This is a genomic window from Streptomyces sp. 796.1 (assembly GCF_047525675.1).
Lineage (GTDB): Bacteria > Actinomycetota > Actinomycetes > Streptomycetales > Streptomycetaceae > Streptomyces.
In genome coordinates, this window is the sequence record NZ_JBLIWA010000016.1 from 57,260 (window position 1) to 153,287 (window position 96,028).

Here is a 96,028-nt window from a genome sequence, read left to right on the forward strand (position 1 = left end):
GCCAGCCGCGCCACCTTCCCGGCGGGGGTGACGGCCGTCGAGGGCAGCCTCACGGACCCGGTGTCCTGGGCTGCGGCGCTGACGGGTGTGCGGGCGCTCTTTCTCGTACCGCACCTGGGTCCGGACGCCGACTTGCTGCGGGCCGCCCGGGAGGCGGGCGTTGAGCACACGGTGCTGGTCTCCTCCATCACCGTGCAGACCCACCCGCGGCTGGCACCCGCCGCCGCCCACCGGCAAGTTGAGGAGCACCTGAAGGGCAGCGGCATGGGGTGGACGATCCTGCGGCCGACCCAGTTCGCGTCCAACACCTACCAGTGGGCGGACTCCATCCGCGCCGACGCGACCGTCAGCGCGCCGTACGCGGACACCGCACTGCCCACCATCGACCCGGCCGACATCGCGTCGGTGGCCCGGGCGGCGCTCACCGACCCGAGCCGCCACCACGGCCACACCTACGCACTGACCGGGCCGGCCCCCGTCCCGCCGCGGCAGCAGGTCGCCGCCATCGCGGCGGCCCTGGCGCGTGAGGTGGGGTTCACCGAGATCAGCCGGGAGGCGGCGCACGCGCGGCTCGCGCTGGTGTACGGCGCCGAGGCCGCCGACGCGGTGCTCGACGTCACCGGCGGGGACGTCACCGCGGAGTTGCTGCGGGTGCGCGACACGGTCGAGCAGGTCACCGGGGTGCCGGCCCGCACCTTCGAGCAGTGGGCGACGGAGCACGTCGCCGCCTTCCGCTGACCTGTGGGCCTGCCGCGGTCGGCCCGGCCGGGGGTCAGCCCGCGGTGTCGGCCGGGGCCGTTACGGTCGGCGGGGCTGTCGGGTTCTGTCCCGGGCGGGTCGCGGCGACCAGGGCGCGGAAGGCGTCCGGGTCGCCGATGACCTCCTCCACCCGGTCCCGCCGTTCGTAGAGGTCGTAGTAGCGGTCGCCGATGGCGCCCGGGTCGGACTCACCGCCGCCGGGGACGATGCCGGTGGCGATCCTCACCGTGGCCACGTGGATGCCCTGCGGTCCCAGTTCGGTGTGCAAGGCGTGTGCCCAGTTCCGCAGCCCGGCCATGGCCAGGCCCACATTGGCCAGGAACGGGGCGGGCACGGTGGAGGAGACGCCGGTGGTCAGCAGTACCGTGCCGGCGGCCCGTGCCTGCATCTCCGGCAGCACCGCGCGCACCGCCGTCACCGCGCCCAGGACGTGCAACTCGAACTGGGCGAGGGCCGATTCGACCGTGGTCCGGGCGGCGTGGGTGATCGACCCGGTCGGGCTCGGGCTGAATTCGAGTACGTCGATCGGGCCCAAGTTCGCCCGGGCCGCGGTCAGCGCCGCGGTCAGCGCGGCCGGGTCGCGAACATCGGCAGGGAACGCGGCGGCGCTGACGCCGAGGCCGGTCAGCTCCGCCACCAGCGTGTCCAGCGTGCTCCGGGTGCGGGCGACGAGGGCGACCCGGAACCCGCGGCGGCCGAACGCCCGGGCCACCCCCATCCCCAACCTGGGGCCCGCACCGACCACCACGAGCGTCTTGTCCACGACCATCCCTCTCCTCGGGCACCACGACGGCCCGCACCCGATGCGCGCGACGGCGGGGTGCAGGAGGCTTACCGTCCGTACGTGGCCCCATGATTGGTGCCCTGACAGGCCGCAACAAGACGGCACATCAATGTCGGTGACGCACACGGAGGTAACCCTTGGCGACGCACCAGAACACCGCCCGGGACCCGCAGCAGCGCACCGCCCCACCGCCGGGGGCGCAGGTGCCCAACGACGGGTCGGGCGTGGCGGAGTGCCGGCAGGTGCTCCAGATCATCTCGTTGGTCGGAAACAAGTGGAGCATCCTGGTCATCGGTCACCTGCGGGATCGCACCCTGCGGTTCAGCGAACTCCACCGCGCCGTCGACGGCATCTCCCAGCGCATGCTCACCCTGACGCTGCGCCAACTCGAACGCGACGGCCTGCTCACCCGCACCGTCCACCCCACCGTCCCACCGCACGTGGAATACGCGCTCACCACGCTCGGCACCACCCTGTTGGACTCCGTCGCCACCCTCGGCCGGTGGGCCACAACCCACCGCCAGGAGATCGACGACAACCGGCTCCACTACGACACCGCCCACTCCGCGCGGACGCCGACCTGAGCGCGCCCCCGGCCGGTCGGCCGGGCGCGACCGGCTGTGCCCCGCTGGCGACCGCGAACCGGGGCAGGTGGCCGGGGTGGGCGCGGTCGGCTGTCGCGCCCACCCCGTCGCCGGCGGGCCCGGCGCCCACCCCGTCGGCGCGGACCCGCTACGCGGACCAGCCGCGCAGCAGGCCCTCGGTGACGCGGTGCAGGCGCAGTGCTGCTTCCTGGTCGAACGCCTTTGCCGTGCAAGGGAGTTGACGCTTCTTCTGGTACGCGGTGAACCGCTCGCGCGGCGGCTCGTCCAGCAGGCGGACCATGGGGGCCACGGCCTTCGGCACGGGGGTGGCGAAGACGGTGAAGGTCGCCTTGGTCAGGGCCCGTAGCGGCGCGGGAAGGTGGTTGGGCATGTCGGTCGCGACGACGCCGGGGTGGTATCCGACGTAACGGATGCTGGTGTCGGGGTGCAGGGCGGCGAAGGCGACGCCCAGCAGGTCGTTGGCGCGGAAGGACTGCAAGGTGGCCTTGGTGCCGCCGTAGCGCCGGGTGAGTTGCAGGTCGTCCCAGTGGATCCGGCCCAGGGGGACGCCGGGGGTTCCGACGTTCATGACGACGGGGCGCTGCGCGGCCTCCAGCCTGTCCCGCAGCCCGTGGCTCAGCAGGAACCGGCTCAGGTAGGCGAGGGCGAAGCTGTGCTCGAACCCTTCGTCGGTGACCTTGCGCGGGCCGAAGAGGCGGTACCGCTGGGCGCACAGCACGAGCTTGTCCACCACGGGGCAGGTGTTTTCCAGCGTGGTGAGGAGTTGCTCGGTTGCGGCGACGGACGTCAGGTCGGCCCGCAGGAAGGTGGCGTGGCCGCCGGCCGGGAGGGCCGCCGCCTCGGCGAGCAGGGACTCGCCCTTCGCCGGCGTGCTGCCGATGGCCACCACCCGCGCGCCCTGCCGCAGGTAGTGCAGGGCCAGCCCTCTGCCGAGCCCGTCCGTCCCCCCGGTGATGACCACGATCTGCATCCCTGGCTCCCCTTCTCCTGTGGGCCCGGGCGGCGGCAGGAGCGCGGCCCGGCGCCACGGAATCGCTATGCGGATACGCCGTATCCGCTTGCCGGGACCGTACCATGGAACCGGATAAGTCATATCCGGTTCGGCCGGGGTCGGTACGAGGAGTCGTGCATGGGCAGTCAGCGTGAGGATGAAGAAGTCGCCGTCACGGGAGGGCGACCGCTGCGGCGGGACGCGGAGCTCAACCGCCAACGCATCATCAGGGCCGGGCGCGAGGTGTTCGCCGCACGCGGCCTCCAGGCCACCCTCAACGACGTCGCGCACCACGCCGGCCTGGGAGTGGGCACCGTCTACCGCAAGTACCGCGACAAGCAGACGCTCGCCGAGGCGGTCTACGGGGAAGAGCTGGCCGAGATCGCGGCGATGGCCCGGGCGGCCAGGGCGGAGGACGACGCCTTCGACGCCCTGGCCGGCTTCATCGAACGGGCCCTGGAGCGGGCGGCGTACAACCGTGGCCTGCGTGAACTCATGCGGCAGGGCCACGTGGAAGCCGCCGGCCTCGCGCGCGCGAGAGCGGAGATCGCGGCGCACTGCGAGCACCTGGTGGAGCGGGCCCGCGCCCAGGGCGCACTGCGCGCCGGCGTCACCGGGGCTGACATCGCACCGATCGCCGCGATGGTCGACGCCGTGCTGTCGCTGCCCGGCGAACAGTCACCACAGCTGTGGCGACGCTACCTGGCGATCGTTCTCGACGGGCTCCGCGCCCACCCCGGGCAGCGGCCGTTGCCCGGCCCCGAAGGCACGGCCTGACCCTTGGCTGTCTGGCCCTGGCCCGGGGGGCTCCCAGGCCCCCGGCCGGCTGGGGGCCGGGGCTGACCGGGCCGGTCGGGGCTCCGACGCGGGGAGAGGTGGCGGCGCGTAAGCAGGGCTTCGGTGGTCGCGGTGCCGCTACGCCCCCACCGGCTCGGGTGGCTTCCCCGGCGCTTCGGCCCGCACCGCCGTGCCGTCCGCCGCCCCCGGTGCGCCGTCCACGGTGGACACCCGGTGCAGTCGACGGACCGCCGGGGTGGCCAGCAGCGCGGCACACCCCACCAGGCAGGCGCCCGCCGACACCAGGAGCAGCCGCTGCGGGGAGGCCAGGGCGAGGGCCGGGCCGGCCAGGAGTTGGCCGAGCGAGATGCCGGAGACCGAGCCGGCCAACTCGTACGCGGAGACCCGGTTCAGCACCGCCGGCGGGGTGTGGGTCTGCACGCTCGTCGCCCACATCACCGACCAGAACGCCAGCGCGGCACCGCCGACGACGTGGCCGACGAGCAGGACCGGCAGCCCGGCGCTCAGCGCCACGCACAGCGGCAACGCCGCGTACAGCACCATCGCCAGCGCGCCGGCGGCCAGTGGCCTGGCCGGGTGCACCCGGAGCGCGACCAGGCCGCCGAGCACGGTACCGGCGCCCAGGAACGAGACCGCGAGGCCGTAGGAGTTCGCCCCGAGCCGGTCGCCGATGAGGTCGGAGCTGAGCGGTACGAGGGGGCCGAAGAGCAGCACGCCGAAGACCACCCAGATCAAGATCACCGACCACATCCAGGTGCGGGCGCGGAACTCCTGCCAGCCCTGCCGCAGATCGCGCCGGAGCGAACTGCCGGTGCGCGCGGCGACTTCGGCCGGCGCCCGCGCGTCCGTGACCTGCCCGTTCGTGATCTGCGCGTCCGTGGTCAGGGCATTCCTGGCCAGTGCGTTCTCCTCCGGCGTGGCCGTGGCGAGCGCGTCCGTGGGCCGGCCCGCCGGGGCCAGACTGATGAGCGCCAGGCACAGCGCGCTGAGCAAGAAGGTGCCGGCGTCGAGCGCATAGACCGTGCCGGCGCCGGTCAGCGCGATGAGCAGACCCGCCAGGGCCGGGCCGAGCAGGTGGGCGAGCGCGTCTGCCACCTTCAACGTGGCGTTGGCGCGCTGCGGTTCGCGCGCGATCAGCGGGACCATCCCGTTCATCCCCGGCAGGAACATCGCCACCGCGGCGCCGGCCAGCGCCGCCATCGCGATCAGCAGCCAGAACGGCGGCGACCCGACGAAGAACGCCACCGCCAACACGCCCTGCGTGACCACCCGGACCAGATCCGCGCCGACCATCATCCGCCGCGCGCCGAACCGGTCGGCGAACACCCCACCGAAGAGCACGAGCAGCACGAACGTGCCGGTCCACACGCCGAGGACCAGCCCCACCCCGGAGATCCCGTACAGTTCGCCGACCGCGAGCGCGGCGGCCACCGGCATCATCGCGTCACCGAGTTGGGAGACCGTACGGGCGGTGAAGAAGTACGCGAAGCGCCGGTCCCACAGCGGGGGTCGGGGCGGCTGGGCCGCGGGCCCCGCGGCCGTCGCTGACCGCGCCCGTGCAGGTTCCGGTGCAGGTCCTGACGGGTGCGGCTGCGGCGCAGCCGCCGCGGGGGACGACGAAGACGGGTCGGGCGGCTGGGGCTTCGAGGTGGTCACGGCTCCCATACTGGTGTGGACCAATCGATCGCCCCAGTGTCCGGAACGACGCGATGGGGTACTTTCGCGCCATGACGCTTCGCTCGCTGTCGCAACCCCCGGCACCGCACCGGGTCGTGGCCCTGCTGCACCCCCCGCAGACCACCTTCCCGCTCGCCTGCGCGGCCGAGGTGTTCGGCGGCCCGGGCCCGGAGATCCCCGCCCGCTACACCTTCGACGCCTGCACCGAACACCCGGGCCCGCTGCGCACCCAGACCGGCTGCGACCTGGTGGTCACCGGCGGTCTTCCTGCCCTGGAGCGGGCGGACACCGTGCTCGTCCCCGGCTGGCCGCAGGGCCAGGACGCGGGCGGCGCCGTGTCACCCGCGGTGGTCGACGCCGTCAGGTCGGCGCACCGGCGCGGCGCCCGGATCGTCAGCCTGTGCTCGGGTGCCTTCGTGCTCGCCGCGGCAGGACTTCTCGACGGCCGCCGGGCCGCCACCCACTGGGCCCGCGCCGCCGAGTTGGCCAGCCGCTTCCCACGCGTGCAGGTGGACCCGGCGGTGCTCTACGTGGACCACGGCGACGTCGCCACCAGCGCCGGGGCCGCGGCCGGCGTGGACCTGTGCCTGCACCTGGTGAGCCGCGACCAGGGAGCCGCGTACGCACTGCGGGTGGCCCGCCACATGGTGATGCCGCCGCACCGCGAGGGCTGCCAGTTGCAGTACGCCGAACTCCCCACGTCGGGGCCGGTCACCGACTCCCTCGCGCCCCTCCTCGACTGGCTGTCCGAGCGGCTCGACCAGCCCATCAGCGTCGCCGACATGGCCCTTCGCTCACAGGTCTCGCCCCGCACGCTGACCCGCCGCTTCACCGAACAACTGGGCATCAGCCCCGGCCGCTGGCTGCTCGACCGGCGGATCGCCGCCACCCGGGCGCTCCTGGAGGAGACCGACCTGCCGGTGGAGACCATCGCCCGCAAGGTGGGCCTGTCATCGGCGGTCAACCTGCGCCGGCGCTTCCACGAGGCGCTGCGCACCACACCGGCCGCCTACCGGCGCACCTTCCGCGTACACCAGGCCGGCTGACCGAGCGGCAGCCGGCCCCGAACGCCGTACACCGCACGGGTCCCGGACGCCGCACGGGTCCCGGACGCCGCACGGGTCCCGTACGCGTGGCCAAGTGGCGTGTTCCGCCGTTGACCGGCCCGCCCGCGGTGGCTTGGCTGGGTGCCGTCCCCGCCCGGGGGACCCACGTCCATGGGAGGCGCCGTGCGACCGAACCGGATGCGAACCACCCTCGTGGCGGCGGGGCTCTGCCTCCTCGCCGTGCCCGCCGCACCCGCCCGCGGCCACGCCCCGTCGGCCGACCGGCCCGAAGCCCGGGCCACCCCCACCGCGACCGGCCCGGCGTCCCCCGTCGAGCGGGTCAGTGTGACCGCCGACGGACAGCAGGCCAACGGCGCCTCCAGGTCCGCGGCCATCAGCGGCGACGGACAGACGGTCGTCTTCTTCAGCGAGGCGACCAACCTGGTGCCAGGCACCCGCGTCACCGGCAGCCAGATCTACGCGAAGGACCTGCGCACCGGCGCGGTCGACCTGGTCAGCGTCGGCTCGCACGGCGCGCTCGCCTCCGGCCTCGGCGGCCGGCTGACCGTGAGCGACGACGGGCGCTTCGTCGCCTTCGACGCGGAGTCGGCCATCGAACCGAGCGACACCAACGAGGGCCCCGACGTCTATCTGCGCGACCGCCAGCGGGGCCGCACCGAACTGGTCACCGCCAAGGCCCCGGACGCCCCGGACGCCCGCAGCTTCGGACCGTCCCTCAGTGCGGACGGCCGGTACGTCTCCTTCACCTCGCTGCGCGCCGACTTCGGGCCGCGCGACACCAACGGCACCGGCGACGTGTACGTACGCGACCGGCAGCGCGGCACCACCGAACTGGCCAGCGTCGCCACCGACGGCAGCCAGGGCGACGGGCCGTCCGCCGAGTCCCTGCTCAGCCCCGACGGCCGCCAGGTCACCTTCACCACCCAGGCCAGGACCCTCTTCCCCTGGCCCCGGGCCGCTTCCCCGGCTGCGCCGCCGGCCGACACCACGGCGGCCCCGAAGCGACCGGTGCCGTACGTCACCTTCGGCGTGCACGACCGCCGCACCGGGCGGACCACGGCCGGCGCGTACAACACCGACGACCTGCCCGCCAAGGCAAGTTACGAGCTGGCGTTCTCGGCCGACAGCCGCACCCTGCTGTTCAGCTCGGGGCAGCAGATCGTCCCCGGTGACGGCCCCGCCGACGTGTGGAACTACTACGCGCGGGACCTGCGCACCGGCAGCATCCGGCGGCTGATCCTGCTGCCCGACGGCAGCGTCCCGCCGCACACCGCCTACGGGCTCGGCCTCAGCCCCGACGGCCGCACCGTCTACTTCACCGCGTCCGACGCCGACTTCGCCCCCGGCGACCCGCACCCGGCCTGGGACACCTACCAGCGCGACCTGGAGAGCGGCCAGGTCAGCCGGCTGGTCTCCACCCCGGACGGAGACTCGCCCAGCGACGGCTCCTGGGGCGCCCAGCCCGACCGGGCGGGCCGCGCCCTGGCCTTCGTCAGCGACTCGCCCGACCTGGTGACGGGCGACACCAACGGCAGCAGCGACGTGTTCGTCCGCCGCCTCGACTGACGGTCCGCGAGGGCATGACGATGGGGCGACGTCCCGGGGCCGACCAGTTTTGCGTGGGGGGTTTCGTGGAACACGTGACTGCCATGTGATCCACGCCGGTAGGAGGCTCGCGACTATGCAGGACAAGGGCAGGACCGACAGCATCGGCTCGCAGAGCGATGCGGAGCCGAAACCGCCCTACCCCAAGCAGCGGCAGCAGGCCCCGGGACTGGAGCGGGACATGCACCCCCGCCCGCGGTACGAGGCGCAGCGCTACCGTGCCGCGGACAAGCTGCGCGGCAAGGTCGCTCTCATCACCGGCGGTGATTCGGGCATCGGCCGTGCGGTCGCGCTGCTGTACGCGCGCGAGGGGGCGGACGTGGCCATCGTGTACCTGCCGGAAGAGCAACCGGACGCCGAGGAGACCCGGGAGGCGGTCCAGGCCGCGGGGCAGAGGTGCCTGCTCCTCCCCGGTGACCTGGCCGACGGCGACTTCTGCCGGGAGACGGTCGAGCGGACGGTGCGGGAGCTCGGCGGGCTGAACATCCTCGTCAACAACGCGGCACACCTGACCAGCCAGACCGACCTCTCGCAGCTCAGCTTCGAGGACTGGGACAGGTCCTTCAAGGTCAACGTGTACGCCTACTACCACCTGGTCCAGGCCGCCCGCCCGCACCTCCACTCGGGTGACGCGATCATCGCCACCGCTTCCGAGGAAGCCCTCCGGGGCAGCGACACCATGATCGACTACGGGGCCTCCAAGGCGGCGCTGGTCAACTTCACCAAGTCCATCGCCGAGCACCTGGCCAAGGACGGCATTCGCGCGAACGTGGTCGCGCCCGGCCCCACCTGGACGGTGCTGAACGTGGCCGACCAGAACATGCCGCAGGAGGGGCTGGCCCACCTGGGCAGCGAGGGCCCACTCGGGCGCGTCGCACAGCCCGAGGAGATCGCCCCGGTCTACGTCTACCTGGCCTCCGAGGCCGACTCCAGCTTCACCGTCGGCGAGACCATCGCCGTCACGGGAGGCATCGCCACCACCAACTGATCACGCCACCGCTCCCGCCCCCCCGGGACGCGGCCGAGGCGTGGAACGTTCTGACCGGTCGGTCCGGGCGACCTCCACACGGCAACCCACTCCGCGAAACCCGCGACCCCTGGCCGCCCCGCCCACCCCACTCCCCGGGCACCACGCCACCCACCAGCCAGCAGCACGGTGCCGTACAGGCGGCCGGGCGTCCGTACCTCCCCGCACGACCTGGAGGGGCAGGCCACCGCCGCGGTGACCTGCCCCCTCGTGGACCACCCGGCCCGGCCCGCCGCACCGGGCGGCGGGCCCGGCATCAGCCGCGGGCCCGCTCCGGCGGCGCGCCGAGCAAGCCGGTCAGCACCTTCGACAACTCGGCGCTCGCCTCACTGGTCTGGGCGCGCCAGGCCACGTGCCCGTCCGGGCGCACCAGCACACAGCCGTCCGCGGCGACCTCGCGCTGCCGCTCCCACGCGCCGTACGGGTCGCGCAGCCCCTCGGCCGCGCCGATGGTGCGCACCGTCACCGTGACCCCGGTCAGCCGCGACGCCTCGCGGGCCGCCTCGTGCCACGCCTCGCCGCCACGGCCGGTGAGCAGGACGAACCGGCCCCGCCCGACCACGTCCAGGGTGGAGAGACGGCGCCGGCCGTCCTCCAACCAGGCGTGCGGCAGCCGGGCGCCCGGCCAGGTGGTGGCCTGGTAGTACAGCTCGGGGTCGCGCTCCTGCACCGGCTCGGGCGTGCCGTCGTCCACCCGGGCCCCGGACCGGTAGCGGTAGCCGATCTCCACGCCGTGCGCATTGACCTGGTAGTTGATCCGGTCGGTCGCGGCAGCCAGCGCCGCCCGCCGCTCGGCAGCCGCCGGCGTGTCGTCGGCGAGGCCGCGCAGTAGTGCGGACTGCTCTGCGGCGCTCTGCCCCGCCTCGAAGCCGAGCGCCGCCGGGATGCCCAGGAAGTCCAGCATGGAGCGCACCGCCCGGTCGACGATCTGCCCACCGACCGGCAGCCGCTCGCTCTGGTAGGTGTCCAGCAGTTCGGGACCCGCCGTGCCCTCCAGGACCAGCCGCAGCTTCCAGCACAGGTTGTACGCGTCGGCGACCGCCGAGTTGAGCCCGAGGCCGTTGGTGGGCGGCATCTGGTGCACGGCGTCCCCGACGCAGAACACCCGCCCCGACGCGTACCGGGGGGCGACGACCGCATTGACCTGCCACGGCGAGACGTGCTTGATCTTCACCTCGACCGCGGGGTCGCCGATGCTCTCCCTGATGTGGCCGAGCACCTCCTCGTGGTCGCTCGGGTCGAACTCCTCATCGGGGCCGAAGAACCGGAGATAGACCCACTCGGTCCAGGGCTTGATGCTGACGAAGACCCGACCGTCCTCGGGCGGGTTGCCCGGCACGGCGCCCATGTAGAGGATCGCCGGCCGGTCCGCGCAGTAGCGCGACAGATCGGCCTCGAACCAGATCGAGGCGACCTTCGCCAGCCCGGTCTGGCCCTCGACGGTCAGCCCCGCCTGCTCCATCACCCGGCTGTTGGCGCCGTCCGCGCCGATCAGGTAGTCGCAGCGCACCTCGTACTCCTGGCCGGTGCGCCGGTCGGCGATCACCGCGGTGACCCCGTCCGCGTCCTGACTCATGCGCACGAACTCCTGGCCGAACCGCAACTCGCCCACATGTGCCCGCTCGGCCTCCCGGACCAGGATCGGCTCCAGCAGGTGCTGTGGCAGGTTGCACATCTGGCTGGGGCTCGCGGCCCGGTAGTCGCCGATCCGATCAGGTCCGTTGCCGTACGCGTCGAGCCGGCTCACCTCTGGGCCCGCGAAAGTGGACATGAAGACGTGGTTGGCGAGGAACGGACTCGGCGTCGCCGCCGCGAGCACCGCGTCCTCCACGCCGAGGTCGCGCCAGATCTCGCCGGTACGCTGGTTGAGCAGGTGCGCGCGCGGGGTGTTGGCGCTCGTCTCGTACTTGCCGACCAGCAGGTGCCGTATCCCGTAGCGGGACAGCGCCAGCGAGGCCGTCAGACCTGCCGGGCCGTTGCCCACGATCAGTACTGGTACGTGCACGGTCACAGCCTCCTGTGCGGGGGTGCGGGCGGGGGGTGCGGAGCCCGGGTCCGCCTGGGTCGCGCCCGGGGTGTCCGGGGTGCTCACCGGGCGACCTTCTTGGCATAGCCGCCGTAGATCACGGAGGTGTCCTTGGCGGCCTTGAGCTGGAACCTGCGGCCCAACTCGCCGTAGGTGATCTCACCGCGCGCCCGGCTGCGCATCGCCCGCAGCAACTCCAGCGGCGGCCTGCTGGACGCGAACCCGACCAGGTCCTCGTTGTGCAGGCCGTGCGCGCGGAAGAGGGCGTGCAACTCGGCCGGCTTGATGAAGCCGTTCCAGTCGTGCAGGTCCTTGGGCGCGAAGCGGACGGACTTCCAGTCCTGCGCCATCTTGATCATGCCGAGCTTGGACCGGAAGGTGCGGTTGATCGTGTCGTACAAGTAGTAGCCACCGGGCTTGAGGACCCGCACCGCCTCGCTGATGGCCTGGTTGGTGTCGGTGACGTGTTCCAGGGTGTCGCAGCAGTACACCAGGTCGAAGGAGGCGTCGGGGAAGTCCAGCTTCTCCGCGAAGCCCTCCCGGTAGCGGATGCTCAACCCTTCGGCCCTGGCGTGCTCGGCCGCCGCCTCCAGCGAGGGGCCCGACGGGTCCACGCCGGTGACCTGGGCGCCCGCCCGCGCGAACCGCTCGGCGAGCAGCCCGCCACCACACCCGATGTCGAGCATCCGCTGACCGGTCAGATCGATGCCGAGCCGGCTGGTCAGCACCTCGTGGAAGTAGTCGAACCGGGGTGGGGTGAACGCCTCCAGGGTGGCGAAGGGCTGGTTGTCGTCCCACCACGAGAGGTGGTTGTACACGTCGTTGTCGACAGGCATGGTCGCTGGCTCCTCAGGAGAGCTTGATGGTCGGACGGCGGACATCGAGCCAGACGGCCAGGTCGAGCACGCGCTCGAACGCCTCGCGCTCGTCGGCCTCGACGGCCTCGGGCAGGCCACGGGCGGCCTTGGTCAGCGCCTCGCGGTCGAAGAACTCCACCGCACGGTGGTCGTCGGTGAGCAACTCGCTTACCTGGCGCTGGAGTTCGCTCACGTACCGCAACTCCTGGGTGTGCGGGTAGAGCGCCTTGACCCGCTCCACCACCGAGCGCGGCAGGGCGTCCTTGACGGCCGCCCGCAGCAGGCTCTTCTCCCGGCCGTCGAACGTCTTCATCGCCCAGGGCGTGTTGTACACGTACTCCACCAGCCGGTGGTCACAGATCGGCACCCGCACTTCGAGGCCGACGGCCATGCTCATCCGGTCCTTGCGGTCCAGGAGCATCCCGAGCAGGCTCGTCAGGTGCACGTAGCAGAACTCCCGCATCCGCCGCTCGTGCGCGTCCTCGCCCGGCACCACCGGGATCTCGGCCACCGACTGCTCGTACCGCTGCTGCCAGTAGCCGGGCACGTCCAGGGTGCCGACCAGCAGCTCCGGGCTGATCAGCTTGGTCGGGTGGGACTTGGGGCTGAGCCCTGAGGCCGTCACCCACGGGAACATGGCCGCCTGCTGCACCGTCGGGTGGTGGAACCACGGGTAGCCGCCGAAGATCTCGTCGGCCGACTCGCCGGAAAGCGCCACCGTCGAGTGCTCGCGCACCGCCTTGAACAGCAGGTACAGCGAGTTGTCCGCCTCACCGAAGCCGAACGGCAGGTCCCGGGCGGAGACCGTGGCCCGCCGCACCTCGGGGTTCGCCAACTCCTGGTGGTCCAGGCGGATGTTGTGGTGCACGGTCCCGACGTGCTCGACCACCTCGCGGGCGAACGGCGCGTCCTGCGAGCCGCGCAGCTCGTCGGGGCGGAACGCCTCGGGCTGCTCGAAGTCGACGGTGAAGGTGCGGGTCTGCTCGCCCCGCTCGGCCAGATGGCGCCCGGCCAGCGCGGTCAGGGCGCTGGAGTCGAGCCCGCCGGAGAGCAGCACGCACTGCGGCACGTCGGCCACCACCTGGTGCGCGACGCTGTCTTCGAGGAGTTCGCGCACCCGGCGCACCGTGGTCTCGGTGTCGTCGCGGTGCTCGGCGACCTCAAGGCGCCAGTACGTGCGCTCGCGCAGCCCCGAACGGTCGAGGACCACCAGGGCGCCGGGCTTGACCTCGCGCATGCCCGACCACACCGAGCGCCCGGGCTCCTTGACGAACGCGAACAGCTCGCGCATGCCGTCGGTGTCCACCACCGGCTCCACCTCGGGGTGGGCGAGCACGGCCTTGGCCTCGGAGCCGAAGAGCACCCCGTCGTCGGTCGGGTAGTAGTAGAGCGGCTTGATGCCGAGCCGGTCCCGCAGCAGCACCAGCTTCTCCACCCGGCCGTCCCAGATGCCCAGCGCGTACATGCCGGTCAGCCGGTCCGCGACGTCCTCGCCCCACTCCAGGTAGCCGCGCAGCACCACCTCGGTGTCGCTCGCGGTGCGGAACGCGTGCCCGCGGCGGCGCAGTTCGTCACGGAGCTCGACGAAGTTGTACGCCTCGCCGCTGTACGTCAGGGCCACCGGCCCGTCCGGGGTCTCCTCGACCATGGGCTGGACGCCGCCGGCCAGGTCGATGACCGACAGCCTGCGGTGGCCGAGCGCGGCGGACGGCGAAAGCCAGGTGCCTTCGGCGTCCGGGCCGCGGCACAGCATGGTGGCCGTCATCGCGTCCAGCGCGTCCCGTTCAGCGCTCAGGTCCCGCCGGAAGGCGATCCACCCGGTGATCCCACACATACGTCCTCTTTCTTCGGCGCTTCTTTGGTGTTCTCTGGCTTTGTCTGGCCGGTGGTGGTTGTGCGGTGGCCGTTCTTCGTTGGTGGTTCTTCTTCGGTGGCTCTACGGCGACCGGGAGCGGCCCGCGCGGGTGCGCGGCGGGCCGCGGCCCCCCGCCCGGTCAGCGGCGGGCGGTGGCCCGCTGGGCGGCCATGTAGTGGGGCAGGCCGTCGATGTGGGAGCGGCCCACCGGGGCGAAGGAGAGCCGGTCGAGGGCCGGTCCGAAGAAGGACCACGGCCGGTTGAGCTCGGCCGCCCAGCGCCAACTGAACCGGGCACCGTACGCGGTCGGCTCCACCACGTAGTCCTCCACCAGGTGGCGGAAGATGGGCCGGGTCCCTTCCACCCCGCTGAACGTCTTGCGGTGACCCTCCTCCCAGCGGAAGAAGCGCTCGCGCAGGGTGAAGTCACCGCCCATCTCGATCTCCCGGGTGGTGCCGACGCCGAACGGCCGCGGCGAGGTCCACGTGAGCCGCTTCATGCCCTTGGTCCAACTCGACACCCCGTCCCCGGTCAGGGCCTCCCAGGTCTCCTGTGCCGAGTAGGGCACCTCCACCGAGCGGGCGTGGTAGAGGGACGCCGTGGCGAACAGGGCGTCGTCGGCCTCCTCGATCGGGTACCAGCGTGCAGTCATGGGAACAGGTCCTCTTCCGTGCGGTGGTCCCGCGGCGCCGGGGCGACGGGACGGGTGGGAACGGGTGGGCTTGGCGCGGTGGGGCGGTGCTGCGGCGCGGGCGTCGCCAGGGGCCAGCCCACGTGGGGAGTTGAGGAGCCGGGGGACCGCGGGGATCACGCGGGCTTGCGGGCCCTGAAGAGGGCGACGCTGCCCCGCGTCACCAGGTCGAAGTCGTCGAAGTTCTGCTTCAACTGGTCGCGCAGGTCCTCCAGGTTGTCTTCGGAGTTGTGGAAGACGCCCTTGTCGTTGAGGTTGTTCATCAGCCACCGGCCGGCCCCGGACACCGGCACGCCCGAGGAGAGGATGGTGCTGCCGAAGACGGTGCCGCCGGGCCGTACCGTCGCCGCCGCGTGCTTGATCGCCACCCCCTTCTCGCGCAGGCTGCCCGGCACGCAGTGCAGCAGGAAGCTGAGGGCGGCCGAGTCGTGGCTCTCGTCCGGCACCGGCAGCGGCTCCAGCGCGTTGGCGACGACCTTGGTGGTCTCGTAGAACTCCAGCCGCCGCGCGGTGAAGTCCAACGTGCTGGGGTTGAGGTCGGCCAGCGTGATCTTCGGGTTGGAGACAGGGAACCGGGTGCGGGTCAGCAGGTAGCCGGTGCCGACACCCAGTTCCAGGTGCTTGGCCCCGACGCAGGTCGCGTACATCCGGAGGAAGTTCCGCGGCGAGCAGCGCCAGAAGAGCGGGGCGCTGCCGCGGAACACCACCAGGTCGTAGAAGGCCAGCGCCCGTGGGTGGTACGCGGCCTGGCCGTCCAGGACGTCCTGGCCGACCGTGCCGGGCTGCTGGTCGTGTGTGCTGGTCATTTGCTGGTCACCCTCGATCGGAATCGGCTGAATAGCGCACGGGGTCGTGCTGGTCGGTGGAGCGCAGGGCTGGGTCGTGGGTAGGGCGCGGCCGGGCCGCGGCGGGGTCAGGACGGGCCGCCGAGGTGGTCGCCGATGGCCCGCCAAGTCGTGTCGGCGTGTGCGCCGAGGACCGTGAAGTGGTCGCCTGACAGGGCGAGTTCGGTGTGTTCGGTCGGCCAGGCGGGCTGCCAGTCGGCGGTGGGGAAGCCGGGCAGCGGCGTGGCGGCCCGGGCCTGGAGCACCGGGGCGGCGACGGGCCCCGGCTTCCAGTCCGCGAACAGGGTGCCGTAGCCGCCCATCGCGGTGAGGCAGACGTCGTCGAGCACCGCGCCCGCAGGCCCGAGCCCGCCCCCGCCGGCCGCGAGGCCAGCACCCAGCACCGCCTGGATGTGGGGGAGCACCGGGCTGCCGGGCGGATAGCTGTCCACCAGCACCACGCTCACCGGCGGCACGCCGACGGCCTCCAGACGTTCGGCCACGGCGTGCGCGACCCAGCCGCCGGCGGAGTGCCCGAGCAGCGCGAACGGGCCGCCGTCAGCGATCCGTTGGACGTCGGCCACGTGCAGGTCGAGGAGGGCGTCCAGGTCGGCCGGGAGCGCCTCACCGTCGACGAAGCCGGGCGCCGGCACCGCCCACAGGTCGCGCGATCCGCGGGCGGCCGAGGCCAGCCGCGCGTACTGGTGGGCGCCCGACTTGCCGGCGAAGGACGGGAAGCAGACCAGGCGGGGCCCGGCGGGCCCGTGCGCGAGCCGGACCGGTGCGGCGCGCCGGGTCAGCTCATCCGACCTGCGGAAGGTCTCCCGGAAGCGGGCCGCGTCCCGCAGGAAGCCGTCGAACGCGGCGAAGCTGCCCGCGCGCGCGGCGCGTACGGCGAGCGAGCCGAGCAACCCTACGGGCTCGGTCCCAGCCCGGGGCGCGGACCGCGGACCGTCAGCGGCGATCCCCGCGGGCCCCTGCGCCGCGCCCCCTGCCACGGCGCCGGTTCCGACCTGCACCGCGCTGACCTGCGGGGTATCGACCGCCGCCGGCGTGACCGACGGTTCCGTAACTGACGGCCCGCCGGCTGTGTCGGCGCCGGCTGTGTCCGCACCGGGCGCCGGCGCAGGGGGCGGCGCAGCGGTCGGAACCGGCGCCGTGTCCCGTCCCAGCGCCTCCCACTCAGCGAGCAGGTGTGCGGCCAGGTCGTCCAGGGTGGGGTGCTCGAACACGGCGGTGCTCGACAGGGCGACGCCCGTCGCCCGCTGGAGCCCGTCGCGCAGTTCGGTGGCGGCGAGCGAGTCGATGCCGAGCTCCGGCAGGCCGAGGGCGGATTCGACCTCGTCGGTCGTGTCGTGCCCGAGGACGGCCACCACCCGGGTGGCCACCAGCGACCGCAGCACGGCATGGCGCGCCGTCGAGCCCAGGCCCGCGAGCTCGGCCGCCAGCGCGCCCTGAACCTCGTCCACCGACGTTTCGTCCATCGCCGCGCCCGTCGCGTCTGCCGGCGCGCCCGGCGCCCGGACCGTGTCCTCGGGGCCGACCGGCCAGAACCGCCGCCGCTGGAACGCGTACGTCGGCAACGTGACCCGCGGGCCGTCCGCGAGCCGGGTCCCCACCGCAGCCAAGGGGCCACCCGCAGCCAGCGGGCCAGCCACGACCTGGGGGCTGGCACCGCCCTGGCGACCGCCAGCGACCCGCGGCCCGTCGACGCCGCGGTGGCCGGCAGGACGGGCCGTACCGCCGAACACCGCGTCCCAGTCCACCGCAGCCCCGTGGGCGTACGCATGGCCGACCGCCGCCATCGCGCTCTCCGGTTCCGGCCTGCCGCGCCGCAGCACCGGCACCGCAGCGATGGACCCGCCCCGCTCCACCGGCACCTCGCGCACCAGCGCCGACAACACACCGCCCGGGCCGAGTTCGAGCACGCTGGTGATGCCGTCGGCGGCGAGCCGGCGGGCCCCGTCGTGGAACCGTACGGCCGCGCGTACGTGCCGTACCCAGTACTCCGGGTCGGTCAGCTCATCGGCGGTGGCCAGCGCGCCGCTCACGTTGGACAGCACCGGGACGCGCGGCGACCGGTACGCCAGGGTGGCAGCGACCTCACCGAACTCGGCCAACACACCGTCCGTGAGCGGTGAGTGGAACGCCCTGGCCACCCGCAGCCGCTTGGTCCTGCGGCCGAGCGCGGCGAAGCCGGCGGCGATCTCGGTGACCGCGTCGGCCGCCCCGGAGACCACGGTGCTCCGGGGCCCGTTGACGGCCGCGATCGAGACCCGGTCGGCGCGGTCGGCCAGCCGCGCGAGCACCTCGTCCTCGGTGGCCTCAAGCGCCGTCATCGCACCGTCGTCCGGCGTCGCCTGGAGCAGCCTGGCGCGCGCCGCCACCAGCCGGCAGGCGTCGTCGGCCGACCACACCCCGGCCACGTGGGCGGCGGCCAACTCGCCGATCGAGTGCCCGCCGACACAGTCCGGCACCACGCCGAAGGACTCAAGCAGCCGGTAAGCGGCCACGCCCACCGCGAACAGCCCCGGCTGGGTGTACACCGTCTCGTCCAACAACTCGGCGTCCGCCGTGCCGTCCGCCGCGAACAGCACCGACCGCAGCCCCGGCCGCCCCGGCCGGTCCGCGTGCTCGTCCAGCAGCCCGCACAACTCGTCGAGCGCCCGCGCGAAGACCGGGAACGCCTCGTACAGACCGCGCCCCATCCCGGGCCGCTGGCTGCCCTGGCCGGGGAAGAGGAACCCGGTCCGGCCGCCGGTCACCGCGCCCCGCACCACAGCCGGCGCCTCCTCACCCGCCGCCAGCGCGGCGAGCCCGGCCAGCAACCCGGCCCGCTCCGCACCGGCGCCCCGGCTGCCTGCGACGACCACCGCACGGTGGGAGAGCCCGGCGCGGGAGGCCGCCAGCGCGCGGCCGACGTCCACCGGTGCGGCCCCGGGCTGCCGGACCAGGTGCTCCCGCAACCGCTCGGCCTGCGCACGAAGCCCCTGCACGCTGCGCGCGGACAGTGGCCACAGCAGCACGGGCGGCTCGGCCCCGCCCGGCGCGTCGTCCTTGCCCGCGGCGGCGTCCTTGTGCGCAGTGGCGTCCTGGTGTGCGGCACCGTCCGCGTACGCGACACCGTCCGTCTCGTTCGCGCCGGCCGCGCGGTTCGCATCGACCGCGCCTGCCGCGTGCGTAGCGCCGCCCCCAGGCTGTGCCGTCGCCGTCGCCGTCGCCGTCCCTGTCCCGGCTGGGGTCGCGGACTCCGCCTCCGTCGCCGCTTCGGGCGCGGGGGGCGCCTGTTCGATGACCACATGGGCGTTGGTGCCGCTGATGCCGAAGGCGGAGACCCCGGCCCGGCGCGGCCGACCGGTGTCGGGCCAGGTCACCGGCTCGGCGAGCAGGGCGACCCGCCCGGAGTCCCACGCCACGTGCGGAGTGGGCTCCGCCAGGTGCAGGGTCGGCGGCAGCACCCCGTGCTCCATCGCCTTCACCATCTTGATCAACCCGGCGACCCCGGCCGCCGCTGCCGTATGACCGATGTTGGACTTCACCGAACCCAGCCACAGCGGCCGGTCCGCCGGCCGGTCCTGCCCGTAGGTGGCAAGCAGCGCCTGTGCCTCGATCGGGTCACCCAACGGAGTTCCCGTGCCGTGCGCCTCCACCGCGTCCACCTCGCCGGGTGCCAGCCGCGCGTTGGCCAGCGCCTGCCGGATGACGCGCTGCTGCGCGGGTCCGTTCGGCGCGGACAGACCGTTGCTGGCCCCGTCCTGGTTGGTGGCGCTGCCACGCACCGTGGCCAGCACCGGGTGACCGTTGCGCCGGGCGTCGGACAGCCGCTCAAGGAGGAGCAGGCCGACCCCCTCACCCCAGGAGGTGCCGTCGGCGGTCGACGAGAAAGGCTTGCAGCGACCGTCAGGGGCCAGCCCGCGCTGCCGGCTGAAACTGATGAACGCCTGCGGAGTGGACAGCACCGTCACCCCACCGGCCAACGCCAACTCGCTCTCACCCGAGCGCAGCGACTGGCAGGCCAGATGCAGTGCGACCAGCGACGACGAGCACGCGGTGTCCACCGTCACGGCCGGCCCTTCGAGCCCGAAGGCGTACGACAGCCGGCCGGACAGCACGCTGGCAGCGTTGCCCGTCATCAAGTAACCCTCGATGTCGGCCGACGCCCCGAGCACGAGTTGCGGATAGTCCTGACCGCTGGAACCCGCGAACACCCCGGTACGGCTGCCGCGGATCTGAGTCGGGTCGATGCCCGCCCGCTCGAACGCCTCCCACGCGGTCTCCAGGAGCAGCCGCTGCTGCGGGTCCATGGCCAGCGCCTCGCGCGGCCCGATCCCGAAGAACGCGGCGTCGAAGGCGTGCGCGTCGGCGATGAACCCGCCCTCACGCGTGTACGTACGACCGCTGCGGCCCGGGTCGGGGTCGTAGATCCCGTCCACGTCCCAACCGCGGTCCGCGGGGAAGTCCGAGATCGCGTCGGTGCCGTCGACCACCAGCCGCCACAGTTCCTCCGGGTTGTCCACCCCGCCGGGGAACCGGCAGGCCATCGCGACGATCACGATCGGATCGTCATCTACCCCGGTCGTCGCCCGAACTACCGGCGCCGGCCGCGGCACTTCCGTTACGGGGCCCGCGAGTTCGGCCCGCAGCCGCTGGCTCAGCGCCTCCGGCGTGGGATGGTCGAACACCACGGTCGCCGGCAGCCGCACTCCGGCCGCGGCGTTCAACCGGTTGCGCAACTCGACCGCGGTCAACGAGACGAACCCCAACTCGTTGAAGGAACGCCCGGCCTCCGGCGGCCCCTCAAGCCCCAGCACCACAGCGGCATGCGTCCGTACCACCTCAAGCAACAGCCGCTCCTGCTCGCCCACCGCCCGACCGGCCAACTCCCGCCGCAGCTCCGCCCCCGGCGAGTCCCCTTCCCCCTCCACCTCATCCACAACCGACACACCCAACGGCGCAACACCCAAGTCCCGGGTCTCCACCCAGTAGCGCCGCCGCTGGAAGGGGTAGGTGGGGAGGTTCGGGTGGTTGTTGGTGGGTGGGAGGAGGTGGGTCCAGTTGGGGGGTGTGCCGTGGACGGTGGTGGTGGCTGCTGCGGTGAGGAGTTGGGTCCAGTTGCCGTGGTCGCGGCGGAGGGTTCCGGTGATGGTGGTGGGGTGGTTGGTGGTGTCGGTGATGTCGTGGAGTGGGGTGGTGAGGATGGGGTGGGGGCTGATCTCGATGAAGAGGGTGTGTCCGTTGGTGAGTGCGGTGGTGACGGCGTGGGTGAGGAGTACGGGTTGGCGGAGGTTGGTGTACCAGTAGTCGGTGGTGAGTTGGGTGGTGTCGAGGGTTTCGCCGGTGGTGGTGGAGTAGAACGGGATGTCGCTCGCCGTCGGCTTCAACTCGCCCAAGCTGTCGGCCAGTTGGCTTTGTATGGCTTCGACGTAGGGGCTGTGTGATGCGTAGTCGACGTTGATGCGGCGGGCGTGAATGCCCTGCTGTTCGCAGTGGTCGAGGAGTTGCTCTACTGCGGTGGTTTCGCCGGCGATGACGGTGGTGTGGGGTCCGTTGTGTGCGGCGATGTGGAGCTGGTCTCCCCATGCCCCGGGGAGTTGCTGAGTTGCTTCGGGGGTGAGGGAGACCGATGCCATGGTGCCGTGGCCGGTGAGGGAGGTGTGGATGGCCTGGCTGCGGAGCGCGGTGACCCGAGCGCCGTCTTCCAGCGTCAGTGCCCCGGCGATGACGGCGGCCGGGATTTCGCCTTGGGAGTGTCCGATGACGGCGGCGGGTTGGATGCCGAGGGACTGCCACACCCTGGCGAGAGAGACCATGACGGCAAACAGCGCGGGTTGGACGATGTCCACGCGCTCGATGGGTTCACCGTTGGTGAGTACCTCGGTGAGTGACCAGTCCACGTATGGTGCGAGTGCGTTCTCGCATTCGGCTATTGACTGGCGGAAGACGTCGGATGTGGTGAGGAGTTCGGTGGCCATGCCGGTCCACTGCGAGCCCTGACCTGGGAAGACGAACACAGGCTTCGTGTGGTCGCCGCTGCCGGTGACCAGGCTTGGGTGTTCTCGTCCCTCGGCGAGGGCGTGGAGTTGCTCCAGCAGGTGGTCGCGGTCGTGGGTGAGGAGTACGGCGCGGTGTTCCAGGGTGGCTCGGCCGGTGAGGAGGGTGTGGGCGATGGCGTGCGGGTTGGTGTCGGGGTGTTCTTCGACGTACGTGGCGAGTTGTGCGGCCTGGGCGCGAAGGGCCCGGCTGCCGCGGGCCGAGAGGACGACGGGGATGACACCCGTCTCCACGGTCGGGCCCGCAGCGGCCGGTGCGTCCTCGGGTGACGCGCCCGGGGCAGCTTCCGGGGCCTGTTCCAGGATGACGTGGGCGTTGGTGCCGCTGGCGCCGAAGGAGGAGACGGCGGCCCGGCGGGGGCGGTCAGTCTCGGGCCAGGGGCGGGCTTCGGTGAGCAGGCGTACGGCCCCGGACTCCCAGTCGACGTGCGGCGTGGGCTCGTCCACGTGCAGCGTCTTGGGCAGCGTGGCGTGGCGTAGTGCGAGGACCATTTTGATGATGCCGCCGACGCCGGCCGCGGCCTGGGTGTGTCCGATGTTGGACTTCAGCGATCCCAGCCACAGCGGCCGGTCCGCCGGCCGGTCCTGCCCGTAGGTGGCGAGCAGCGCCTGTGCCTCGATCGGGTCACCCAACCGCGTGCCCGTGCCGTGCGCCTCCACCACGTCGATGTCGTCGGTGGTCAGCCTGGCATTGCTCAGGGCCTGCCAGATGACGCGCTGCTGCGCGGGGCCGTTGGGCGCGGTGAGCCCGTTGGACGCGCCGTCCTGGTTGATGGCCGACCCGCGCAGTACGGCGAGGACCTGGTGGCCGTTGCGCTGTGCATCGGAGAGGCGTTCGAGGAGGAGTACGCCGACACCTTCGCCCCAGCCGGTGCCGTCGGCTGCGGCGGCGAATGCCTTGCAGCGGCCGTCGGGGGAGAGGCCGCGTTGGCGGCTGAACTCGATGAACATGCCGGGGGCGGCCATGATGGCGGCGCCGCCGGCGAGGGCGAGGGTGGTTTCCCCGCGGCGTAGTGACTGGGCGGCCAGGTGCAGCGCGACCAGCGACGACGAGCAGGCCGTGTCGACCGTGAGCGCCGGGCCTTCAAGCCCGAACACGTACGACAACCGCCCGGAAATGACGCTCGCCGCGCCGCCCGACAGCAGATAGCCCTCCAGGTTCTCGGTCGCCCGCTGGACGAGCGACGCGTAGTCCTGTTGGCCGGTGCCCATGAAGACGCCGGTGCTGCTGCCGCGCAGCGTGGTCGGGTCGATGCCGGCCCGCTCGAACGTCTCCCAGGTCGTCTCCAGGAGCAGCCGCTGCTGCGGGTCCATCGCCAGCGCCTCGCGCGGACCGATGCCGAAGAAGCCCGCGTCGAAGTGGCCCGCATCGTCGATGAAGCAACCCTCGCGCCCGTACGTCGTGCCCGGCTGGTCCGGGTCCGGGTCGTACAGCCCCGTCACGTCCCAGCCGCGGTCGGTGGGGAACGGCGTCGCGGTGTCCCGGCCCTCCGCCAGGAGGCGCCACAGCTTCTCCGTGGTGTCGGCGCCCCCCGGGTAGCGGCAGGCCATGCCCACGATGGCGATCGGCTCGCCCTCGACGGACTCCAACTCCTGGAGGCGACGGCGCGTCTCCTGGAGGTCGGTCGACACCCGCTTGAGGAAGTAACGCAGCTTTTCCTCGGTCTCGCTCGCCACGGTGGTGCCACCCTTTCGGAAGGTCAGGAGGTCGGGAGAAGGCGGTGGGTTACGGCGGGGAGCGGCAGCCCCCGGCGGTCAGGAGATGCCGAGTTCGTTGGTGATGAAGTCGAAGACCTCGTCGTCCGCGGCGTCCGCCGCGAGACCGGTGGGGGCCGTCGACTCGGCGGCCGGCCGCTCGTCCCAGCGGGCCAGGACGGCACGCAGCCTGGTCGCGATCCGCGGCTGGTCCGGATGGTCGGCGGCGACCGTCGTCAAGAGCGCTTCGAACCGGTCGAGTTCGGCCAGCACCGGCTCGGCGTCCGGCGCACCCTCTTGGGGCAGCGCACCGTCCAGATAGCGGGCCAGGGACCGGGACGTGGGCTGATCGAAGATCAGCGTGGCCGGCAGCCGGAGCCCGGTGTGGGTGGCGAGCCGATTGCGCAGCTCCACGGCCGTCAGCGAGTCGAACCCCAGGTCGTTGAAGGCCCGTTCGCCCTGTACGGCCGTCGCGTTCGGGTGGCCGAGGACGCTGGCCACCGCGCCGCGCACCAGGTCGAGCAGGACCCGCTCGCGCTCCTCGCCCGCCAACCCGGTCACCTTCCCGCGCCACTCACCCGCTGCCCCGCCGTCCGCCGCGCCCGGCGCCGCCGGGGGCCCGGTCAACGAGTGCAGCAGCGGCACCGCGTCACCCGCCCCGCGCAGCGCGGCCAGGTTCAGCCGTACGGGGAGGAGTACGGGGTCGTCCCCGGCCAGCGCGGTGTCGAAGAGCGCGAGCCCGTCGTGCGGTGCCAGCGGCAGCACGCCCGAGCGGCGCATGCGGCGCCGGGCCGCCTCGTCCAGCGCACCCACCATGCCGCCGTCCTGCTCCCACGGCCCCCAGGCCAGGGCGCGCGCCGGCAACCCGCGCGCCACGCGGTGCTGGGCGAGGGCGTCGAGGAAGGCGTTCGCGGCCGTGTAGTTGCCCTGTCCGGCGCCGCCGAGCGTGGCCGCCGCCGAGGAGAACAGGACGAACGCGTCCAGTTCCAACCCCTCGGTGAGCTCGTGCAGATGCCAGGCCGCGTCCGCCTTCGGGCCCAACACGGTCTCCAAGCGCTCCGCCGACAGCGCCTCCAGCGCGCCGTCGTCCACCACGCCCGCCGCGTGCACGACCGCGGTCAGCGGGTGCTCCGCCGGGATCGCGGCCAACGCCCCGGCCAGCGCCGCACGGTCCGACACGTCACAGCCGACCACCGTGACCTGCGCCCCCGCGGCGGTGAGCTCGGCCGTGAGCGCATCGGCGCCGGGGGCCTGCGGCCCGCTTCGGGCGAGCAACAGCAGGTGGCGCACGCCGTGCTCGGTGACCAGGTGCCGGGCCAGCAGCGCACCGAGCGCCCCCGTACCACCGGTGACCAGGACCGTGCCGGCACGGACGGCCAGCCGCTGCGGGCTGGCCGCGGCAGCCGCGGTGGCGCCTTCGGCCCGGACCAGCCGCGGTACGAACAGACCGGCTGACCGCGCAGCGAACTGCGGTTCACTGACGGTGGCGGCGTGCCAAAGGGCCCGCCGGACGTCCGATCCCGCGCCCAGGTCGAGCAGTGTGAACCGGTCAGGGTGCTCCGCCTGCGCCGCCCGCACCAGGCCCCATACCGGTGCCTGCGCCAGGTTCGGCACGTCGTCTCCCCGCCCGGCGGCGACCGCGCCGCCGGTCACCACGATCAGCCGGGAGGCGGCGAACCGCTCGTCACCAACCCACGCCAGCAGCGCGGTACGCACCCACTCCAGCACCTCCCTGGTCGCCTCGGGCACGGCCACGGCGGCGCTCGTACCACTTGCGTCCGTACCACTTGCGTCCGTACCGGGCACGCCTGCACCCGATGCGGACGCACCCGCGGGCGCGTGTGGGCAGGTCAGGAAGACGGCCCCGGGGAGCGGGCGGCCCCCGGCCACCGCGTCCGCCAGGTCGACCAGGTGCGCATAGCGCTCCGGCGCGCCCGGCTGGCCGGCGGGTTCGACATCGGCCAGCGGATCGTAGGGCCCGACCACCACCCGGTCGGCGCCGGCGAACCAGTCCGCCAGGTCAGCCTGATCCGCGCCGGCCGCCCCGTCGATTCCCTCGGTTACGGCAGCGTCCGCAGAGCCCGCACCGGTTGCGCTCCACTCGACGCGGAACAGCGCGTCCCCGGCGGGCGCCCCGGCGGCGGACCGCAACTGCGCCAACGAAACCGGGCGTGCCCGCAACGCCGCAACCGACCCGACCGGCGCGCCCGTCTCGTCGCTCACCAGCAACGACATGGCGTCAGGGCCCGCGGGCGAGAGCCGTACCCGCAGTCGGGCGGCACCGGTACGGGCGCGCCGTACGCCCTGCCACGCGAAGGGCAGCAGCACCTGGTCCCCGGTGTTGCCCACCAGCCCCGCGTGCAGTGCGGCGTCCAGCAGGGCGGGGTGCACACCGTAGGCGGCGGCGTCCGCCCGGTACGGCTCGGGCAGTTCGACCTCGCCGTAGACGTCGTCGCCCGCGCGCCACACGGCCCGCAGGCCCCGGAAGGACGGGCCGTAGCTGAAGCCGTCCAGGGCCACCGTGCGGTAGAAGTCGGTGATGTCGACGGGGGCGGCACCCGGCGGCGGCCAGGCGCCGTCGAGCCCGTCAGGCCCTGCGGGCGCGTCCGGTGCGGCGTGGCCGGCGTCGGGCACCGCGGCCAGCAGACCGCTCGCGTGCCGGGTCCAGGGTTCGGCGTCGGCGCCGTCCGGGCGGGCGTGTACGGAAATCGGTCGCCGGCCCTCCGCGTCGGGCGCACCCACCCGGAGCTGGACCCGCACCGCCCCGTCGGCCGGCAGGATCAGCGGACTCTCCTGGTCGAGCTCCTCCACGCCCGGGCAGCCCACCAACTGGCCCGCGTGCAGGGCGAGTTCGAGGTAGGCCGTGCCGGGCACCACCACCGTGCCCAGTACGACGTGATCGGCCAGCCACGGATGCGTACGGGCCGACAGCCTGCCGGTCAGCAGCAGACCGTCCCCGTCGGCCGGGGTGAGCGCCGCGGCGAGCAGCGGGTGCCCGGTGGCGTCCAGGCCCAGGTCTGCGGGTTTTGCCCCGGCCGGGCCCGGCGCCAGCCAGTAGCGCTCGCCCTGGAACGGGTAGGTGGGCAGTTCGACCCGCACCCCCGGCTCCGGCTGGTCACCCGACTCCGCCAGGTAGCGCCGCCAGTCCGGGCCAAGGCCCCGCACGTGCAGGGTGCCGAGGGCGGTGAGCACGGTCGTCGGCTCCGGGTGGCCGGCGTGCAGCAGGGGCACCGCGGCCACCTTGTCGGCGCCCGCCTCCGCGGCGCTGTCGAGGGCCATCGCGCACAGTACGCGGTCGGGGCCGAGTTCGAGGAAGGTGCGCACACCCTGCTCGGCGAGGTGGCGGACCCCGGCGTGGAAGCGCACGGCCTCGCGGACATGCCGCACCCAGTAGTCGGCCGAGCGGAGCTGCTCGCCGGTGGCCGGCGCCCCGGTCACGTTGGAGATCAGCGGCAGGGTCGGTTCGTGCGTCGGCAACTGCGCCATGACCGTACGGAACGCCTCCAACATGCCGTCCATGTGTGGGGAGTGGAAGGCGTGGCTGACGCTCAGCTCCTTGGTGCGGCGGCCCAGGTCGCGCAGCGCGGCGGCGATCTGACGTACCCCGTCCGCGTCGCCCGACACCACGACCGACGTCGGCCCGTTGACCGCGGCGATGCCGACCGTCCCGTCACCGTCGGTCAGCAGGTTGGCGACCTCATCTTCGGTCGCCTCCACCGCGACCATCTGCCCGCCGGTGGGCAACTCCTGCATCAGCCGCCCCCGGGCGGCCACCGCGGTCACCGCGTCCTCCAGCGTGAACACGCCGGCCACGTGGGCGGCGGCCAGCTCGCCGATGGAGTGGCCGACGAGGAAGTCGGGGCGCACCCCCCACGACTCCACCAGCCGGAACAGGGCCACTTCGAGGGCGAACAGCGCACACTGCGCCCAGGCCGTCTGGCGTAGCAGCTCCACCTGCTGCGGGTACGAGGCCGAGCCCTCGTCGGCGAGCAGCGCCGCCCGCAACGGCAGTCCGGTGCGCTCCGTCAGCAGGGCGCAGACACCGTCCAGCGCATCGGCGAACACCGGGTACGCCTCGTACAACTCCCTTCCTGCGCCGGCGCGTTGTGCGCCCTGGCCGGTGAAGAGGAAGGCGAGCCCACCGCCCCGTGCCGCCTCGCCCAGCACGGTGTGCTCGCCGGCGGCCCCACGGGCGAGCCCACCGAGCGCGGCGAGCAGCTCCGTGCGCCCGGCGCCCACGACCACCGCCCGGTGGGTGAGATCGGCCCGGGTGGTGGTCAGCGCCCGGGCGACCGCGAGCGGCTCCCATTCCGGGCGTGCGGTGAGCGCCTCCCGTATCCGCCCGGCCTGCACGCGGAGCGCCTCGGGACTGGCTGCGGACAGTGTCCACGGAACGGTTGGGGCCGCGGGGGCGGCGGCTCGGCCCTGGCTTGCGACGGTGGAACCCCGCCCGGTGTTCGGCACGCGAACTCCGTTCGCCTCGCGAACGCCGGTCGTGGCTGTGGCTGTGGCTGTGGCTGTGACTGTGGTCGTGGCTGTGGTGGTGCCGGTGCTGGCACCGGCGTTGGCCGTGGTGTCGGCAGCGGCGGCACCGGTGTCCGTTTCGGTGTCCGTGGCCCCGACCGGCCGTCCGGTGGCGCGGGACGCGGGCCCGCCGCCCGTACCGCCGGCACCACCCGTACCACTCGCACCGGCCGCACCACCCGTCCCCGCGTCGGCCGCATCGGCCGTTCCCCCGTCGGCTGGGTCGGCCGCTTCGAGGATGACGTGGGCGTTGGTGCCGCTGATGCCGAAGGAGGACACCGCGGCCCGCCGCGGTCGGTCGACCGCCGGCCACTGCTGCGCCTCGGTGAGGAGTTCCACCGCGCCGCGGGACCAGTCGACCTGGGTGGCCGGCGCGTCCACGTGCAAGGTGCGCGGCAGCACCCCGTGGCGCAGCGCGAGCACGGTCTTGATGACGCCGGCGACACCCGCGGCGAGCTGAGTGTGTCCGATGTTGGACTTCACCGAGCCCAGCCACAGCGGCCGGTCCGCCGGCCGGTCCTGCCCGTAGGTGGCGAGCAGCGCCTGTGCCTCGATCGGGTCACCCAGCCGGGTGCCCGTGCCGTGCGCCTCCACCGCGTCCACCTCGCCGGGCGCCAGCCGGGCATCGGCGAGCGCCTGCCGGATGACGCGCTGCTGCGCGGGCCCGCTCGGCGCGGTGAGCCCGTTGGACGCCCCGTCCTGGTTGACGGCGCTGCCGCGCAGCACGGCCAGCACCCGGTGCCCGGTACGGCGCGCCTCGGACAGCCGCATCACCAGCAGCAGGCCGACGCCCTCGCCCCAGGAAGTGCCGTCGGCGCCGTTCGCGAACGCCTTGCAGCGACCGTCGGGCGCCAGCCCGCGCTGCCGGCTGAACTCCACGAACATGTGCGGCGCCGCCATCACCGCGGCCCCGCCCACCAACGCCGCGGTGCACTCGCCACTCCGCAGCGCCTGCGCCGCCAGATGCAGCGCCACCAGCGACGACGAGCACGCCGTGTCCACCGTAAGGGCCGGCCCCTCAAGGCCGAAGGAGTAGGCCAGCCGCCCGGACGCCACACTGACCGTCGTCCCCGTCAGCAGATAGCCCTCGGCCCCCTCCGAAGCGGCCTGCGCCCCGGCCCCGTACCCGAGTGGGGACGCGCCGACGAACACCCCGGTCCGGCTGCCGCGCACCGACGAGGGGTCGATGCCGGCCCGCTCGAAGACCTCCCACGCCGTCTCCAGGAGCAGCCGTTGCTGCGGGTCCATGGCCAGCGCCTCACGCGGGCTGATCCCGAAGAACGCCGCGTCGAACCGCTCCGCGTCCCGCAGGAAGGCGCCGTGCCGCACATAACTCTTGCCCGGCCGGTCCGGATCGGGGTCGTACAGGCCCTCGGCGTCCCAGCCGCGCTCGGCCGGGAACTCGGTGACGGCGTCCCGGCCCTCGCTCAGCAACTGCCAGAAGTCCTCGGGCGATGCGACGCCGCCGGGGAAGCGGCAGGCCATGCCGACAATCGCGATCGGCTCGTGCCGTGCGTCGGTGAGCTGCCGGTTGCGCTGCTCAAGACGCTTGTTCTCCTTTACCGAGTGCCGCAGCGCCTCCAGGACGCGTTCGTGCGAAGCAGGTGTCTGTGGTGCGGTCATCGTCTTCTCCACCATCCGAACGCGATCAGAGGTCGGTGCTGCCGAAGGCCAGGCCGATGAGGTCGTCCGCGTCCATCGCGTCGATCGACTCCAGATCGCCCGGGCCCGCGTCCCCTCCCGCCCCGTCGGCCTGCGGCGCGGATTCGTCGGCTGCCAGTTCCAGCAGCGCGCCGAGCAACCCGGCGGCGCGCAACCTGTCGGGGGCGACCGTGGCCAGCAGCCGGCGGATCTCCGCGTCGTCCACCTCCACGGCCCCGGCCGCCTCGTCACCCGTCCCCGCCGGCCCACCCAGTGCCCCGGCCAACTCCGCACGCAACTGCCCGGCCAGCGCGGCCGGCGTCGGATGGTCGAAGACCAGGGTGGCGGGCAGCCGAAGACCGGTGGCCGCGCCGAGTCGGTTGCGCAGTTCGACCGCCGTCAACGAGTCGACGCCGAGCTGTTTGAACGCCTGCTCGGGGCCGACCTCCGTACCGGACGCGTAGCTCAGGACCAGCGCTGTCTGCTCCCGCACCAGAGCGAGCAGCAGCCGGCCGCGCTCCGCCTCGGGCACCGCGGCCAGCCGGCTGACCAGTGCCTGCGCACCATCAGCCGCGGCCGACGCGCCGGCCGCGGCCCGCCGCACCGGAGCAGCGACCAACTGGCGTAGCAGCGGCGGCACTTGCTGCGCCCCGAGCGCCGCCCGCGCCGCGCCGGCATCGAAGCCCATCGCCACCAGCGCCGCCCGGTCGGCCGCCAGCGCCGCGCTGAAGTGGCCGAGGCCCACGGCGTCCGACAGCGGCGTCGTCCCGGCCCGGCGCAGCCGCGTCAGATCGGCGTCGCTCAGGTGCCCGGTCATGCCGCTCTCCCGCTCCCACAGCCCCCAGGCCACCGACACGCCGGGCAGCCCCTGGTCCCGCCGGTGCTGCGCGAGCGCGTCCAAGAACGCGTTGCCCGCCGCGTAGTTGCCCTGCCCGGGCCCACCCAGCACCGCGGCAGACGACGAGAAGAGGATGAAGAAGTCGAGTGGGGTGTGGTGGGTGAGTTGGTGGAGGTTCCAGGCGGTGTGGGTTTTGGGGCGGAGTACGGGGTGGGTGCGTTGGGGTGTGAGGTGGGTGAGGAGTGCGTCGTCGAGTGTGCCGGCGGTGTGGATGATGCCGGTGAGGGGGTGTTGGGGTGGGATGGTGTTGAGGGCGTTGGTGAGTTGTTGTTTGTTGGTGGTGTCGCAGGTGGTGATGGTGGGGGTGGCGCCGAGTTGGGTGAGTTGGTGGTGGAGTTGGGTGGCTCCGGGTGCGTTGGGTCCTTGGCGGGAGAGGATGAGGAGGTGGCGGATGTTGTGGTGGGTGACGAGGTGGTGGGCGATGAGGCTGCCGAGTACGCCGGTGCCACCGGTGATCACCACCGTCCCGTCCCGCGCCGCGTCGGGCGCCGGCGGCATCGTCAGCACCACCTTGCCGACGTGCCGTGCCTGACTCATGAAGCGGAACGCGTCCAACCCGCGCCGCACGTCCCAGGTGGCGGTGGGCAGCGGCCGAAGGGCACCCGAGGCGAACAGCGGCATGAGCGCGCCCATCATCCGACCGATCCGCTCGAAACCGGCGTCGATCAGGTCGAACCAGAGGTAGGACCGCCCCGGGTGGTCGGCCGCCACCCGCTCCGCATCGCGGATGTCGGTCTTGCCCATCTCGACGAACCTGCCGCCGTCGCGCAACAGCCGCAGCGAGGCGTCCACGTACGCGTTGGCCAACGAGTTCAGCACCACGTCCACGCCGCCGGACGCGGTCCGCGTCCGCTCTTCGAAGTCCAGCGACCGCGAGGACGCGATCCGTTCCTCCGGCACGCCGAGCGCCCGCAGCACCGGCCACTTCGCCGGGCTCGCCGTGGTGAACACCTCGGCGCCGAGGTGTCGCGCGAGTTGCAGGGCGGCCAGGCCGACGCCGCCGGTCGCCGCGTGGATCAGCACGGACTCGCCGGCCCGCAGGTCGGCCAGTTCCACCAGGCCGTAGTAGGCGGTGAGGAACGCGATGGGCACCGAAGCGCCCTCGGTGTACGTCCAGCGTTCCGGCAGCGGTACGAGCAGCCGCCGGTCGACGACCGCAACCGGACCGAACGAGCCCGGCACCATGCCCATCACCCGGTCGCCGGGCGCCAGGTCGGTGACGTCGGACGCCACCTCAAGGACGACACCGGCCGCCTCCCCGCCCATCACGTCCTGATCGACCATGCCGAGGCCGAGCAGCACGTCGCGGAAGTTCATCCCGGCCGCCCGCACCGCGAGCCGCACCTGCCCGGGGGCGAGCGCCGCAGCGGCCTCCGGGTACGGCACCAGCGCCAGGTTCTCCAAGGTGCCCTTGCCCCGGGTGTCCAGCCGCCAGGGCCCACCGTCCGCCGGCGGCTGCAACGCCTCCCCGGCGACCTCCCGCACCAGCCTGGGTACCAACAGCCGCCCCGTGCGCAGGGCGAACTGTGGTTCACCCGAGGCGAGCGCTGCCGCGAGCGCCGCTCGCGATGCCTCGTGCCCGTCGAGGTCGGCCAGTACGAACCGATCCGGGTTCTCCGTCTGCGCCGACCGCAACAGCCCCCACAGCGGGGCGTGCACCAGGTCCCCCAGGGCCTCACCGGCACCCGCGGCCACCGCGCCCCGCGTCACCACGACCAGCCTGCCGGTGAACCGCTGATCGGCCAGCCACGCCTGCGCCAGGGCGAGCACCCGGTCGACCGCGGCCAGCACCGCGTCGGGCACACCCGCATCGGGGACCCCCGCACCGTCCACCCGCGTACCGCCCGCGCCCACCGGGGCGCAGGTCACCAGGACCGTGTCCGGCACCGCGCCGCCGGAGTCGGCCAGGGCGACCAACGCGGCCAGATCCGGGTACCCGGTGATCGGCCGGCCGTCGGCGGACGCGCTCAGCGCGAGGCCGTCCGCGCCGACCAGTGCCCAGGACGCGGCAGACTCCGGGACGGCGTCCGACAAGGGCGCCTCGGTCCAGTCCACCCACAGCGCACCGTCGCGGTCACCGGAGCCCGCGGACTGCACCTGCTCCTCGGTCACCTCCCGACCGACCAGCGAGGCCACCTCGGCCACCGGAGCACCCGCCCCGTCGGCGAGGGCCAGCGCCAGAGCGCCCGTACCATCGTTCACCAGGCGAACGCGGAGCGTGGTCGCGCCGGACGCGTACAGCCGCACCCCGGTCCACGAGAACGGCAGCCGCACCGGGGCGGCGGGATCGACGGCGCCGTGCAACGCGGCGTCGAGCAGCGCCGGATGCAGGCCGAACCCGGCGGCTGCCGCCTGGTGCTCCGCCGGCAGCCGCACCTCGGCGAACAGCGTTTCGCCGCGCCGCCACAGCGCCCGCAGGCCCTGGAACACCGGCCCGTAGCCCAGCCCGCTCGTCGCCAACCGCGGATAGAACCCGTCCAACTCCACCGGCTCCGCGCCCGCCGGCGGCCACACCTCAAGGTTCCAGTCCGGCTGTCGGGCACCGGCGCTGACGAAGCCGGTCGCATGGCACGACCAGCCGGCGTCGGACCCTGCCCCGTCGGGCTGGGAATGGATGGTCAACGGCCGCCGTCCGGAACCCTCCTCCGCCGCACCGACGGTGAGCTGCAACCGGACGGCCGCTCCCTCGGGGACGACCAGCGGCGCCGCGAGCGTCAGTTCCTCCAGTACGTCACACCCCACCTGGTCACCCGCTCGGATGGCGAGTTCCACCAGTGCCGCCCCCGGCACCAGCACCGTGCCCCACACCGCATGGTCGGCCAACCACGGCTGCGAACGCACTGACACCCTGCCGACCAGCACCGTTTCCCCGCCCTCACCGGCCAACGACAACACGCCGCCCAGCAAGGGATGCTCCGCCGCGTCCAACCCGGCCGCCCGGACGTCACCAGCCGCCTCCGGAGCAGCCAGCCAGTAGTGCTGGCGTTGGAAGGGGTAGGTGGGGAGGTTGAGGCGGTTGGTGGTGGGTGGGAGGAGGTGGGTCCAGTTGGGGGGTGTGCCGTGGGCGGTGGTGGTGGCTGCTGCGGTGAGGAGTTGGGTCCAGTTGCCGTGGTCGCGGCGGAGGGTTCCGGTGATGGTGGCGGGGTGATTGGTGGTGTCGGTGATGTCGTGGAGTGGGGTGGTGAGGATGGGGTGGGGGCTGATTTCGATGAAGAGGGTGTGTCCGTTGTTCAGTGCGGTGGTGACGGCGTGGGTGAGGAGTACGGGTTGGCGGAGGTTGGTGTACCAGTACTCGACGGTGAGCTGGGTGGTGTCCAGGGCCTCGCCGGTGGTGGTGGAGTAGAACGGGATGTCGCTCGCCACTGGCTTCAACTCGCCCAAGCTGTCGGCCAGTTGATTTCGCAGGGTTTCGACGTAGGGGCTGTGTGATGCGTAGTCGACGTTGATGCGGCGGGCGTGGATGTTGTGGTGTTCGCAGTGGGTGAGGAGTTGTTCTATTGCGGTGGTTTCGCCGGCGATGACGGTGGTGTGGGGTCCGTTGTGTGCTGCGATGTGGAGCTGGTCTCCCCATGCCCCGGGGAGTTGTTGGGTTGCTTCGGGGGTGAGGGTGATGGAGGCCATGGTGCCGTGGCCGGTGAGGGAGGTGCGGATGGCCTGGCTGCGGAGCGCGGTGACCCGAGCGCCGTCTTCCAGCGTCAGTGCTCCGGCGGTGACGGCGGCGGGGATTTCGCCTTGGGAGTGTCCGATGACGGCGGCGGGTTGGATGCCGAGGGATTGCCACACCCTGGCGAGGGAGACCATGACGGCGAACAGTGCGGGTTGGACGATGTCCACGCGCTCGATCGACTCACCGTTGGTGAGTACCTCGGTCAGTGACCAGTCCACGTACGGTGCGAGTGCGTTCTCGCACTCGGCTATTGACTGGCGGAAGACGTCGGATGTGGCAAGGAGTTCGGTGGCCATGCCGGTCCACTGGCTGCCCTGACCTGGGAAGACGAACACGGGCCGGCCGTGGTTGCCGCTGCCCGTCACCACGCCGGGGTGCTCCTGGCCCTGGGCCAGTGCGGCGAGTCCGGCAGTGAGTTCGGTGTGGTCGGTGCCGATGACGACGGCGCGGTGCTCGAACGTCGAACGCTCGGTCGCCAGCGCGTGCGCGACTGCGGTCGGCGACCAGTCGGGGTTGGCCTCCACGGCGGTCAGCAGCCGGTCCGCCGCGGCGTGCAGGGCCTGGGGGGAGCGGGCCGACAGCGGCCAGGCCACGGCCGGCGCAGCCGCGTAACCCTGCGGTTCGGGCTCAGGCTCGCGTACTGGATCCGGTGCCTGCTCCAGGATGATGTGCGCATTGGTGCCGCTGACGCCGAAGGAGGAGACGGCAGCCCGACGCGGGCGGCCGGTCTCGGGCCACGGGCGGGCTTCGGTGAGGAGTCGTACGGCCCCGGATTGCCAGTCGACGTGGGGTGTGGGTTCGTCCACGTGGAGGGTTTGAGGGAGGGCGCCGTGTTGCATGGCTTGCACCATTTTGATGATGCCGCCGACGCCTGCTGCGGCCTGGGTGTGTCCGATGTTGGACTTCAGCGAACCCAGCCACAACGGTCGATCCGCCGGTCGGTCCTGCCCGTAGGTGGCGAGCAGCGCCTGTGCCTCGATCGGGTCGCCCAACCGGGTGCCCGTGCCGTGCGCCTCCACCACGTCCACCAGGTCGGGGGAGAGGCCGGCGAACTCCAACGCCTGTTGGATGACGCGCTGTTGCGCGGGACCGTTGGGCGCGGACAGGCCGCTGCTCGCACCGTCCTGGTTGATGGAGGAACCGCGCAGCACGGCCAGTACCCGGTGCCCGGCGTGGCGTGCCGTGGAGAGCCGCTCCACCAGCAACATGCCCGCGCCCTCGCCCCAGGCCGTGCCGTCGGCCGCTGCTGCGAACGACTTGCAGCGGCCGTCCTTGGCCAACCCACCCTGCCGGCTGAACTCCACGAAGGTGGTCGGCGTGGCCATCACGGTCACCCCGCCCGCCAACGCCATCGTGCAGTCACCCCGCCGTACCGCCTGGCCTGCCAGGTGCAGGGCGACCAGCGACGACGAACACGCCGTGTCCAGCGTGACCGCGGGGCCCTCAAGTCCGAGCGCGTACGCGATCCGGCCCGATGCGACACTGCCGGCGTTGCCGCTGCCGAGGAACCCGGCGACGGGTTCGTCCACCTCGTCACCCAGGCGCGCCGCGTAGTCGTGGTACATCAGCCCGGCGAAGACACCCACCCGGGAGCCGCGCAGCGACGCCGGCACGATGCCCGCCCGCTCGAACGCCTCCCACGCCGTCTCAAGCAACAACCGCTGCTGCGGGTCCATGGCCAGGGCCTCGCGCGGGCTGATGTCGAAGAACGCCGGATCGAAGCCGGTCGCCCCCTCAAGGAAGCCGCCCTCGCACACGTACGAGGTGCCGGGCCGCGCCCCGTCCGGGTCGTAGAAGTCCTCCAGGTGCCAGCCGCGCTCCGCCGGTGGGGCGCCGATGGCGTCCCGGCCCTCGGACACGAGCCGCCACAGCCCCTCCGGGGTGTCGACGCCGCCGGGGAATCGGCAGCTCATCCCGATGATGGCCAGCGGTTCGCGGTCGGCTTCCTCCAGCTCGGCCACCCGGCGTCGGGACTCGGTGAGCTCCGCCGTGGCCCAGCGCAGGTGCTCGCGAAACTTGTCTTCCTGTGACACTTTGAGCCTGCTCCTAAAGCCGGTTCGGGTTCGAGGGAGTGCCGCGGTCAGTGGTCCGCAACTGGTCAAGGGCCGCGAAGAGTTCGTCGTCGCTCGCCGCCGACAGGTCGGTGCCATCCGACGCGTCCTGCGGCTCGTCCGCCCAGCGGGCCAACAGGTCACGCAGCCGGTGGGCGATCGACCCGCGGGCCTGCGCGTCGTCGGCGAAGGAGGAAAGGAACTCCTCCAGCCGGTCGAGTTCGGCCAGCGCCGGCGCGACCTCGGTGCCCTGGTGCCCGCTCAGTTCGGCACACAGGTGGTCGGCCAGCGCGGTCACGTTGGGGTAGTCGAAGATCAGGGTGCTCGGCAGATCGACGCCGGTCTCCTCGTGCAGGGCGGCCTGGAGGTCGAGGCTGGCGAGGGAGTCGAAGCCCAGGTCCACAAAGCCCAACTCCACGTCGATGCCCTCCTCCGGTGCCTCACCGAGCGCCGCCGCCGCCTGCGTCAGCACCAACTCGGTCAGCACCCGCAGCCGCTCCGGCTCCGCCATGGCCCGCAGTCGCTGCGCGGCGGGCAGGGCGCCACCGTCGGCCGGCGCCCGCCCGCCCCCCGCGTCCTGCGCTGGCACGGCCGTCGGCGGTACGGCGCCGGGGGCGACCGCGCCCGTCCCGGTGGATGGCGCAGCCGTTGCTGCCAACGCCCGTAGCAGCGGGGCAGTACGGTCCCCGGCGGCACGCTCGCGCAGCCGCTCGGGATCGAGGCGGAGGGGGACCAGGACTGGTTCCCCGCGCACCGTGCGGGCCGTGTCGAAGAGGTCGAGCGCATCCGGTGTCGCCAGGGCCCGCACCCCGTCCCGACCCACCCGCTCCCGCTCCCGATCCGTCAACTCTCCAGTCAACGTGCTGCGTTCGGCCCACAGACCCCAGGCCAGGGAGCGCCCCGGCAGGCCGGCTGCGTGCCGGTGCCGGGCGAGCGCGTCCAGACAGGCGTTGGCCGCCGCGTACGCCGCCTGGCCCGCCGGCCCGAAAAGACCGGACGCGGAGGAGAACAGCACGAACTCGCGGAGGTCGAGCCCCCGGGTCAGCTCGTGCAGATGCCAGGCGGCGTCCACCTTGGGCCGCAGCACCGCCGCGAGCCGCTCCGGTGTCAGCGCCGACAACAGGGCGTCATCGACGACCCCGGCCGCGTGCACCACACCCGTCAGCGGCTGTCCGGCCGGCACCGCACGCACCACGTCGGCCAGCGCCCGCCGGTCGGCCACGTCACAGGCGGCGAACGTCACATCGGCACCCAACGCAGCTAGTTCAGCGGCCAGTTGGGAAGCATCGGGGGCCTGCTCGCCGCGCCGGCTGACGAGTAGCAGCCGTGCCGCGCCCTGCGCCGCAAGCCGCCGGGCGACCAACCCACCGAGCGTCCCGGTGCCACCGGTGATGAGCACCGTGCCGTGCGTGGTCGCGGCTGGCTCGACCGCGGTGGTGTCCGCGACCGGTAGCGGAGTGAGCCGCGGTACCAGGAACTGCCCGTCGTGCAGCGCCACCTCCGGCTCCGCATCGAGCAGCGCGAGCGCCGCCGCCACAGCGTCCCGCCCCGCGCCGTGGGCCAGATGCAGCAGGCCGAACCTGTGCGGGTGCTCCGAACGCGCACTCCGCAACAGTCCCTGCACCGCGGCACCCACCAGGTGACGACCGGGCGCGTCGGCGCTGGCAGCCGGAACACCGGTCACCGTGCCATCGGCCACCGGAAAACCGCTTGCCGAAACAGCGGCGCCCGTGTCACCGACCGCCAGGTCACCCCCGTCCGCGTCGCCGACCGCGACCAGCCGCGCCCCGGCCAACCCCGGCGCCGCCAGCCAGGCCCGTACCAGCGCCAGCAGTTCACCGGCCGTGGCGTGCACCGCGGCCGGCAGATCGGGGGAGTCGGATCCCGGCGGCGAGGGCACCGGCCACAGGACGACCGCAGGCGCGGGCGCGCCCCCGGCCACCGCCGTGACCAGCTCAGGGAGGCCCGGGTAGGAAGCCGCACCGACGGCCAGCGGCGACTTTCCCGCGTGGTCACCGAGCACCGCGACCGGGCCCGCGGCGCCGCCGCCCGGGGCAGTCACCGGCACCCAGTGCGTCCGCAACAGCGCCCCGGACGCGGCGGGCAGCGGGGCCCGGAACGGCCTGGACTCAAGGCGGGCGACGGACAGCACCGGAGCGCCGGCGGCATCGGTCGCGGTCACCGCCACGGCATGTGGCCCGTCGGGTGTGATGCGCACGCGCAACGTGTCGCCCCCGGCCCCGGTGATCCGTACACCCTGCCACGCGTACGGGACCAGCGGCTTTGCGTCCCCGGCGGGCGCCGCGGCGATCGTGGCCCGCAGCGCGGCGTCGAGCAGCGCCGGATGCACCCCGAACCGGTCGGCCTGCGCCGGCACGACGGCCGGCAGGACCGCCTCGGCGAACACCTCGTCCTCGCGCCGCCACACCGCCCGCAATCCGTCGAAGGCGGGCCCGGCGCCGATGCCCAGCCGCGTCGACCGGTCGGCGAAGTCCGTGAGACCCACCGGTTCGGCCCCGTGCGGTGGCCACTGGGCCCCGTCCGCCGGCGCCGCCAGCGCTGCCGGCGCGGGTACCAGCGTGCCCACCGCGTGCCGGGTCCACTGACCGGCTCCCTCATCCGCATCATCCACAGCGCCCGCGTCAGCCGTGTCACCCGCGGGGCGCGCTGCATCCGCATCACCTGCGGGGCGCGCGGACAGTTCGAACGCACGCTGGCCCGCGGCGTCCGGGCCGCCCACGAACAGACGCAGCGCGCTGCCCTCCGCAGGCCCGGCCTCGGGCCCCGGCAGCACCAGCGGAGCGACCAGCGTCAACTCCGCCACTTGCCCGCACCCCACCCGCTCGCCCGCCCAGCACGCCAACTCGACCACCGCCGTGCCGGGCAGCAGTACCCGACCCAGCACCCGGTGGTCCGCCAGCCACGGATGGGCGCGTACGGACAACCGGCCCGTGTACACCACCGCGCCGTCGGGCAGCGGCACCGCCGCCTCAAGGAGCGGATGGTCGGCCGGTGCGAGCCCGGCCGCCGCCACGTCGGGCACCACGGGCCCGTCGTCCAACCAGTAGCGACGGCGACGGAAGGCGTAGGTGGGCAGCTCCACCGCGGGCTCCCCGCTCGGGAACGCCGCCGACCAGTCCACCGGCAGGTCGTTGACGTGCAGCTCGGCCAGTGCGGCCGACAGCCCGTCAGCGCCGCTGGCCCCACCGGTCGGCGAGCCGACCACGCGCACCGCACGCCCGGCCGCAGCGGCCAGCGCCGCGACGTCAGGGGCGACCGCGCCCCCCTCGCCGACCTCAACGAACAGCACGTGGCCGCGCCCGAGCACCTCCCGTACGGCACCGTCGATGCCGTCGGGCGCCGCGTGGAACGGTATGCGGGCCCCCGCAGGATCGACCGGTGGGACGACAGCGGAGGTCACCGCACGGGCCCCCTCCTTCAACGACAGCGCACCGGCCACACACGCCCCGGCCACCTCGGCCGAGCCCACGCCGATGACCGCCGCGGGCCGCACCCCGTACTCCTCCCACAGCCCGGCCAGCGCCACCAGGACCGCCCACCGGACCGCCCGCCCCACGACCGCCGCACCCCCTGCGTCCCCCGCATCCGCTGCACCATCTGCACTCGCCGCCACGTCCGCCGCGGACGCGGAGGGCGCGGAGGGCGCGATGGACGCGGTGTCCGCAGGGGAGGTGGCGTACGCCGCGGACGCGGCCGGGCCACCGGACAACAGCTCCCGCACCGACCAGTCGACGCAGTCACCCAGCGCCTCGTCGCACTCGGCGAGCCGCCGGGCGAACGCGGGCGAGGCGTCGACCAAGCGGGCCGCCCAGTCCAGCCGCTCCGGCGCGGCCAGTACGAACACCGCCCGCGCGGCGGTGCGCACGCTCCCGCTGGTCACCCCCGGCTCCGACTGCCCGGCGGCCAGCGCCCGCACCCCGGCCAGCAGCTCATCCCGGTCGGCGCCGAGCACCACGGCCCGGTGCTCGAAGACCGAGCGAGTACGGGCGAGCGCCGCGCCCACCGCATCGGCGGTCAACTCCGGGCGCTCGGCCACGTACCGGGCCAGCCGTTCGGCCTGGTCCCGCAGGGCCGCAGCGCCGCGCCCGGCGAGCACCCACGGCACGGGGCCGGGCAACGGCGCGGACGCGGCCCGCGCCCCGGCCCCCGCCACCACACCCGCATCGCCAGCCGCATCCGCGTCCGCTTCGGGAAGCTCGGCGGCGTGCTCCACGATGACGTGCGCGTTGGTGCCGCTGACCCCGAACGAGGACACCCCGGCCCGCCGCGGGCGACCCGTCCGCGGCCACGCCCGCTGCTCGGTCAGCAACTCCACAGCGCCGGCCGACCAGTCCACGTGCGGGTTCGGCGCATCGACGTGCAGGGTGCGGGGCAGCACCCCGTGCCGCAGCGCGAGCACCGTCTTGATCACCCCGGCCACCCCGGCGGCTGCCTGCGCATGGCCGATGTTGGACTTCACCGAGCCCAGCCACAGCGGCCGGTCCGCCGGTCGGTCCTGCCCGTAGGTGGCGAGCAGTGCCTGTGCCTCGATCGGATCGCCGAGCGAGGTGCCCGTGCCGTGCGCCTCCACCGCGTCCACCTCCGCCGCGGACAGCCCGGCCGCGGCGAGCGCCTGCCGGATGACCCGCTGCTGCGCCGGCCCGCTCGGCGCGGTCAGCCCGCTGCTCGCCCCGTCCTGGTTGACGGCGCTGCCTCGCACCACCGCGAGCACCCGGCGCCCGGCGCGCCGCGCGTCCGAAAGCCGCTCCAGGAGCAGCACGCCCACGCCCTCCCCGAGCGCCGTGCCGTCGGCGCCGGCCGCGAACGCCTTGCACCGCGCGTCGGCCGCGAGCCCGCGCTGCCTGCTGAACTCGATCAGCGCCAGCGGCGAGGCCATCACCGTCACCCCACCGGCCAGCGCCAGCCCGCAGTCACCCGAGCGCAGCGCCTGCGCCGCCTGGTGCACGGCGACCAGCGACGACGAACAGGCCGTGTCCAAGCTGATCGCCGGCCCCTGGAGCCCGAGCGCGTACGCCACCCGCCCGGAGGCCACACTGCCCGTGCTCCCGTTGCCGAGGTAACCCTCGAACTCGCCGGGCGCCTGGCGCAGCCGGGCCGCGTAGTCCTGGTAGATGACGCCGGCGAACACCCCGGTACGGCTGCCGCGCAGCGTGAGGGGGTCGATGCCGGCCCGCTCGACCGCCTCCCAACAGGTCTCCAGGAGCAGCCGCTGCTGCGGGTCGGTGGCCAGCGCCTCACGGGCGCTCATCCCGAAGAACCCCGGGTCGAAGGAGGCCGCGTCGTGCAGGAAGCCGCCCTCGCGTACGGAGACGCTGCCGTGCCTGGCCGGGTCCGGGTCGTACAGGTCCGGGTCCCAGCCGCGGTCGGTCGGGAACGGGGAGATGACGTCCTGCTCGCCCGTGACCACCCGCCACAGGTCCTCGGGCGATGCGACGCCGCCGGGGAAGCGGCAGGCCATGCCGACGATCGCGATCGGCTCGCCGCCCGCCGCCTCCACCTCCCGCAGCCGCTGCCGGGTCCTGCGCAGGTCCAAGGTCAGCCGTTTGAGGGTGTCCAGAACCTTCTTGTCGCTCGTCATGCCGGTGTGCGTCTCCCCCCGCGAGGTGGTGTCCACGTCGTTCATCAGCCGCGCAACTCGTCGTCGACGATGTCCAGGAAGTCGGCCAGGGACACGTCACCGAACTCGTCATCCACATCCGCGTCCGGGCCGTCGCCGGACACCTCGGGGACGTCGCCATCCCCCACCACGTCGGCCAGCAAGTCCCGCAGACGCTTGGCCAGTTGGTCGCGGGCCGGCCCGTCGACTGCCACCGCCGCCGCGTCAGCGGCCACGCCGTCGAGCCGCGCCAACACCCCGTCCAGGTCGGGCCGCTCCCGCTCCCGCAACAACTCCCCGAGACGGTCCGCCACCTCGGCCGGCGTGGGATGGTCGAAGACCAGGGTGGCGGGCAGCCGCAGCCCGGTGGCCGCGGCCAACCTGTTCCGCAGCTCCACCGCGCGCAGCGAGTCGTAGCCCGCATCGAGGAAGCCGCGTTCGTCGCTGATGACCTCGGCCGAGGCGTACCCCAACACGAAGGCCGCCTCGGACCTCACCAACTCCCGCAAGGCATGGGCTTGTTCGCCAGGTGAAAGTCCGTCCAGTATCCGCCGGGTGCCCTGCTCCGCCGACTGCGCAGCGTCCCCCGAACCACCTGGCGCACTGCCGGCGACCGTACGGGAGGGCGCCGCGGCCCCCAGTAGTCCCCGCAGCAGTGCGGGACGCGGACCCGAGCGGGCCCTGAGCCCCGCCAGGTCGAGCCGGACCGGAACCACCAGCGACCGGTCCTGCCCCAGCGCCAGGTCGAACAGGTCCAACCCGTCCGCCGACGACAGCGGCAACACCCCCGACCGCCGCAGCCGTGCGAGGTCCGCCTCGTCCAAGGCGCTGGTCATCCCACTGACCTCCGACCACAGCCCCCACGCCATCGACACCGCGGGCAGCCCGAGCCCCCGCCGGTAGTCGGCCAGCGCGTCCAGGTACCCATTGGCCGCCGCGTAGTTCGCCTGCCCCGCATTGCCGAGCACGCCACCGGCGGCCGAGAAGAGGATGAAGAAGTCGAGTGGGGTGTGGTGGGTGAGTTGGTGGAGGTTCCAGGCGGTGTGGGTTTTGGGGCGGAGTACGGGGTGGGTGCGTTGGGGTGTGAGGTGGGTGAGGAGTGCGTCGTCGAGTGTGCCGGCGGTGTGGATGATGCCGGTGAGGGGGTGTTGGGGTGGGATGGTGTTGAGGGCGTTGGTGAGTTGTTGTTTGTTGGTGGTGTCGCAGGTGGTGATGGTGGGGGTGGCGCCGAGTTGGGTGAGTTGGTGGTGGAGTTGGGTGGCTCCGGGTGCGTTGGGTCCTTGGCGGGAGAGGATGAGGAGGTGGCGGATGTTGTGGTGGGTGACGAGGTGGTGGGCGATGAGGCTGCCGAGTACGCCGGTGCCACCGGTGATCACCACCGTCCCCTCGGTCCGCAACACCGGGACCTTGGCCCCCACCGACGGGCGACTGCGCTCCAACCGCGGCACCCACACGCGCCAGCCCCGCACGGCGTACTGCGGCTCGGACCCGCCGAGCACCTCAGCCAGCACCGTCCCCGAAGCGACGTCCGCATCCAGGTCCACCAGCGTGAACCGGTCCGGGTGCTCCGCCTGCGCGGACCGCACCGCGCCCCACACCGAGGCCGCCGCCAGGTTCGACACGGCCTCCGCCGAACCGCCTGCCGCGTCCTTGGCCGTGCCGTTCCTCGCACCGTTCCTTGCGCCGTTCGCGCCGCTGTCCCCGCCGGTAGCGGTGTCGGCCGGGGGCACCGCTACGGCCCCCCGGGTCACCAGCACCAGCCGCGCATCCGCGAACCTGTCGTCCGTCACCCACTCCTGAAGCACCGCGAGCATGCGTGTCACCGCCTCGCCCACCGCATCGGCCGACCGGCACTCCGCATCACTCGGCCACGGCCACGGCATGACCACCACCGCGGGCACGCCGGCCGGGGCCCGGTCCTCGCTCGCCGTCCCGGCGAGGGCCGCCAGCGTCGGATGGGCCGCGACCGTGCCGCCGGCCGCCAACAGCGCCGGACCGACCCCGAGCCCGTCCGTACCCACCACGGCACAGTCCGCCACTCGCGCGGCACCGGGAGCCCCGGTGGACACCTGTTGCCACGCCACCTGGAACAGCGAGTCCGCCACCGGCGCCCGGCCCGATGCGGTCAACTGCCGCTCGTCCACCGGCCGCACCGCCAGCTCGGCGACCGTCGCCACCGGCACACCCTGCTCATCGGCCACCGCGAGGGACATCGTGTCGGTCCCGGTGGGCGTCAGGCGTACGCGCAGGGCGCTCGCCCCGGTGGCGTGCAGGGTGACCCCGCTGAACGAGAACGGCAGCACCACGCGCTCCGCCCCGTCGAGCAGCGTCCCGTGCAGGGCCGCGTCCAGTAGGGCCGGGTGCAGGTCGAACCGGCCGGCGTCGACCCGCTGCGGCTGGGGCAAGCGCACCTCGGCGAACACCTCGGCACCGCGCCGCCAGGCAGCGCGCAACCCCTGGAACGCGGGCCCGTAGACCATGCCGTCCTCGGCCAACCGCGGATACAGCCCCTCGATGCCCACCGGCACGGCCCCCACCGGCGGCCAACTCGCCTCCGCGTCCCAACCGGGCTCCGCCACCGTGCCCACGTGCGGACCGGTGTCCGTGCTCGCGGACAGCGTCCCCGTCGCATGACAGGTCCACACCGTCTCCGTGGGGTGTGGGGGGTGGGGTGTGGAGTGGATGGTGAGGGGGTGTTGTCCGTTGGTGTTGGGGGTGCCGATGTGGATTTGGAGGTGTTGGGGTTGGTGGGGTGTGAGGGTGAGTGGGGTGTGGAGGGTGAGTTCGTCGATGTGGTGGAGTCCGGTGTGGTGTGCGGTGTGGAGGGCGAGTTCGAGGAGTGCGGTGCCGGGGAGGAGTGGGGTGTTCCAGAGGGCGTGGTCGTTGAGCCAGGGGTGGGTGTGGGTGGAGATCTGTCCGGTGTAGAGGGTCTCCTGGCTACCGGCAAGGTCCGTACGCGTCAGCAGGAACGGATGGTCCGCACGGTGCGCGTTCGGGTGCCTGGTGGAGGGGCTGGCGAGCCAGTAGTGCTGGCGTTGGAAGGGGTAGGTGGGGAGGTCGAGGTGGTTGGTGGTGGGTGGGAGGAGGTGGGTCCAGTTGGGGGGTGTGCCGTGGGCGGTGGTGGTGGCTGCTGCGGTGAGGAGTTGGGTCCAGGTGCCGTGGTCGCGGCGGAGGGTTCCGGTGATGGTGGCGGGGTGTCCGGTGGTGTCGGTGATGTCGTGGAGTGGGGTGGTGAGGACGGGATGCGGGCTGATCTCGATGAAGAGGGTGTGTCCGTTGTTCAGTGCGGTGGTGACGGAGTGGGTGAGGAGTACGGGTTGACGGAGGTTGGTGTACCAGTACTCGACGGTGAGGTGGGTGGTGTCCAGGGCCTCGCCGGTGGTGGTGGAGTAGAACGGGATGCCGCTCGCCTCCGGCTTCAACTCGCCCAAGCTGTCGGCCAGAGGGCTTTTCAGGGCTTCGACGTAGGGGCTGTGTGATGCGTAGTCGACGTTGATGCGGCGGGCGTGGATGTTGTGGTGTTCGCAGTGGGTGAGGAGTTGCTCTATTGCGGTGGTTTCGCCGGCGATGACGGTGGTGTGGGGTCCGTTGTGTGCGGCGATGTGGAGTTGGTCTCCCCATGCCCCGGGGAGTTGTTGGGTTGCTTCGGGGGTGAGGGTGACCGATGCCATCGCTCCTTGTCCGGTGAGGGTGGTGCGGATGGCTTGGCTGCGGAGTGCGGTGATGCGGGCGCCGTCTTCGAGGGTGAGTGCTCCGGCGATGACGGCGGCGGGGATTTCGCCTTGTGAGTGTCCGATGACGGCGGCGGGTTGGATGCCGAGGGACTGCCACACCCTGGCGAGAGAGACCATGACGGCAAACAGCGCGGGTTGGACGATGTCCACGCGCTCAATGGGTTCACCGTTGGTGAGTACCTCGGTCAGTGACCAGTCCACGTACGGTGCGAGCGCGTTTTCACACTCGGCTATTGACTGGCGGAAGACGTCGGATGTGGTGAGGAGTTCGGTAGCCATGCCGGTCCACTGCGAGCCCTGACCTGGGAAGACGAACACGGGCCGGCCGTGGTTGCCGCTGCCGGTGACGACGCCGGGGTGTTCCTGGCCGTTGGCGAGGGCGTGCAGGGTCTCGCGTAGGTGGTCGCGGTCGTGGGCGAGGAGTACGGCGCGGTGTTCCAGGGGGGTCCGGCCGAGCAGGGTGTGGGCGATCGCGTACGGATCGGTGTCGGGGTGTTCTTCGACGTACGCGGCAAGTTGCGCGGCCTGGGCACGCAGGGCTTGGGTGTCGCGGGCCGAGATAACGACCGGCACCACACCCGTGGCAATCCCTGTGGCCTCGTCGCCCGAGGTGTCCTCGGCCGGCAGCTCGGCCGCCTCTTCCGGGGCTTCTTCCAGGATGACGTGGGCGTTGGTGCCGCTGATGCCGAAGGCGGAGACCGCCCCGCGCCGGGGCTCGGCCCCGGCCCGTACCCACGGGCGCTCCTCGGTCAGCAACTCGACGGCACCGGCTGCCCAGTCCACGTGCGTGGTGGGCCGGGAGACGTGCAGGGTGCGGGGGAGCACCCCGTGCTGGAGTGCGAGAACCGTCTTGATGACCCCGGAGATGCCGGCGGCGGCCTGGGTGTGTCCGATGTTGGACTTGAGCGAACCCAGCCACAGCGGCCGGTCGGCCGGTCGGTCCTGCCCGTAGGTGGCGAGCAGCGCCTGTGCCTCGATCGGGTCACCCAACCGGGTGCCCGTGCCGTGCGCCTCCACCGCGTCGACCTGGTCCCCGGTCAGTCGGGCGTCGGCCAGTGCGGCGCGGATGACGCGTTGTTGGGAGGGGCCGTTCGGGGCGGCGAGGCCGTTGGACGCGCCGTCCTGGTTGGTCGCCGAGCCCCGGATGACGGCGAGCACCTGGTGGCCGTTGCGCCGGGCGTCCGAGAGCCGTTCGAGCAGCACCATGCCGGCGCCCTCGGACAGGCCGAAGCCGTCGGCGTCGTCCGAGAACGCCATGCAGCGGCCGTTCTCCGACAACGCGCCCATCCGGTTGAAGCCGATGAACACGTCCGGTGTGGGCATCACCACGACGCCGCCGGCCAGCGCCATCGAGCATTCGCCGGCACGCATCGCCTGGGTGGCCAGGTGCAGCGCGACCAGCGAGGACGAGCATGCGGTGTCCACCGTGACGGCGGGCCCCTCAAGCCCGTACGTATAGGCCAGCCGGCCCGATATGACACTGGTGACGCTGCCCGTGATGACGTAGTCCTGGACCGCGTCCGGCGCGTCGGCCGACTTCGGCCCGTACCCGTGCGACATCGCCCCCACGAACGCCCCGGTGCGGGTGCCGCGCAGCGTCGCCGGGTCGATGCCCGCCCGCTCGAACGCCTCCCAGGAGGTTTCGAGGACCAACCGCTGCTGCGGGTCCATGGCTAGTGCCTCGCGCGGACCGATGCCGAAGAACGCCGCATCGAAACCGGCGACGTCCCGCAGGAACCCACCCTCCCGGGCGGGCCGGCGGCCGGCTCCGGCGGGGTCGGCGTCGCCAACGCCGAACGCCTCGGCCAGGTCCCAACCCCGGTCGGTCGGCGGCGACGAGATCGCGTCACCGCCGCTTTCGACCAGGCGCCACAGGTCATCCGGGCTGGTCACGCCGCCGGGCAGCCGGCAGGCCATGGCGATGATGGCGATCGGGTCGTCATCGGCGGCCGGCGCCGCGACCACCGCGCCCCGCCCGGCCGCGGCGGCGACCGGCTGCTCCACCAACAACGTACGCAGGTGCGCCGCCAGCGCGAGCGGCGTCGGGTAGTCGAACACGAGGGTGGCCGGCAGCCGCAGCCCGGTCGCCTCCGCGAGACGGTTGCGCAGGGCCACCGACGTCAACGAGTCGAACCCGGCGTCCTTGAACGCACGGTCCGGGCGGGCGGACTCCGCGGAACCGAGCCCCAGCACCACCACGGCGTGCCCGGTGACCAACTCCGTCAGCGCCGCCTCCTGATCCGCCACGGACAGCGCGGCCAACCGGTCGCGCAACTGCGCGGCGACACCGCCGGCCCCCTCGTTGTCCCCGTCCGCGTCGGACTTGGCGAGCAACCGCCGGGCCGCGGGCAACTCGTCAAGGAGCCGACTCGGCCGCATCGAGGTGAACAGCGGTACGAAGCGCGCCCAGTCGATGTCGGCCACGGCCACGAAGGTGTCGTCGTGGTCGAGCGACTCCTTGAGCGCGGCGACGGCCAACGGGGCCGGCATCAGCGGCAGCCCCTGCTGGCGCACCCGCTCCCGGGTCTCCTCGACGTCCACCCCGTCGAGGTTCTGCCAGGTGTGGACGGCGTCCTCCCACACACCCCAGGCCACCGACGTCATCGGCACCCCGCGCGCACGCCACTGCTCCGCCAGCGCGTCGAGGGCCGCGTTCGCCGCCGCGTACGCCGCGTGGTCGCCACTGCCCCAGAAGCCCGCGATGGACGAGAAGAGGACGAACGCGTCCAACTCACCGGGCTCCAACAACTCCGCCAGGTGCACCGCACCGTCCACCTTCGCGGCCAGCACCGCGTCCAGGCTGGACAACGTCGTGTCACCCACCGGAGCGAGCTCGATGAACGCCGCGGCGTGCAGCACGGTACGCACCGTGTGCCCCTCCGCCCGCAACCCGGCCAGCAGCGCCGCCACCGCGTCACGGTCGGCCACGTCGCACGCCGCCACGGACACCGCGACACCCTGCCGCTCCAGGTCCGCCACCAGCTCCGGCGCGCCCGGCGCGTCCGGCCCCGACCTGCTGACCAGCACCAGATGCTCCGCGCCCTGGGCCACCAGCCACTCCGCCAACCGGGGCGCGAGGCTCCCGGTCCCGCCGGTGATCAAGGTCGTGCCCCGGGGCCGCCACCGCCGGGCCGGTGCCGCTCCACCCGCCGCACTCACCATTCGCCGTGCGAACAATCCCCCAGAACGCACCGCCACCTGGTCCTCGCCCGTCGCGCCGGACAGCACCTGCCGCAGCAGGGCGACCGCACGCGCGTCCAGGCCCGCCGGCAGATCGACCAACCCACCCCACAGCCCCGGGTGTTCAAGGGCGACCACCCGGCCGAGCCCCCACACCTGCGCCTGCACCGGATCGGCCGGGCCGTCCGACGGGCCCGTGGACACCGCGCCGCGGGTGACGCTCCACAGCGGCGCCCGCACCCCGAGCTCATCCAGCGCCTGAACCAGGGTCAACGTCAGCGCCACTCCGGTCGCCAGCGCGCCGTACCGCGGATGCGGACGCGCGTCCAACCCCAGGAACGACAGCACACCGGCCGCCCCGCCCCCGTCGTCCGCACCGCGTGCCTCGGCGATGACGTCCCGCAACCGGCTACCGAGCACCGCACGATCGTCGTCCGTATCGGCCAGCTCGACCGGTACGACCCGCACGCCGTGACCGCCGAGTACGTCCAGCGCCTCGGCCACCCACGGGTCCGACCGCTGGCCGGCGGTGAGCACCACGAGCCAGGTTCCGGCCAGCGGCGCCGGCGACACCCGGGCGACCGGCTTCCAACCGATCCGGTAGCGCCACCCGTCGACCGCATCGCGCTCCCGGTGCTGCCTGCGCCACGCCGACAGCGTCGGCACCAGCGCGGACAGCGACGCACGCCCGGCCTCGTCCTCGATCTGCAACGCCTCCGTCAACGCACCGACGTCACCCTCATCGACCGCCGCCCAGAACCCCGCGTCCACCGCGTCCACCACGGCAGCCCCCGCTTCGACACCCGCAGCGGCCTCGTCGTAGATCCACAGGTGCTGGCGTTGGAAGGGGTAGGTGGGGAGGTTGAGGCGAGCGGTTGTGGGTGGGAGGAGGTGGGTCCAGTTGAGGGGTGTGCCGTGGGCGGTGGTGGTGGCTGCTGCGGTGAGGAGTTGGGTCCAGGTGCCGTGGTCGCGGCGGAGGGTTCCGGTGATGGTGGCGGGGTGTCCGGTGGTGTCGGTGATGTCGTGGAGTGGGGTGGTGAGGATGGGGTGGGGGCTGATTTCGATGAAGAGGGTGTGTCCGTTGTTCAGTGCGGTGGTGACGGCGTGGGTGAGGAGTACGGGTTGGCGGAGGTTGGTGTACCAGTAGTCGGCGGTGAGTTGGGTGGTGTCCAGGGTTTCGCCGGTGGTGGTGGAGTAGAGCGGAATGTCGCTCTTGCGAGGTGTCAACGCGTCGAGAGATGCGCCGAGTTGGTCGCGGATTGCCTCCACGTACGGCGTGTGTGATGCGTAGTCAACGTTGATGCGGCGGGCGTGGATGCCTTGCTGTTCGCAGTGGTCGAGTAGTTGCTCTACTGCGGTGGTTTCGCCGGCGATGACGGTGGTGTGGGGTCCGTTGTGGGCGGCGATGTGGAGCTGGTCTCCCCATGCCCCGGGGAGTTGTTGGGTTGCTTCGGGGGTGAGGGTGACCGATGCCATCGCTCCTTGTCCGGTGAGGGAGGTGCGGATGGCCTGGCTGCGGAGCGCGGTGACCCGAGCGCCGTCTTCCAGCGTCAGTGCTCCGGCGATGACGGCGGCGGGGATTTCGCCTTGTGAGTGTCCGATGACGGCGGCGGGTTGGATGCCGAGGGACTGCCACACCCTGGCGAGAGAGACCATGACGGCGAAGAGTGCGGGTTGGACGATGTCCACACGCTCGATCGACTCACCGTTGGTCAGCACATCCGTCAACGACCACTCGACGTATGGCGTGAGTGCGTTCTCACACTCGGCTATTGACTGGCGGAAGACGTCCGAGGTGGTGAGGAGTTCGGTGGCCATGCCGGTCCACTGCGAGCCCTGCCCCGGGAAGACGAACACGGGCCGGCCGTGGTTGCCGCTGCCGGTGACGGCGCTGGGGTGTTCCTGGCCGTCCGCGAGGGCGTGGAGTTGCTCCAGCAGGTGGTCGCGGTCGTGGGCGAGGAGTACGGCGCGGTGTTCGAGGGTGGCTCGGCTGGTGAGGAGGGTGTGGGCGATGGCGTACGGGGTGGCGCTCGGGTGCTCTTCGATGTACGCGGCGAGTTGTGCGGCCTGGGCGCGTAGGGCTTGGGTGTCGCGGGCGGAGATGACTACCGGCACCACACCCGTGGCGATCTTGGGGCCTTCGTCTCCCTGGATGGATTCCTGCCGTGGCGCCTCTTCCGGGGCTTGCTCCAGGATGACGTGGGCGTTGGTGCCGCTGATGCCGAAGGAGGAGACGGCGGCTCGGCGGGGGCGGTCGGTCTCGGGCCAGGGGCGGGCTTGGGTGAGCAGGCGTACGGCCCCGGACTGCCAGTCGACGTGCGGCGTGGGTTCGTCCACGTGCAGCGTCTTGGGCAGGGTGCCGTGTTGCATGGCTTGCACCATTTTGATGATGCCGCCGACGCCTGCTGCGGCTTGGGTGTGTCCGATGTTGGACTTCAGCGAACCCAGCCACAGCGGCCGGTCCGCCGGTCGGTCCTGCCCGTAGGTGGCGAGCAGCGCCTGTGCCTCGATCGGGTCACCCAACCGCGTTCCCGTGCCGTGCGCCTCCACCACGTCCACGTCTGCCGGGGTCAGCCGGGCGTTCTTGAGGGCCTGGGTGATGGCCCTCTCCTGTGCCGGGCCGTTCGGCGCCGAGAAGCCGCTGCTGCTGCCGTCCTGGTTGATGGCTGACCCGCGGAGTACGGCGAGTACGTGGTGGCCGTTGCGCTGTGCGTCGGAGAGGCGTTCCAGCACCAGGACGCCGACGCCCTCGCCCCAGCCGGTGCCGTCGGCTGCTGCGGCGAACGCCTTGCAGCGGCCGTCGGGAGACAGGCCGCGCTGACGGCTGAACTCGACGAACCCGACCGGTGCGGTCATCACCGTGACGCCCCCGACGAGGGCCATCGAGCACTCGCCTGCGCGTAGCGACTGGCCCGCCAGATGCAGCGCGACCAGCGATGACGAACACGCCGTGTCCACCGTGACCGCGGGCCCTTCGAGGCCCAGGGTGTAGGCGATGCGGCCCGACACCACACTGCCCAGGCTGCCCGTCATCAGGTAACCCTCAAGGTCCTCCGGCGTCTCCTGGAGCGGAGCGGCGTAGTCCTGGTGCATCACACCGGCGAACACCCCGGTCCGGCTGCCCTGCACCGAGGTGGGGTCGATCCCCGCGCGCTCCAGTGCCTCCCAGGAGACTTCGAGCAGGATGCGCTGCTGCGGGTGCATGGCCGTCGCCTCGCGCGGACTGATCCCGAAGAACTCGGGGTCGAAGTCGGCCGCGCCGCGCAGGAATCCACCGGACCTGGTGTAGGTCTTGCCGGTGGCGTCCGGGTCCGGGTCGTAGAGCTCGGTGAGGTCCCAGCCGCGGTCCTCGGGGAATGCGGAGATCGCGTCGCCCCCGCCCGCCACCAACTGCCACAGTTCCTCGGGCGAGCTCACGTCCCCGGGGTAGCGGCAGGCCATGCCGACGATCGCGATCGGCTCGGAGGCCGCTGTGACCAGCGCGTTGTTGCGCTGCCGCAGGGACTCGACCTCTTTGAGGGAGGCCCGCAGTGCCTTGACGACTTCTTCGCTCGATGCGGTCATCGATAACTCCGAACCTCGTGGAATGAACGATCAGTTGTCACCGAGGGCCACCCGGACCAGGTCGTCCAGGTTCATCGCGTCCAGCGCGCTGCCCTGCTGCTCCGCCACCGGCGCGGCGGGTTGCCCACCCGTGGACTCCGCGAGACCCAGCAGGGTCCGTACGAGCCCCGCCTCTTCGAACCTGGCCAGCGGGATCGCGGCCAGCGCCCGGCGGAACTCCGCCTCGTTCGGCGCCCCGTCGTCCCCGTCCGGGCCGGGCCCGCCGGCGCCGGTCCCCACGGCCTCGTCGTCGGGGAAGAGTTCGGCCGCCAGGAAGCGGCCCATGGCGGTGGGGGTGGGATGGTTGAAGATCAGAGTGGCGGGCAGCGCCCTGCCGACCTCGGCGCCCAGCCGGTTGCGGAGGTCGAGCGCGGTCAGCGAGTCGACACCGAGGTCGAGGAAGCCGCGGCCGGGATCGACCGAGTCCAGGGTGGGGTGGCCGAGCACGGTCGCCACCTGGCTCCGTACGAGGTCGACCAGGGCCCGGTGGCGCTCATCGGGCGCAAGGCCCGCGAACCGCTGTACGCCATCTGCCGTCTCGCCCCGCCCGGCCGAACGCAGCGGAGCGGGGCCCGCGGCTCGTACCAACTGCCGCAGGAGGGCCGGTACTTCAGGCTGGCTGCGCAGGGCGGCGAAGTCCAGGACGGCGGGCACCAGCGCGCCGCGCCCGCCACCCGCACTGCCGCCTGTCGGCCTCTCGGCCGGATGGGCGGTCGCGTCGTGTGACCCGCCGGCGGCGTTCCGCAGGCCGTCGGCTGTCTCGTCCGGCCCATCGGCCGAGTCGCCCAACCCGTCGGCTGCGCTGCGTGGCTTGCCGGCTGTGTCACCCGGTCCACCGGCCGTGTCGCCCGGCCCTTCGGCCTCCGACTCACCGCCGACCGCGGCCCGCGCATCGGCCTCGGCCCGCACCGCCAAGTCGAACAGGGCGAGCCCCTGCTCGGTCGCCATGGGGGCCAGGCCCGTGCGGCCCAGCCGACGCAGATCGGCCTCCGCCAGGTGGTCGGTCATCCCGCCCGCCTCGGCCCACAGCCCCCAGGCCAGGGCGAGGCCGGGCAGCCCGGCCGCACGGCGGTGCTGTGCCAGCGCGTCGAGGAAGGCGTTGGCCGCCGCGTAACTCGCCTGCCCCGCCTGGCCGAGCGTGCCGGCAGCCGACGAGTAGAGCACGAAGGCCCGCAGGTCGTAAGGGCGTGTCAGTTCGTGCAGATGCCAGGCCGCGTCCACCTTCGGCCGCAGCACCGCCGCGACCCGCTCCGGCGTCAACGAGCCGACCACCCCGTCGTCCAGCACCCCGGCCGTGTGCACCACACCGGTCAGCGGGAGGTCGGCGGGGACCGCCCGGAGCGCCGTGGCCAGCGCCGCGCGGTCCGTGACGTCACAGGCGACCACCGTCACCCTGGCCCCCGCCGCCGTCAACTCCGCGCGCAACTGCTCCGCGCCGTCGGCCGCCGGACCGCGCCGGCTCACCAGCAGCAGGCTGCGCACCCCGTACGCGGCGACCAGGTGCCGGGCGAGCACGCCCCCGAGCAGCCCGGTGCCACCGGTGATCAGCACCGTCCCCGTGCCGTCGAAGGGGCTCGCCCCCGCACCGGCCGAAGGCGCCACCTTGGTCAACCGTGGCGCGAACAACATGCCTGCGCGCGCAGCGAGTTGAGGCTCATCCGAAGCGCCGCGCGCGAGCGCGCGCAGCAGGGCCAGGTACGAGTTGGGGTCGCCGTCGAGATCGGCGAGCGCCAACCGGCCGGGATGCTCCGACCGCGCGGACCGCAACAAACCCCACAGCGGGGCCCGGACCAGGTCCACGGGCTCGTCCCCGGCCCGTACGGTCACCGCCCCGCGGGTGAGCAACACCAGACGGGAGGCGGCGAACCGCTCATCGGCCAGCCAGGACTGCACGAGCGCAAGCCCCTCACGGACGGCCGCGTGTGCCGCCCCGACCACCCCGCCCGAACCCTGCGCGCGGGCCCCGGACTCCGACCCGGCCCCGAACCCTGACACGTCCCCAGCCGCAGCTTCGCCGTCGGGCGTGGCCTCGCCATCGGCGAGGAACGGTACGAGCACCGTGTCCGGCACCTGGCCCCCCGCGTCGACCGCGGCGACCAACGCGCCGAGGTCGTCGGCCACCCGTTCCGGAGCCGCGTCCGCGAGGTCGGGGAGCAGCGCCGCGGACCCGACGAGTACGGGCCGGCCGGCACTGGTCGGCGGAACGTCAACGACCGTCGCTGGCACCCAATCCACGTGGTACAGCGGGTCGTTGAGCCCGCTGGCAACGGCCCGGAACTGTTCGGCGGTCACCGATCGCAGCGTCAGCGCGTCGATCGAGACGACCGGCTGGCCCGTCGTGTCCGTGGCCAGCACGGCGACCGTGTCGGTCCCGGTGGGCGTCAGGCGTACGCGCAGGGCGCTGGCCCCGGTGGCGTGCAGGGTGACCCCGCTGAAGGTGAACGGCAGCCGCACCTGGTCCGAGCCCTCAAGCAGCGTCCCGTGCAGGGCCGCGTCCAGTAGGGCCGGGTGTACGTCGAACCGGTCGGCGTCCGCCAGTTGCGGCTCAGCCAACTCGACCTCCGCCACCACGTCGCCACCCACCTGCGCGAGCCGCCGCAAACCCTGGAAGGCGGGCCCGTAGTCAAAACCGACCGCGGCCAGCCGCTCGTAGACCCCGTCGGCCCCGTCGAGCACGTCCCCGCGCCCGGGCCACGCCCCTTCCGTCGGCAGCGCCCCCTTCGCCGACACCAGGCCCACCGCGTGCTGCACCCATCCCTCACCCTCCGTGGGGTGTGGGGGGTGGGGTGTGGAGTGGATGGTGAGGGGGTGTTGTCCGTTGGTGTTGGGGGTGCCGATGTGGATTTGGAGGTGTTGGGGTTGGTGGGGTGTGAGGGTGAGTGGGGTGTGGAGGGTGAGTTCGTCGATGTGGTGGAGTCCGGTGTGGTGTGCGGTGTGGAGGGCGAGTTCGAGGAGTGCGGTGCCGGGGAGGAGTGGGGTGTTCCAGAGGGCGTGGTCGTTGAGCCAGGGGTGGGTGTGGGTGGAGATCTGTCCGGTGTAGAGGGTCTCCTGGCTACCGGCAAGGTCCGTACGCGTAAGAGAGAAGGGGTGCCCGGTGGCCCCACTCCCCAGGTGTGGGCTGGGAGAGGAAGCAGTGAGCCAGTAGTGCTGGCGTTGGAAGGGGTAGGTGGGGAGGTCGGGGCGAGCGGTGGTGGGTGGGAGGAGGTGGGTCCAGTTGGGGGGTGTGCCGTGGGCGGTGGTGGTGGCTGCTGCGGTGAGGAGTTGGGTCCAGTTGCCGTGGTCGCGGCGGAGGGTTCCGGTGATGGTGGTGGGGTGTCCGGTGGTGTCGGTGATGTCGTGGAGTGGGGTGGTGAGGATGGGGTGGGGGCTGATTTCGATGAAGAGGGTGTGTCCGTTGTTCAGTGCGGTGGTGACGGCGTGGGTGAGGAGTACGGGTTGGCGGAGGTTGGTGTACCAGTAGTCGGCGGTGAGTTGGGTGGTGTCGAGGGTTTCGCCGGTGGTGGTGGAGTAGAACGGGATGTCGCTCGCCGTCGGCTTCAACTCGCCCAAGCTGTCGGCTAGTTGGCTTTTCAGGGTTTCGACGTAGGGGCTGTGTGATGCGTAGTCGACGTTGATGCGGCGGGCGTGGATGCCCTGCTGTTCGCAGTGCGTGAGGAGTTGCTCTATTGCGGTGGTTTCGCCGGCGATGACGGTGGTGTGGGGTCCGTTGTGTGCGGCGATGTGGAGTTGGTCTCCCCATGTTCCGGGGAGTTGTTGGGTTGCTTCGGGGGTGAGGGTGACCGATGCCATGGTGCCGTGGCCGGTGAGGGTGGTGTGGATGGCTTGGCTGCGGAGCGCGGTGACCCGGGCGCCGTCTTCCAGGGTCAGTGCTCCGGCGATGACGGCGGCGGGGATTTCGCCTTGGGAGTGTCCGATGACGGCGGCGGGTTGGATGCCGAGGGATTGCCATACCTTGGCGAGGGAGATCATGACGGCGAAGAGTGCGGGTTGGACGATGTCGACGCGCTCGATGGGTTCACCGTTGGTGAGTACTTCGGTGAGTGACCAGTCCACGTACGGTGCGAGTGCGTTCTCGCATTCGGCTATTGACTGGCGGAAGACGTCGGATGTGGTGAGGAGTTCGGTGGCCATGCCGGTCCACTGCGAGCCCTGACCTGGGAAGACGAACACGGGCCGGCCGTGGTTGCCGCTGCCGGTGACGACGCCGGGGTGTTCCTGGCCGTTGGCGAGGGCGTGCAGGGTCTCGCGTAGGTGGTCGCGGTCGTGGGCGAGGAGTACGGCGCGGTGTTCGAGGGTGGCTCGGCCGGTCAGCAGGGTGTGGGCGATGGTGTGCGGGCCGGTGTCGGGGTGTTCTTCGACGTACGCGGCAAGTTGCGCGGCCTGGGCGCGCAGGGCTTGGGTGTCGCGGGCGGAGATGACCAACGGCACCACACCCGTGGCAATCGCCGTGGCATCGTCGCCCGGGGCATCCTCGGACGCCGGCCCGGCTGCCTCTTCTGGGGCTTGCTCCAGGATGACGTGGGCGTTGGTGCCGCTGATGCCGAAGGAGGAGACGGCGGCTCGGCGGGGGCGGTCAGTCTCGGGCCAGGGGCGGGCTTCGGTGAGCAGGCGTACGGCCCCGGACTCCCAGTCGACGTGCGGCGTGGGCTCGTCCACGTGCAGCGTCTTTGGCAGGGTGCCGTGTTGCATGGCTTGCACCATTTTGATGATGCCGCCGACGCCTGCTGCGGCTTGGGTGTGTCCGATGTTGGACTTCAGCGAACCCAGCCACAGCGGCCGATCGGCCGGTCGGTCCTGCCCGTAGGTGGCGAGCAGCGCCTGTGCCTCGATCGGGTCACCCAACCGCGTGCCCGTGCCGTGCGCCTCCACCACGTCCACGTCTGCCGGAGTGAGGCGCGCATCGGCGAGGGCCTGCCGGATCACCCGTTGTTGGGCCGGACCGCTCGGTGCGCTCAACCCGTTGGACGCGCCGTCCTGGTTGATGGCTGACCCGCGGAGTACGGCGAGTACGTGGTGGCCGTTGCGCTGTGCGTCGGAGAGGCGTTCGAGGAGGAGTACGCCGACGCCTTCGCCCCAGCCGGTGCCGTCGGCTGCTGCGGCGAATGCCTTGCAGCGGCCGTCGGGGGAGAGGCCGCGTTGGCGGCTGAATTCGATGAACATGCCGGGGGCGGCCATGATGGCGGCGCCGCCGGCGAGGGCGAGGGTGGTTTCCCCGCGGCGTAGTGATTGGGCGGCCAGGTGCAGCGCGACCAGCGAGGACGAGCAGGCCGTGTCGACCGTGAGCGCCGGGCCTTCGAGCCCGAACACGTACGACAACCGCCCGGACAGCACACTGACGGTGCTGCCGGTCAGCACATGACCGTTGACCCGTTCGGACGCCAGGTGCATGGGCTCGCCGTAGTCCTGCGTCATCGCGCCGATGAACACGCCGCCGGGGCTGCCGCGCAGCGCCGTCGGGTCGATGCCCGCCCGCTCGAACGCCTCCCAGGTGGCTTCCAGGAGCACCCGCTGCTGCGGGTCCATGGCCAGCGCCTCGCGCGGACCGATACCGAAGAAGCCCGCGTCGAACTGGTCGGCGTCGTGCAGGAAACCACCCTCGCTGACGTACGTCGTGCCGGGGCGGTCCGGGTCCGGGTCGTGCAGGCCGTCCCAGCCCCGGTTCACGGGGAACGGGGAGAGGGCGTCCGTGCCGTCGGCGACCAGGCGCCACAGGGCGTCGGGGGTGTCGGCGCCGCCGGGGAAACGGCAGCTCATCGCGATGATGGCGATCGGCTCGTCGGCGGTCACGGGCCCGGCAGCGAGGGGTGCGACGGGGCCCGGGCCGCCGGGGTGCACCAGCGCGTCGTGCACGTACGAGACGACCGCCTCGACCGTCGGCCGGTCGAAGAGCAGGGTCATCGGGAGCGGCAGGCCCGTCGCGGCCACCAGCCGGTTGCGCAGTTCGACGGCGGTGAGCGAGTCGAACCCCAGCTCCTTGAACGGTCGACGGACCTCGTGCCCTTCGAGGGCGCGGCCCCCGCGCACCGCGCCGACCTGGGCGCGTACCAAATCCGTCAGCCAGGCGGACCGCTCGGCCGCGGAGCGCGCGGCGAGTTCGCGGCGGAGCCGGACGGTGGGGCCTGCGCCGCCGCCAGCGGCCCGCTCGGCCGCACTGCCGGTCGCCTCCGCGTCGAACGGATAGTGGGGCAAGCGCATCCGCTGGGCGCCCGAGCCCCGGAACAGGGCGCCCCAATCGACCGCGACCCCGCGCACGTACGACTCCGCCAGGGAGTGCAGAAAGGCAGGCACGCCGGGGGCGCGCCGGCGCAGGGAGCCCACCACGGTGGTGTGCGCGCCAAGGCCCTCGTCCTCCACCGTCTCCTGCATCGCACCCAACAGCACCGGATGCGGGCTGACCTCGATGAACGTCCGGTGACCCGCTGCCAGCAGGGCGCGGGTGGCCTGCTCGAAGCGGATCTCCCGGGTGATGTTGCGCTGCCAGTACGGGCCGTCGAGCCCCGCGGTCTCCAAGTGGCCACCGGTCAGCGACGAGTAGAAGGGAAGCGATGACGCGCGCGCCTCCCGGCCGGCCAGCCCGCCGAGCAGGAGGTCGTTGTCCAGGTGTAGCGCGGGCGAGTGCGCTGGTAGGTCGTTCCCGAGCAGCTTGGCGCGCACCCCGTCCGCGTCCAACTCGGCCAGCAGCTCGGCCACTGCCGCCCGGTCGCCGCTGAACAGTACGGAGTGCGGGCCGTTGGAGCCCGCGAAGTGCAGCCGGTCGCCCCAGCGGGCGAGCCGGCGCTCCAGATCGGCGCGGCACGCCAGAGCCGAGGCCAGGTCGCCGTCGCCGGTCGCGCCCGCCTGGGCGCGGCTCCACAGGGCCACCACCTGCGCGGCTTCCTCCAGCGTGAGTGCCCCGGCGAGGTGCGCGGCGGCTATCTCGCCCAGGCTGGCGCCCACCACGGCCGCCGGCTCGATGCCGCACGCGCGCCACAGTGCGGCGAGCGAGACCATGACGGCGAACAGGGCGGGCTGTACGACGTCGACGGCCCGCAACTCGGGGGCGCCCGGCACACCGCGCAGCACCTCGTACAGGTCCCAGTCGACGTACGGCTCCAGCGCGTCCGCGCAGGCGCGGAGCTCGTGCCGGAAGACCTCGGAGGACTCCACCAGGTCCAGGGCCATCCCCGGCCACTGCGAACCCTGCCCGGGGAAGACGAAGACCGGGCGCAGGTCGCCGGCCCCGTCGGCTCCGGCCCCGACCTCGGCGGCCCCAGCCCCGGGGCCCTGCTGGGCGGCGTCCACGACCAGCGGGGTGAAGGTGCCGTCGGCGACGGCGCGCAGTCCGAGCAGGGCATCGGCACGGTCGGCCGCCAGGACGACGGCCCGGTGCGCGAACGCGGAGCGGGTGGTGGCCAGTGACAGCCCGAGGTCCTTCAGGTCGAGCGAGGGAAGATCCGTGACGCGCTGGTGAAGGGCCGCGGCCGTGGCTCGTAGGGCGGCGTCGCTGTGCCCGGAGAGGACGAGCGGGACCAGGGGAGCGGTGTCCAGCGGTACGGCGCCCGGGACCTTCGGCGCGCCGGCGCGAGTGGCGGGCGGTACGGGGGCGGCGCCCACCAAGGCGACCACCTCCGCCGCGGTGCGCTCGGCGCTCCCCGCCGGGAACGTGTCGGAGGTGTCGGACGGGGCGGCGTCCGGCGCCCGGTCCGACGCGGTGCCGTCGGACAGCACTCCGTACACCCGGCCCCCGGCCAGGGCCGCTTGCGAGCGTCGGCACAGCACCACCACGACGCCGCCGGCCCCGCCGACCCCTGCGGTTCCGGGGCTGACCGCGCCGGCGAGCGCGAGATCGACCGTGCCGTGGCGCAGCTCGTCGGCGGCGAGCGCCACCGCGGCCCGTACCGCGTCCCGGCCCGATGGCGCCGCGCCGCGCCGGCCCACCGTGGCCCGGGGGCCGGTCAGGCGCAGGCCGGCGGCGACCTGTTCGGCCAGGCCGCCGGCGCCGTCACCGCCGGGACCCACACCGCGAGGACCGCCGTCACCGTCGCCGCAGGCGTCGGCCGTGGCGAAGAAGCACCCGGTGCGGCCGTCGGCGAGCGCGCCGGGCACGGTCCCGCCGTCTTCCAGTGCGGTCCATGCCAACCGCAGTGCCAGCGAGAGATCGGCGGTCGGTTCGGTCGTCGCCGGGAGCGAGAAGAAGGCGCGGTCGGCGTCCGGGGCGGGTTGCGCCCCGCCTCCTCGGTGGGCGGCGAGTCCGACGATGACGACGGGATCGGCTTGCTGGCTTGGCTGCGGCACGGGCTTCCTCATCGACTCGTCTCACCATCCGGTGCACCGGCAGGGTGATGGCTCGTGGGCAAGGGATCGGGTGAGCGGCGCAGGCGGCGATCCGTCGCCGAGCAGGCCGCAGGGCATCGACCGCGTCCATCGGGAGAGCACGCTGAGCCCTCGTCAACGGCCCGCAACCGCAGGCCGCGCCACGCTCGTCCGCCCCCCTGGTACCTACGGCGATCATTGCCCCGCGCCCGGGCGAGAACAGTTGAGCTGGTGGCTCCCGTGGTGCTCCCCCGTGCGCTGATCAGCACCCTGCCACGGGGATCTTGGAGTCATCTTGGAGCCAACTTGGAGCAGTCTTGCGGTGGTTGAGGCGTAAATGAAGATGGCCCGCTCCGGCCTGTCCTGGGACAGGTTCGAAGCGGGCCATCAGCGGCTTCGCGACCGTCGATGCCACGGCGCGTGGGCCGGGGCCGGGCGTGAAGGGGCCCGGGAGCCTCGGGGCTCCGGGGGCTCGGGGAGTCAGCGAATGGGGGACATGTGGCTCGGGCGTCGGCGCTCGGACGTCGGATCACCGCACAGGATCCGCCGGAACAGCGTCTGCAACTCCTCGCCCGGATCGATCCCGTACTCGTCAGCCAGCGCACGCCGCGCGCGGTGGTAGGTGTCGATCGCCTCCACGCGCCGACCCGCGTGACACAGCGCCCGCATCAGCAGCAGGTTGAAGCGCTCCCTGGTCGGGAAACGGGCGCTCAGCGCCGACAGCTCGGCCGCGATCACCGAGATGTCCCCGGGCTCCGCGAGCCGGGCCTCCCAGTAGCTCTCCAGCGCCAGCAGCCACAGCTCGTCGAACCGGGCGGCCACCTGCGCGCCGAGCGTGTAGTCACTGACCTCCGGATGGGCGCCCCCGCGCCACAGCGCCAGGGCCCGCTCCAGCGAATGGCACGCCTGCTGCGGCCGGCCCGCCAGCAGGAGCCGCCGGCCCTCCTGCATCAGCCGTTCGAAGCGCACCGCGTCGACGCTCTCCGGATCGACCGCGAGGACGTAGCCGGCGGCCTCGCGCCGCAACACGTTGTCCCGGCTGCGCGGTGGTCGATGCGGCTCCAAAGTGCGCCGCAGATTGGACACGTAACTGTGCAGGTTCGTCATTGCCGCGCTGGGTGCCCTGCGCGGCCAGACGGCCTCCGTGAGCTGCTCCGCGGTCACCGGATGGCCCGGGGTGAGAAGCAGTGCGGACAACACGGCTCGCTGTCGGGCCGAGCCAAGGTTTACCGGACTGCCGTGAACACTTACCCCGACCGGACCAAGGACGTGGAAATGCACTAGATAATCCACGGTCGAAAAGACCCCCGAATGTTGTCGATAGGAACCTGGTGACGCGACGTGCAGACGGTAACGCCCTAACGCCTGGTCACGTGTTCTTACCCGATGGGTGCCAGCGTACTGACCGAAACGTGAAAGTGAAGGGCTGGAGTTGCCGCGCATCAACTGATATGGCGCGGCGTCCTGGTACTGGCCAACTCATCGGGCCGGGGTCGAATCAGCCTCGCTGACCTGCGGCTTCGCGAGGCGGATCGAGAGGGGGCGGAGGCGTCTTGCCGGGGCCGTCGGCCAAGGTGAACGGTGTTTCGGCGATTGAAACATCGATGTGTAAAAGAATTGTTTATTCGTCGCGACGGTTGAGTGCGGTCGGCCCATCGGGCCGTGCGCGGCAAAGTGATTCACCATGTCGCCGGCTGTCCAGATAGTGACACGTCCCTTGCTTACCCGACGGTAAGAAGGGGCGCTGGCGGCGATCATCGGGATTGGCGTGAAACCGTCTTCTCCTGGCCCGCGTCCGTCGCGTCCGCCGTGCTGGTCCCGGGCCCGCCCGCATCCTGCCGGGCGGTGGGTCGAAGTGGCTGCCGAGCTCCGCGCCGCGGCCCTTCGGGCAGGTTGGGCGCTGGTTCCGATGGCGGTGCCCATGCGGCGGGGCCGGGGCTCTGCGGGGCGGGTGCCTAGTCCCGCAGGAGTAGCGGGCCCGGTATGGGTGTCGCGGTACGCCGCGTGGCGCCGCACCTTCGGGACATGCGGAAAGCGCGGCTGGCATATGGCCCGACCGTATTTTCGCACGCCGATCCGGAAAACGACCGGGGCGGGCCCGCGGGGAGGGAATGGATCGCTTTCTCGAAGTGAACGGGACGTAAACGAGTGGGCGGTCTCTCCTGGATTTTGATGAGGGCGCCAGAAGGGCGCGGAGATAATGCGTGACGGTTTGATGGGAAGGTGCTAGGTGGGGACGTTCGGAATACTTTCCGTGACTCCGTTATTAGTGTGAGCGTGGAAAGCAAGTAATTCGCTTTCTCGCTATGTGTCGACTGCATGGATGGGCGGTGTTCGCCCATGTGATATTCGACTACGGGACATCGAAAAGGCCGTCAGTCCTCCTTTCTTTCCCTTTCGGTCACACTCCGCCCGCTCGGCGCGGGGGCTCCGGGAAGCCGGCGGGCGCGGGCCGTACGCGAGGCGAGGCGGGGCGGAAGCATCCCGGGGCGCGCTGCCGGTTCGCCCGCCGTCGCCGCGCCGCACCTCGGGCGGGCGGGAGTGCGGCGGTCGGCCGGCGTGCGTGCGGTGGCCATCGGGGCGGCCCGGGGAGAGGTGGCCGAACCGCGCGGTTGACGTACTGTCATCCGTCGCGCTACCCAGCGTGTGCGGGACGTGTGAAGGCGCCGGGTGCGAAGGGAATGGCGGGGGCGAGGAGAGGGAGTAATGCCCTTCGCGCAACTGTGGAACTAGCTGTTCCGCTCTTCCGCTTTTCGCCCCTTCGTGATCAGCGGTAACGCGATCGACTCCGCGGGGCGACCATCGGCAATGCCCGCTTCGGCGGGACGGGTCTTCCCGGTCGCCGGTGGCCGGTCCTGGTTGCTCCATCCGCGACAAAAGGGCGGCGGGATGCACGGGCGTACGGCGGTCGAGGACTTTTCGGGATCGAAGTGGCGGGATGGGTGGATGTGGCGTGCAGGGCGGCGTTTGGCGTCCGCGGGAAAGCCATTACGGGGACGACGCACCGCAAACGGCGGGGTGCGCACCGTGGCGATCCGGAGCGGCGGCCGGCCTTTTCCGCCCGAACGCCACCCCATACGGGGCGGGAACGGTAGTAAGCACACGCAACCGCCCCGCACGCGGCCGACCTCGAACCCGCCGCCGCCCCACCCGAACGGTCGCGTCGCGGACTCCGCGTGGGCCGCGGGGGTTCGGCTCGGCCGGAAGCGACTCGGCCGGTGCGCCGCGGGGGCAGCAATTCGGCCAAGCTGTCGCGCAGGAGACGGGGCGCCCCGGCCGCGCGGACTGCCGGCTGGGGCCGCGGCTGATCACCAACAGCCACATCGCCAAGCCGCACCGCTGAGCCACGCCACTACAACCACACCCCCGCAGCCGCGCTCCGAGCCGGTCCGCACGGCCCACACCCACCACCCACACCGGCGCGGGCCAGCACGGACGCCGGTGGCACAGCCGCCGGGTCCCTGCTGGCCCACGCCGATGCGAAGGTCGAGCCGCCGGGAGGGCTACTTCGCGGCGAAGACCCCCAGCGCGTCGTACGCGATCCACGAACCAGTGGTCTTGCGCAGCCGCAGCACGTTCTCGCCGGCCGTGAACAACCCCGCGGCCAGCGGGAACTCGTAGTACGAGGGCTTGAGCGTGCTGCCGTAACGGGTGGCGTCGCCCTCAAGTGAGCCGCGGGTGGCGCCGTTGCGGAACTCCAGCTTCCGTACCGGCTTGTCGTTGAGCGTCAACTCGGCGGTGCCGGCGCTGGACGCGTGCGCGTCGATCAGCCACAGCGCGAACGCCAGGTCCTCCTTCGGCGCCGCGTCCAGATCGAAGCGGAGCGTGAACGTGTGCTGCTTGCGGCCGGCCCAGGAATCGCTCGGCCCCGGGTGGAGGTAGCTCCAGTCCCGGCCTGGCATGGAGGTGCCATACCGGTAGTCCACACCCTCCGGGAAAGTGGCCGAGAAGCGCGCGCTCCCGCTCGGCGACAGTGCGAACTCCAGGCCCTTGTGGTCGAAATCACCCACCTGCGCCACCACTCGGCCGGCCGCCACGGACGCCTTGCTCGTACCCGGTACGGAACGCGCCGGGCGGGTCCGCGCCCCGGAGGCGACGACCGCGACCACCGTGTAGTGGCGGGTCCGCTTCTCGGGGCCGACCAGATGCGTGAAGTGCGGGTAGAGCGTGCGCCCCACCAGCGTCGCCGAACCGGGCAGGCTGCCCGGCCGCCCGGCGCGCTCGGTGGCGTACACCTCGTAGTGGTCGACGAGCTGGCCGTGGCCGTACGGGCGCCAGGTCAGCTCGACCGCGGCGAGGTCGCCGGCGGCGGCGAGCCCCGAGACGCTGCCGGGCGCATGGCCCACGGGCCCGCGGCCCCCGCGCGCGGCGACCTCGGGGGAGGAGGCGGAGAGGGTCGTGTCGGTCATGGTCAGCTCACCTTCTGCATGCCGGGACGGCCGTGCTCGACGCGGAACCGGTCGAGGGAGAAGCCAGCCGCTTGGTTGTCGGCGCGGACGTAGGGGACGGCGCGGTACTCGGCGGTGACCGCATCCGCGGCGGCACGGCCCAGGACGTAGCCGCGACGGCCGTCGTAGAACTTCGTCCACGGGTGTTGCAGCCAGTCCTTGGCGTAGTTGTCGCTCGGCGCGCCGTCACCGTCGGAGGCGATCGAGGTGCCCAGGAACTCGCTGCTCACCACGGCGGAGTCCGGGTTGTCGAAGTCGGCGAGCAGATCGGCGGCGATGGAGCGGTGGCAGTCTCCGGTGAAGACCACGGAGGGCGCCACGCCCCGCTCGCCGAGCACGTCGAGGAGGCGCTGCCGCGCGGCGGGGTAGCCGTCCCACTGGTCGACGCGGTTCTCCGTCACCTTGACCAGGCCCACCTGCTGGAGCAGCAGGTTCCACCGGGTGTCGGCCGAGCGGAGCCCCTGGTAGAGCCACCGCTCCTGGCCGGCGCCCAGGATGGAGCGGTCGGGGGCGTTCTGTTCCCCGGCGTTCGCCGGCTTCGGGCCGCGGTACTGCCGGGTGTCGAGCACGTGCAAGGTGGCGAGCCGGCCGTAGCGCAGCCGCCGGTGCAACTGGGCGTCCGGCCCGTGGGCCAACGCCAGCGGAGGCAGCGGGCAGTTCTCGTAGTACGCGCGGTACGCCACGGCCCGCCGCAGCAGGAAGTCCTCCGGGCTCAGGCCGTACTGCGACTGCTCGTCCGCGTAGTCGTTCTGCACCTCGTGGTCGTCCGGAGTGAGGATCCAGGGTGCTGCCGCGTGGGCCGCCTGGAGGTCGGGGTCGGACTTGAACAGCGAGTAGCGCAGCCGGTAGTCGGTGAGCGTGTTGGTCTCCACCTCGTGCGGGCCGCCCGGCAGCGGGGCGTTGCGCCACATGTTGGAGCTGGAGATGCCGTACTCGTAGATGTAGTCGCCGAGGAAGAACACCACGTCGGGGTCCTGGGCGACCAGGTCGCGGTAGGCGCTGAAGTGGCCGTGGTACCACGCCTGGCAGGAGGCGGTGGCGAAGGTGAAGGCGCCGCTGGTGCGGGTGTCGGGCGCGGTGCGGAACCGGCCGATCGGGCTGGTGTGGCCGTTGACCCGGAACTGGTAGAAGTACTGGCGGCCCGGCCGCAGGCCGCGCACCTGCGGGTGCACGGAGTGCCCCAGCTCGGGCAGGGCGACCGCGGTGCCCGCACGGACGACACGCCAGAAGCGCTCGTCCTCGGCGACCTGCCACTGCACGTCGTAGCCCGCGCCGGGCATCCCGCCGTGCCCGTCGGCGGCCAGCGGCTGCGGCGCCAGCCTGGTCCACATCACACAGCCGTCCGCAGTGGGCTCGCCGCTGGCCACCCCGAGGCGGAACGGGTTCTCGCGCAGCCGGGGAGCGAACCCCGCCGCCTCAGCCTGCCCGGCGAGTCCGGCACCGGCGAGCAGTGCGCCGATGCCGACACCGGTCGCCTGGAAGAAGAGGCGCCGTCCCGGGCCGGTGGGCGGTGGGGTTTTTGAACTCATTTGTCTCTCCTGGGCGTTGTCTGGATCCGGGGGCGATCGTCAGTGCCAGGAGTGGCCGCAGTGCGGCGGCCAGGTGAAGCCCCGCGAGACGCGAGTGGGACGTTCGACCGCCCGCCGTGACCGACCCGTGCCCCAGGAGTCGGGAGCCGGCGCAGCGGAACGCCGGTTGTGTGCGCTTCTGCCGGGAGTTTCGTGCATCGTCAGCTATATAGGTCGAAATTGGGTGATGCGCTGTGCCTGAGGGAGAGGACGGGAGAGGGAACGAGGCGGGGGCAGCGGGATCGGTGCAGTGGGGCGGGGACCTCCCGGGCCGCGGAAGCGCGTCCCGGACCCGCGGCGCGGAACCGTGTCCCAGGCTTACGGAGCTAGGCCCGGCCGTCACCCGCGGGCGCGCCGCTGGTGGCGGGCGAACATCTTCTCTGGCTTCGCCAGGCCGCGCCAGGGCCCGGCGAGGTATGCACCGTCCAACGTGTGGAAGACCCGACGTATGGTGTCGCGCTCCTCGGCCAGGGCCAGTGCCATGGCGAAGAGGTTGAACTCACGCTGCCAGCCGGGCCGGAACTCGTATGAGGGGTGCAGGATGCTGTGGCCCGCCGCGGCGCGCAACTCGGCCCGTATCTCGGGTGTTTCGAGACAGTCCACCGTGTCCTCGTCCTCCCAGACCTGGATGTACGCCAACGCGAGCACGCAGCCGACGGGGTGCCCCTGCGGAGCACGGGCGACCGCCTGCCGGGCGAACGCCAGCCCCTCACCCGGGGTACCGCCCCACCGCGGCAGCAAGTGGTACAGCCACTCCAGATGGGTGTGTACGTCGAACGGGTCGCGGTTCAGGGCGCCCGCCAGCCTGGCTTCGTTGACCTCAGTTCCCTGTGACGCGCCGCGTCCCAGGGTGAGCAGTTCGACCCAGGGAGTGACCCACTCCACCCGCAGCTCGACGGCCTCCAACAAGTGCTCCTCGGCGATGGCGAGCCGCTCGAAGAAGACCTCCCACTGTTCCCTGGACACCTGGGCGGCGAGCTGCGCGGTGCGTGCCTCCCAGCCCCAGATGATGTGTCGTGCTCCGGAGATCAGCAGGGCTTGGGCACGGAGCTCGGTGTCCTCCTCCTGCTCGACGGCCTGGACAATCCACTCCTGCACACCGTCCACCGAGGCCAGTTCCCTCAGGACGTGGCGGTCCCGGCCCAGGTCGAAGGGGGCGAGCGCCACCTTGACCGCAGGCCAGTCCCCGGCCCGCGCCGCCTCCGTCAGCGCCAACACCCGGGTGTCCCCGAGCGCGCGCAGCGTGTACATCCTGCTCCACCGCTTGCGCTCCACCGGCAGGGCGTACGGCCCCTGCGCCGGTCTCTCCGCCCCCTTGCCGAACAGCCTGCCCAACATCCCGCGCCCTCCCCTGGCCCACATGATCATCGGAGGCAGCATAGGGTGACGCGCCGGACCACCGGCTGGGGCCCCACCCACATGCCCGCCCACTCCCCAACGCGCGTGCGGAGTGGGTGGTTGGGTCCGCGGGTTGGGTGTCTCGCGTCGTGTCGCCGGCTTGCTTCGTACGGGGGGCGCAGGGTGTGACGGGCCCGGGAAAAACGGGTGCTGGGGAGGAGGGCCGGACGCCAGGATGGAAGCATGACGAGTGAGACGCGCGAGACGAGCCAGCAGGACGCGACAGGAGTGGCCCGGCCGCTCGCGCTGGTGACGGGAGCGGGACGTACGACGGGCATCGCGGCGTCCGTGGTGCTGGACCTGGCCCGGGCCGGCTGGGACGTGGCCTTCACGTACTGGACCGCGTATGACGCGCGGATGGAGTGGGGCACGGAGCCGGACGCGCCCCGCGTGTTGCAGGAGATGGCGGCGTCACTGGGGGCGAGGACGTACGCGGTCGAGGCCGACCTCGGCGACCCGACGGCCCCGGCGCGGCTCTTCGACGACGTCGAGCGGGAGTTGGGGAACGTCGCCGCCCTGGTGCTCTGCCACTGCGAGTCGGTCGACTCCGGCTTGCTGGACACCACGGTGGAGAGCTTCGACCTGCACTTCGCGGTCAACACGCGGGCGACGTGGCTGCTGATCCGAGAACACGGGCTGCGATTTCGCGGAGAACACGGAAGTGGCCGGATCATCAGCCTGACCAGCGACCACACGGTCGGCAACCTGCCCTACGGGGCGAGCAAGGGAGCCATGGACCGCATCACCCTGGCCGCCGCGCACGAACTCGCCCACCTGGGAATCACCTGCAACGCGATCAACCCCGGGCCGATCGACACCGGGTGGATGACCGAGGAACTCAAGGCGGACATGGTCCGCGGCACGCCCCTGGGGCGCCTCGGCGTGCCCCAGGACTGCGCCAACCTGGTCACGTTCCTCTGCTCGCCGGCGGGCGGGTGGATCAACGCGCAGCTCCTCCACAGCAGTGGGGGACTTGGCTAGTCCGGCGGGTGGGCCGGTGCGGGCCGGGCGCATCGTGCGCCCGGCTCCGGTGGCGCGTGTCCCGGCGCCCTGCGCCCCGCCCCGGCAGCCCCGGCCGCAGCAGGGGGCCGACGTACCAAATCCGTGGTCGCCGGCCCCGCGCCCCGCCTCAGACGCCGGCGTTGAGGAAGAGGCCGCCGTCCACCACCAGGTTCTGGCCGGTGACCCAGGCGGCGTCGTCCGAGAGCAGGAACGCCGCCGCGCCCCCGATGTCCTTCGGCACGCCGAGCCGGCCGAGCGGATAGGCCGCCGCTGCCTCTTCCTCGCGCCCCTCGTACAGGGAGGCGGCGAACTTCGTCTTGACCACCGCGGGCGCGATCGAGTTCACCCGCACCAGAGGTGCCATCTCGTGCGCGAGTTGCACCGTCAGGTTGATCATCGCGGCCTTGCTGATGCCGTACGCGCCGATGAACGGCGAGGGCGCCAGGCCGGCGATGGAGGCGATGTTGACGATGGCGCCGCCGTGCTCCTTCTGCCACGCCCGGTACGTGCGCTGGGCGAAGCCGAGGGCCGAGACGACGTTGGTCTCGAAGACCTTCCGTGCCACTCCGAGGTCGAGTTCGGCGATCGGGCCGAACACCGGGTTCGTACCGGCGTTGTTGACCAGGAAGTCCACCCGGCCGAAGACCTCCATCACGCGCTCCACCGCCAGCGCCTGGTGGGCCTCGTCGTGGGCCTTGCCCGGCACGCCGATCACCCGGTCGGCGCCGCCAGGGACCGTCGCGCCGAGCGCTTCGACGGCGGCGCCGAGCGCTTCCTCGCCCCGTCCGGTGACGCACACCCGGTGGCCGCGGGCGAGCAGGGCCTCGGCCACCCCGTACCCGATGCCCCTGCTGCCGCCCGTGATCAGGGCGACCTTGCCGCTGTCCGCTGTGCTCATGGGTTCTTCCTCCCTCACCCGTTGCGGGCGTTCGTGGGCGTTGCGGTCAGTTGAGCGGGCCGCCGGCGACGTACAGCACCTGGCCGGAGACGAAGCCGGCCGGGTCGCCGGTGAAGAACGCGATGGCGTTGGCGATGTCGTCCGGCTCGCCCACCCGCTGCACCGGGATCTGGCTGGCGGCTGCGGCCTTGAAGTCCTCGAAGCCCATGCCCACCCGCTCGGCCGTGGCCGCGGTCATGTCGGTGGCGATGAAGCCCGGGGCCACGGCGTTGGCGGTGACGCCGAACTTGCCGAGTTCGATGGCGAGCGTCTTGGTGAACCCTTGCAGACCTGCCTTGACGGCGGCGTAGTTGGCCTGGCCGCGGTTGCCGAGCGCGGAGCTGCTGGAGAGGTTGACGATCCGGCCGAACGCGGCGTCCACCATGTGCTTCTGGCAGGCGCGCGACATCAGGAACGCACCCCGCAGATGCACGTTCATGACCGTGTCCCAGTCGGATTCGGTCATCTTGAACAGCAGGTTGTCGCGGAGCACGCCGGCGTTGTTCACCAGGATCACCGGGGGGCCGAGCTCCGCCGCCACGCGCGCCACGGCGCGCTCCACCTCGGCTGCGTCCGAGACGTCGCAGCGGACGGCGAGGGCGGTGCCGCCCGCCGCCACGATCGTCTCGACGGTGGCCGCGCAGGCCGCCTCGTCCAGGTCGAGCACGGCGACGGCGCGGCCCTCGGCGGCCAACCGCACGGCCGTGGCCGCGCCGATGCCGCGGGCCGCGCCGGTCACGATGGCAACGCGCTGTTCGGTGGTGGACATCCGGTCTCCTCGCCTCGGGAGCGGCGCCCGCATCCGCATCGGCCCCGCCGACCCGAAGACTGAGCAACCGCTTAGTAGCGTCAGCAGACGAGACGCTAGAAGCCGGACCACCCCCTGTCAACGGTGTCCGGTTCAGCGCACCAGCAGGTCGAGCAGGCGCTCCACCTCGGCCTCGGCGTCGGTGGTGAGCCCGGTGTGCACCGGCCCCGGCTGGACGACCGTACTGCGCGGTGCCACCAGCCAGCGGAAGCGCCGCCCGGCGGCGTCACCGGCGGCCTGCCCCGCCTCCACACCGCCGTGGCAGACGCCTTCGACGGCGCCGAGCGCGGCCCGTACGCCGGCCACGTCCGCCGTGGGGTCGAGGGCGCGCAGCCGGTCTTCGTCCAGATGGGTACGGGCCGCGACCAGCGACCGCGCGTGGCAGTACAGGACGATGCCCGCATTGATCGACTCGCCGCGCTCCATCCGGGGGACCACGCGCAGCAGGGCGTACTCGAAGACGTCACGTCCGTTGTGCAGACCGCTCACTGCGCCGCCTTCCCTTCGGTCCACACCCGGAGCCAGGCGGGCGCCTGGGAGGGTCGCTTCGTGGTGGGCGGGCCGAGCGTGATCCGCTCGTGGATGGTCGCCACCCGTTCGAGAAGGCGCTCGACGTACGCGGCCCGCAGTCGGTCGGGGCCGTCAGCGCCCTCGAAGCCCGGCTCGTCCACCAGCCACTCGTCGGGCACGTCCGCGGCGACCTCGGTCAGCAGTTCCCTGGTGACCTTGGGCGCGAGGGCCTTGGCCGCGGCCGTCACGTCCGGGTCGAACGGGGCGAGCACGTGGTCGGACGCGTCGTAGGGCTTGGCCGCCGCCTTGGCCGCGGTCGGCCAGTTGTGGTGCCAGATCATCGTGGCGCCGTGGTCGATGAGCCACAGCTCGCCGTGCCACACCAGGAGGTTGGGGTTGCGCCAGGAGCGGTCCACGTTGTTGATCAGCGCGTCGAACCAGACCAGCCGCCCCGCGTCCACCGGCTCGACCGCGAAGGCGAGCGGGTCGAAGCCGATCGACCCCGGCAGGTAGTCCATGCCCAGGTTCAGCCCGCCACTGGCCTTCAGCAGCTCCTGCACCTCCTGGTCGGGCTCGGCCAGCCCGATGACGGGGTCGAGCTGCATCCGCACCAGCTCCGGCACCCGCAGCCCAAGACGCCGCCCGAGCTGCCCGCAGATGACCTCCGCGATCAGCGTCTTGCGCCCCTGCCCGGCCCCGGTGAACTTCATGACGTACGTACCGAGGTCGTCGGCCTCGACGATCCCGGGGAGCGAACCGCCCTCACGCAGCGGCGTGACGTAACGGGTCGCTGTGACTTCTGTCAGCATTTCCCTAGGCTATCCGCCCCTTCCGACCCTTCCGCCGCACCGTCCCCGGCCGGTGAGAGGGGCCGAGGTTCCGGCGGGCGGAGCCGATGTCCCGGGTCGTACGCGGGCAGCGCCCCCGGGCTTGGCGGACCGCGCCGGTGCGTCGGAGGTCCGTCGAGGGCCCGCTCGGCCGGCCTGCGCCCCCAGGGCCTCGTCCGGGCGGGGGCCGTTGCCTGACACGCGCCGCCCGAGACCGATTTCACCGCGCTGACGTGCGCGGACGCGGTGCGTGGCGGCCATTGTCAGTGGCCGGGGGTACGTTCGTATCCGTCAAGCACGAACGGACCGGAGGAACACCCAAGTGACCGACATGCTGCCCGAGTCCTGGCAGGGCGCCCTGGGCGACGAACTGCACCAGCCGTACTTCTCGCGGCTCATCGAGTTCGTCGAAGAGGAGCGGGCTCGGGGCCCGGTGTACCCGCCGCGCGAAGAGGTCTTCGCGGCGCTGGAGGCCACCCCGTACGACCGGGTCAAGGTGCTGATCCTCGGTCAGGACCCCTACCACGGCGAGGGCCAGGGGCACGGTCTGTGCTTCTCGGTGCGTCCGGGCGTCAAGACCCCGCCCTCGCTGCGCAACATCTACAAGGAGATGCACGCGGAGTTGGGGCATCCCATCCCGGACAACGGCTATCTGATGCCGTGGGCCGAGCAGGGCGTGCTGCTGCTCAACGCGGTGCTGACGGTGCGCGCCGGTGAGGCCAACTCGCACAAGGGCAAGGGCTGGGAGACCTTCACCGACGCGGTGATCCGCGCCGTCGACGCCCGCCCCGAACCAGCGGTCTTCGTGCTCTGGGGGAACTACGCGAAGAAGAAGCTGCCGCTGATCGACACCGAGCGGCACACCGTGGTGCAGGGCGCGCACCCCTCGCCGCTGTCGGCCCGGAAGTTCTTCGGCTCCCAGCCGTTCACCCAGATCAACGAGGCCGTCGCCGCACAGGGCCACCAGCCGATCGACTGGCGGATACCCGACCTCGCCGCGTAGCCGCCGAGCGCGCCCGGAGGCGCCCCGGGGGTGGCCGCCCCCTCCGGACGGGGCCGGAGCAACCGGGTGCGGGCGGGTGGTGCCCGCCGCCGAGTGGATGGCCTTCGGGCCGCTTGCCCCGCCGCCCTGGTGCGGGTCCCGTGAGTACGGGCGCTGTGGGTGCGGGCTCGGCCCGTGGGAGGGACATGGGACGGGCTCGGCCTGCGGGACGGTCATGCGGCGGCCCGGCCTGCGGGGGGCCTCGCTCCCACGCGGGGCGGTGCCGCGTCCCGCGCGTCGAGCCCGCCGTACGTTCGCCCACCGCGGTGCCGGCGCAGCAGGAGGACGGCTGGGCGTGGGGCGTGGGTGGGACGTTCGGTACGCCGGCCGGGTCGTCTCCGACCAGGTCGGGGGCGTCCGCTGGCGCCTCGACCGTATTCCGGATGGCGGCGGTTAGCGTCGGGCTGACCAGGGGGGCGCCGGATGTCACAGACGGGAGGCGGCCATGGTGGCCAAGCGGCAGGAGGAGGCGTCGCCGGACGCCGTGCTGACCCGGATCGGCCAGGCGGTGATGCTGCACCGGGGCGGTGATCGCGAGGAGGCGCGGAATCGGCTGGCCGCGTTGTGGCAGGAGGTGGGCCCGGACGGCGACTCGCTGCACCGCTGCACGCTCGCGCACTACCTGGCCGACACCCAGGACGACCCGGCTGACGAACTGGCCTGGGACCTACGGGCCCTGGCCGCGGCGGACAAGCTGACGCGGGTGCCGGGCGAACCACCGGACACCCGGGCCGAACAGGCTCCGGCGGCCGGGCCGGCGGGCACCACGACGAGCCGCCCCGGCGACGCGGACGCACCGGGCGCGGACGGGCGACGGGGGGCCGCCGTGGTCCGCGGGTTCTACGCCTCGCTGCACCTCAACCTGGCGGCCGACTACCTCAAGCTCGGCCGGCTCGACGCGGCCCGGGCCCAGCTCGATCTGGCCATGGCGGCGTCCGGTGCGTTGGGCGACGACTCCTACGGCGAGGGGGTGCGGGTGGCGATCGGGCGGATGGCGCTGCGGCTCTCCGGAACCGTGAGCGAGCACACCGCGCCACCACGCCAGCGCCCCTGGTCGTGAGCGGGACGACAGACCGGATCACCGCAGGTCAGACCAGACCGCAGAGCAGATCCGACCACAGGCCGGACCGGGTGCCTGCCGGGACGGAGCCAGAGGTCGGGAGCGACCAGGGGTGGGTCCGTGGTGGGGGAGTGATGCGCGCGAGGGGTCGGTGGCGGGGCCCACCGGGGGCTGGTCGGAGCGTTCGGGGCGTCGTGCGCTTGCGTGTAACCGGCGTGGCGCGAGGTCGGGGCGGGGCTCCCGTGGGGGACGGCAGGCGGCGCGCGGCCGGGAGCGGCGCGCGGTGCGCCGCCGCCAGGGCGGCCCGCCGGTGGGGAAGGGGGCCGGCCACTGGGCGGCGCGCAGCACGGGCCGGTGCTACTCGCCGGTGGCGCCGTCGATGCGCTCGCGGATGAGATCGGCGTGGCCGTTGTGCCGCGCGTACTCCTCGATCATGTGGATGTAGATCCAGCGCAGGCTGAACACCTCGTCGCGGCGGGGAGCGGTGTCATCGAGCGTGCGGCCGGCAGCCGCCTCACGGGCTAGCGCGATCTCCTCCCGCCAGGCGGCGAAGTCGGCCTCGGCGTCGGCGTCGACCAGGTCGAAGTCACCGTCGGGGCGCTCGGTGGACCAGTAGCGGGGCGGGGCGTCCTCGCCGCTCAGCACCCGACGGAACCAGTTGCGCTCCACCTCCGCCATATGGCGTACGAGACCGAGCAGTGAAAGGGGCGAAGGCGGCGTCGAAACCTCCTGCAACTGGGCCTCGGTCAGCCCCTCGCACTTCTGGGCCAGTGTTTCGCGGTGGTAGTCGAGCCAGGCTTCGAGCATGCGGCGCTCCTCCGCTATCAGGGGTGGCTCCTGGCGGTCGGCGAGGATCGCAGCGGATGTGGTCGGGGTGTTCTCGGGCGTAGTCATGGCGGTCATGATGGTCTGCCCCTGCGCCGCTGGCCAAGCAATATCCGCTGTTTGCCGACCGGACACCGGTGCAGCGTGTAGGGGGGAGCAGGGGAGACCGCAGGGGATTCGGGACCGGGCCGGCCGGGCGGGGGATGCCCTGGTCAGCGCCGTACGCGCGGCACGTATGCTGCCCGCGCAGGGTAGGGCAACGAGGCAGCACCGGCGCCGGGAGCGGGACCTCCCGGACGGCGGGGGCGCTGCGAGGCGCGCCGGTTGGCGTGTGGATGGAGGAACGTCTGTGAAGGTCGGCTGCATTGGCCTGGGAGACATCGCACGCAAGGCGTACCTGCCGGTCATCGCCGCTCAACCGGGTGTGGAGCCGCATCTGTCCACGCGCACCCCGGCCACCTTGCACAGCGTCGGCGACGCGCTGCGCATCCCCGCGGCGCAGCGCCACCAGGATCTGGACTCGCTGTTGGCGGCCGGGCTCGACGCCGCCTTCGTCCACGCCCCCACCGCGGTCCACGCCGAGATCGCCACCCGCCTCATCGAGGCCGGCGTGCCCACGTACGTCGACAAGCCGCTCGCCTACGAGCTCGCCGACAGCCAGCGCATCGTCTCCCTCGCCCAGCAGCGCGGCGTCAGTCTGATGGTGGGGTTCAACCGGCGCTACGCCCCCGGCTACGCCCAGTGCCTTGACCACCCGCGCGATCTGATCCTGATGCAGAAGAACCGGGTCGGCCTCGCGGACGAGCCGCGCACGCTCGTCCTGGACGACTTCATCCACGTGGTCGACACCCTGCGCTTCCTGGCCCCGGGGCCGATCGAGCACGTCGACGTCCGGGCGAAGGTCCGCGACGGGCTGATGCACCACGTGGTGCTCCAGCTCTCCGGGGACGGGTTCACGGCGATCGGCACGATGAACCGGATGAGCGGTTCCACCGAGGAGGTCCTTGAGGTCTCGGGGCAGGGCACCAAGCGCCAGGTGCTCAACCTCGCCGAGGTCATCGACCACAAGGGGCAGCCGAGCCTGCGCCGCCGCGGCGACTGGGTGCCGGTCGCCCAGCAGCGCGGCATCGAGCAGGTCACGCTGGCCTTCCTGGACGCGGTGCGGGCCGGGCAGGTGCTCGACGCGCAGGACGCGCTGCGTACGCACGAGTTGTGCGAGCGCATCGTCACGGAGGCGCTGACGAGCTAACGGCCACCGGCCACGCTCGCACTCCCACCCGTGCCCGCGCCCGACCGCAAGAGGCCGGGTCAGCCGCTCGCCCGGCTGCCGGCTCAGTCGCCCGCCCGGCCGCCGGCGGGCTCACGCTCGGGGAGCGGCGCGGTGGGCGGTGCGGGGCGGGGGCGGCGGCGTAGCGCGCGGCCGGCGGCCAGCACGGCCGCGGTGAACAGGGTGAGGGCCGCCGCGTACAGGGGCCAGTCGCCGAACCGCACGTACGGGCTGGTGCCCCGGGCCAACGGCACGTCGTACACGGCAGCCGCGCTGCGGTCGGTGCCGAGCCGGTGTCCGACGGGCGTGCCGCGCGGACCGAAGACGGCGCTGACCCCGGTGAGCGAGGCGTGGGCGGTCGGGCGCCAGGTCTCGGCGGCGCGCAGTGCGGCCAGCGAGGCGTGTTGGGCCGGCGCCCAACTGTGCTGGAACGACGAGGTGGCTGACTGCGCGATCAGCACCTGCGCGCCATCCCTGACCAGCCGGCGGCTCATGTCGGGAAAGGCCGACTCGAAGCACACCAGCGGGCCGATCCGCAGCCCGGTGATGCCCGTCGGGACCGACAGCGAGCCCGTTCCCGCACCGCGCGGGCGGCGCGCGGGCAACCCCGCACGGTCCGCGTCCGGCACCCGCATCACCACCGACCTGGCCCCGCGCCGGCGGTCCTCGTGGGCGGCGGTGCCGAGCGAGGCGGCCCAGCCGAGCACCGACCGGGCCGGCACGTACTCGCCGAAGGGGACCAGCCGCATCTTGTCGTAGTGGTCGCCGGTCGGGCCGTGCGGGCCGACCAGGACCGCGCTCTTGTAGATCCCGGGTTGGCTCGGGCGCTTGGCGTCCACGTTGACCAGCAGCCGGGCGCCGACCGTACGGGAGAGCGCGGTCAGCCGCCGCCTGAGATCCGGCCGCTCGGTGAGGTCGGCGCCGACGCTCGACTCACCCCACACCACGAGCCCCACGCCCCGCCCGGCGAGCTCCCGGGTGAGCCGTTCCTCGCGGTCGAAGCGGTTGCCGCTGCCCTCGACGACGCCCGGCTGTACGACGGCGATGCGCACCGTGCCCGCGCGCTCGGGCACCGGCGCCCAGCACCACGCGCCGGCGACGCCCGCCGCGCAGCCGACCAGTACGGCCAGCGCCGTCGCGCGGGCGCGGGGCAGGGCCAGGGCGGCGGCCAGCGCGACGTTCACGGTGACGATCAGTGCGCTGGCCAGCCAGACGCCGCCGATGGACACCAGCCGCAGCGCCGGCTGCACCTGCCACTGGCTCGACCCGAGCAGCCCCCACGGCCCGCCCAGGTACTGCCAGGACCTGACCGACTCCACCATCAGCCAGCCGCAGGGCAGCAGCACCAGGGCGCCGGCAGCCCGCCGCGCCGCGTCAGGCCCCGGCGCGAGGAGGCGGCGCACCAGCCACCCCCATGGCGCCCACAGCATCCCGAGGCCCAGCGCCACCAGCACGATGAACCCGTGGACGACGGGCAGCAGCCAGTGGTGCACTGCCAGCAGGAAGCCGACGCCGCCGAGCCATCCCTCGCAGGCCGCCCGGCGGCCGGTGGGCGCCGAACGGATCAGCAGCAGCCAGGGCACCAGCGCCCCGTAGGCTAGCCACCACAGCGACGGGGTGGGGAACGCCAGCGCGGGCAGCGCCCCCGCGCCCAGCGCGAGGACCGACCGGCCCAGCCGCGACCGCCCCAGCCACCACCGGCCCAGATGTGCGGCGCGGCCGGGCGGACGGCCGGCCCGGGACAGCAGACGGGGTACGCGGCGCCAGCGCCGTTCCGGCTGCGGGGGGTGGGGAAGCGGGCCCGGCGACGGGGCGGGAGCGGCCCGTTCCGGGGTCTGCCGCGCGCTCTGTGACGGGTCCTGCCGTGGGGTCTGCTGCGTGTTCCGCGATGGGCCTTGCGGTGGACTGTGCGGTGGGTTCTGTGGCGGGTCCGCCGGTGGATTCCGTGGTGGGTCGCCCACCCGGCCCGGGGCGCGGTCGGTGCGCGGCAGCCACCCGCGCATCGGCTGCATCCGGCGCATGCACCCACCTCCATTCGAGCCGCTGACCCTGCGGGCTCCGGCCCGGCTGGCCGGGCCCTCCCGCCGTGCCCGTGCTGCGGTGCGCTGCCGCGGCGACGGTACCGACGCCGCCCGCCGCGCTGCACGATGTCGACACCGACCACACCGGCGCCGGCGGCGGAGCGCGGGCGCCAGGCATGAGGGAGTTGACCGCATGTTGCCGTTGGAAGGCGTCACCGTAGTCTCGCTCGAACAGGCAGTTGCCGCCCCTTTCGCGACCCGCCAATTGGCCGATCTGGGGGCCCGAGTCATCAAGGTGGAGCGGCCCGGCGGGGACTTCGCACGCCACTACGACCGGGCGGCCAACGGGCTGTCCGCGTACTTCGTCTGGTGCAACCGGGGCAAGGAGAGCGTGGTCCTGGACCTCAAGGAGGCCGCGGACCGGACCCTGCTCGACCGGCTGCTGGCAGCGGCCGACGTGTTCGTGCAGAACCTGGCGCCCGGCGCCGCCGAACGCCTCGGCCTCGGCGCGCAGGCGCTGCGCGAGCGCTGGCCACGGCTGATCGTCTGCGGGATATCCGGCTACGGGAACAGCGGGCCCTACCGCGACCGCAAGGCGTTCGACCTGCTGGTGCAGTGCGAGACCGGGCTCGTCTCGACGACCGGCACCGAGCAGCAGCCCGCCCGCGCCGGGATCTCCATCGCCGACATCGCGGCCGGCACGTACGCGTACACGGGAGTGCTCACCGCGCTGTACGAGCGAGAGCGCACCGGCTGCGGCAGCGCCTTCGACGTCGCCATGCTCGACGCGCTCGGCGAGTGGATGGGGCAGCCGCTCTTCCAGGCCCTTTACGGCGCGGCGCCCCTGCCGCGCAGCGGCGCCAGGCACCCCTCGATCGCCCCGTACGGCCCCTATCTGGCCGGCGACGGGCACGAGGTGTTCCTGTGTGTGCAGAGTGACCGCGACTGGGTGGAGCTGTGTGAGCGGGTGCTCGGGCGGCCCGATCTCGTCCGGGACCCGCGGTTCGCGGACAATCCGCTGCGCCGGCAACACGACGCGCAGCTCACCGGGGTGCTGCACGCGGCCTTCGCCGAGCTCACCGCCGACGAACTGGTGACCCGTTTGGACGCGGCGGGCATCGCCAATGCGCGTCTGCGCGACGTATCGGAGTTCGCCGCCCACCCCCAGTTGGCCGCGCGGGGGCGCTGGCAGACCTTCGACACCCCGGCCGGGCCGCTGCGTGGCCTGCTGCCCCCGGTCACGGTGCACGGCCGGCAGGCGCGGATGGGCGCGGTGCCGGGCCTGGGGGAGCACACCGAAGCGGTACGGGCGGAGTTCGGTGCGCCCGGCACGTAGGGGTCACCCGCCGGCAGGCGTCTCCTACCCTCGGGAGTGGGTCAGGGAGTAGGCCGGGGCCGCGCCGCGCGGCCCGTCCGCTCGTACCGACGCGTCAAGGGAGAGCCGCACATGACCGAGCGCAAGCCCCCCGGTGTCAGTTTCGAGAGCTTCGTCGACCGGCAGATCCGGGAGGCCGCCGAGCGGGGCGAGTTCGCCCGGCTGCCCGGCTTCGGCAAGCCGCTGGAGAGGCCCGACGCGCCGTACGACGAGTCGTGGTGGATCAAGGAGAAGATGGCCCGCGAGCAGTTGTCCTTCCTGCCGCCCAGCCTGGTGCTGCGCAAGGAGGCGGAGGACGCGTTGCAGGCGGCGACGGCGGCGCCGTCCGAGCGGACGGCACGCCGCATCATCGCCGACATCAACGACAAGATCCGGGCCGCCCTGGCCCGCCCGCCGGAGGGACCGCCGCTGGGCCTGGTCCCCTTCGACGCCGATGCGGTGGTGGCGGACTGGCGTGCCGTGCGGGAGAGCGAGGGGAGTGAGGGGCGGGGCGTGTAGCGCGCCCGCGCACCGGTCCTGCGGTACGCGTACGGCTGGCGCTGTTGGCCCGCCGCCAGCCCGGCCCCCATACGCGCACGCCCCGTCCCACGGCCGGCGGGCCGGCTGGGAACGGGGCGGGTGAGCGCTCTTCTCGATGAGCTGACGAGTCGACGGGGCTCGACGTGAGGAGAGACGACCGTGGCCCCGGCCAGAGGCATCCCCGGCCGGGGCCACGCGGGTCAGTCGGCCGACTCGCCCGCGTGCGGGCTGAGGACGTCGAAGCCGACGAGGGCGAAGATGACCAGGCCGAGGAGTACGCGGTAGTAGACGAACGGCATGAAGCTCTTCGTCGAGATGAACTTCATGAACCAGGCGATCACCGCGTAGCCCACCACGAAGGCGATGATCGTGGCGAAGACCGTCGGGCCCCAGGACACGTGGCCCTCGCCCGCGTCCTTCAGCTCGAACGCGCCGGAGGCCAAGACCGCCGGGATGGCCAGCAGGAAGGAGTAGCGGGCCGCCGCCTCGCGGGTGTAGCCGAGGAAGAGGCCACCGCTGATGGTCGCGCCCGACCGGGAGACGCCGGGCACCAGCGCCATGGCCTGACAGATGCCGAAGAGCAGGCCGTCGCGGGTGGTGAGTTCGTCCAGGCCCTTGCGGCGCTTGATCGCACGGTGTCGGCCGCCGAGTTCGTCGCGGGCCGCGAGGCGGTCCGCGACGGCCAGCACGATGCCGAGCACCACCAGCGTGGTCGCGATCAGCCGCAGGTCACGGAACGGGCCGTCGATCGCGTCCTGCAACGTCAGGCCGAGCACGCCGATCGGGATCGAGCCGACGATGACCAGCCAGCCCATCTGGGCGTCGTGGTTGCGCCGCATCTCCTTGTTCACCAGCGACCGGGCCCAGGAGGACACGATGCGGGCGATGTCCTTGCGGAAGTAGATGATCACCGCGGCCTCGGTGCCGATCTGGGTGATCGCGGTGAAGGCCGGGCCCGGGTCGTTCCACCCGGCGAAGGCCGCCGTCAGCCGCAGATGGGCACTGGAGGAGATGGGCAGAAACTCGGTCAAGCCCTGGACGAGTCCGAGGATGAAGGATTCAAACCAAGACATCGATATCTATGCCATCCAAATGCTGATCACGTTCTGACCAGCAAGGATGCGGGTCAAAGGCGGTTTCTGGGCAGGCGTGCGGCGCGGGATGCGCGGTCATGCGGGGCTGGGTCTGGCCGGACTCATGCTGGCTTTCGCTGAGTGAGCTGACGGGGCACTGGCAGGCAGCGCGGCACCGGGGCCACGGCCCGACCACGATCATCCACCAGTCAGGTGGCAGCGTAGCGCCCGTTCGGTGCAGCGCGGAAAGAGCCCTCCGATCCGGGACATCGAAGCCCTGTCATGCACCTGACGCTGTGCCGGATGGTGCGCCCGGTGCCGCCGGTACCTCGGGCGGGGTTTCGGGCGCGGCTCCAGGGAGGGAGGCGCCCGCGCCGCTGCCGGCGCGCAGCCCCCCGCGCTTGCGCCAGGCGACCACCGTCGCGGCGAGCCCCGTCACGGCGATGAAGGCCAGCGCGGCGAGGAAGACCGGCGAGGTGGGGGCGGAGGCGCGGCTGCCCGCCACGACGTACGCGGCCGTGTTGGGCACGCTACCGAGCCCCGTCGCCAGCAGGAACGGCCACCAGCCCATCCGCGAGACCGCCGCACAGTAGTTGGCCGCGGCGAACGGCACCCCGGGGAACAGCCGCAGCGCCAACATCGAGCGGAAACCGTGGTCGCTCAACTGTCGATCGGCCGCCGCCAACCACCGGGCCCGCAGCAGCGGCCGGAGCGCGTCCTGACCGAGCAGGCGCCCGAGGCCGAAGGCGATGCCCGCGCCGAGCACGGTGCCGGCCACGGCGGCCGACAGCCCGGCCTGGCTGCCGAACAGCGCCCCCGCCGCGAGGTTGAGCAACGGCCGCGGCACCAGGGCCGAGGTGCACACCCCGTACGCCGCGGCGAACAGCACGACCGCCACCGCGCCCGAGGACTGCGACGGCCACCCCTCGCGCAGCAGGCGCTGCGGTTCGCAGATCGCCACCGTCACGCCCGCGCTCACCAGCAGCACCACGAGCAGCCCGAGCCGGGCCCGCGGCGAGAGCAGCGCCCGGGCCCACCGCGTGGCGCGGCCGGGGGAGGGGACGGCAGGTTCGAACACCGCTGGAGCGTAACCGACGCCGGTGGGTCCCGGGTGTCCCGCGGACGCCCCCAATCGAAACTCCCGGCGGAGCGCGGACCGGGCCGCGGCCCCGACCGGCGGCGGCCACCGACACCCGCGACGCAGCCCACGATGCCGAGACCGCAGCACCACAGCAGCACCACGACGGCCCTACGACAGTCCTGCTGCAACCCCATGACGGCCCTGCGGCGGCCCGACCACGACCCCACGCCGCCGCCACGACATCCCCACGACGGCCCCGAGAGTCCTCCGGCGGTGCCCTACGACGCCTCCGGCGATCCCGTACGACACCTACGACCGTCCCGTACGCCACCCGCGACACAGCCCTGCGACGCCCACGGCAGGCCCAGGACGCCTACGGCAGCCCGGACCGCGCCGGGCGGACCCGCGTGACCGGCGAAAACCGCTCGACCAGGCCGCGGGCGGGGGCCATGATCGGGCCATGGTCCGCTCCGTCCCGTGCACGCCCGCCGCCGCAACCGCGGCCGGGCCCGGGGCCGCCGCCATCTTGCCCGTCCCAGCCGCCCGGCCCGTCCCGACCGGCGGCGTACGAAGCTGACCCTCCCGGCCACACCGGCGGACCCCACAGCGGGAGGGTCGGTCCGGCACAGGGGTCCGCACCCACAGGCCGCCCCCGACGGCGTCCGCCCCACCTCCCGCCGTGCCCGCCACGCCCCGTCAGCGGCCCCGTCAGTGCGCGTCACGCGCCTGCGCCGCCCGCCAGCTGCGCGGCGACCGGACACCCGGCAGGACGGGCGCTCGCCGCGGGGGAGGCCGGGACCACTCCACCCACGTGTGCCCCGCCCCTGGCTCCCCCGACGCGCCAGGGCCCCACCGTTCCCAGGAAGGGGACCCATGTCCTCGCAGCCGTTCGCCCCTACCAAGCCGCACCTGAACATCGCCGCCATCGGCCACGCCCAGCACGGCAAGACCACCCTGGCCCGGGCCATCACGCGGGTGCTCGGCCCGGGTGCCGACGCCGGCGTCGACGCCGTGCCGCCCGCCCGCAGCGACCGCGCCCTGGACGCAGCCGCGCGCGGTGCGCTCAAGAGCACGCGCGTGGAGTACGAGACCGGAACCCGCCACTACGCCCTCCGCGACCTGCCGGGCGAGGCCGCCGGCATCGAAGAGGTGATTTCGGCGGCGGCCCAACTCGACGGGGCCGTGCTGGTCGTCTCGGCGGTCGACGGCGTACGCGCCCAGACCGTCGAACACCTGTTGATCGCCCGCCAACTCGGTGTCGAACACCTCGTCGTCGCCCTCAACAAGGCCGACGTCGGCGATGACGAGGCGATGGAGCAGATCGAACGCGAGGTCCGCACCCTGCTGGCGGCCCACGGCTATCCGCGCGACACCACGCCCGTCGTACGGGTCTGCGCCCGGGGCGCGCTGGAGGGCGAACCGCGCTGGGTCGGCACGATCGAGGCGCTGCTCGACGCCGTGGACACCTACCTGCCCACGCCGCGCCGCGAGCCCGAGGCGCCCTTCCTGCTCCCGGTCGACCGGGCGCTGCCGGGAGCGGGCCGGGGCACCGTGATCGCCGGCACCATCGAACGGGGCAGCGTGCGCAGCGGCGACCTGGTGCAGGTCGTGGGGCCCGACATCGAGACGGCGGTGATCGGCCTGGAGACCTTCGGCGCCGGCATGAGGAACCGGGCCGCGGCCGGCGAACCCGTGGCGCTGCTGCTCCCGGGCCTCCCGCGGGCGGCGCTGCGCCCCGGTGACCTGGCCGCCGCACCCGGCAGCCTGACCCCGCACCGCCGCTTCACCGCCCGGGTCCAGGTCTTCCCCGCAGCGGACGGCCGGAGCACCCCGTTCGTCACCGGCTACCGGCCACGGTTCTTCCTCCGTACGGCACACATCGACGGCGAGATCGCCATCCCGCGCCCCAGCGCGCCGCACGCCGGTGACACGCTCACGCTGCGGGTCGAACTCAGCCGGGACACCTCCGTCCAACCCGACCTGCGCTTCGTCATCCGCGACGGCGGCCGGACGGTGGGCGCCGGCACGGTGCTCACCACCGAGGGCTGAGCGTGAACGGGCCCGGGCCCGCCGGGGCCGGTCGCCACTACGGGGCCGGCACCGGCGGTCGGCCCGCTGGCTTCCGGCCCGGGCTCCGCGGGCCCGTTCGGGCAGCACAATGGGGGAGTGGACGACCGGATACCCGTGAACCGCGCCGTGGACTTCGGCGCCGCCAAACTGCTGCCCGACGTGGACCGCCCCGGCGGCTGGCTGCTGACCGTCGACGGCGCCCCGCAGTCGTACGTGGACCTCGAAGACCCGCTGCACCTGGAGTTCGAGTACACGCGGCGGCTCGGGCACGTGCTCGACACGGCGGAGCCGGCGGGGCCGCTGGACGTGCTGCACCTGGGCGGCGGCGCGCTCACCCTGCCGCGCTACCTGGCGGCCGTCCGGCCCGGCTCCCGGCAGTGCGTGATCGACGCCGACCGCGGGCTGCTGAACCTGGTCGCCGAGGCGCTGCCGCTGGCCCCCGGCGCGGAGATCGACGTACGGGCGGCCGATGCGCGCGCCACGCTCGACGGCGCACCCGACGCCTCGGCCGACGTGATCGTCGCCGACGTGTTCAGCGGCTCGCGGGTGCCCGCGCACCTCACCTCCGTCGAGTACGCGCGACAGGCCGCCCGGGTGCTGCGTCCGGCGGGCCGGTACGCGGCCAACCTGGCCGACGGCGCACCCTTCGCCTTCCTGCGCTCCCAGGCCGCCACGCTCGCCACCGCCTTCGCCCACCTGTGCCTGATCGCCGAACCCGGCGTGCTGCGCGGGCGCAGATTCGGCAACGCGGTCCTGCTCGCCTCCCAACGGCCGCTCAGCACGGACGCGTTGGCCCGGCGCATCGCGGCCGACCCGTTCCCGGCCCGGCTGGTCGACGGGGCGGCCTTGCACGACTGGGTGGCCGGGGCGGACCCGGTGTGGGACGCGGGCGCGGTGCCGTCACCTGCACCGCCCGATGGGGCGTTCAGCATCGGCTGACCGCCGGCTGCGCGCCTGGTCGGCCGCCGGCCACCGCTGCCGTACGCGGGGCCGGGCCCCGGCAGCCGCCGTCCGCTGCGGGCCCGAGCACCGTCGCCGGCACCGTGGTCGCCACCGACCGCGGCCCGGCCCGTGCCCGGGCACACGGCGGGGCGCCCACCGGATGTGTGAACCGGTGGGCGCCCCCGGGGTGCCGTCGGTGCGGAACCGTTGCCGCACGCGCGCCGAGCGTGCCGTCCACGCCCCCGCCGCAGCCCCCGCGCCGCGGCGAACGGCGAGATCCGCCGAGCGTTCTAGTCGTTGGACTTCAGCGGGCGCAGGGTGCTCTTGATCTTCTCGATGGTCTCGTTCGGCAACTCGCCGTCGACACCGGTGGCCGCGTGCAGGACCCACAGTGCGTAGTCGCCGTTGATGTCGGTGTACGCCACCGTGAACGCCTTGCCGTCGGTCGTGCACTTGCCGGTCTTCTTGACCCCGGTGACCGTCGCGGACGCGGCGTAACCCTTCAGGCCGTGGTCGCTCTCGAACGGCTTGGCCTTGGAGACCTTGCGCTGCCCCGTCTGCTTCTGGTCGTAGCCGGCGAACACCCAGTTCTCCGCCTCGATCTCGGCCGCGCTCGCCTCGCTCTTGGCGCCGAGCGCGCCCTTGGTGCCGGTGCCGCCGAGGTCGCTGGTGTCCGGCCGGGTGCTGCCCTCGACCTTGACCGAGCAGGCGTCCTGCTTGTACTTGGCGGGGCTGGACATGACGACCAGCGGCTTGCCCTTGTCGCTCTCGAACCCGACCGACAGGCCCGCCGACTCCACCTTCCAGTCCGCCGTGTCCGGGACGTCGAAGGCGACGTGCCGCTTGGCGCTGATGACCGTCTTCCAACCCGGGATGACGGGCTTGGCGGCCGGGTCGGCCGCCCGCGGGTTGTCCCCGCCGCCGCGCGGGTTCTCCGGCGTGGCGGTCGGCTCCTGCGACCCGCCGGGCTGCTGGGACCCCGCCGGCGCCGACGGCTTGGTGGACTCCTTGGCGGTGTCCTTCTTGTCGTCCCCGTCGTCGCCGGAGAAGAGCACGACACCGACCACGGCAGCGGCGGCCACCACGGCCCCGGCCGTCACGATCGCGATGGTCTTCTTCCGCTTGTCCCCGCCGCCCTGCGGGGGCTGTGGCGCACCCGGCGCCGCCGGCGCGTTCCAGGTGGGCGCCTGCTGGCCCTGCTGCGGCGGGTAACCCGGCTGCTGGTACGGGCCCGGCTGCGGGGCCCCGGTCGGCGGGCCGCCCTGCGGCTGGGCCGGCGGAGGCGTCTGGTACGGGTTGGGCGCGCCCGGCGCGGGCGTCTGGTACGGGTTCGGCTGCCCCGGTGCCGGAGCCTGGTACGGGTTCGGCTGTGCCGGCCCCGACTGCGGGTGTCCCGGCTGCTGGTACGGGTTCTGGTCCTGCGGGTTTTGCTCGCCCCCGGGCGGCTGCTGTCCTGGCCACATGGCGAGTAACGATAGAGGGACGGCCCAGCGGCTGCTACGTCCGCCCTTCCGGGGAGGCTGCCCGCGGCCCTTCCCACGACTTTCTACCCGCTGGTAACTTTCGGGTATGTCAGAGACCCTGCCGTCGATCGGCGACATGCTCACGGCCAGCGTGCCGATGGTGCGCACGCTCAACCTCGAATTCGTCGAGACGAGCGCCGAGCGCGCCGTGTTGCGGCTACCGGACCAGCCCGACTACCACAACCACATCCAGGGGCCACACGCCGGCGCCATGTTCACCCTCGCCGAATCCGCGAGCGGGGCGATCGTGATGGCCGCCTTCGGCGACCAGTTGAGCCGCGCGGTGCCGCTCGCGGTACGCGCCGAGATCGGCTACAAGAAGGTCGCCAAGGGCGTCGTCACCGCCACCGCGGAGCTCGGCCGTCCGATCGCCGACGTCCTCGCCGAACTCGACGCCGGTGAGCGGCCCGAGTTCCCGGTGCACGTCGCCATCACCCGCGAGGACGGGGCCGTGACCGGCGAGATGACGATCGTCTGGACCCTGCGCCCGCACTCCTGACGGGCGGCTCGGCCGGGCCGTGCCGCACCACGCCGGCCCAGCCTTCCCGTACGCGGGCCTTCCCGCACTCCCACTCGGCCCGGGCGTGTCGCGCGCCCCGGCCCCGCGCCGCCGCGGCGTCCGTGGGGTGAGCCGTTCCGGCCGCGTTCCCCGCTGGCCGGGGTGGACGCCGCCGCGCCCACGTCCGGGTGCGTCGGCGGGTCCAGTAGGCTGCCCGGCGCGCCGGGCGAGGGCCGGGCGCGGCGAAGGTCTCAGGACAGGGTCTGCGGGGAGGAACGGCGTTGCACATCCAGGAATGGTTGGAGACCGTGCCGGCGGTCAGCATCTACCTGCTGGTGGGGTTGGTCATCGGCCTGGAGAGCCTGGGCATCCCGCTACCCGGTGAGATCATCCTGGTCAGCGCGGCCCTGTTGGCCGGGACCCAGGACCACATCAACCCGGTCATCCTCGGCGCGTCGGCCACCGCGGGCGCCATCATCGGCGACTCCATCGGCTATCTCATCGGCCGCAAGGGCGGGCAGCCGCTGTTGCAGTGGCTCGGCAGCAAGTTCCCCAAGCACTTCGGCCCCCGACAGGTGGCCGCCGCGGAGCGCTCGTTCCAGAAGTGGGGCATGTGGGCGGTGTTCTTCGGCCGCTTCGTGGCCCTGCTGCGCATCTTCGCCGGGCCGCTCGCCGGCGTGCTGCGCATGCCGTACTGGAAGTTCCTCATCGCCAACGTGCTCGGCGGCATCGTCTGGGCCGGCGGTACGACGGCGGTCATCTACTACCTCGGAGTGGTCGCCGAGGACTGGCTCAAGCGCTTCTCCTGGCTCGGCCTGGTGGTCGCCCTCCTCATCGGCCTGGTGTCGATGCTGGTGATGAAGCGCCGGGCGCAACACCAGGAGCAGGGCCAGACCACCGAAGCCGACACGGAACCGGTGGCCGCCGCACACCCGACCAAGGACGCCACCGCCACCGCCATCGATGCCGACGCCGACGCCGGGGCCGGCAGCGTCGCAGCGGCCACCACCGGCGCCACCACTGCCGCCACCGCGGGCGGGGACGACGCGCCGGCCGCGGTCTCCTCCTCGTAACCCCCGTGCCCCGGGCCGCTGCCCGGGCGTGCGCACCGGGCGCACCGTCCCCTGCCGGGGCGGTGCGCCCTTCGCATGTGCGGCGCGTCCCGGGGCCCGTCGGCCGGCGAGGGCCCGGTGGCCGTGGCACGGCCCGCCGCGGCGCGTTGCCCGTGCGGCGCGGCATGTCGCCCGTACGGCGTGCGCCCCCGGCGCGTGGCCGGCGCGCAACCGGTGGGGGTGGCGCGGGGCGGCGTAGTGACGGCGTCACACCCCGTACGGGGGCGGGGCGGTGGGCCGCTGCCCGGCCAGGGACCGCGGTGGTGCCGGGGCCACCGTGGGGTGTGGGCACGGTGTGCTCTGCGGCGCTGGTCGGGGCAGCGAGGCGGAGGGCACGGTTCAGGGGCGACTCAAGTGACGGTACGTCTCATTGAGTGGGGGTCTCGTGAGCAGTCCTGCCTTATCCATCGAGAAGTTCGAGAAAGCTCCGCGAAGGGTCCAACGGCCCGTACTCGCGGAGGCGCACGACGCGGTACTGAACGATCTCTGTGCGGAGTTGTTCGCCTCGCTGCCCCGCAGCGACCAGCGGAAGAAGGGCAGGGACTACCTGTGGTGCCTGCTGGGCACGCACGGACGCAAGACGATACGGAACATCGCGATGCTGCTCGGCGGTCAGGCGGCCGAGCAGAGCCTGCACCACTTCGTCTCGGGTTCCACCTGGGACTGGGACCCGGTGCGGCAGGCGCTGGCCCGCTATGTGGCCCGTGCCGTCCCGCCGCACGCCTACGTGGTGCGGCCCCTGGTCATCCCGAAGACCGGGGAGAGCACGGTGGGGGTGGAGAAGCGTTACTTCCCCGCGCTCGGTCAGGTGCTCAGCGCCCAGCAGGCGGTGGGTGTGTGGGCCGGTTCCGCGACGCTGTGCAGTCCGATCAACTGGCGTCTGCACCTGCCCCGTTCGTGGATCGACGACGAGGACCGCAGGCGCCGTTCGGCGATCCCGGACGAGGTGGTGCCGGAGTCGCACGCGGACTGCGCCGTGGCGGCCTACCTCCAGATCACCGAGAGCTGGGGGCTGCCGATGCGACCGGTGGTGCTGGAGGCGGCGGGCCCTGACCCGGTCGGCACCATCCGCAGGCTGCGGGCCGCCCGGCGCGGGCCGTTCCTGGCCCGGGCCGGGAGCATGGTCCGCCTGGTGGTGGACGATCCGGCGCTGCCGGGACGCGGCCCCGAGCCGCTGTCGGCCTACCAGATCCTGGGCCTGGCCCGCCGGCTGCGCCGCCCGGTGCTGCTGCCCGGACACTCGGCGGGTGCGCCGACCCCGGCCCTGGTGGCGGGGGTCCGGGTGCGGCTGCCCGCCGGGCCTGGTGGGCCGGGGACCGACGGCGGCGAACTGTTGCTGCTCGGCGTGGGCGAGGACGGCCAGCGGTGGCCGGCCGAGGTGTGGCTCACCGACATGGTCGACGCGCAGCCGGCGCCGCTGCTGCGCATCGCCCATCTGCTGCACCGGGTCGACCACGACTTCGGCCGGATCAGCGACCGGGTGGGCATCCGCGACTACACCGGGCGCTCGTTCGGCGGCTGGCACCGGCACGTCACCCTCGCATCGGCGGCGCACGCGGTGGCCGCGCTCTGCGAGGTGGACGGCCGCCGGCTGTCCCGTACGGCCTGAGGGCTGCCCGGACGAGGCCCGCCCCACCACCATCCCCACCGCTCTGGCGTACGGACCCGCTGTGCTCCGGCACGGCCGGCCCGTACGCCGCGGCGTGAGACGGGCACCCGGACCCGGGCGGCGCGGGCCAGCGGAGTGCGGGGCGTGGCCGGGCGAGCGGGGGGAGAGGGAGCACAGGGCGGGTGTGGGCGGGCATCCGCGCGGGTGGGCGGGGCGCGGCGGTGAGTGGGGGGTCGTCGTGGTGGCCGCAACACACAGCACGCGTGGCGGCGTATTCCGGGCTGCCGGCTGCGTACGGAGAGCGGCTGGGCGTGGGCCGCAGGACGGCCGGGCGCGGTGCGGCGTGGCGTTCGGCCGAGGGAGAGGGACCGTACGGGCCGGGCCAGGACGGCGCGGGTGCGCCGCGGGACCTTCCGGCGAGGCGAGGCGAGGCGGGGCCGCGCCGCCGCATGGGCGGGGGTGGCGCCCGCGCGGGCTCAGGGCCCGGGCGTGTGGTCGGCCCTGGACGCACCGGGGCCGCCGCGCAGACCGCGGCGTATCCGGGTCAACCGCAGCGCCAGGTGGATGTCGAGCGCCCGGTCGGGCTGCGTCCACTGGGGGCCGAGCAGGCTGCTGATCCGCTCGATGCGCCGGGCGACGGTGTTGGGGTGCACATGGAGCCGCTTGGCCGCGTACGTGGGGCTGCCGCCCGTCTCGAAGTACGCCTCAAGGGTGTGCGTGAGCTCGGTGTAGTGCTGGGCGTCGTGGTCCAGGACCGGGCCGATCGTGGTGGTGATGAACCCCTCCACGTCGTGGTGGTCGGACAACAACACGCCCAGGAAGCCGAGTTCCCTGGCGGAAGCGGTGCCGCCGGTGGCGCCGAGCGCGGTCAGCGCGTCCAGGCAGCGCTGTGCCTCGCGGTGCCCCTCGTAGACGGCGCGCGGGCCGGTGACCGGGCCGGCCGCGCCGACCGTGACGGGATGGCCGAGCAGGGGCGAGAGCTCTTCGCCGACCGCGCGGGCCGCCTCGCCGGCGTCGGTGCCCGGCAGCAGCAGCACCACACAGCCCTGGTGCCGGCTCTTCAGCCCGTTCATCCGCTGCGCGTAGGACGAGGCCCAGATGGCGGCCTTGCCCTGTGCCTCGCCCTCGGGTCTGGCCACCACCACCACGTGCGGCGTGTTCAGTTCGACGTTCAACCGTCTCGCGCGGCGCTCCAGTTGGGCGATGGGCCGCTGTGAGCGGGTGAGCAGGTCGTCCAGGAACTCGTCACGCACCTGGCCCTCGACCGCGGCGGTGCGGCTCTTGTCGAGCAGCAGGAGTACCGCGATGGCCTGGGTGACGCGGCGCAGCGCCTGCCGGTCGCGTTCGGAGACCGGCCGCCCGGTGTACAGGAACAGGGTGCCAAGGACCTCGGCCCCGGCGGAGATCGGCGCCGCGCACCCGCCGTGCGCCAGCGGCACCGGCTCGCGCGCCGCGTGGGCGTCCAGGGTCGCCGCCTCCAGCGCGGTCTCCATCGCCTCCACGGTGTCGCCGCAGGAGGCCAGCGTGGTGCCGTTGGGCGCGTAGACCCGGACCATGCCGCCGAGTTCCTTGCTCGCCTCGCTGACCAGGGTGTGCAGTTCGCCGCCGTTGAGTGCCAGGTCCACCAGGCGGATGTGGGAGTCGCCCAACTCCTGGTTGCCCTGGAGCGCGGCCTCGGTGTGGGCCACGCGCTCCTGCAACTCCGTGACCTGCTCGGTGGTGCGCTGGGCGGACTCGGCCTTGCCGATCGCCGCCCCGGCCAACTGGCCGAGCGAGGCCATCAGCGAGATCTCGTCGGCCGTGAAGTGCCGCACGTTGCGGTCGGCCACGTACAGCACGCCGAACGGTGGCTGGGTCTGGCTGAGCGGGACGCCCATCATGGCCCGCAGCCCCTCCGTGCGCACCACCTGGTCGATCGCGGGGCTGTGTCGGATGCGCTGGTCAGCGAGGTAGTCGGCGGTCCAGAAGGGCGCCGGGCTGGACATCACGTCGCCGCCGATGCCTTCGCCGTAGGGCAGCCGCAGCCCGACGTTGAGGGCCGATATGTGCCCGTCGGAGGAGCGGACGAGGCTGTAGCGCGGATCGTCGTCGGGGAAACTGATCCAGGACATGTCAAGGCCGAGGAGCAGTCTGGAGCGGCGCGTGATGGCGCGCAGTACGGTGTGCAGGTCCTGCGGGTGGGAGAGTTCGCGCGCGGTGTCCACCAACGCGCTCAGCCCCGATTCACGGCGCTGATGGCGCTGCACTTGGGTGTGGACGACCAGCCCCAGTCTTTTCGCCCGCTCTAATCGGTTCATTTCCTGCGCCGACAGGCCCTGTTGTCGGGCCTCCTCGGTCAGCGCCTCGTACCATTCCATCGGGGCTTGCTTGGCGAGTAGTTCGAGTACGGCGAGAACGTCTGATTCCGCTTTTTCATCCGGCATGGCCGTTGCCTGCACCCCCTGAGTCACGGCTGAGTATGGATCCACGCGCGTATGCCACACGGTCTTACCAGCCGTACTTGCGCCGTCAACGATGCCCAAAAAGCGCGAAAGAATGTAAGGCCGGTTACGGGTGGTGGCTGGGGCACCACCCCGGGGGGCCGGCAGTGTTGCTGGGTCACCTTCCGGCACTCCGGTTGCATAACCGAGAGTTGACCTGCGTCGAAGTGGTGAGCGTGGGCTCACCAGGGGTTTGGGGGGATGTAGGTGTCGGACGTCCGCGATTACCGACGTTCACTTGCGCGCAGCCGTGAGGCGTTACGCAGCGGAGAACGTCCGAAAACGTTCCTGCTGGACGGCCGGGAGTGGGATCTCCTACCGGAGGTGTTTGCTCCGGATATCTCGCCCTCGTCCGGCCACTCCCTCGCCCTCCTCGGGCTGTCCCCCCACCTCACGCCGCGTTCCGGTTCGCTGCTCGAAATCGGCTCGGGCACCGGGGTGGTCGCCGTGCTGAGCGCCGTCGCCGGGTGCGAACGCGTGGTCGCCGCCGACATCAACCCGCAGGCCGTACGGAACACGGCCAGCAACGCGGCACGGCACGGCGTCGCCGACCGGGTGCGCGCGGTGCGCAGCGACCTGTTCGACGGCCTGGACCCCGCCGAGCGCTTCGACGTGATCTTCTGGCACTCCAACTACGTGTTGGCGCCGGCCGACTACGCCTACCGCGACATGCACGAGCGCGGCTACGTCGACCCGGGGTACGCGGCCCACCGCCGCTATCTGGCGCAGGCGGGCGCCTGGCTGGCCCCGGGCGGGCGCGTGTTGCTGCACTTCAGCAGTCGGGGAGACCTGGCCGCACTGGAGCAGGTGGCGGACGAGACCGGCTGTCGCCTGGTCGCCGCCCGCACCCTGTCGGCCCGCGAGGGCGAGCACCAGATCGAGCACACCTTGCTTGAGGTGGTCGCCCGGCGCGGCTAGGCCGGCACCGTGCGGTGCGCCGCGGTGGGAGCGGGCGCCTGGACGGGAACGGGCGCCCGGCGACGGCGTCGTACGAGGCGACGGCCGTCCATACGCGATGGGCCCTCGGCCGTGACGTGCCCGGCCCTCGCCTGACGGAGGGGGATCGACCATGGGCACGCCCATGCGCACGTTGCTGATAGACAACTACGACTCATTCACCTACAACCTCGTCCACTACCTTGCGGACGTCAACGGGCGGGAACCGGACGTCATCACCAACGACGACCCCACCTGGCGCAGCGCCCACCTGGCCGCGTTCGACAACGTCGTGTTGTCACCGGGGCCGGGAAACCCCGCTCGCCGGGGCGATTTCGGCATCTGCCGCGAGGTGATCCAGGAGGCCGCCATTCCGCTGCTCGGGGTGTGCCTCGGCCATCAGGGACTGGGGCTGCTGAGCGGTGCGCAGGTGGTCCCGGCACCGGAGCCGCGCCACGGTCGCATCTCGCCCGTACTGCACGACGGCACCGGGCTTTTCGCCGCCATCCCCTCGCCGTTCGACGTGGTCAGGTACCACTCGCTGGCCGTCGCCGGGCTTTCGCCCGAGCTCCAGGCCACCGCCTGGACCGCGGACGGCGTGGTGATGGGACTGCGCCACCGCCACCGGCCCCAGTGGGGCGTGCAGTTCCACCCCGAGTCCATCGCCGGGCACTACGGGCACCGCCTGCTGGCCAACTTCCGGGACCTGAGCGAGCGGTTCACCCGCGGCACCTCGCGCGGCCCCCGGGCCGCCCTCCTCACCACCAGCGGCCTGGTGGGCCAGCGCCCCCGACCCCGACCCCGACCCCGCCCGGCCGGCATCCAGCGGCCCGCCCCACTGGGCCCGCCCCCGCCCGCCCAACTCCGCACGCCCCCGCCCGCCCAACTCCGCACGCCCCCGCCCGCCCAGCCCTGCACGCCCCCGCCCGCCCAGCACCGGCGCGAGCTGCGGGTGCTGTGCCGGACGTTGCCCACGCGGTGGAGCGACGAGGCGGCCTTCGCCGCCCTGTTCCACGGCGGTGACCACGCCTACTGGTTGGACAGCAGCAGGCCCGACGCCGGGCCCGGGCGGTTCTCCATCATGGGCGACGCCTCGGGCCCGCTCGCCCGGGTGGCGAGCGCCGACGCCACCCGCGGCACCGTGACGGTCCGCTCCCGCTCCGGCACCGAGGTGATCGCCGGCGGGTTCCTGTCCTGGCTCGACCGGGACCTGCGCGGGCTGCGCACCACCGCCCCCGAACTGCCCGTCGACTTCGCCCTGGGCTGGGTGGGCTACCTCGGTTACGAGCTCAAGGCGGAGTGCGGCGGCGAGCGCGCCCACCCGGCGGAGGACGCCGACGCGGTCATGGTCTTCAGCGACCGGGCCCTGGTCATCGACCACGCCACCGGGACCAGCCACCTGCTGGCGCTGGCCGAGGACGACGGCGCCCCGGCCAACGACTGGCTCGACGCGGCGGCCGAGCGGCTCGCCACCCTGGTCGACACCGAACTGCCGGCGCCCGCACCACCGCTGCCGACCGGCGAACTCACCCTGCGGCACAGCCCCGAGCGGTACCGCGAGCTCATCGCCGAGTGCCTCACCGAGATCGGCAGGGGCGAGACGTACGAGGTGTGCCTGACCAACCTGGCCGAGGCCCGCGGCGACCTGGAGCCCTGGGACGCCTACCGCCACCTGCGGCGGGTCAGCCCCGCCCCGTTCGCCGCCTTCCTCGACTTCGCCGGCGTCAGCGTCCTCAGCACCTCGCCCGAACGGTTCCTCAGCGTGGACCGCTACGGGTGCGCCGAGTCCAAGCCGATCAAGGGCACCCGGCCGCGCGGCGCCACCCCCGAGGAGGACCGTGAACTCGTCGCGGACCTGCTCACCAGCGAGAAGGACCGGGCCGAGAACCTGATGATCGTGGACCTGGTCCGCAACGACCTCGGCCGCTGCGCCCGGCTCGGCTCGGTGGAGGCGGAGGAGATCTTCCGCGTCGAGTCGTACGCCAAGGCCCACCAGTTGGTCAGCACCGTACGGGCCAGGCTGCGGCCCGAGATGTCCGCGGTGGACTGCGTACGGGCGGCCTTCCCGCCCGGCTCGATGACGGGCGCCCCCAAGATCCGCACCATGCACATCATCGACCGTCTCGAAGGGGGGCCGCGCGGCATCTACTCCGGTGCCATCGGCTACTTCTCGCTGACCGGCGCGGCCGATCTGAGCGTGGTGATCCGCACCGCCGTACTCACTCCGGGCCGGGTGCGGTACGGCGTCGGCGGCGCCATCATCGCCCTGTCCGACGCCGAAGCCGAGTACGCGGAGACCGTCGTCAAGGCGGCCCCGCTGACCGCGCTCACCGGGGCGGAGCTCCCGGCCCTCCGGCAGGATGCGCTGACCCGCTGACCCACCCGCTGGTGGGCGGGGCCGGTGGGCCTGGGTGGGGGCGCGCCGGTGGGGCCCGCCGGGCCGGGTGGGGCTGGTGCGAGACCGGCGCGGGGCCGGTGGGTGGCGGTGGTCGGCGCGGGGCGGTTCGCGTACGCGGGCGGCCCGGGAGGTGGCCGCGCGTGCGCGCGCCCGGTCGGGCCGGTAGCCGGGCCACCTTCC

At 73.0% G+C, this 96,028-nt stretch carries 47 protein-coding genes (1 of these 47 only partly in view); 19 read left to right on the plus strand and 28 right to left on the minus strand.

What is annotated here, in order from left to right:
* A protein-coding gene (locus tag ACMA1D_RS13135) for an SDR family oxidoreductase (RefSeq protein ID WP_414724104.1) crosses the window boundary here: on the plus strand, positions 1-738 show its 3' portion. 99 nt of this gene lie to the left of the window's left edge; the window shows 738 of its 837 coding nt (coding positions 100-837); its start codon lies beyond the left edge, outside the window; it ends in the stop codon at positions 736-738.
* 34 nt (positions 739-772) lie between these two features.
* Here the strand turns inward: ACMA1D_RS13135 and ACMA1D_RS13140 are convergent, their stop codons facing one another.
* On the minus strand, positions 773-1,522 hold the full coding sequence (locus tag ACMA1D_RS13140) for an SDR family NAD(P)-dependent oxidoreductase (RefSeq protein ID WP_414724105.1): 750 nt from the start codon (positions 1,520-1,522) through the stop codon (positions 773-775).
* Positions 1,523-1,680: 158 nt separating this feature from the next.
* On the opposite strand from ACMA1D_RS13140, the gene ACMA1D_RS13145 reads away from it, so the two are divergent.
* Positions 1,681-2,127, plus strand: a complete 447-nt coding sequence (locus ACMA1D_RS13145; protein WP_414724106.1) for a winged helix-turn-helix transcriptional regulator — start codon at positions 1,681-1,683, stop codon at positions 2,125-2,127.
* Positions 2,128-2,275: 148 nt separating this feature from the next.
* Here ACMA1D_RS13145 and ACMA1D_RS13150 read toward each other — a convergent pair whose 3' ends face one another.
* Positions 2,276-3,118, minus strand: coding sequence for an SDR family NAD(P)-dependent oxidoreductase (locus ACMA1D_RS13150; protein ID WP_414724107.1), 843 nt, complete (start codon positions 3,116-3,118; stop codon positions 2,276-2,278).
* Between the two features lie 159 nt (positions 3,119-3,277).
* Here ACMA1D_RS13150 and ACMA1D_RS13155 point away from each other — a divergent pair, with 159 nt between their 5' ends.
* Complete coding sequence (locus tag ACMA1D_RS13155) at positions 3,278-3,916, plus strand: TetR/AcrR family transcriptional regulator (RefSeq protein WP_414724108.1); 639 nt, start codon at positions 3,278-3,280, stop codon at positions 3,914-3,916.
* 138 nt (positions 3,917-4,054) lie between these two features.
* On the opposite strand, the gene ACMA1D_RS13160 is transcribed toward ACMA1D_RS13155, so the two are convergent.
* Positions 4,055-5,593: an MFS transporter gene (locus tag ACMA1D_RS13160; protein WP_414724109.1), complete on the minus strand. Its 1,539-nt coding sequence runs from the start codon at positions 5,591-5,593 to the stop codon at positions 4,055-4,057.
* 71 nt (positions 5,594-5,664) lie between these two features.
* On the opposite strand from ACMA1D_RS13160, the gene ACMA1D_RS13165 reads away from it, so the two are divergent.
* The 3 genes from ACMA1D_RS13165 to ACMA1D_RS13175 all read left to right on the plus strand — a co-directional run bounded on the left by ACMA1D_RS13165 (position 5,665) and on the right by ACMA1D_RS13175 (position 9,274).
* On the plus strand, positions 5,665-6,660 hold the full coding sequence (locus tag ACMA1D_RS13165; RefSeq protein WP_414724110.1) for a GlxA family transcriptional regulator: 996 nt from the start codon (positions 5,665-5,667) through the stop codon (positions 6,658-6,660).
* 198 nt (positions 6,661-6,858) lie between these two features.
* Entirely contained in the window at positions 6,859-8,247 is a 1,389-nt protein-coding gene (locus ACMA1D_RS13170) for a TolB family protein (protein WP_414724111.1), read from the plus strand.
* A gap of 115 nt (positions 8,248-8,362) precedes the next feature.
* Positions 8,363-9,274, plus strand: a complete 912-nt coding sequence (locus ACMA1D_RS13175) for an SDR family oxidoreductase (protein WP_414724112.1) — start codon at positions 8,363-8,365, stop codon at positions 9,272-9,274.
* Between the two features lie 295 nt (positions 9,275-9,569).
* On the opposite strand, the gene ACMA1D_RS13180 is transcribed toward ACMA1D_RS13175, so the two are convergent.
* From ACMA1D_RS13180 to ACMA1D_RS13250, 15 genes are all read right to left on the minus strand, one after another.
* A complete protein-coding gene (locus tag ACMA1D_RS13180) occupies positions 9,570-11,405 on the minus strand; it encodes an FAD-dependent monooxygenase (protein WP_414724113.1) in 1,836 nt (611 codons plus the stop codon).
* Complete coding sequence (ubiG, locus tag ACMA1D_RS13185) at positions 11,402-12,175, minus strand: bifunctional 2-polyprenyl-6-hydroxyphenol methylase/3-demethylubiquinol 3-O-methyltransferase UbiG (RefSeq protein ID WP_414724114.1); 774 nt, start codon at positions 12,173-12,175, stop codon at positions 11,402-11,404. Before ubiG ends, ACMA1D_RS13180 begins: the two co-directional genes overlap by 4 nt.
* Before the next feature lie 13 nt (positions 12,176-12,188).
* Positions 12,189-14,030: an asparagine synthase (glutamine-hydrolyzing) gene (gene asnB / locus ACMA1D_RS13190; RefSeq protein WP_414724115.1), complete on the minus strand. Its 1,842-nt coding sequence runs from the start codon at positions 14,028-14,030 to the stop codon at positions 12,189-12,191.
* A 160-nt stretch (positions 14,031-14,190) separates the two neighbouring features.
* Positions 14,191-14,703: an SRPBCC family protein gene (locus ACMA1D_RS13195; RefSeq protein WP_414724116.1), complete on the minus strand. Its 513-nt coding sequence runs from the start codon at positions 14,701-14,703 to the stop codon at positions 14,191-14,193.
* Positions 14,704-14,858: 155 nt separating this feature from the next.
* Positions 14,859-15,548: a class I SAM-dependent methyltransferase gene (locus tag ACMA1D_RS13200; RefSeq protein WP_414724117.1), complete on the minus strand. Its 690-nt coding sequence runs from the start codon at positions 15,546-15,548 to the stop codon at positions 14,859-14,861.
* A gap of 107 nt (positions 15,549-15,655) precedes the next feature.
* Positions 15,656-23,293: a type I polyketide synthase gene (locus tag ACMA1D_RS13205; protein WP_414724118.1), complete on the minus strand. Its 7,638-nt coding sequence runs from the start codon at positions 23,291-23,293 to the stop codon at positions 15,656-15,658.
* Between the two features lie 78 nt (positions 23,294-23,371).
* Positions 23,372-29,458, minus strand: coding sequence for a type I polyketide synthase (locus ACMA1D_RS13210; protein WP_414724119.1), 6,087 nt, complete (start codon positions 29,456-29,458; stop codon positions 23,372-23,374).
* 25 nt (positions 29,459-29,483) lie between these two features.
* Positions 29,484-36,125, minus strand: a complete 6,642-nt coding sequence (locus ACMA1D_RS13215; protein ID WP_414724157.1) for a beta-ketoacyl synthase N-terminal-like domain-containing protein — start codon at positions 36,123-36,125, stop codon at positions 29,484-29,486.
* The gene (locus ACMA1D_RS13220) at positions 36,088-41,691 is read right to left on the minus strand and encodes an SDR family NAD(P)-dependent oxidoreductase (protein ID WP_414724158.1); all 5,604 of its coding nucleotides are present in this window, start codon (positions 41,689-41,691) and stop codon (positions 36,088-36,090) included. The genes ACMA1D_RS13215 and ACMA1D_RS13220 overlap by 38 nt, the downstream gene beginning before the upstream one ends.
* A 44-nt stretch (positions 41,692-41,735) precedes the next feature.
* Positions 41,736-52,187, minus strand: coding sequence for a type I polyketide synthase (locus ACMA1D_RS13225; protein ID WP_414724120.1), 10,452 nt, complete (start codon positions 52,185-52,187; stop codon positions 41,736-41,738).
* A 30-nt stretch (positions 52,188-52,217) separates the two neighbouring features.
* Entirely contained in the window at positions 52,218-60,512 is an 8,295-nt protein-coding gene (locus ACMA1D_RS13230; protein ID WP_414724121.1) for an SDR family NAD(P)-dependent oxidoreductase, read from the minus strand.
* Positions 60,513-60,998: 486 nt separating this feature from the next.
* Complete coding sequence (locus ACMA1D_RS13235; protein ID WP_414724122.1) at positions 60,999-61,961, minus strand: AfsR/SARP family transcriptional regulator; 963 nt, start codon at positions 61,959-61,961, stop codon at positions 60,999-61,001.
* Positions 61,962-64,021: 2,060 nt separating this feature from the next.
* Positions 64,022-64,927, minus strand: coding sequence for a polysaccharide lyase family protein (locus tag ACMA1D_RS13240; protein ID WP_414724123.1), 906 nt, complete (start codon positions 64,925-64,927; stop codon positions 64,022-64,024).
* 2 nt (positions 64,928-64,929) lie between these two features.
* On the minus strand, positions 64,930-66,495 hold the full coding sequence (locus ACMA1D_RS13245; protein WP_414724124.1) for an alkaline phosphatase D family protein: 1,566 nt from the start codon (positions 66,493-66,495) through the stop codon (positions 64,930-64,932).
* A 378-nt stretch (positions 66,496-66,873) separates the two neighbouring features.
* Entirely contained in the window at positions 66,874-67,872 is a 999-nt protein-coding gene (locus tag ACMA1D_RS13250; RefSeq protein ID WP_414724125.1) for a hypothetical protein, read from the minus strand.
* Between the two features lie 243 nt (positions 67,873-68,115).
* On the opposite strand from ACMA1D_RS13250, the gene ACMA1D_RS13255 reads away from it, so the two are divergent.
* Positions 68,116-68,913, plus strand: coding sequence for an SDR family oxidoreductase (locus ACMA1D_RS13255; protein WP_414724126.1), 798 nt, complete (start codon positions 68,116-68,118; stop codon positions 68,911-68,913).
* Between the two features lie 148 nt (positions 68,914-69,061).
* Here the strand turns inward: ACMA1D_RS13255 and ACMA1D_RS13260 are convergent, their stop codons facing one another.
* From ACMA1D_RS13260 to ACMA1D_RS13275, 4 genes are all read right to left on the minus strand, one after another.
* Positions 69,062-69,832 carry an SDR family oxidoreductase gene (locus ACMA1D_RS13260; RefSeq protein ID WP_414724127.1) on the minus strand — a complete coding sequence of 257 codons (771 nt, stop codon included), beginning with the start codon at positions 69,830-69,832 and terminating at the stop codon, positions 69,062-69,064.
* 46 nt (positions 69,833-69,878) lie between these two features.
* The gene (fabG, locus tag ACMA1D_RS13265; protein ID WP_414724128.1) at positions 69,879-70,640 is read right to left on the minus strand and encodes a 3-oxoacyl-ACP reductase FabG; all 762 of its coding nucleotides are present in this window, start codon (positions 70,638-70,640) and stop codon (positions 69,879-69,881) included.
* Between the two features lie 132 nt (positions 70,641-70,772).
* Positions 70,773-71,168, minus strand: coding sequence for a DUF3037 domain-containing protein (locus tag ACMA1D_RS13270; RefSeq protein WP_349989721.1), 396 nt, complete (start codon positions 71,166-71,168; stop codon positions 70,773-70,775).
* Positions 71,165-71,998: a HipA family kinase gene (locus tag ACMA1D_RS13275; RefSeq protein WP_414724129.1), complete on the minus strand. Its 834-nt coding sequence runs from the start codon at positions 71,996-71,998 to the stop codon at positions 71,165-71,167. The genes ACMA1D_RS13270 and ACMA1D_RS13275 overlap by 4 nt, the downstream gene beginning before the upstream one ends.
* Positions 71,999-72,338: 340 nt before the next feature.
* On the opposite strand from ACMA1D_RS13275, the gene ung reads away from it, so the two are divergent.
* Positions 72,339-73,019, plus strand: coding sequence for a uracil-DNA glycosylase (gene ung / locus ACMA1D_RS13280; RefSeq protein ID WP_414724130.1), 681 nt, complete (start codon positions 72,339-72,341; stop codon positions 73,017-73,019).
* 487 nt (positions 73,020-73,506) lie between these two features.
* A complete protein-coding gene (locus ACMA1D_RS13285; protein WP_414724159.1) occupies positions 73,507-74,118 on the plus strand; it encodes a hypothetical protein in 612 nt (203 codons plus the stop codon).
* Between the two features lie 357 nt (positions 74,119-74,475).
* Here ACMA1D_RS13285 and ACMA1D_RS13290 read toward each other — a convergent pair whose 3' ends face one another.
* Positions 74,476-75,021, minus strand: a complete 546-nt coding sequence (locus tag ACMA1D_RS13290; protein WP_414724131.1) for a DinB family protein — start codon at positions 75,019-75,021, stop codon at positions 74,476-74,478.
* A gap of 271 nt (positions 75,022-75,292) precedes the next feature.
* Between ACMA1D_RS13290 and ACMA1D_RS13295 the strand changes: the two genes are divergently transcribed.
* Positions 75,293-76,192 carry a Gfo/Idh/MocA family protein gene (locus ACMA1D_RS13295; protein WP_414724132.1) on the plus strand — a complete coding sequence of 300 codons (900 nt, stop codon included), beginning with the start codon at positions 75,293-75,295 and terminating at the stop codon, positions 76,190-76,192.
* Between the two features lie 83 nt (positions 76,193-76,275).
* On the opposite strand, the gene lnt is transcribed toward ACMA1D_RS13295, so the two are convergent.
* Positions 76,276-77,916 carry an apolipoprotein N-acyltransferase gene (lnt, locus tag ACMA1D_RS13300; protein ID WP_414724160.1) on the minus strand — a complete coding sequence of 547 codons (1,641 nt, stop codon included), beginning with the start codon at positions 77,914-77,916 and terminating at the stop codon, positions 76,276-76,278.
* Between the two features lie 508 nt (positions 77,917-78,424).
* Between lnt and ACMA1D_RS13305 the strand changes: the two genes are divergently transcribed.
* Together ACMA1D_RS13305 and ACMA1D_RS13310 are read left to right on the plus strand one after the other, a co-directional pair.
* Positions 78,425-79,567, plus strand: a complete 1,143-nt coding sequence (locus ACMA1D_RS13305; RefSeq protein ID WP_414724133.1) for a CaiB/BaiF CoA transferase family protein — start codon at positions 78,425-78,427, stop codon at positions 79,565-79,567.
* A 111-nt stretch (positions 79,568-79,678) separates the two neighbouring features.
* Positions 79,679-80,104, plus strand: coding sequence for a DUF1992 domain-containing protein (locus ACMA1D_RS13310; RefSeq protein ID WP_414724134.1), 426 nt, complete (start codon positions 79,679-79,681; stop codon positions 80,102-80,104).
* A 221-nt stretch (positions 80,105-80,325) separates the two neighbouring features.
* On the opposite strand, the gene ACMA1D_RS13315 is transcribed toward ACMA1D_RS13310, so the two are convergent.
* The gene (locus tag ACMA1D_RS13315; RefSeq protein ID WP_414724135.1) at positions 80,326-81,198 is read right to left on the minus strand and encodes an undecaprenyl-diphosphate phosphatase; all 873 of its coding nucleotides are present in this window, start codon (positions 81,196-81,198) and stop codon (positions 80,326-80,328) included.
* Positions 81,199-81,478: 280 nt separating this feature from the next.
* Complete coding sequence (locus tag ACMA1D_RS13320; protein WP_414724136.1) at positions 81,479-82,276, minus strand: TVP38/TMEM64 family protein; 798 nt, start codon at positions 82,274-82,276, stop codon at positions 81,479-81,481.
* 876 nt (positions 82,277-83,152) lie between these two features.
* On the opposite strand from ACMA1D_RS13320, the gene ACMA1D_RS13325 reads away from it, so the two are divergent.
* The gene (locus ACMA1D_RS13325; protein WP_414724137.1) at positions 83,153-84,328 is read left to right on the plus strand and encodes a GTP-binding protein; all 1,176 of its coding nucleotides are present in this window, start codon (positions 83,153-83,155) and stop codon (positions 84,326-84,328) included.
* A gap of 117 nt (positions 84,329-84,445) precedes the next feature.
* Positions 84,446-85,288 (plus strand): spermidine synthase, encoded by an 843-nt coding sequence (locus tag ACMA1D_RS13330; protein ID WP_414724138.1) that lies wholly within the window; start codon positions 84,446-84,448, stop codon positions 85,286-85,288.
* Positions 85,289-85,581: 293 nt separating this feature from the next.
* Here the strand turns inward: ACMA1D_RS13330 and ACMA1D_RS13335 are convergent, their stop codons facing one another.
* The gene (locus ACMA1D_RS13335; protein WP_414724139.1) at positions 85,582-86,754 is read right to left on the minus strand and encodes a hypothetical protein; all 1,173 of its coding nucleotides are present in this window, start codon (positions 86,752-86,754) and stop codon (positions 85,582-85,584) included.
* Between the two features lie 106 nt (positions 86,755-86,860).
* Between ACMA1D_RS13335 and ACMA1D_RS13340 the strand changes: the two genes are divergently transcribed.
* The 3 genes from ACMA1D_RS13340 (at position 86,861) to ACMA1D_RS13350 (ending at position 90,034) form a co-directional block, all read left to right on the plus strand.
* Positions 86,861-87,313, plus strand: coding sequence for a DUF4442 domain-containing protein (locus ACMA1D_RS13340; RefSeq protein WP_349997134.1), 453 nt, complete (start codon positions 86,861-86,863; stop codon positions 87,311-87,313).
* 281 nt (positions 87,314-87,594) lie between these two features.
* Positions 87,595-88,386 (plus strand): DedA family protein, encoded by a 792-nt coding sequence (locus tag ACMA1D_RS13345; protein ID WP_414724140.1) that lies wholly within the window; start codon positions 87,595-87,597, stop codon positions 88,384-88,386.
* 424 nt (positions 88,387-88,810) lie between these two features.
* The gene (locus ACMA1D_RS13350) at positions 88,811-90,034 is read left to right on the plus strand and encodes an IS701 family transposase (RefSeq protein ID WP_414724141.1); all 1,224 of its coding nucleotides are present in this window, start codon (positions 88,811-88,813) and stop codon (positions 90,032-90,034) included.
* A gap of 476 nt (positions 90,035-90,510) precedes the next feature.
* Here the strand turns inward: ACMA1D_RS13350 and ACMA1D_RS13355 are convergent, their stop codons facing one another.
* Positions 90,511-92,457, minus strand: coding sequence for a helix-turn-helix domain-containing protein (locus tag ACMA1D_RS13355; RefSeq protein ID WP_414724142.1), 1,947 nt, complete (start codon positions 92,455-92,457; stop codon positions 90,511-90,513).
* Positions 92,458-92,838: 381 nt separating this feature from the next.
* On the opposite strand from ACMA1D_RS13355, the gene ACMA1D_RS13360 reads away from it, so the two are divergent.
* Positions 92,839-93,432, plus strand: a complete 594-nt coding sequence (locus ACMA1D_RS13360) for a 50S ribosomal protein L11 methyltransferase (protein WP_414724143.1) — start codon at positions 92,839-92,841, stop codon at positions 93,430-93,432.
* 163 nt (positions 93,433-93,595) lie between these two features.
* Positions 93,596-95,827 (plus strand): aminodeoxychorismate synthase component I, encoded by a 2,232-nt coding sequence (gene pabB, locus ACMA1D_RS13365; protein ID WP_414724144.1) that lies wholly within the window; start codon positions 93,596-93,598, stop codon positions 95,825-95,827.
* Positions 95,828-96,028: the final 201 nt, after the last annotated feature.

Bases quoted from the DNA above. Each gene is read 5' to 3' on its own strand.
- ACMA1D_RS13210 (WP_414724119.1), bottom strand. From the start codon at position 29,458: ATGACCGCACCACAGACACCTGCTTCGCACGAACGCGTCCTGGAGGCG.
- ACMA1D_RS13275 (WP_414724129.1), bottom strand. From the start codon at position 71,998: ATGCTGACAGAAGTCACAGCGACCCGTTACGTCACGCCGCTGCGTGAG.
- ACMA1D_RS13235 (WP_414724122.1), bottom strand. From the start codon at position 61,961: ATGCGCGGCAACTCCAGCCCTTCACTTTCACGTTTCGGTCAGTACGCT.
- fabG (WP_414724128.1), bottom strand. From the start codon at position 70,640: ATGTCCACCACCGAACAGCGCGTTGCCATCGTGACCGGCGCGGCCCGC.
- ACMA1D_RS13290 (WP_414724131.1), bottom strand. From the start codon at position 75,021: ATGACCGCCATGACTACGCCCGAGAACACCCCGACCACATCCGCTGCG.
- ACMA1D_RS13260 (WP_414724127.1), bottom strand. From the start codon at position 69,832: ATGAGCACAGCGGACAGCGGCAAGGTCGCCCTGATCACGGGCGGCAGC.
- ACMA1D_RS13195 (WP_414724116.1), bottom strand. From the start codon at position 14,703: ATGACTGCACGCTGGTACCCGATCGAGGAGGCCGACGACGCCCTGTTC.
- pabB (WP_414724144.1), top strand. From the start codon at position 93,596: ATGCGCACGTTGCTGATAGACAACTACGACTCATTCACCTACAACCTC.
- ACMA1D_RS13150 (WP_414724107.1), bottom strand. From the start codon at position 3,118: ATGCAGATCGTGGTCATCACCGGGGGGACGGACGGGCTCGGCAGAGGG.
- ACMA1D_RS13305 (WP_414724133.1), top strand. From the start codon at position 78,425: ATGTTGCCGTTGGAAGGCGTCACCGTAGTCTCGCTCGAACAGGCAGTT.
- ACMA1D_RS13340 (WP_349997134.1), top strand. From the start codon at position 86,861: ATGTCAGAGACCCTGCCGTCGATCGGCGACATGCTCACGGCCAGCGTG.
- ACMA1D_RS13165 (WP_414724110.1), top strand. From the start codon at position 5,665: ATGACGCTTCGCTCGCTGTCGCAACCCCCGGCACCGCACCGGGTCGTG.
- ACMA1D_RS13240 (WP_414724123.1), bottom strand. From the start codon at position 64,927: ATGACCGACACGACCCTCTCCGCCTCCTCCCCCGAGGTCGCCGCGCGC.
- ACMA1D_RS13225 (WP_414724120.1), bottom strand. From the start codon at position 52,187: ATGACCGCATCGAGCGAAGAAGTCGTCAAGGCACTGCGGGCCTCCCTC.
- ACMA1D_RS13325 (WP_414724137.1), top strand. From the start codon at position 83,153: ATGTCCTCGCAGCCGTTCGCCCCTACCAAGCCGCACCTGAACATCGCC.
- ACMA1D_RS13310 (WP_414724134.1), top strand. From the start codon at position 79,679: ATGACCGAGCGCAAGCCCCCCGGTGTCAGTTTCGAGAGCTTCGTCGAC.
- ACMA1D_RS13230 (WP_414724121.1), bottom strand. From the start codon at position 60,512: ATGAGGAAGCCCGTGCCGCAGCCAAGCCAGCAAGCCGATCCCGTCGTC.
- ACMA1D_RS13335 (WP_414724139.1), bottom strand. From the start codon at position 86,754: ATGTGGCCAGGACAGCAGCCGCCCGGGGGCGAGCAAAACCCGCAGGAC.
- ubiG (WP_414724114.1), bottom strand. From the start codon at position 12,175: ATGCCTGTCGACAACGACGTGTACAACCACCTCTCGTGGTGGGACGAC.
- ACMA1D_RS13315 (WP_414724135.1), bottom strand. From the start codon at position 81,198: ATGTCTTGGTTTGAATCCTTCATCCTCGGACTCGTCCAGGGCTTGACC.
- ACMA1D_RS13255 (WP_414724126.1), top strand. From the start codon at position 68,116: ATGACGAGTGAGACGCGCGAGACGAGCCAGCAGGACGCGACAGGAGTG.
- asnB (WP_414724115.1), bottom strand. From the start codon at position 14,030: ATGTGTGGGATCACCGGGTGGATCGCCTTCCGGCGGGACCTGAGCGCT.
- ACMA1D_RS13175 (WP_414724112.1), top strand. From the start codon at position 8,363: ATGCAGGACAAGGGCAGGACCGACAGCATCGGCTCGCAGAGCGATGCG.
- ACMA1D_RS13170 (WP_414724111.1), top strand. From the start codon at position 6,859: ATGCGAACCACCCTCGTGGCGGCGGGGCTCTGCCTCCTCGCCGTGCCC.
- ACMA1D_RS13355 (WP_414724142.1), bottom strand. From the start codon at position 92,457: ATGCCGGATGAAAAAGCGGAATCAGACGTTCTCGCCGTACTCGAACTA.
- ACMA1D_RS13220 (WP_414724158.1), bottom strand. From the start codon at position 41,691: ATGACGAGCGACAAGAAGGTTCTGGACACCCTCAAACGGCTGACCTTG.
- ACMA1D_RS13200 (WP_414724117.1), bottom strand. From the start codon at position 15,548: ATGACCAGCACACACGACCAGCAGCCCGGCACGGTCGGCCAGGACGTC.
- ACMA1D_RS13245 (WP_414724124.1), bottom strand. From the start codon at position 66,495: ATGAGTTCAAAAACCCCACCGCCCACCGGCCCGGGACGGCGCCTCTTC.
- ACMA1D_RS13155 (WP_414724108.1), top strand. From the start codon at position 3,278: ATGGGCAGTCAGCGTGAGGATGAAGAAGTCGCCGTCACGGGAGGGCGA.
- ACMA1D_RS13250 (WP_414724125.1), bottom strand. From the start codon at position 67,872: ATGTTGGGCAGGCTGTTCGGCAAGGGGGCGGAGAGACCGGCGCAGGGG.